This is a genomic window from Alcaligenes faecalis, assembly GCF_041521385.1.
Lineage (GTDB): Bacteria > Pseudomonadota > Gammaproteobacteria > Burkholderiales > Burkholderiaceae_B > Alcaligenes > Alcaligenes faecalis_E.
This window is the reverse complement of sequence record NZ_CP168006.1, coordinates 3,930,116-4,045,458: the sequence shown is the minus strand read 5'-3', so window position 1 is coordinate 4,045,458 and position 115,343 is coordinate 3,930,116. Positions and strand designations below refer to the sequence as shown.

The following is a 115,343-nucleotide window of genomic DNA, read 5'->3' as shown; positions in this document are numbered from 1 at the left end:
ACACCGACAAACCTGGCCAGTATTTCTTTGACGAGCATAGCGAGAAGATCCACGCGGCCATTGCGCGCCAACTGCCTGGCTACGAGATCAGCGTCCAGTCCATCACCCGTGATGAAAAGAAAATGATTGTGGCCAGCTACAGCGACCGCAATCCAGGCTCACGCTATCTTTACGATGTGGACAGCAACAGCCTGTACAAGCTGGCTGTCATCAACAGTGCCTTGCCAGAGAGTGATATGGCGGTCATGCAGCCCATTGAGTTTACGGCGCGTGACGGCATGAAGATCCACGGCTACTTGAGCTTGCCGTTGGGTGTGCCCAGCCGGAATCTGCCTGTGGTGATCAACCCGCACGGTGGCCCCTGGGCGCGCGACTATTGGGGCTTTAACCCCGAGGTACAGTTCCTGGCCAACCGTGGCTACGCCGTCTTGCAGATCAACTTCCGTAGTTCGACCGGTTATGGTCGTAAATTCTGGGAAGCGGGCTTCAAGCAATGGGGTCTGAGCATGCAGGACGACATTACTGATGGAGTTCAGTGGCTGATCGATCAAAAGATTGCCGACCCCAAGCGCATTGCCATTTACGGTGCCAGCTACGGGGGTTACGCGACCTTGGCCGGTATCGTCAAAACCCCGGACTTGTACGCGGCTGCGGTCGATTATGTGGGGGTGTCCAATTTGCTGACTTTCATGAACACGATTCCCCCGTACTGGAAACCCCTGCTGGTGAAAATGCATGCCATGGTGGGCGATCCGGAGAAGGACAAGGAGTTGCTGGAAGCCAACTCCCCCGTTTTGCATGCCGACAAGATTCGCACCCCGCTCTTTATTGCCCAGGGCGCACATGACCCACGGGTGAACAAGGCGGAAAGTGATCAGATGGTCGATGCCTTGAAGGCGCGTGGTGTGGATGTGGAGTACATGGTCAAGGATAACGAAGGCCACGGTTTCCACAACGACGAGAACAAGTTCGAGTTTTACGAGCGCATGGAACGCTTTCTGGCGCGACATTTGCAGCCTTGATGGTTTTGGAGTGGCGCGACAAGCTCGCGCCATTTTGTTTATCGCACTTTTGGAAAGAGAACGTATGAAACTGTATTACATGACTGGTGCTTGTCCGTTGGTGACCCGCATTGCATTGGAGTGGATAGGCAAGCCGTTTGAATCCCAGCGCGTCAGTCGCGACGAACTGCAACAAGAAGCATTCTTGAAACTGAACCCCAACGGCGCTGTGCCGGTTCTGGTGGACGGTGATCTGGTCCTGACCCAAAGCATTGCCATTCTGGAATACCTGAACGAGAAGAACCCGCAAGCCAATTTGATTGGCAGCACCATCGAACAACGCTTTGAAGCTCGCCGCTGGCTGGCCTTCCTGAACGCCGAAATCCACCGCAACGTGGGCGTGGTGTTCGGTGTGCATCGCTACGCGGATCAGGAAGCGACCCAGGCCGAAGTCAAGGGCAAGACCGCTGCCCTGCTGACCAAGCAACTGGGCGTGATCGACAAGCACCTGGAAGGCAAAGAAACCTTGTCGGGTTCCTTGTCTGTGGCCGATGCTTACCTGTACGTTGTGCTGCGCTGGGCCGGTCTGATGAAGCTGGACCTGTCGGGCATGAAGAACCTGAACGCTTTCTTTGCTCGTATGGAGCAGAACGAAGGTGTGAAGGCGGCCTTGCGTGGCGAAGGCTTGTTGAAGGAATAAGCTTGTGCGCAAAGCGACGAGTGAGTGATTTATCCTTCAGGTCACAGGGGACGAATCAAGCACTTATCTGGCGCACAACACAGCGTGATGCTTTGGGACAGGTCGATAGTGAGTAAAGACAGGTTGTTCAGTTTTTATCGGCAAAGACACGATGGGCCTACTCCCAGACTCCTTGGCTATTATGCAGCAAGCTGGCTTGCCGTAGCTGGCGTCCTGGCTTTGTTCGCCTTCATTAATTTTCATGTGTTAAGGCCCACGGATGTCAGCGGAACGCTGCTGGGAGGCATGTTCGGCACGCTATTTAATCTGAGCTACTGGTTTTTTGGTGCATTTGGGCTTGGTTCGCTGGCCCTGTTCCGACTTCCCGGCTGGCGTATTGCTTGGGTAGTCGCGGGGCTGCTGCAAGTGGGTATCAGCGTGTTATGGCGGATTCATTATTGGCAAGCGTTTGAGCGTGAGGATCAGGTGTTGTCGCCTGGGCTTGGCGAACTTTATGTATCCATGCTGGTAGGGGCAAGCCTCGCCGCGATCGGCATTGTTAACTATCGACAGCTCCGGTGTCACCCGATAGCATTCCACCCAAGCAAGGTTAACACTGTTGTTGCGTGGCTATTGGTCGTACTTTACGTAGTGCTGCCGCTGTATTTCAGTTTACGTACCCCTCTTCCTGACTGCGCCTTTGGCCCCGACGGGCAGCAGCTCACACTCTGCTTGGATAATGAGTAGCAGTGGGAGGTGTGGCCTAGCCTCTTTTGCCCTTGCTCCACTCCTTGTTAAAACGGATGCTTATTGAGACTGGGTAGAGGTGAAGAAAAAAACCAGGGATGGCGTATCGGCCAATCCCTGGTTTTTTTGGGTTTTCAACTTCTCCTTGGCTGCGAGTGCTTTACGCTCCCAAATACGCCTTCCGAATATCCGGATTGGCCAGCAGATTAGCGCCGGTATCCTGCATCACCACCTTCCCGGTTTCCAGTACATAGCCACGGTCTGCAACTTGCAGGGCCTTGTTGGCGTTCTGTTCCACCAGAAACACCGTTACGCCTTCATCACGAATGGTGCGAATGATGTCGAAAATCTGTGCGATGATCAGCGGGGCCAGGCCCAACGTTGGTTCGTCCAGCAGCAGCAAGGACGGTTTGCTCATCAGTGCGCGACCGATGGCCAGCATTTGCTGCTCACCACCTGACATGGTTCCTGCTCGCTGCGCAGCGCGTTCTTTCAGACGGGGGAACAGTTTATAAACGTGCTCTTCCCCTTCGTCGATCTCGCTGCGGCTCAGAAAGAAACCGCCCATCTTCAGGTTTTCCGATACGGTCAGGTCTGGAAAGACGCGACGGCCTTCGGGAGAGATGGCGATGCCTTTGCGCATGATGCGGTGCGTATCGGCTTGGGTAATGTCCTCGCCCATGAAACTGATGCTGCCCGAGCTGGCTCGGGGTGAGCCGCAGACGGTCATGAGCAAGGTGGTTTTGCCAGCGCCGTTCGCGCCAATCAGGGTGACGATCTCGCCCTGATTCACGTCCACGCTAACTTGATCCAGCGCCTGAATAGCGCCGTAATGGGTAGATACGGAGTCCAGCTTCAGCACTTATTCTTCCCCCAGATAGGCTTTGATGACGCGCGGATCATTGCGCACTTCTTCAGGCAGGCCGGTGGCAATGGGTTTGCCATACTCCATGACCAGGATCCGATCCGATACGCCCATAACCAGGCTCATATCGTGCTCGATCAGCAAGACGGCCACGCCGAACTCCCGGCGTAACTGGTCGATCAGGGCCTGCAGATCGCGTTTCTCTTGGGGGTTCAGGCCCGCAGCAGGCTCGTCCAGCATCAGCAAGCGGGGCTTGGTAATCATGCAACGTGCAATTTCCAGGCGGCGCTGGTGGCCATAGGCCAGGTTACCCGCTTCACGGTTGGCCAGATCGGTCAGGCCCATGAAATCCAGCCATGTTACCGCCCGTTCTTTGGCTTCTTTTTCAGCCTGCTTGTAGCGTGACAGGTTGAGCAGGCCAGATAGAAAACCGGCCTTGAGTTGACCGTGCTGGGCAACCAGCAGGTTTTCCAGTACGGTCAGTTTTTTGAACAGGCGCACGTTCTGAAAGGTACGCACCAAGCCTTTTTGTGCCACTTTGTGGCTGGACAAGCCGTGGATGGGTTGGCCTTCGAGGGCGACAGAGCCGGAGGTGGGTTTGTAAAAACCACCGACGCAGTTAAATACGGTGGTTTTACCGGCGCCATTGGGGCCAATGATGGCAAAGACTTCATCTTTTGCCACATCGAAGCTGACGGAATCCACCGCCAGCAAGCCACCAAAACGCATCGATAGGTTTGATACTTGCAGTAATGGGCTCATGAACGCAACTCCACATGAGGGCGTTGCACAGGCAACAAGCCCTGTGGACGCCAAACCATCATGGCAACCATGACCAAACCAAAAATCAACATCCGATACTCCGCGAACTCTCGGGCCAATTCTGGGACCACTGTCAGCACAATAGCAGCCAGAATGACGCCGATTTGTGAACCCATGCCACCCAGCACCACGATGGCCAGGATCAGGGCGGATTCAATAAAGGTGAAGGACTCTGGATTGACCAGCCCCTGACGGGCGGCAAAGAAAGCCCCGCCAAAACCGGCAAACATGGCACCCATGGTAAAGGCAGACAGTTTGATGGTGGTGGGGTTCAGGCCCAACGAACGGCAGGCAATCTCGTCCTCGCGCAGGGCTTCCCAGGCACGGCCAATAGGCATGCGCACCACACGGCTGGAGACTAACAAGGTAATCAGAGCCAGAGCCAAGGCCATCAAATACAGATACACCACCACATCCTGGTTGCTGAAGGTCCAGCCCATCAGATCGTGGAAGGTGGTCTGCCCTTCTGGCGCACGGCGTGCCATGGGGAAACCGAATACGGTCGGCTTGGGAATACCGGATATCCCGTCCGGACCGCCGGTCAGGTTATACATATTGATAAGCAAGAGGCGAATGATCTCACCAAAACCCAGGGTGACGATAGCCAGATAGTCGCCACGCAAGCGCAATACGGGGAAACCCAGCAGGAAGCCAAACAGGGCGGCCATGCCACCGGCTAGTGGCAAAGCTTCCCAGAAGCCCCAGCCTGCGTAGTGATAGAGCAAGGCGTAGGTATAGGCCCCCACGGCGTAAAAACCCACAAAACCCAAGTCCAGCAGGCCTGCAAAGCCAACCACAATGTTCAGCCCCAGGCCCAGCATGATGTAGATCAGCACCAGAGTGGCAATGTCCACTTGGGCTCGACCACCAAAAAAGGGCCAGACCACGGCACAAGCGATCACGATGTACAGCAGGATCTTCTTGTGCTGCATGCTCAGTTTAGGCAAGGTCCAACGGCTTTCACGTACTTTGGTGCGATTGACGTTAGGGCGGATCAACTGAACGACAAAGACCAGTGCCATGCCGATGAGGATGATATGCCAATCGCTTTCCAGATGGGTGTTCATCCCGGCACGTACAATTTGCAGACCAAAGACGGGAGCCACAATAATGCCTGCCAGGACAGCGGCGATAAATGCATTGCTAAAGCGGTTCATCATTAGACTTTCTCCACCTCAGGTTTACCCAGCAGGCCCGTTGGGCGGAACAGCAAGATAAAGACCAACAGTGAAAAGGCCACAATGTCCTTGTACTGCGACGAAATAAAGGCAGCCGCAAAGGTCTCTGCCAGACCCAGCAAGACACCACCCAGCATGGCGCCAGGAATACTGCCAATCCCGCCCAGCACAGCGGCTGTAAAGGCCTTGATGCCGGCAATAAAGCCGATAAAGGGGTTCAGTTTGCCAATGGCAGTGGCAATCAGCACACCACCCACGGCAGCCAGCATGGCGCCAATGATAAAGGTGAAGGAAATGATTTTATTGGTGTCGATTCCCAGCAGATTGGCCATTCGCAAATCTTGCGAACAAGCACGCGAGGCGCGACCCAGGCGCGAGTATTTGATGTAGAGGCTAAGCATGATCATCAGCACGACGGTCACGACAATAATCATGACGCGCGAGTAAGGCGCTGTCACTGTAAAGCCGTCTGAACCCAGACTGAACTGGAAGGAGCCTGTCAGCAAGGCAGGTACCGCCATATCGCGTGCGCCTTGGCCCAGGGCAACCCAGTTCTGCAAGAAAATGGACATACCAATGGCTGAGATCAGCGGAACCAGTCGAGGGCTGCCACGTAGTGGTGCATAGGCAACTTTTTCAATTGCGTAGCCGTAAACGGCGGTTACCAGCATGGCAACCAGCAACATGATAAGAATGATCAGCCAGATGGGCAGACCCGAGCCTACGCCAATCGCAGTCAGGGTAACCAGCCCGACATAAGCGCCGATCATGTAGATCTCGCCGTGGGCAAAGTTAATCATTCCGATAATGCCATAGACCATTGTGTAGCCGATGGCGATCAGTGCATAAATAGCGCCCAAGGATAATCCATTGAACAGCTGCTGCACGATCTGAGGGAGTAAATCAGACATGCTTGTTTTTTTCCGTTGAGTCCGTCGTTTTGTTTTGAGGCTTTGTGGGCATCCAAAAGCAATGCCCCCGTTCTTCGTAGAGAGCGGGGGCACAGTATCCAGTCTTATTTCTCAACCAGATCAAAGTTACCTTCTTTATCCCACTTGAAAACGGCAAATTCGAAATGCTTCAAATCACCCTTGGCGTCGTATTCTACCTTGCCAATGGCGGTATTGAACGCATTTGCGTGCATGTAGTCGGCTCCCTTGGCCGGATCCTCGCCTACGGCATTGATCGTATCCGCAATAATTTGCACGGCTGCGTAAGCTGGGAAGGTAAACGCCCCGTTAGGATTACGCTTGTATTTGCCGAAGTTTTCCATCACGTCTTTGTTGGCCGGCATCTTGGTGAAGTCAGTTGGCAAGGTGACCAGCAGGCCTTCCACGGCTGGGCCAGCAATAGCCACCAGATCGCGGTTGGCAACGCCTTCCGGACCCATGAAGGTGTTGGTCATGCCTTGCTCACGTGCCTGACGCAGCAACAGGCCCAGCTCGGCGTGGTAGCCGCCAAAATAAATCAGATCGGGGTTCACGCCCTTCAGTTTGGTGATCACAGCCGAGTAATCGCTGTCACCAACGTTAATGCCCTCGTACATCACAATATTCATGTTCTTTTTCTTGAGCGCATCACGCACCTGCGTGGCCACACCCGAGCCGTAAGTCTGCTTGTCGTGCAAGACGGCAATGCTCTTGGGCTTGAGGACATCAGCAATATAGTCGGCGGCAAAAGGGCCTTGCTGGTCGTCACGCCCAATGGTGCGGAAAAAGTAATGAGGCTTGATGGTGTCGGTAACCAAGGGCGAGGTGGCACCGGGAGTAATCGCGACAATGCCTTCTTGTTCGTAGATGTTGACGGCTGGCACCGTCGTACCCGAGCAAGCGTGAGCAACAGCGAATTTTGCACCAGAGTTGAGCACGCGGTTGGCCGCCGGCACGGCCTGTTTAGGTTCGCATGCGTCGTCAATCAGGATGGCTTCGAGCTGTTTGCCTTTGACACCCCCGGCGGCATTAATCGCGTCAATTGCGGTCAAGGCACCGGCCTGGATCTGGTCACCGTATTGGGTGGACGGGCCAGTCATGGGTTGAGGAATACCAATTTTGATGGTCTCTGCCGCGTAACTTGTACCCATGGCCATTACGGTAGCCAAAGCGGTCAGAGCGGGGGTGAAGCGTCGAGTAAAGGTCATGGCAACTGTCTCCCGAGGCCGGGGTCTACCGGCATTACTTTTTAGAAAGTGCTTGTTCTGGAGCTTGGATCCACATTGTTTTGCACCAGGGGAACCCATTTTGGGGGAGCTCCTTAAAACTTGTCACTTCGTATAAGCCCTAGCGCCCTATTCATTCATTTTTACATTAAGCAGACAGGGTTCGCGGTGCGTTCCAGAATTCTCCCGCCCACCTAAGCCTGTTATATGGAAAAAGAAAAGAGGAGAACCTTGCGGAACTCCTCTGCTCTTTTTTTTTGACTGCTAATTTATTGCGTTATATCAAGTTTTGACGATGCTATCGGGAGTCGTCCCGATATCAGGCAAACTCTTTGGCCAACTCTCCGGCCCGTACTTTGGCGGCATTGACAGCCTTCTGAACCAGTGGTGTAAAGCCCCCTTCATTCAAGACATTCAGGGCGGCTGCCGTCGTGCCTCCTTTGGAGGTCACACGTTCGCGCAAGACGGAGGGTTCTTCCGGCGACAAGGTGGCCAACTGGGTGGCTCCGTGCAAGGTGGCCAGGGACAGTTGACGGGCTTGTTCAGGGGACAAACCTTGTTCAATACCGGCTTTGATCAAGGCTTCGATGAACAAAAACACGTAAGCGGGACCGCTGCCCGATACCGCCGTGACGGCGTCAATGGCGGCATCGTTTTCAACCCAGACCACTTCCCCAACGGATTTCAACAATTGCTGCGCAATGGCTTTATCGCTTTCATCAACTTGTTCAAGGGCCATCAGGCCGGTAATGCCACAGCCAATAAAGGCTGGGGTATTGGGCATACAGCGGATCACGCGCTGATAGGGCTGGCCAGGTTCGCCCAGCCAGTCAGCCAAAGTCGTTGCCGGAATGCCTGCTGCCACGCTAATGACCAGTGTGTCTTCTTGCAGATAGGGTTTGCAGGCCAGCACGGTTTCTTTCATGACCTGAGGTTTGACGGCAAACACCCAGATACGTTGTTTGGACAAGGCCGGGCCAGGTTCATGGGTGGTCTGTACGCCTTGCTGAGCCCACGATTCCAGTGCTGGGGGGTAAATATCAATGGCCAGAACATCCGAGCCACCGCAGCGTTTCCCGATTAAGCCAGCCGCCAAGGCACTGGCCATATTGCCCGCGCCAATAAACGCCAGCTTAAAAGAGGTATCGTGTGGATTCATCATCGCTCCCATTAAAAATCTGTTCTCTGACGCGTTTTTTTAGCGTTCGAGGGTAATTAGTCATTGCTTATATAAGGCTCTCATGGCTACATTCACGAGAGCGTCATAAACAAGTAATAAGCTTGAGTTTTAAACCTGCTACACCTTAGCGGCACCTTTTATACAGGAGAAAGCCTGATGCGAACAAAACTATTTGCTCTGTCTCTAGCCGGTCTGATTGCTTCTATTGGCACTGCGCAAGCGGCCACAGACATTCAGTTCTGGCACTCAATGGAAGGAGCCTTGGGCGAACGGGTTAATGCATTAGTCAAAGACTTTAACGCATCTCAGTCGGACTACCAGGTTAAAGCTTCGTATAAGGGCAACTATGGCGAGTCCATGAACGCGGGTGTTGCCGCTTTTCGTGCCGGTAATGCCCCCGATATTTTGCAAGTGTTCGAGGTGGGTACTGCCACCATGATGGCCGCCAAGGGCGCCATTGAGCCCGTGCAGGAAATGTCGGAGAAAATGGGTAAGCCCATTAATCCAGCGGATTTTCTGGGTGCGGTTGCCGGTTACTACTCGTCTAATGAAGGCAAGTTGATTTCCATGCCCTTTAACAGCTCCACCCCGGTGCTGTACTACAACAAGGACGCCTTCAAGAAAGCTGGCCTGGATGCCGAGAAGCCCCCCAAGACCTGGCAGGAGCTGCACGAAGCCGCCAAGAAACTGCGTGAGTCTGGTCAAGAGTGTGGCTACACGTCCTCCTGGCCCTCCTGGATTCTGCTGGAGAACTTTGCCGCCTGGCACAACATTCCCTTTGCCAGCGAGAACAATGGTTTTGGCGGCCCCAGCGCCCGCCTGCAACTGGATAACCCGCTGTTCCTGAAACACATGACCTTCCTGGCGGATATGTCCAAGGACGGCTCCTTTTCCTACGGTGGTCGTGGCGATACGGCCAATGCCCTGTTTACCAGCGGCAAGTGTGGCATGTTTACCGGTTCTAGCGGTAACCGTGCCAACATCATCAAAACTGGCGAATTTGAGTTTGGCACCAGCAGCCTGCCCTACTACAGCGATGTTCAGGGCGCGCCCCAGAACTCCATCATTGGCGGCGCTTCCCTGTGGGTCTTTGCCAAGAAATCGGATGATGTCTATAAAGGCGTGACCGAGTTCTTCCACTTTATCTCCAGCCCTGAGCAAGCGGCCGCCTGGCACCAGGACACGGGCTATGTGCCGGTAACCAAAGCCGGCTTTGAAATGACCAAAGACTCCGATTTCTATGCCAAGAACGTGGGCGCTGATGTCGCAGTGAAGCAGCTCGATGCCAGCACCACCGAGAACTCGCGCGGTATCCGCCTGGGTTACTTGCCTCAGATTCGTGACATCGAAGATGGTGTAATGGAGCAGATTTTTGCGGGTAAGGTCACACCTGAAGAGGGTTTGAAAGCCATGCAAACCCGTGGCAATGAACTGCTGGAACGCTTTGAAAAGAGCGTGAAGTAAGCGCGGCCCGCCTACGCGGGTAGTTTACAATCGAGCGTATGAGCGCAACTGCTGATGACGTCCTGTCTTGGCTCCACGCCAGCCAACTGTCATCATGCAGCCTACACCGCTCATACGCTTTTCGTTTCACTGGAAGTCTGTCCACCCTGAGGGGGGCGCTCCCTTCCCATTGCGCGCAAACCTATGGAAAAACGTGTTGTCTTTCGTCATAAGACACTGCCCTATTTGTTGCTGGCCCCGCAGCTAGCCATTACTCTGATCTTCTTCTTCCTGCCAGCCGGTCAAGCGTTGTGGCAGGCTTTTCATTTGGAAGATCCCTTTGGCCTGTCGTCGCAGTTTGTTGGCCTGGACAACTTTACTGAGCTATTCAGTAGCGCGGAATATAGAGCCTCGTTCAAGACAACGGCCGTATTTTCATTGGCTGTGTCGGTACTGGGCTTGGTGGTGGCACTGGTCTTGGCCGTGATGGCGAACCGGGTCATACGGGGTGCGCTACTGTATCGCAGTTTGCTGATCTGGCCTTATGCCGTCGCAACCGCCGTGGCCGGGGTGCTGTGGCTATTCCTGTTTTCTCCATCGGTGGGGATTGTGGCCGTATTCCTGTTGGAGCATGGCATTCAGTGGAATCCGCGCTTAAATGGCAATGACGCCATGTTGCTGGTGGTGATCGCTTCGGTCTGGAAGCAGATCTCCTACAATTTCCTGTTTTTCCTGGCTGGCCTGCAAGCCATTCCGCGCTCCTTGATTGAAGCCGCGGCCATGGATGGGGCTGGCCCCATGCGCCGTTTCTGGGGCATTGTGTTTCCTTTGCTGGCCCCGACGACCTTCTTCCTGCTGGTCGTGAACATTATTTATGCCTTCTTTGACACCTTCGCCATTATTGACGTGGTCAGCCAGGGCGGGCCGGGCGAAGCCACCTCGATTCTGGTTTACCGTGTCTACAACACGGGTTTCCGTGGCCTGGATATTGGTTCTTCAGCCGCCCAGTCTGTGGTGCTGATGGCCGTGGTTGTGGCGCTGACGGTGATTCAGTTCCGCTATATTGATCGCAAAGTGACGTACAGCTGATGCGCAGCAAGGAACACAGTCATGGTTGAACGACGCCCTATTCTTGATTTTTTCACGCATCTGACCCTGATTCTGGGTGTGATCGTGATTGCCCTGCCCCTGTACATCACCTTTGTGGCCTCCACCCAGACCAGCGCAGAAGTGGCCCGCGCGCCCATGTCGCTGTGGCCGGGCTCGCACATGGTGGAAAACTACATCACCGCCTTGCAGGGTACGGCTACCAACTCTCCGCCGGTGGGACGCATGTTGCTGGTCAGCATGGTGATGGCGCTGGGCATTGCGGTTGGCAAGATCATTATTTCCATGCTCTCGGCCTTTGCCGTGGTGTATTTCCGCTTCCCTTTCCGCATGCTGTTCTTCTGGATGATTTTCATCACCCTGATGCTGCCGGTGGAAGTGCGCATCATGCCCACATACAAGGTCGTGGCGGACCTGCAGTTGCTTGACAGCTACGGGGGCCTGATCCTGCCCTTGATCGCCTCGGCAACCGCGACCTTCCTGTTTCGTCAGTTCTTTCTGACGGTGCCCGATGAATTGATCGAGGCTGCCCGTATTGATGGCGCTGGCCCGATGCGATTTTTTAAAGACGTTCTGCTGCCTTTGTCCAAGACCAGCATTGCCGCTCTGTTTGTGATTCAGTTTATCTACGGCTGGAACCAGTATTTGTGGCCGCTGATCATCACCACCAAGGAGGATATGTACCCGATCGTGGTCGGTATCCGGCGCATGATTTCCGGGGGTGACAGCGTGACCGAGTGGAACGTGGTGATGGCAACGGCCCTTTTGGCCATGATCCCGCCTGCCTTGGTGGTGATGCTGATGCAAAAGTGGTTCGTCAAAGGTCTCATCGACTCTGAAAAGTAATTCTCTACAGGCTTTATTGAATGGCTAGCTTACGATTTGAAGGCGTCAAGAAAACCTACCCGAACGGGACGGTCGTTATTCACGGCATTGATGTGGACGTGAAGGATGGCGAGTTCGTGGTGATTGTGGGCCCCTCTGGATGCGGTAAATCAACCTTGATGCGGATGGTAGCGGGTCTGGAATCGGTCACAGCGGGTCAGGTGCTGATTGACGGCAACGTGGTCAATGATCTGGAGCCGGCTGACCGTGACATCGCCATGGTGTTTCAGAACTACGCGCTCTACCCCCATATGTCGGTTTTCGACAATATGGCCTACGGCTTGAAGATTCGTAAGTTTTCCAAGGACGAAATCAAGCAAAGGGTCAATGCCGCTGCAGCGATTCTGGAGTTGGGGGCCTTGTTGGAACGCCGCCCTGGACAACTGTCGGGTGGTCAGCGTCAGCGCGTTGCCATGGGCCGTGCGATTGTGCGTGAACCCAAGGTATTTTTGTTTGATGAGCCCCTGTCCAATCTGGATGCCAAGCTGCGGGTACAGATGCGCCTGGAAATTCAGAAGCTGCATCGCCGTCTGAAAACCACCAGCCTGTATGTCACTCACGATCAGATCGAGGCCATGACCTTGGCCGAGCGCATGATTGTCATGAATCAGGGCATGCCTGAGCAAATCGGGACACCCGCCGAGGTATTCGAAAAGCCTGCTTCCGTCTTTGTGGCCACTTTCATTGGCTCACCGCCCATGAACTTGTTGCCAGTAGAGGTGGATGAGCAAGGTCGGATCATACAAGACAATGGCCAGCCTGTTCAGTTTGGGCCAGAGATGGTGCCTGCTGCCGTACGTGGTCGCAAGGTATTTTTGGGTATACGACCAGAACACATCCAGTTGCATGTGCCTGGTGTGACCACGCAAGTGGAAATGGTGGAAGTTTTGGGTTCTGAACAGTTGTTGCACTTGGGGTGTGGAGACTATCGCATTATTGTGCGCTGCCCGATTGAACAGACCCGCAAGTACCCGATTCAGATTGGCGAGGCCATTCAGATCGGCTATATGCCGCCCCACCCTCTTCATTGGTTTGACCGTGATACGGGTTTGCGTATCGAGGCCTGAACAAGCGCCAATGTCATACCCAATAAAAAAAACCGGCCCGAAGGCCGGTTTTTTAACGAGCAAGAATCAGAAATTACTTGCCGTAGACGGTCTTGGAACCGTCAGCGTGCCAGCTAAAGACGTCAAATTTGAAATCGTTCAGGTCGCCCTGCTCGTTCCAGCTGATTTGACCGATAGGCGTTTTCACGCTGTTGGCGTGCAGGTAGTCGGCAACCTTGATGGGATCATCAACACCAGCACCCTTGATGCCTTCGGCAATCGCGATGGTGGCAGCGTAAGCGGACAGTTGGAAGGCACCGCTAGGATCGCGCTTCTTGTCCTTGAAGGCTTGAACGATGGCCTGGTTGTCCGGATCTTGCGAGAAGTCCGCAGGCAAGGTCAGCAGCATGCCTTCAACGGCCTTGCCAGCAATTGCGTTAATGTCCGGATTACCCACGCCTTCTGGGCCCATGAAGTGGACTTTCACGCCTTGCTCAGCAGCTTGACGCAGCAACAGGCCCATTTCAGGGTGGTAGCCACCAAAGTAGACAAAGTCCACGCCAGTGGATTTCAGCTTGGTGATAACGGCGGAGTAATCGCTGTCACCTGCGTTAATACCTTCAAACAGGGCAACTTCAGTACCTGCCTTTTGCAGTTCGGAGCGAACCGAAGCGGCGATACCTTGGCCATAGGACTGTTTGTCATGCAGGACAGCCACTTTAGTAGGCTTGATCTGCTCCAGGATGAACTTGGCAGCGGCTGGACCTTGTTGGTCGTCGCGACCAATGGTGCGCAGGATCATTTCGTAGCCTTTGCCGTCGGTAACAGCAGGTGCTGTTGCCGATGGAGTCACCATCAACACGCCTTCGTTGTTGTAGATATCGGTGGCCGCGATGGTTGCGCCTGAACAAACGTGGCCCACAACATAGTGGATCTCGTCATTCACGATGCGGTTGGCTGCGACGGGACCTTGCTTGGGTTCGCAGGCATCGTCAACCGTGATCAGTTCGAGCTGTTTGCCCAAAACGCCACCTGCCGCGTTGATTTGTTCGATGGCCGTATCGACGCCTTGTTTGACCATATCGCCATATTGGGTGACCGAGCCTGTGAAAGGACCCGCCAGCGCAATACGGATGTTGTCAGCGTGAGCAGCACCGGACAAGAGCAGACCTGTTGCCAGGCTCATGGCCGCCGCAACAGGAGTGAAACGAATTTTCATAGAAAACACCTCCGTGAATATGCAGGAAAGCATACACCGATAACAGGGCTTTATGCCTGCCTTGGGGCTTAATTCAGGGTTTTCTATAAGAGGAACAAGAAGGGCCACCGTTTGGTGGCCCTTTTTTATCGCTATCTGAGGGCGATAAAGCCGGAATTACTGCAGCAAGCTACGCAGCATCCATGCATTTTTCTCGTGTACGTCCAGACGCTGGGTCAACAGGTCAGCCGTAGGCTGGTCGTCGGCCGAGTCAGCACGATCAAATGCGGCGCGAGCAGTGCGAGCCAAGGCCTCGTTACCTTTGACCAGCAGTTCGATCATCGTGGTGGCGTTTGGTACGGAGGTCGGTTGGGTGATGGAGGACAGCTTCTGGAATTCGGCGTAGGTACCTGGGGCGTAGTGACCCAGGGCGCGGATACGCTCGGCAATGTCATCCAGGGCTTGCCACAGTTCGGTGTACTGCGTCATGAACAGCTCATGCAATGTCTTGAACATGGGGCCGGTGACGTTCCAATGGAAGTTGTGCGTCATCAGGTACACAGTGTAGGAGTCAGCCAGTACCTTGGATAGCTCTTTGACAACTGCAGCGCGGTCTGCCGTCGAAATACCGATATCAATCTTCAGTGCGTTGCTGGTGGCACTGACAGGAGCAGCGGGTTTGGATGCGGCCGTCTTGCGGGCAGCGGCAGGCTTGGCAGCAGGTTTAGCAGCCGGTTTGGCGGGAGCTTTGGCTGCGGTGGCCGGTTTTTTGGTGACGGCCTTTTTAGCGGTCACCTTTTTGGCGGGAGCCTTGGCGGCTGCCGGTTTTGGTTCAGCCTTGACATTGGCTGCAACTGCGACCTTGGTATCAGTGTTCGGGGCCTCTTCGGCCTTGTTGACCTTGGTGGTTTTACTCACTGCTTTCACGGCTTTTGCCATAGTGGACTCCTGTTTAAACAGAGGACTAAATTAGTACTGAAGCAGAATAACACGCAGTAATGATGCGATTTACGCTAGTTCAGGATACGGGAAATTGCTGTTGTATTCGACTTTTAAGTAGTTGACCCCACCCAAGCCGCTTTCCATAATCCCACGGGTCAAGGCATCAATGGCCGAGGTGCGTGGAAAACTTTTGCGCCAGACCAAGGCAATACGACGATCTGGAATGGGTTTTTTGAAAGGAACATAAGCCAGCAGCTCGTTGGCCTGGCCGGGGGCACTTAAGGAGCTTGCGGGCAGGACGGTCAGACCGATGCCGGTGGCAACCATATGTCGGATGGTTTCTAACGAGGAGCCTTCAAAGGTGCGCTGTATGCCTTCACTGGATGCAGAAAACCGGGACAGTTCCGGACACACATCCAGCACCTGATCACGGAAACAATGGCCAGCACCGAGCAGCAGCATGGTTTGGTCTTTCAGTTGTTCAGGATCGATTTCCTTGCGCTTGGCCCAGGCGTGCTCATGGGGCATGGCCACCACGAACGGTTCATCGTACAGCTCGCGGATGACCAGGCCGGTTTCTGGCAAAGGCAGGGCCACAATGGCGCAATCAATCTCACCTTGACGCAGCAATTCCAGCAGGCGCACGGTAAAGTTCTCTTGCAATAAAAGTGGCATTTGTGGAGTCAGCTCGATCTGTTTGGGAACGAGCTTCGGTAGCAGGTACGGTGCTACCGTGTAAATAATGCCAACGCGCAAGGGACCCGCCAAAGGGTCATGACCCTGGCGGGCGATCTCGCGCAGGTTAGCCCCCTCTTCCAGCACTTTCTGGGCCTGGGTGACAATGCGCAGCCCAATGGGGGTAATAGCCACTTCGGGCCCGCCACGCTCGAAGATGACCACGCCTAACTCGTCTTCCAACTTCTTGATGGCGACCGACAGAGTCGGTTGGCTCACAAAGCAGGCTTCGGCAGCACGTCCAAAATGACGCTCGCGTGCTACGGCAACGATGTACTTCAGCTCGGTCAATGTCATGACAATTCCTTGTGCAAAACAGCATTAAGACCTTGGGTTAACTACGGAGTAATTCTTCCCGGCCCTTCATCCAGCGCAGTAAATGGTGGTGAGCGTGGTCTGGATAATCACGGCGAAAGGTGCTGGCCAATGTTTGGGCCTGCTCGATCAAATCCTCATCGGACTCCAGGCTGGCAAAGCGCAAGCCTGCCTGTCCGGATTGGCGCATGCCCATGAACTCGCCCGGACCTCGCTGTTCCAGGTCGCGGCGGGCAATTTCAAAGCCATCGGTGGTTTCGTACATGGCGCGCAAACGCAGGCGGGCAATAGCGGACAGTGGAGCTTGATACAGCAAGACACAGACAGACTGAATCTGCCCGCGCCCTACCCGGCCGCGCAACTGATGCAATTGGGCCAGACCAAAGCGTTCGGCATGTTCGATAATCATCAAGGAAGCGTTGGGCACGTCGACGCCCACTTCGATGACGGTTGTGGCGACCAATACGTCCAGATTGCCGTTGCGAAACGCATCCATGACTTCGGCTTTTTCCGTGGAGGTCAAACGGCCATGAATCAGACCTACTCGCAAGGGGGCCAAGGCCTTTTCCAGAGCCGCATGGGTGTCAACAGCAGTCTGCAATTGCAACGCTTCGCTCTCTTCGACCAAGGGGCAAACCCAATAGGCTTGTCTACCTTGGGCAACTTCGGCACGTACGCGCGCCATGATTTCATCACGACGATTATCGGCAGCCAGCTTCGTAATGATGGGGCTGCGGCCCGGTGGCAGTTCATCAATCGCCGACACATCCAGGTCTGCAAAAAAAGCCATGGCCAGGGTGCGCGGGATGGGCGTGGCACTCATGTTCAGTTGGTGTGGCAAGTAGGCCTGGCCTTTCTTGTCTTGCGCATCGCCTTTGCGGTTCAGTTCCAGACGCTGGCCAACACCAAAGCGGTGTTGTTCATCCAGAATCACCAGCCCCAACTGCTGGAACTGCACATTGTCCTGAATCAGGGCCTGGGTGCCGATGGCCAGTTTGGCTTGCCCGGAGCTAATGGCTTCATAAGCCAGACGTTTGGCTTTGACGCCCAAACTGCCGCTTAACCAGGCCAGCTCGACGCCTAAGGGCTCCAGCCAGGCGCGCATTTTCAGATAGTGCTGCTCGGCCAGAATTTCAGTGGGTGCCATCAGGGCCACTTGAAACCCACTAGCAATCGCTTGTACGGCAGCAATGGCCGACACAATGGTTTTGCCGCTGCCTACGTCACCCTGCAACAAGCGGTGCATCGGGTAAGCGCGTTTCATGTCCGCACTGATTTCCTTGACGCAGCGTTTTTGAGCCGTCGTTAGCTGGAAGGGCAAAGAGGCCAGCAAGGCTTTGGCCAGATCACTGTTACCTGCGCGCATAGGTTTGGCGCGTTGAGCCTGACGGGCAGCACGAGCTTGCGCCAAGGACAATTGCTGAGCCAGTAATTCATCAAACTTGATGCGGCTCCAGGCCGGATGGCCATGTTCGAACAAATCGTCGTAGCTGAGTTCTGGTGGCGGGTAATGTAAAAGCCGGATGGCCTCGTTAAAAGGCATCAGGCTGTATTCGCGGCGGACCTCTTCTGGCAGGGTATCGCGCAGGTCTGCGTGATTGAGCGCATCGGCAATGGCTTTGCGTAGCTGTACTTGGCTCAGGCCATCGGTAGTGGGGTAAACAGGGGTCAAAGCACGGGCCAGGGGCTGGCCGGCTTTGGTGACTTTGGGATGCACCATTTCCAGGCCATGGAAGCCCTGGCGCACTTCGCCGCGTACTCGCAGCGGCAAATTTCCTTGTAGCTGTTTGAGTTGACTGGGGTAAAAGTGCAGCCAGCGCAAAGCCAGCTCGCCACTGTCATCGGCTATACGTGCATGCAACTGCGCGCGGGGACGAGCCTGGACATCCGTGCTCAGGATGTGTCCTTCAATTTGCGCCACCTTGCCAGGGTAGAGATGGGCGATGGGCTCGACTTTGGTCTCGTCCTCGTAGCGCAAAGGAAGATGGACCACGAAGTCGGCAGGCTCTCGTAGTCCGAGCTTTTCAAACTTCTGATCCAGGCTGAGTGCTTTGCGTGGCGCAGCCCGTTTGGCCTGAGGCGCAGGCCGACCTGCGGTCATGGCAATACGTCTTTAGAAATTGAGGATGGCCTCGACCTCGAACTGAGCGCCTTTGGGCAAGCTGGCCACACCGATGGTGGAGCGTGCGGGGAAAGGCTGGGGAATCAGTTCGGCCATGATGGCATTGGCGCTGGCAAAACGGGACAGATCTGTCAAAAACAAGGTCAGTTTGACGATATCGCCAAGATTGGCGCCAGCTTCTTTGACCACAGCTTCCAGGTTGGCAAATGCCTGGCGTACCTGACCTTCAAAATTTTCAGATACCAGTTCGCCTGTGGCAGGCTCCAGACCGATTTGGCCAGACAGAAATACTGTCTTGCCGCCCGAAGCGATAATGGCCTGAGAGTATGGGCCTACAGCTGCCGGAGCGGCATCGGTGAAGACAACTTGCTTAGTCATAAGAAACCTCTGATGAGTGTTGTACTATCAGAGTTTAAGCGCCTATAGCTAAAATTAACAGATCTTGGCGTGATTATTTTTCCACGAAGGCGCGTTCAATCACGTAGTCACCGGGTTGACCCACACCGGGCGATACTTCAAAACCGCGTTTGTCGAGCATGGCGCTGATATCGGTCAGCATGGCGGGGCTACCGCACAGCATGGCGCGATCCTGAGCGGGGTCTAGCTGGGGAATACCCAGGTCTTCGCACAGCTTGCCGGTCTCGATCAAGTCGGTAATGCGGCCGGTATGACGGAATTCTTCACGGGTGACGGTGGGGTAATACAGCAGTTTTTCGCGTACCACTTCACCAAAGTATTCGTTCTGTGGCAATTCGTTCTGGATGAAATCGGAGTACGCCAGTTCACTGACGAAACGCACGCCGTGAACCAGGACAACTTTTTCAAAACGCTCGTAGGTGTCGGGGTCCTTGATGATGCTCATGAACGGGGCCAGACCGGTGCCGGTTCCAAACAGGAACAGATTGCGGCCCGCGCGCAAGTCGTCAATCACCAAGGTCCCAACGGGTTTGCGGCTGACCAGAATGGTGTCACCCTCTTTCAAGTGTTGCAGGCGCGAGGTTAAAGGACCGTCCTGCACCTTGATACTGAGAAACTCCAGGTTTTCTTCGTAGTTGGCGCTGGCGATACTGTAAGCACGCATCAGCGGCTTGCCATCAACTTCCAGACCGATCATTACAAAGTGCCCATTATGAAAACGAAGGGCGGCGTCGCGAGTGGTGGTAAAGGAGAACAGGGTGTCATTCCAGTGGTGGACGCTGAGCACGTGTTCGGTATTGAAAGCTGCCATGGTAGGTATCGTCTAAAGGGGCAATCGTGCCCGGATCAGTAAGCAAATATTCGTCCATTGTACCGAGTTCCCTCGGTAAATCCATGCTCATCCATTGATACGATTTGATCGCAATCAGGACTTACCATTAAGTTCCATGATCTGCTTTTCCCGGCTTGGGCGTGGATGACACGGCAATTTTCAGCCAGCGAATGGGCCTACATTTCAAATAGCTCTTGCCTAGTTTTTGCATACGTTTGATAATCATTCACATTTTCCGGCTTCGTATCGGTTTTTACGTTATTTCCGTCTGTTTTTGGAGTGTTGATCATGCGCTTTACTCTTCGTAGTCGTGCCCTGACCCAAGCCTTGCTTCTGTCCGTGATGGGCACTATGTCGATGGCGGCTTTTGCTTCCGGCGAAGTCAACCTCTACACCACACGCGAGCCTGGCTTGATCACCCCCTTGCTGGAAACCTTCAGCAAGGACACGGGTGTGAAGGTCAATACCGTGTTTGTGAAAGATGGTTTGATCGAGCGCGTGAAAACAGAGGGCGACAAGTCTCCTGCCGATATTTTGATGACTGTAGATATCGGTAATCTGCTGGATTTGGTGCAAGCCGGTATTACTCAACCTGTCGAGTCCGCCGCCTTGGAAAGTGCAATTCCAGCCAATCTGCGTGGCGCAGACAAGCAGTGGTATTCCCTGTCCCTGCGTGATCGTGTGGCGTATGTAGCCAAGGATGTGGATGTAAAAAGCATTCACTACGAAGATTTTGCCGATCCAAAATGGAAAGGCAAAGTCTGCATCCGCTCCGGCCAGCATCCCTACAATACGGCCTTGGTTGCTGCCATGATTGCCCATAACGGCGCGGAAGCGACCGAACAGTGGCTGCGTGGCGTGAAAGACAATCTGGGCCGCAAGGCAGCCGGCGGTGACCGCGATGTCGCCCGCGATATTTTGGGCGGTATTTGTGATGTTGGTATCGCGAATGCTTACTACGTGGGTCGCATGAAGAACGCCGAACCCGGCAGCGATGCTTACAAATGGGGTGAAGCCATCAATGTGGTGCGTCCTACTTTTGCCGACACCAAGGGCGGTGGCACACACGTGAATATCTCCGGTGCTGCTGTGGCCAAGCACTCCCCTAATAAAGATAACGCCGTCAAACTGCTGGAGTACCTGGTTTCTGAAAAAGCCCAAAGCTTGTACGCCAAGGCCAACTACGAATACCCCGTACGCGCCGGTGTTGAGCTGGATCCCGTTGTTGCCAGCTTCGGCCCCATGACGATTGATCCTTTGCCACTGACTGAAATCGCCAAACATCGCAAGCAAGCCAGCGAGTTGGTAGATAAAGTTGGCTTCGACAACTAAAATCGCCCTACTCTTTTTCTACGACCGCCAGCTTTGAGAAATCAGAGCGGCGGTCGTCGCGCATTCAAGCGCCTGTAATACCTAGCCTTTCATAATGCCCTTTTTTCGTTGTCTGCCCCCTTGGTCTTTGGCCGCTGCTGTGATTGCCCTGATCGTGGCTGCGCCTGTCATTACCTTGTTGACTCACGCCTTGGGCGGCTCGACCGAGCACTGGTCGCATCTGTTCCAGTTTGTTCTGCCCCACGCCATGAGCAATACCTTGCTGCTGCTCCTGGGGGTAGGCGTGGTCGTGAGCTGTCTGGGAGTTGGTTCAGCCTGGCTGATTACCGCCTACGAGTTTCCCGGACGACGAATCTTGCAATGGGCTTTGTTGTTGCCACTGGCTGTTCCAACTTATATCGTGGCCTTTGCCTATTTGGATTTGCTGCATCCGATTGGCCCGATTCAGTCTGCCATTCGCTATGTGTTGGGCTATAGCAGCCCACGCGAATTTCGTTTGCCGGATCTGCGTTCTTTGAGTGGCGCGATTTTCTTGTTGGGCTCGGTGCTCTACCCCTACGTCTATCTGAGCACGCGCGCCATGTTCGCCACGCAATCGGCCAGCCTGTTGGAGGCGGCCCGCATTATGGGGGAATCAGGTCGCAGTGTGTTTTTCCGTGTTGTCTTGCCCATGGCTCGCCCTGCCATTGCGGTCGGTGTCAGCCTGGCTTTGCTGGAAACCTTGAACGATATTGGTGCTTCCGAGTTTCTGGGCGTGCAGACCCTGACCGTGTCTATTTACACCACGTGGGTGACGCGCTCGGATTTAGCCGGTGCGGCGCAAATTGCCGTTTCCATGCTCTGTTTGGTGGCAGCGTTAATCAGCATTGAGCGTTATGGTCGTCGCCGCCAAGCCTATTCCAGTAATCAACGCTCTGAACCGATTCGGCCTACGCGGCTGAAAGGCTCAGCTGCCTGTATTGCCATTGCTTTGGGTGTGGCCCCTGTACTGGTCGGCTTTATCGCCCCATCCTTGTATTTGTTAAATGAGACGATCAAGCATGTAAGCTTGGCTGGTGGCGTGTCAGCCCAATTGCTGAGCAGCGCCTGGAACACCTTGTATATCGCTGCTCTGGCAACCCTGACGACCTTGATCTGTGGTCTGATCGTCGCCTGGGCAGCTCGTGCCGTACGTTCGGGGCGCAAGCCGCGTCTGCCCCGTTTTCTGGCCGGTATCAGCAGTCTTGGGTATGCCATTCCGGGGACGGTGCTGGCAATTGGGCTGTTGACGCCTTTAGTCATGTTCGACTCTTTCTACAATCACGTCATGTCCTGGTTTGGTGTTTCGGCAACGGGTTTGTTGCTGATGGGTTCCACGCTGGCCTTGGTCCTGGCCTACACCCTGCGTTTTCTGGCGATCTCGATTGGTGGTATTGAAGCGGGTCTGGCTCGTATCCCTGCTTCTTTGGAGCAAGCTTCCCGTTTATTGGGCGAAACCCCGGCTGGCACGCTCAAACGCGTACACCTGCCCTTGCTGCGGCCCGCCATGGGGGCTGCTGCCCTGCTTATTTTTGTGGATGCCATGAAAGAGCTGCCTGCGACCTTGTTGCTGCGCCCGATGAATTTCGAGACTTTGGCAACGTGGCTGTATGCGGAAGCGGCTCGTGGGACGTATGAGGAAGGCGCGGTTGCCGCCTTGGCCATTGTTGTGGCTGGTTTGATCCCCGTTATTTTATTGGCGCGTACTCAATTAATGGCCACTGGCCCCCGCACATCATGAATGATTTTCTGGATTTGCAGGCAGTTACCCTGTCCTATGAAACATCTGAAGGCTTTCGGCCAGTCGTTGATCAGCTCAGCCTGCATCTACCCCAAGGGGAGATTGGCTGTTTGCTAGGGGCATCGGGCTGTGGAAAAACGACGGTCTTGCGGGCGATTGCCGGTTTCGAGCCCTTGCGGGCCGGACATATCTTATTGAATGGCCGTGTCTTGTCGGCTGTGTCTCAGCAAGTACCGCCGGAAGATCGCCATGTGGGCATGATGTTCCAGGACTACGCCCTCTTTCCTCACCTGACAGTAGAGAAGAATGTGGCCTTCGGTTTGCGTAAATGGGATAAAGCCCAGCGTCAGGCCCGCGTTCTGGAAATGCTGGAGCTGGTGGATTTGGCCCGTTTGGCGCAACGCTATCCCCATGAATTATCGGGTGGCCAGCAGCAGCGCGTGGCTTTGGCTCGAGCCTTGGCTTCTAAACCTTCTCTGTTGTTGCTCGATGAGCCCTTTTCCAATCTGGATGTGGACACCCGCGAACGCCTTGCCTTCGAGGTACGCGACATTCTGAAAGGCGCAGGTATGACGGCGATTCTAGTCACGCATAATCAGGCTGAAGCGTTTGCGATTGCCGATCGTATTGGTGTGATGCAAGCTGGCAAGATTGTTCAATGGGACACTCCTTACCGCCTGCACCACCACCCCGTAAACGAGTTCGTGGCGGATTTTGTTCGCCGTGAAGCCATCATGGCGCAGCGGGCTCAGGCCTTCTTGCGTGGAGAACCTGCGGAGCTGTAGAACCATCTACACAGGCGCATTTCCGCTCGCGCTTGTCGATATCAATGCTTTTTGAATACAGAACAGGCACCGACCAGCCCACTCGCCCCGTTCCTAACCGTTGCGTTTGAGCAGTGCGCGTTCCGAAGGGGAACCCTGTTCTGTCGCCTTCCTACGGCAAAGTGCGGTGCGTTTGACGGCTGTACATCGCATGAAAACGGGCAAGGCAAGGGCGACCAGGGCAGTCAGTAGTAGCAAGATACGCAGTGACGGCCGCAGCGCAGGCGCTGGATTTACCGACCTCCAGTGTCAGCCGCCATGTCGCGCAACGGGAGCGGCAAATTGGGCAGCGTTTGCTAGAGCGCAGCTCCCGGCAATTACGCCTCACCAGCGTGGGCCAAGGCCTGTTTGATACGGTCCAGCCCTGGTGGGGAGCCTTAAAGCAGGCTGAGCAGGATTTGCTGGATCAGCGTACCCGTTTGTCGGGACGCTTGCGGATTTGCATTCCATCAGAGGTGGGGCCAGTTTTATTGGCGGGTGTTCTGGCGAATTTTGCGGCGCAACATCCGGATCTGGAGCAGCATTGTCAGACCAATCTGGAAGGCCCTGGTGTGCTGATGCAGGATTTTGATCTGGCTTTGTTGATGTGCCGGGGTGCTTTGCCGGATAGCAGTCTGGTCGTGCAGCAGCTCTGCTCTTTTGATTGCCAGGTTGTGGCCGCGCCTGCCTTGATCGAGCAGTACGGCATGCCTGGCAGTCTGGAAGAGTTGGAGTATTTGCCCTGCATTACGACCGATACGGCATTGGATGGTCTGGCCTGGCAGTTCGTTTTGCCCGATGGTCGCTTTCAAGTTCTGAATGTTCCCAGCCGTTTTCGTGTCAATAGTGGTTTGTTGGCTGGCGCTGCTGCCGTCAAAGGCTTGGGTTTTGCATTGTTGGCGCGTCAAGGATGCGAGACAGACATTGCCCAAGGGCGTTTGGTTCCCGTTCCCCTGCCCTTGCCTCCCGCCCCTTTACGGCTGGTGCTGGCCTATACGCATCGACGGCACTTGTCGAACTCGGCGCGTGCCTTGATCGAGTACTTGAAGGAGCAAGACGATATTTTCGCTTTGCCTGGATGAAGGACAAACTAGATTTGAAGCCAGATGCTTATGACTTGTCGCTTGTTGCCGGGTATCGAATGTCTTGAGACTTGTTCTTGCAAGTCAAACGTTGCTATCGCCATGCTATTTAATGGGCTTATCGAACAAGGACACTCGGTTTGAGCATATCAATATGAGGAATGCCGTCCTCTTCGTAAACCTTGCCCACAGGTTCAAACCCTAAAGAACCGTAGAACTTCTGCAAATGCGCCTGTGCGCCAATGCGTATGCCTGCGCCTGGATACAGGGCTTCTGTAAAGCGAATGGCCTCAGCCACCAGCGCATAGCCAATCTTCAGGCTGCGGAACCTGGCCAAGGTCAGGACACGGCCAATCGAGGGTTCGGCATATTTCAAACCGGGCGCGACGACGCGGGCATAGGCCGCCAACTCATTGTCGTTGAACACTGACAAATGCCAGGAATTCAGATCCAGGCCGTCCACGTCCTGGTAGGCGCACTGTTGCTCCACCACAAACACCGCTTCGCGAGCCTGGATGATTGCGTACATTTCCCGCGTGGACAGATCGTCCAGCCGTTTCCATTGAAAAACCAGGTCCATCTCTACTTCCATGACGATAGTGATTTATAGATTGTGTATGGTTGATTGTCTAAGTACGAGTTGCAAGTACAAGTTGGCAGCGTCCTTGCGGCGACAGAGGAATAACGAGGTATGGTAAGCCTATAAAAAGAGCGGCCCGAAAGCCGCTCCTTTTGTTCGTACTGGCCAAAGCCAGCGCCTTCCATCTTAAAGGCCGTAGTACAGGTCGAACTCAACCGGATGCGGCACCATGCGCAAACGAGTGATTTCGGCTTGTTTCAGCTCGATGTAGGCGTCCAGCATTTCATTGCTGAACACACCGCCACGAGTCAGGAATTCGCGATCTTTGTCCAGGGACTCGATCGCTTGTTCCAGTGACACACAAACGGTTGGGATTTTTGCATCCTCTTCGGGTGGCAGATCATACAAGTTCTTGTCGGCGGCATCACCGGGGTGAATCTTGTTTTGCACACCGTCCAGGCCGGCCATCATCAAGGCCGAGAAAGCCAGGTAAGGGTTGGCCATTGGATCGGGGAAGCGGGCCTCCACACGACGTGCCTTGGGGTTGCTGACGTAAGGAATGCGGATCGAGGCCGAACGGTTACGGGCGGAGTATGCCAGCTTGACCGGAGCTTCAAAGTGCGGAACCAGACGCTTGTAGGAGTTGGTTGAGGGGTTGGTGATGGCGTTCAGGGCACGGGCGTGCTTGATGATGCCGCCAATGTAGAACAAGGCGAACTCGGACAGACCGGCGTATTCGTTACCGGCAAACAAGTTCTGGCCGTCTTTCCAGATGGACTGGTGTACGTGCATGCCAGAGCCGTTGTCACCGACGACAGGCTTGGGCATGAAAGTGGCTGTTTTGCCATACACATGCGCCACGTTGTGGACGGTGTATTTCAGGATCTGGTTCCAGTCTGCACGTTCGACCAGGGTCGAGAAGCGAGTACCGATTTCCAACTGGCCGGGGGCTGCCACTTCGTGGTGATGGATTTCAACAGGAACGCCCTGTTGTTCCAGCAGCAAACACATTTCGGAGCGCAGGTCTGCAAACGAATCTGTGGGCGACACAGGAACGTAGCCGCCTTTGACGCCAGGACGGTGCCCCAGGTTGTTGCCATTGAGTTCCAGACCGCGCGACCAGGGGGCTTCTTCGGAACGAATCTTCACGAAGCTGCCTGACATGTCGTCGTTCCAGGTAATACCGTCGAACACGAAGAACTCTGGCTCGGGACCAAAGTACGCGGTATCGCCCAAACCACTGGAGCGCAGGTAGGCTTCAGCACGTTTGGCCAACGAACGTGGGTCGCGGTCGTAACCTTTCAAATCGGAAGGCTCGACCACATCGCAGGTCAGAATCAGGGTGGGCTCTTCACGGAACGGGTCCATACGGGCGGTTTTGGCGTCCGGGATGAGCAACATGTCCGAGGCTTCAATTCCTTTCCAGCCAGGCAAGGAAGAACCGTCAAAAGCGACACCCGACTCAAAGCGATCCTCGTCCACCGCGTGTGCGGGGGTGGTCAAGTGGTGCTCGCGGCCCAGGGTATCAGTAAAGCGGAAATCGACAAACGTGATTTCGCGTTCGGCAATGATCTTCAGAACATCTTCGGGGGAGGACATGATTACTCCAGCGTCAATGACGTTAACAAAAAGTGAGGAGGAGTGGCGCGGATCATTGTGTAACCCACTAAGGCAGGTCTTTAACACGCTTATCAAAATCGGGACTGAATTGATGCAAACAGACCGGCATCGATAAATTCGTTATGGCATAGGACTTACCAGAAATTAATTGTAGAGCAATTGTGCAGATGCACAATAAAAAATGTCTTAAATAAACAATTAAATGTCAGGAGCCTTCATCTGGCAGGAATGATTCCTGTAAATCATTTAAGAATCGCCAGCCTAAATCGGTGGTGTGAACACGAACCGGGTCGGCAGCCAGCAAACCTTTCTCGATATTGAGCTTGATGATGGGAAGGATCTGCGCAAGTGGTACGCCCGTGCGTTCCTGGAAGTACTGGGCAGGTACGCCCTCTTTCAGACGCAGCACATTCAGCATGAACTCAAAAGGCAGCTCTTTGGGCGTGACGCGGGCGTTGTGCGCATAGTGGCTGCCGTCGCGCTTGATGGCATTCTGCATCCATTGCGCCGGGCTGCGGGTGGTGGCGGTACGGATAATGCGGTCGTGAAAGGACAGTTTGCCGTGGGCGCCTGGGCCTATGCCGATATAGTCACCAAACTCCCAGTAATTCAGGTTATGGCGGCTATGGCCACCGCGCTTGCTGTAGGCCGAGATCTCGTACTGGTTCCAGCCACGGCTGGCAGTCAGTTCGATCAAGCGGTCCTGCATGGCGGCGCTATCGTCGTCATCGGGCAAGGCAGGCGGGTATTTCGCGAAGACGGTATTGGGTTCCAGCGTCAGATGGTAGAGCGACAAGTGCTCCGTCTCATACGACATGGCCTGCACAATGTCCTGCTCGGATTGCGCTGGGGTCTGCCCCGGCAAGGCGTACATGACGTCCAGGTTTACGCGGTCTACGGCTTTCATGGCGGCCTCAATGGCTTGCCGTGCTTGCTGGCTGTCGTGAATGCGGCCCAGCGCTTTCAGGGCCTCATCGTTAAAGCTCTGAATGCCCAAAGAGATCCGGTTTACGCCACTTTGCGCAAAATCCATGAAGCGCGAGGCTTCCGAGGCTCCAGGATTGGCTTCCAGCGTAATTTCTGCGTCGGGCAGCAAGTTCAGGTGGGAACGCAGCAAGGCCAGCATGCGGTCCAGCGTCTGTGCCGACAGCAGGCTGGGCGTGCCGCCACCGATAAATACGGAAATTACCTGTCTGCCCCAGACCAGCGGCAAGGTTTGTTCCAGATCGGCCTGCAAAGCGTCCAGATACTCGTTTTCGGGCAATTCAGCGGGTGCTTCGTGTGAGTTGAAGTCACAGTACGGGCATTTGCGTACGCACCAGGGCACGTGCACGTAGACGGACAAGGGCGGCAGGCTGGGCAGCAGCGTTGCCGGTCCGGAGCCAGGCCGAATGCGCACCTCGGGTGAGAAAGCAGTCATGGTTTTACTCGGCGGCCAGGCGGGTCAACAAGGCTTGCATGGCTTGTGCCCGGTGGCTGTATTGGTTCTTCACTTCCGGCGAGAGCTGCGCCGCGGTTTGCTTGAACTCGGGCAGATAAAAGTGGGGGTCGTAGCCAAAGCCGTGCTCGCCAGCGGGTTGATCCTGAATTTCCCCTTTCCAGACGCCTTCAATCACAATGGGCCGTGGATCCTGGGCATGGCGCACATACACCAGAACGGCCACATAACAGGCGCGGCGGTCGCTTTGTCCTTGCAGACGCTGGACCAGTAAGGCGTTATTGGCAGAGTCGGACTTTTCACCGCCCAGTTCGCGGGCGGCAAAGCGCGCGGAGTACACACCGGGGGCCTCGTCCAGGGCGCGCACACAGAGGCCGGAGTCATCGGCCAGGGCGGGCAAGCCGCTTAACTGGCTGGCATGACGGGCCTTGGCCAGCGCATTCTCGATAAAAGTGGCAAAGGGTTCCTCGGCCTCGGGGATGTTCAATTGGCCTTGGGGAACCATGCTGATACCGGCCTGGGCCAGGATGGCGGAAAATTCCTTGAGCTTGCCGGCATTGTTGGAGGCCAGGACAACACGCTTGGATTCAGTGTTCATAAGTCGCAGCAGGCGGCAAAGCGCCTTGTTCAGTAAAAAATGGCAAGGCGCCGTGCCAGGCAGTGTGTGCTGCAGGGGACGGCGTTCCAATAGCAGTGTGCCCCGTCGCCTGGCGGTGTCGCGCAGGAAGCAGGACAGACCCGTTTCATCGTGATCAGCCCTGCAAGGCCTGTTTCTGGGCTTGCATCAGCTCGGCAATGCCCTGCTCGGCCAGATCCAGCAAGCGGTTCAAGGTGGGGCGCGCAAAGGTCTGGCCTTCGGCGGTGCCCTGCACTTCCACCAGATTGCCGCTGCCTGTCATGACGATATTCATGTCCACGCCGCAAGCGGAGTCTTCCAGATAATCCAGATCCAGCACAGGGTTGGATTCAAACACACCGACCGAAACGGCCGCCAGTTGATCCAGAATGGGCGAGGCTTGCAGTTTGCCCTGCTCCTGCAGGCTGCGTACGGCCAGACTGGCGGCGACCCAGGCGCCGGTAATGCTGGCGCAGCGGGTGCCGCCGTCGGCTTGCAGAACGTCGCAGTCAATGTGAATGGTGCGCTCGCCCAGGGCTTTCAGATCGAAGACGGCGCGCAGGCTGCGGCCGATCAGACGCTGGATTTCCTGGGTGCGGCCATTTTGCTTGCCACGGGCCGCTTCACGGTCCGAGCGGGTGTGCGTGGAGCGAGGCAGCATGCCGTATTCCGCCGTTACCCAGCCCTGCTCCTTGCCTTTCAGAAAGGGAGGGACTTTATCGAGCACGCTGGCATTGCACAGAACATGGGTTTCCCCCAGACGGATCAGTACCGAGCCTTCGGCGTGACGGGTAAAACCCGTTACCAACTCGATAGGACGGCATTGTGCAGCAGATCGACCCGAAGGGCGTGCAATCGTAGCGTTTTCAGACAAGGCTAGGCTCCGGACAAAATTCAAAACGCTTATTGTACGCCTTGCGGCACGGGCCGTAGCGCCACACCCATGTCCATCCACTTGTCGGCCTGACAGGTAAAAAGCAAGATTTGATGGCGCTGGGCGGCATCGTGAATAATGCGCTTCATGGCCCCCAGGCGATCGTTGTCACTGTGGACCAGCACGTCATCCAGAATCAGCAAGGTAGGACGTCCAGCCTGTTGCAACAAATCCGCATAGGCCAGACGGGCAATCAGGCCAATTTGTTCGCGTGCGCCAAAGCTCAAACCATCAATATCGTCAGCCAGGCCTTGGCCGCTATCGCGTTGCAACCAGCGTGGAGCCAGATGGTCGTCAAGCTCCACCCGCGCTTTGCCCAGAAGCAGGCGCAGATAGTGATTGATGTGTTTTTGCAAAGGCTCGTGCAATTGCTGAGTCAAGGCATTGCGCTGCTCTCGCAGGACAGACAGCAACAGGCGCAGGGCGGCGACACGGCGCTCGTAAGTGGTGCAACGACGCTGGCAATCCTGCAAACGCAACGAGGTCTGGTCAATGTGTTCTTCCAGGCCTTGCGCACCGTGGGTTTCCAGCTTGGTTTGCACCAGTTGGGCGACCAGACGGGCCTCGTGATAGCTTTGCTCCTGCTGCTGGGCGCTGCGCTCCAGACGTTGCAGGTCCTGCTCCAGAACCGACACGGGCAAGGTGGCCAGCTCGGTTTCCAAAGCCCTTTGATCGGCCAGTTGCTGCTCGCGTTGCAGGCGCAGTTGTCCCCATTGCTGCTCGCGCTCCTGCTGCGCTTGCTGGCGTTGCGGATCAGCCCATTGCTGTTCCAAGCTATCGGCTTCAGCCTGAGCCTGCTCCAGACGGGCTTGAGTGCGGGCGACGGCTTCGCGGGCGTCGTGCCAGTCGCTTTCCAGCGCACGGTATTGCTGTTCGGCCATCGTCGCGTCTTGGGCGATACGGCCCAGCTCCGAGGCCGCGATGACCTGACCTTGTGGACGTTGCGGGGCTACGCGCTGTTGGCTTGCCTGAACCAGACCTTGCAAATGCGCTTTCCCCTGTGGGGCCAGTGCTTTCATGGAACTGCGCAACAGTCGGTCTTGCTGCTCTTGTTCCCGATAGTGTTCGCGGCGGCGCTCCAGTTCTTCCAGGCTTTTTCCACCCAGTTTGCCAAGCGCCTGTGCGTAATCCTGCTGGGTTTGTGCCAGTTGCTGTTGCACTTTGCCCAGATCGCGGCCACCGGGAATGATACGTAGCCGGCCCATTCCTGGCAGCTCAATCAGGGTGCTGACGCTAAGATGGGCGCGGTGCTGGCCTTGAATGGGCTCGGCATCCAACAACAGGCTAGCCCCATCTTGCAATTCGATTTGTAGTTCGGTGGAAATGGCCTCCAACTGGTGCTGCAAGCGTTGAATCAGTTGGTGCTGCTGGCGCAATTGATCCAGTGCCTCGTCGCTGATTTTTAACTTCACCAAGGCGGCACCGCATTGTGCCAACTGGGTTTCCAGCTTGCACAATTCTTCCAACTGTCCTTGCACCTGCTGCAATTGCTGCTGGACGCCTTCAAAACTGGCTTGATCCTGAAACCATTGTTGCCAGGTACGGGCGCGTTCCTGCTCCTGCCGGCTGGCATCTTTATAGCTACGGGCCTGCTCCAGGCGCTGGCTCAGGCTATTGAGTGTGCCCTGCTCTTGCGCCAGCTTGGCGCCTAAGGATTTCACTTGCTCGGCACGCAGGCTGCGTTGGCTGGCCCATTCCTGGTCGCGTTCCCCCGCTTGCTGATAGAGCTTTTCACGCTCTGCCAGCATGGTCAGTGCCTGTTGTACTTCCTTGGCACGTTCTTGCAATTGGCGGGCTTGCAGCAACTGAACCTGCACTTGTTTGGCTTGCTCGCGCAACTGTTCCCAAGGACGGTTAGCTTCGGCGTGGGCAATTTGCGTGCGAGCCTGCGCCAGGTCATCCACCCATTGCCGGTACTGCTGCAAGGCAGATTGCTGGCTCTGTAACTGCTCTTCCAGCTCCTTGGCTTCTTTCTGCGCTGCCAGCCAGACGCCGCGTGGCTGTCCGTGAGCCTGGGTCACATATTGATCCAACTGTTGCTGGGCCTGTTCGATCAGATAATCCCCGTCTGCGCTGGTCAGATCAGCAATTTCACTACCCAAAGCTTGTTGCAGGGTGCCGCTGGCATGTTCAACCGAGCTGCGCAAGTCCTGGCCCTGTCCTTGCTCTATCCATAACAGGCCCGGCACGCCCCAGTTACGGGCCTGACTGCTGCCTTTGGAGGCGTACTCAAAGCCCATTTGCTGGGCCAAGTATTGCTCTGCCTCGTCATTGTCCAGGTGTTGATTGCCTATATACAGATCACAGCGTTTGCGTTTCAAGAAACGCTTGTTCAGGCGCATATCCTGGCCATTCAGACTGAAATCCAGTTCGATTTCTGGTGCAGCCGAGGAATCGCCCCAAGGCAGGATTTTCGTCAGGCTGCCCGTGCCATAACGCTCGAAAAAAACCGTGCGCAAGGCTTCGGCCAAGGTACTTTTTCCAGCCTCATTCGGGGCACTGATGATGTTCAGGCCCGGCTCCAGCTTGTCCAGTGATACGGGCTGGCGAAAACGCTTGAATTGCTCTACACGTAGGGACTTAATGTGCATGACCATCTTCCTTGTCGCGTAGCAAACCGGCCAGAATCAGCAAGGCATCTTCAGCCGCCTGCTGTTGGCTACCGTGGCGCAGCTCTTGCAATTGTTGCAATGCGGCCTGCAGATAGCCATCGGCTTGCAAGGCATTAAGATCTTCCTCGGAAGGAGCAAGGCGCAAGGCATCGCGCTGACAATCCCAGGCGCGGCAACGGGCTTGGGCCTGCCCCAGAATGTGCTCCAGACGCTCAAAACCGCTCAGGCTCAGTTGGCCAGACAGTTCCAGCTCCACCACACTTTGATCGGCCAAGGCATTCAGTTCCCGCTCCAGTAGGTCCAGATCCGTGTCGTCATTCACATGGTGCTGGATGCTGCGCCAAGGGTGCTGTGCAGTTGGCAAGACTTGAACGACGGGCGTAGCGCCTGGCTCACTGATGTCGACCAGTAACGCCTGTCCAGAATCGTTATCCCGAAAGCGGTCTGGCTCAGGTGTTCCGCTGTAGTAACAGCGATCGTTGATTTTGACAGTGCCGTGCCAGTCGCCCAGCGCCAGATAGTCCAGACTGGCGCGTTGGACGCGGTTTTGATCAATCTGGTTATGGCTGTCCAGATGCTCCAGCACCCCGCTGATGCTGCCGTGTGCCAAGCCCAGGCGCCAGTAACCCGCCGGGCTTTCGGCCTGATCGAACCAGTCGCTCAAGTCTTGATACGTCTGGCGCTGTGTCAACGGTGCTGGCAATACAGCTACCTTCAGACTGTCCAGCAAAAATGGTTCTGGTTTGTCAAGAATATGCACATAGTCCGGGATGCAGTTCAAGCGGCGCGCACGTGTCCAGACGCTTTCGCTCAAGGCCGCGTCATGGTTGCCAGGCAGGAGCAGCCAGGGGCCGGTGAAACCGGCCATGGCATTGAAACTGCGGCGCAGATTGCGCTCGCTCAGGGTTTGCGAGTCAAAGACGTCGCCTGCTACAACAATCAGATCGGCGCGATGTTCTGTAGCCAGCGCGGCCAGCTTCTCGATAGCCTTGAAACGCGCCTCAGCCAGGGCGGCCGCGTCCTCCAGCTCGAAACGTGAGTACTGGCGACCTATCTGCCAATCGGCTGTATGCAGGATTCGTAGCATGACTGCCCTTAGTGATGATAAAAAATCGGCCCTTACAGGCCTTGAATGCCTAAAGTATAGAGCTTTGTCGCGGCAAGAGGAGCGGCCAAAGCCGCGACCTGAGAGTACAATTGGCGGCTTTATTCCATTCTTAAAGTGACCCACCCATGATCCGTAGCATGACCGCGTTTGGCAGCGCCAAGGCCGAGTCCGAAGCAGGCACTATCAATATCGAGATGCGCAGCGTCAACAACCGCTTTCTGGACCTGAATCTGCGTTTGCCCGAGGAACTGCGCTTTGCGGAGAATCTACTGCGCGAGCTGGCCGCCCAAGGTGTGCAACGCGGCAAGCTGGAATTGCGGGTCAATTTTGCTCGTAGCGGCACGGATCAGCAACGCAGCCTGGATATGGAAGCGGTCGAGCGCACGGCACAGATGCTGCAAGTGGCACGCGTGGCTATTCCGGACCTGCCTGCGCCCGAGCTGCATACCTTGTTGAGCAATCAAAGTGGCAATAACTCGGGCATGGACCCCGACGTCTGGCTACCCATGATCAGCCAGGCTTTTGAAGCAGCCTTGCAGGATTTTCAGGCGACCCGAGAGCGTGAAGGCCAGCGTCTGGCACAAGCCATGCTGGATATTCGCCAGGACATGAGCGCCATTGTGGACGAGGTTGAACAGCACCTACCCTCGATTCTGACAGAGCAAAAGAACAAGATTGCCACTCGCTTGCATGACGCCTTGTTGCAAGCCAGCCAGGACGGTTTTGCCCTGATTTCGGGCGAAGAACTGTCTGCCCGTGTCGCCCAGGAAGCGGCTGTTTTCTCCCTGCGTATTGATGTGGCCGAGGAAATCGCCCGCCTGCGTTCGCACTTGACCGAGCTGGAGCTGATTCTGAACGGCGATACCAGTGTGATCTCCAGCAAGAAAAGCACACGCCAAGGCAGCACCGGCAAGCGTTTGGACTTCTTGTTCCAGGAGATGAACCGTGAGGCCAATACCCTGGGCTCCAAGGCGGGCGGCATGGACATGACACGTGCTTCTATCGACCTGAAGCTATGTATTGAGCAACTGCGCGAACAGACGCAAAACATCGAGTAAACCAGCCGGTGCCTTATTTTCTGCCCACCAATCGTTTTTTCTGTAGGTGCTGTCTGCGTAAACTGTGTTAAACCTCAGTTTTTTTACATTATTTTCAAGAAAACCGTCTTGCTCAGGCCTGGCGGTTTTTTTGTGGGCTTTTTCTGATCATGTCCAAACTCTCTGTTGCTGTTTTTTTTGAAAGTGGTCTAGTAAATCCAGGAATAAATACAGACACTTTATAAGCTGCCTTAATATATAAAAATAAAATAGCGATTTTTAAAACAAAAAAATAAAACAAGAATAAGAAACTGTTTTTATAAATAATGAATCCGATATTAAAAGTTCAAAAACGAATTGTTGGTTTTAAATAAATTCATACTTAATTGTCTGTCTGCTAATTAGGTGGCTTGCCAGTTTTGTCCTGGGGTTTTCTCGACAAGGCTATGTAAAACGTCATCTTTTTGACAGTTGTGTTTCTGGTTTTAAAACGGCGTTTTTTCTGGGCCCGGTCTGGATGCCCCGCTCGGCTCCTCGTGTTTTTTTCTGCCTTTTTTCACCTCTGGCCTTCCCGTACAATAGCCAGCGTTGCGCTGCGCTTAGGCGGCTTATTAAAGGACAGGAAACACATGAATTTCATTTTTCGTGGAAATGAAATATTGGTCAGCAGCCAGGAAGGACAAGCCTTGATTCCCGCCAAACCCGCGCTGGATTTAGCTCCGGCGCAATGGCATGCTCTTTTTCCGGGCGAGGATTGTCAGGATTTTGCGTGCCACGTCGCAGCCCAAACCCCGGCTCCAGATGGTTTTACCTTTCGTCCCTTGCGCGGCGTGCTCTCGCAACTGGGCGATCAAGCCAGTTTGGTGAACCGGGCTTTTCAAGTTTCAGAATGGGCGCGTAGCCATCGCTACTGTGGTGTCTGCGCTTCGGCCATGGAGCGTGTGAAGCATGAGTTATGTTTTCGCTGCACTTCCTGTGGCTTCTCGGCGTATCCCCGAATCTCCCCAGCAATGATGGTATTGATCCGGGACAAGGACCGTATCTTGTTAGCCTGCCACTCCACCTATGCCACGGCGCGTTACACGGCTCTGGCCGGTTTTGTGGAGGCAGGTGAAAACCTGGAAGAAGCCATTCACCGCGAGGTCATGGAGGAAGTGGGGCTGCGCGTGAACAATATCCGGTATTTTGGCAGCCAGTCCTGGCCGTTCCCGCATTCTTTGATGGTGGCCTATACCGCCGAATACGCGGGTGGCGAGTTGTGCATTCAAGCTGATGAAATCAATGACGCGCGCTGGTTTGGCCCGAACGATACCCTGCCCGATCTTCCCCACACGGATTCCATCGCGGGTCGTTTGATTCGGGCCAATCTTCCGGGCCAGACCAAGAACTAGCGTTTGGTTCAGGTCGCCAGATGGGCGGCAACTGTACGCAGCATACGGCCCAGATCCTCGCGTTCATCAGGATTGAGTACGGACAGGGCATTATCAATCATTGCCTTGGCGGCGGGCCAGACTTGCGCATAGCGTTCGCGGCCTGTTTCGCTCAGGTAGACACGCATATAGCGACTGTCATTTTCGTCTGCACGACGCTGCACCAATTCACGCTCTTCCATCTGGTCAATCACCCGGCTCAAGACCGGCTGATGCACAACGATGGCCTTGGCAATTTCACCGATGCTGCGTCCATCTTCATCCCAAAGATATTGCAAGACCCGGAAATGCACATAAGTCATATTGTGCTCACGCAAGGTAGTCGATCTTAGCGTTTGGTCCAGCTTGTAGATAATGCTCGCCATCTGGAAGGCCAGATTGGTCTCGACACAACTGTCAGGAATGGAAACGGGAGTTTTGCTCATGATGCCTTGGGAGAGTCAGTCCTGCGCTTGCCGCCCCATGAAACCGGAGCGACAAGCGGACCGTCAGTATACTAGCAGAGCTTCGCTTGAACGGTTCCCGTAGGCATGTGACTGGCAGCCCGGAAAATCTGCGTGTAGCTCCAGGGATTGGCCATGGCAGAACGCACGACCTGCGTACGCACGGCATCAGGCAAGGCGCTGATCTCGCCATACAGACAGGACCACTTCTGGCAGTGCTCCACAATCTCGCGTTCATTGTTTTCCCAGGCTTCCAGAGCTTCGGGGATGTCACGCGCATCCTGTACCTTTTCCAGGAAGGTGGCCAGAGCCAGACCATTTTGCATGGCCATGCCCCCACCCTGCCCCAGGTTGGGCGGTTGCGCGTGGGCAGCATCACCCAGAATCGCCGTGCGTCCACTGGACCAGGTTTTGCAACGCGTCACACTGTAACGACCCCAACTGACCGGGCCATCTGCACGTTCAATCAGGTGTGCCCAATGCGGGAACAAGGCGGACCAGTATTCCTTGTCGATCCGGGTATTGCTGGCGCGCACATCGTCGTACGGGCACGTTAAGGCCAGATAGGTTTGGGTTTCGCTGACGGGCGTAATCAGCAAGCGATGCAGACCGTTCCAGTTCTCGATGTATTTTTGAGCATCTTGTTCATCGGTGTCGCTCGGCTTGCGCTCGATCATGGTGCGCAAGGCTCCTTCGCGGGTTTGCTCGTGCACCAGTTCCAGACCTAAAGACTGGCGGATGCGCGACCAGATACCATCAGCACCCACGACCAGATCAGCACGTAAACGCTCGCCCGAGGCCAGTTGAACTTCTCCGCGTGCGCTGGCGGCAATGACTTCTACATTCGTGCGAACTTTCACGCCTGCGCGCTTGCCCGCTTGCTCCAGCGACTTCAACAATTGCGAGCGCATCACGGTAATCAGACGACGATCAGGCGGCGTGGGGCCGCAATCGATGACTTCATTATTCAGATCGCGCTGCTCAAAGTGGCTACCGTAGAAAGCGCCTTCAATCGCTTGCTCGTAAGCCCCCAGGGCTTTCAGAACGCGCAGGCCGTTTTCCCAGATATAGATACCGGAGCCATTGGCGCGCAATTCAGACTGGCGCTCCAGCACGGTGACATCCCAGCCGCGTTGCGCCAAAGCGGCGGCGGTTGCCAAGCCACCCAGGCCACCGCCTGCGATCAAGGCACTTAGTTTTTTATCGGACATGCTGGTTTCCTTAAACTTGCGCCCACAAAGGCAAAGAGTGATTGCTATCCAGAACGCGGTCGCCAGCCAGAGTCACATACCACTCGCTGAGCAAACCGTCCGGGTCACGCAAGAAGAAAGCGCGCTTCCAGGGCAAGTTCACATCGTGTACGGGAGTGATGTTCCGGGCTTTCAGGCGCTCCAGTGTTTGCTCCAGATCCTGGACGCTGGCCAGCTCGAAACTGCCATGTGAAAAGGACGCTTCTGCATCACGCACCAGGATCAGGCTGTAATCATAATTGGCCAGACCGGCACGCAAGTAGATAACGTGTTCGTTTTCATAAACCACTTCCAGACCACCGACGTCGTTATAGAAGCGGCGCATGGCGTCCAGTTGGGCGGTACGCAATACGGCGTGGGTGACGCGGCGGGGTTGCACCGGGGCGTCGGCCACGGTTTCCAGAATCGGGGCGGAATCATAGCGGCCTTCGGTAAAGGGTTCCTGACCTTCAGGGTCCCAGCGGCTGGTCAGCAATTCCATGGGGCCACCCAGCACGCTGCGCCAGTCTTTAATGGTGTCGCAGTAGAACTCGTTGTAGTTGCCATCGGGGTCAAACATATAGACGCTATGGGCCACCTGGTGATCCACGGTCATGTCAATGTCGCGCCCCTGCTCTTTGGCGCGCTTCCAGCCTGCAACCAGTTCAGCCTCGTTTTCCAGCTCCCAGGCCAGGTGATTCAGGCCGGGTTTCAGGCCGATTGTTCCGGGCAGTTGCAGCAGACCATCGCGGCCATAGCGATTCACGCCTTTGGTCGTTTCCATCATGCCCAGGTCATGGGGCGTGTGGCCGGTGCCCAAAAAAGTGGCCACCAGATCAGGTTCGGTAAATTCCACTTTCAGACCGCAGACCTGGCTGTAAAAATCTTCACCGCGTTGCAGCTCATCAACCCACAGGTTGACGTGGCCCAGACGGCGGGGCTCAAAGCACGCGGTTTGGGTGGAGTGGGAAGTTGCTTGTGTCATAGTCTCTCCTCCTGGGTATGACGATTCATGGTCTGCAACACGGCCAGCGTCAATGCGCTGTCGCTTTGTTCCAGATCCATCAAGACGTTGAAATGATGTCGGTTTGGCACGGCCATGCTCTGTACCAGGCAACCCGCCAGCTCGCATTGCCGGGCGTAATGACGGCTTTGTTCTTGCATGACGGCCGGTTCCAGTGCGCCCCAGGCCACCAGCACGGGAACTCCCTGCGCGGGGGGATGCAAGGCCGGGCTGTAACGTTGGGCTTGTTCTTCGTCCAGTTGCAGCCAGTCATTCACGGCGGTCTGCAAGATGGGGTGCAAATCCATCACGCCGCTGAGAATGCTGGCGCTGTGGATCAGACGCTGTTCACGTTGGGCATCAGCCGCCAGCAACATGCCGCTTAAATGGCCCCCTGCCGAGCTGCCACTAATATGAATACGCTGCGGGTCGCCATTAAATTGCGCGACATGAGCGTGAACCCATTGCAAGGCGCGTTCGCATTGCGCCACGATCTGCGGCAAGCGGTAAGCCGGAGCCAGACCGTAGTCCAGGCAAATCACCGTGGCACCGGCGGCATGCAGGCTTTGCGCCATCATGGCCGAGTCGTCCTTGGACAACATGCGCCAGTAGCCTCCATGAATGAAGAGATAAACCGGGGCACCGGCCTGGTTGGCCGCATAGACATCCAGTTTTTCTGCCGGGTCATCGCCGTAAGCGTAGGTGCTGAAACAGGTGCCCAAGGCAGCGCGGGCCCGTTCGCTGGCCTGCTTGTAGGCGGCCATTTCAGCGTCAAAATCAGCCACCGAGGCCTGGAGCCGGTATTGCTCCAGGTCTGCCGGATCGAAAACAAGTTTGTTCATTTCTTTATTCCGCCTGTGCCGATGGCAAGCGGTTCAATAAGAGGAAACCGATGAAAACCAGCACTTCCACAGCCAGGAAGCTACCAAAGGCCCAGATGTAGGAACCAGTCAGGCTCAGCAGCAGGCCCAGCAAGGACGGTGCGACGAAGGTGGCGAACACGCCGCCCATCTCGGCATAGCCAGCGGCACAAGGGCCCAGGTTCACGCCATAGCGTTCACCCACGTAGCTGAAAATGGCGCCGCCATGAAACACCCCTACGCCGCAAAGAATGGCCACGATCAGCAAACCGCTGTAGGGCAATGCCTGCCAAGCAACCAGAACACAGGCGCTGGCCGCCAGAATGGTGAGCCACATGCCCACACGCATCACGCCAACACGGGTGAAGCGATCGCTAACGTATCCGCCCAGAATCAGGAAAAAGACTTGGGACAAGCCCATGATGGTGCCGAACAAGGGGGCCTGTTCGGGGGCCATTTTCTGCACATCAATCAAGGCAGGAATCAGCCAGGTAGCCGTTGCGGCAACCGAGAACAAGGCACCAAAAATGGCCAGAATACCCACCCAGATCCAGGGTCGTGCGGCAATGGAGCGCAACACACCGGCATCGGTCTTGATCTTGTCGTGAGGATCTTGATAAGGACCGGCGCGCACTACCAGTTGCGTGATCAAACAGGCGCTTAACGTCAGCCCGCCCAGAACCAGAAAGAAAGCGCGCCAGCCATGCGCCATGGCGTAAGGCAGACCCAGGGCAAAATCCAGGGTAATGGCCAACGAATAGGCGGCTAGAATAATGCCCAGCACCAGGCCCTGGCGACGTGGCGCAAACCACTGCATGACGATTTTCATGGACCCGACCCAGACGGCGGAATCAAAAAAGCCCACAACCAGACGCAGCAGAAAGAGCTGCGTGAAATCCTGCGCCTGAGTCTGCAACAGCATCAGCAAGCCGCTACCACCCAAGCCAATCAGGTACAGACGGGCCGAACTCATGGAGCGACCGCGTGGTGCCCAGAACAACATGCCCAGCGCAAACGAAACACCGAAAGCACCCTGCACCAAGCCGGCTTGCGCGGGGCTTAATGACAGGTCTGCCGACACAATTTTGATAACGGCGGCAAAGCCATAAAAGTCGGCCGCCAGGCACATTTCACCCATCACGGCCATCAACAGCATGAGCAAGGCCACTGTGCCGCGTGGCTTGGCCTTGTCGAGCGGACTGCCCATAACCCCCTGTTCCACCATGTCATCCTCTCCTTTTGGATAAATGTTCAAGCTGAGTGTTTGTCAGGCACACTCTTCAATTGCTTTAAACATGAAGGATTATGGTGATTTGGCTTAATCCATGTCAATACATATGTATTGGTATATACCCTATAGTGAGGTGCCTTACGAAGGGCCTGTCAGGGTTTTTCTCAGGTCTTTTTCAGGGGTAAAGCCAGGCAAACAGCGGCTAGAACAGCACAAATAAGGGTTACATCAGCCAGATCTCCCCACCAGGCTGACAAGGCCAAACCTAGACCCAGCAACAAGCTGTACATCAGGCCAAAGACCGCACCTGCCATACCCACTACCGAGCGATAGTGCTGCAAGGCACCGGATAAAAGGTTAGGAATGGCTACCGCGTAAGCGAGCGCAAGCAGCATGGCAGGCAGCAGAAAAATCAGGTGTTTTCCCGCCAACTCCAGGCCAATAGCCGCTACCATCAACAGCGCGATACCTCGCCAAATCAGCCTGTGGGACGACTGCCCCGCTGCCAGCCAGCGGCGGTTTAAAAACGCACCCATGAACGTGCCCGCAGCCAACAGGACACCAGCAATCATCATGGGTCGGTTGTCCGAGCCCAGGCCTTGCAGCAAGAAGGGAGCCCACTGATAAAACGCAAAAATCGTGGTGTTGAACAGCGCCACCAGCAAGGCTGATTGCCAGATCGCGGGATCTTTCAACAAGCGAATCAGAACCTGCCACAAGCTGCTGCGCTGACTTTGTGCGGGGCGGGTTTCAGGAAGCTGCAATAGGCTGATGCCCAGCAGAACCAAGGCCAGCACCAGCAAGCCGATGAAAACCGGCATCACTTCAGCACCCGAGGACAGGACCACACCCATGGCCAAACCCAGCAAAGGACTCAGCGCCAGCGCCGCTCCAATGGTGCCGAAAATCTTGGCCAGTTCTTCGGCTTGATAACGGTCCCGCAGCATGGTTTGCACGCCAATAGAGCCGACCGCCGCACCAAATGCGCTAATCATGCGGGCCAGCAAGAGCACCGTGAAGTTCGGGCTGAACAGGGCCAGCAGACAGCCCAGGCCATACACCATCAAACCCGCCAGAACAACCGGCCTGCGCCCTGCCCGATCGCACAGCCAACCCCAGAACAGTACACCGAGCGCAAAGGCAATAAAGTAGACGGACAAGGTTTGGCCCGCCTCACTGGCCGATACCGCGTAGCTCTGGGCAATAAGCGGTAAGGCGGGGCTATAGGCGGTCTCCACCACCTGCGGAAACATGATCAGGGCGATCATCAAGAGAAGAAAACGAGCCATGCCAATTCACACACCAATTTGAAAAAAAATCAGCGTAGCTCTGGTCAGTTTTTTCTATTACACGTATTCTGATTAAAAACCCATGAAATCGGACAACCATGCCTTGGTTAGAAGCCAGTGACCCCTTTCCCGACCTGACAGGCCGCCATGTGCTGGGTATTGCCGCCCGTTTGGCGCAACATGATTCCGGCCTGCACCAACATCCCTGGGGTCAGATCCTGTACACGCACAGCGGCTGCATTACTGTCACCCTGGATCAGCAATTGTGCTTGTTGCCGCCAGGGCGCTTGATCTGGATTCCCGCTCTGCTGCCGCATCAGGCGCAAATGAGCGAACAAGTAGATTACCGATCGGTGTATCTGGACCCGACCCACTACCCTGCTTTACCCCTGGAGGTCCAGTTGCTGGCAGCGAACGATTTGCTGACCGCCGCGCTGGACCGTATCGCTCAAGCGGATCTGGATGAAAACTGGGATCAGCCTCCGGGCTTGCATGTCATGCTGGTCTTGCTGGACGAGCTGCAACGCGCACCCGATCAAGCCCTGTTTCTGCCCTTGCCCCAAGATAGCCGCTTACGGCAAATCCCGCTGGATACGCTGCCCCCCGCCCTGAATGAATTGGCAAGTTATTTGGGAGCGAGCGAGAAAACAATCAGCCGATTATTCAAGCGGGATACCGGTCTGAATTACCAGCAGTGGCGACAGCAATGGCGTTTACTCAAGGCGATTGAGCAACTTTCTACCGGGGGCCAGGTTACCCGCCTGGCCGCGGATCTGGGCTTTGCCAGCGACAGCGCCTTTATTGCCTTTTTCAAGGAACAAACAGGCTTGACTCCCGGCCATTACAGCCGCCAAAAACGTTACTTCGATCAGGCAATAATGAACGGATGCACTAGGGAGTCATAGCTAGTATGCGCATCAATTTAATGAGTCCGTTCACTCTCTCTCGCAGTGCTATCATCAGTCGCTATTAAGACTAAAAAAGAGAGGAGACTATATGAAGTATTCATTGCGCCTGAGCTTGTTGGCAGCGACGTGTTTTATGGCAGGTACGGCGTTGGCGCAAGCCAGCAATCCCATGCTGGATACTGCGCTCAGTAAGGCCGATGCGTTGGAGCAGCAGATCATCGAATGGCGCCGCCATATTCACCAGAATCCTGAACTGTCTTATCAAGAGCACAACACAGCGGCCTATATCAAGGCCGCTCTGGAGACCATGCCCGGTTATCAGATTCAGACCGGCATTGCGCAAACTGGCGTCAAGGCCGTATTGAAAGGCGGAAAGCCGGGCCCGGTTGTGGCCCTGCGAGCCGATATGGATGCCCTGCCTGTACAGGAACGCAATGACCTGCCCTTCAAGTCCGTTGCCAAAGGTACCTGGCAAGGCAAGGAAGTGTCGGTATCGCACGCTTGCGGTCATGACACTCACGTGGCCATGTTGTTAGGCGCGGCCAAGGTATTTTCGGACATGCGCGATGAACTGCCCGGCACGATTGTGCTGCTGTTCCAGCCTGCGGAAGAACAAGGCCCTGGCAAACCTTTGAGCGGTGCCAACGCCATGATGGCTGAAGGCGTGCTGGACCAGCCTAAAGTGGATGTGGTGATGGGCCAGCACATTGGACCCTCCTACCCTGCTGGCAGTATCGGCTACCGCCAAGGCAGCCTGATGGCCAGTGGCGATGTGTTCTCCATCTCTTTGGCTGGTAAAGGCGGCCATGGCTCCTCGCCCTGGAATGCGGCCTCGCCCGTGGTTGCTGCGGCTGAAACCGTTGTGGCCTTGAACAACATCATTGCCCAGCGTACCAATCCCCAGGACGGCACCACAGTAGTGACGGTAGGCTCGTTGCAAAGCGGTAACCGCCCCAATGTATTGCCAGAAAGTGCTGACATCAGCGGCACCGTGCGCTCCTTGTCCAAGCAGAACCAGGCAACGGCACATGAGCTGATTCAGCGTTATGCGCAAAACATTGCTGCGAACCATGATTTGAAGGCCACTGTGCGTATCGACACGGGCTATGAAGTTCTGGTCAGCGATCCTAAAGCCACCCAAACCGTGATTCCAGCTTTGGATCTGGCTACTGACGGGATTGGTGCCAAGGAAGTAGCGCCTGGCATGGGCTCCGAGGACTTCGGTGCGTTTGGCAAGAACGTGCCCGTGGTTTTCTGGCGTCTGAACGCCTCGCCCTATTCCGACAAGATGGGGGCACCTAACCATTCGCCTGAATTCATGATTGATGAAAAGGCTTTGCGCATCGGCACTCGTGCTTTGGTGGCCAGCTCTTTGACTTATATGATCCAGAACAAAAAACCTTGATTTGTTGATTTCTTGAATTGGGAAAACCTGCATATTAGTCGCTCATTCTGACTGATTGGCTTTCATTTTTTTAAATGGCCGGTTCACTGTCTCAGTGACCGGCCTTTTCCATTAAAAGGGAGTAGACATGACAACGCATAATGGAGTGAATAAACTAAAGCAGGATTCCGGTGTGACCCGCCATAGCGGCACAGAATTGCTTAATCTGATCATGGCGTATTCCATCTCTACTGCGGTCCGGGCGGCCGCCGAACTGGAGCTGGCAGACCTGTTAAAAGATGGACCCAAAACCATAGCTGACTTGGCCCAGGCCAGTGGTACAGAGGCTTCCCATCTGCAGCGCATCTTGCGTGTCTTGTGCGCACATCGAGTCTTTAAAGAGCAACCGGCCAATACGTATCAGTTGGATGAACTGGGCTGGAACCTGTGCTCGGACTCTTCCAGTCGATTAAAAGAAGCTGCCTTGATGTTGACTGATCCGGCCTTTCTTCATTGCGCGGCGGACTTATCAAAAGCCGCTGCCGGAATTCCTATATTTAAAGAGAGATTCGGCCATGCTTTTTTCGAACATTGGGAAGATAAAGATATTCACGATATTTTTCACCAAGGCGTTTCTGGATTATCTCGTGCATCCAATGTTTTTTTAATTAATGAGATATCCATTCCTGGCAATGCCAGGGTTGTGGATGTCGGTGGTGGTATTGGCGGCTTGCTCTTATTGATTCTGCAAAAATTCCCGGATGCTTACGGAGTTCTGTTTGATCAAGCCCAGGTGCTGGCCAACTCGGTCTTGCCCAAGTTGAATCAGCCCGATCGCTGGGAACTGGTGGATGGCGACTTCTTCAAGGCTTGCCCAGCCGGTGATGTGTATCTTTTGCAGATGATCCTGCACGACTGGAGCGACGAGCAAGGCGTCACTATCCTGCGCAATTGCGCGCAGGCCATGTCGGAAAATGGCCGGATTCTGGTTCTGGAAAGCGTGATCGAACCTGATAACAAGCCCAATGGAGGCAAGTTGCTGGATCTGATTACCATGTGCGTGCTGGAAGACAGCCGGGAGCGCACCCTGGAAGAATTTGAAGCCATGTTTGATCGCGCCGGACTGCGCCTGTTACGACGTATTAATGCTGGAGGTTTGGCCTCTGTACTGGAAGTGGGACGTCAATAAAGCTGCAGCCCATGAAAAAACCCGCAGCATATGCTGCGGGTTTTTTTAGGCCATCTGTTTAGCGAATTTCCAGCTTCTTGGCCCTTGCCCCACTCTTTTTCTTGGGCAGAATCAGCTCCGGAACGCCGTTTTCATATTTGGCACCGGCCTGGGATTCGTCAATGTCCTGCGCCAGGCTGAAGCGACGGGTCTGTACCCCGTAATAGCGCTCGCTGCGCAAGACCGTATCACCGTCTTTCTCTTCCTGAGTACGACGGCTTTCTACGCGGATGGAAACAACGTTGCCCTCAACGCTGACCTGCACGTCTTCCTTGTTGACGCCTGGCACTTCTGCGCTGACATGATAGGCCTCTTCGCTCTCGCTGACATCCAGACGAATGCTGGGCGGTGTATTTCCGGCCAGAGAGCCAACAACGGGGACGCGTCGGAAGATGTCTTCCATGTCCCGCCACGTGTCCAGGCTCGCCAGATCGCCAAACGGATTAAAACGTGTCAAATTATTTGCCATGCTTGATCTCCATTTTTCCTTTGCTGAGCCCTGCTGCAATGGAAGGCGTGGGCTCGGTCGCCTACGTAAGAGGAGATGAGGTTAGTTCCTGATATTTCAAGTGTTTAGCAAAAAAACCGCCTTGCTCCCTAAAGAGACAAGGCGGCCAAAGGTACGATCCTTATGTTCTTCTAGCAGTGTTTCTACTTGTTCAGATACTGCTTAAACCCGATTTTGTGTGCAGCACAGGGGACGGTTCCGGTGCAGGGTGCTCATCAGCAATAATCGGGATCTCCTTACCGTCCTTGTCCATGATCTTGCCGTTTTCAACGTAGTCACCCTCGTTCAGGTTTGCCACGTCCGAGACCCGCAGATAGCGGCCCCCACCGGCAGCAAATACAGAAGGCTGATCGGGATTACCCAAGGTGAAGTGGTTGAACAACAGGTTCAACACAATCGCCACCAGGGCAGCCGAGCTGATACCCGAATGGAAAATCGTCGCAAACCAGATCGGAAAGTGCTCGTAGAACTTGGGAGCCACGATAGGAATCATGCCCGCACCAATCGACGTCGCCACGATGATCAAGTTCATATTGTTTTCATAGTTCACCTTGGCCAGCGTACGGATACCGCTGGCTGCGACGGTGCCAAACAGGACCATGCCAGCACCACCCAAGACGGCTGGCGGTACGGCGGCCACCAGGCGCCCCATGACGGGCAGCAAACCTAAGGCAATCAGAATCAGACCACCAAAGGCCACGACGTAGCGGCTTTTTACGCCGGTGACCGCCACTAGACCTACGTTCTGGGCAAAGGCACTTTGTGTGAACGAGCCAAACACAGGGGCAATCAAGCTGGAGAGCATATCGGCGCGCAGGCCATCGCCCAGACGACGAGCATCAACTTTGGTGTCGATAATGTCCCCCACGGCAAGAATGTCGGCCGAGGTTTCCACCAGCGTCACGATAATCACAATGAACATGGAGATAATCGCGGCAGCCTGGAAAGTGGGCATGCCAAAGTGGAACAGGCTGGGCAAGGCAAAGACCTCGCCTTCGCTGACGGCAGAGAAATCCGCATGGCCCATGGCTACCGCAATAACGGTGCCAATGATGATAGCCAGCAGGATAGACAAGCGCGAGATAGTGGCGCTGCCCAGCTTGCTGAGCAAGAGCACGATCAGCAAGGTCATGGCGGCCAAGGAAATATTGCCCACGCTGCCAAAGTCCGGGGCAGAAGGGTTGCCGCCCATCGCCCAGAATGCGGCCACCGGCATCAAGGTCAGACCAATGGTCGTAATCACGCAGCCTGTCACCAAGGGCGGGAAGAAACGAATCACCCGTGAAAAAACCGGCGTAATCAGCAGGCCGATTAGCGAAGCGACAATGACCGCGCCAAATACGGCTGGCAAACCGCCGCCCGTACCCAAAATGGCGATCATGGTGGCGACGCCAGAAAATGACACCCCTTGAACCAGCGGCAGACGGCAGCCAAAAAATGGCAAGCCCAATGTTTGCAGTAAGGTCGCCAGGCCGCCCATGAACAAGCAGGCGGTAATCAGCAAGCCGGTTTCATTGGCAGGCAGACCAGCAGCCTCGCCAATAATCAGGGGCACGGCAATAATGCCGCCGTACATGGTCAATACGTGTTGAAAGCCATAGGCCAGATTCGCGCCCAGGCCAAGATTCTCGTCTTCGGGGCGTTGCGCCGTTACTGCACCCGCTGCCCTTGTCGGTGTTGTCATTGTTTGTCTCCGAAAATAAATAGGCAGAGCTCTGCTGGCCCTGTCACTACTGAACTCAAGCTGTCGCGACGGTATCCAGTACCTTGTCGCGCAAACGACGCGCAGCGGCTTGATGGCGTTGCATCAGGTCTTGCACATCAATACCGACGACTTGCCCATCAATCACGCGCCATTGACCGGCGACCATTACGCGCTCGGCTCGGTCCGCGCCGCAAAGCAGCAAGGCGGCCAAGGGATTTTCTGCGCCGGAAAAGCGCAACTCATCCAGGGTGAACAAGGCCAGGTCGGCCTGCTGCCCGACGTTCAGGCCACCAATATCCTCGCGCCCCAAACAGCGGGCCGAGCCTTGAGTCGCCCAACGGATAACGGCTTGATGGGTGACCTGACCCGGCTCGTAGCGCAGGCGGCCCAGCAAGAGTGCCTGTCGCATCTCTTGAGCCAGATTGGAGTAGTCATTGGAGGCCGAGCCGTCCACGGCCAGACCGACGGGGGCACCGGCGGCTTCCAGCTCGATGGTGCGGCATAGGCCGCTGCCCAAGACCATATTGGACGAGGGGCAATGGGCAATGCCTGTGCCTGCGCGGCCCAGACGCTGGATTTCTTCGTCGTTGAAGTGAATGCCGTGTGCCAGCCAGGTGCGATTGCTTAACCAGCCCTGCTGATCCAGGTAGTCCAGTGGACGCATGCCAAAAAGGCGTTCGCAGTAGGCGGTTTCATCGTCGGTTTCAGCCAGGTGCGTGTGCAGGCGTACGTCTTCACGTTCGGCCAGCTTGGCACTTTCGCTCATCAGCTCGCGGCTGACGGAGAAAGGCGAACACGGAGCCAGGGCCAGCGTAATCATCGCCCCATCCTCGCGCTGGTGATAGTGGCGAATCAGACGCAGGCTGTCGTCCAGAATGGTTTGTTCATCCTGTACGACATTTTGCGGGGGCAAGCCACCCTGATCACGGCCTACGCTCATGGAACCACGCGTCAATGCGGCGCGTACGCCCAGGCGTTGAGCCGTTTCAGCCTGGCAATCAATGGCATGTTGCAAGGCGCCCGAAAACACATAGTGGTGATCGGCCACCGTCGTACAGCCCGATTGCAGCAGTTCCACCATGGCCAGTTCGCTGGCTACCTGCATTTGTTCGTCGTCCAGACCGGCCCACACGTCATACAGCGTGGTCAGCCAGGGAAACAAAGGTTTGTTCAGCGCCGGGGTATAGGCCCGTGTCAAGGTTTGGTAAAAGTGATGATGTGTATTCACCAAACCGGGCAGCAAAACGTGCCGGGAAGCATCCCAGCTTTGGTCGTAAGCCTGCTTGGGCTGCTGACCGGCGGCTACTTTTTCGATGATGCGACTGTCTCGCACCAGGACGCCACCGGCAGCTTGCGCATCTGAACAGGCCAGCGGATCGCGAATCCACAGGATCGGGGAACGGCTAGTCATGATTGAGTCTCCTGCGTTTTATTTGCTTTTTATTGTTGTCAGTTCGACTTGCCGACTTATATATCTACTGTGATAAGGGTTATGTGGAGCTGAACCATGACAGTGCTCATTTGCGCCGCAAACCGTGGGCCTGCTTATACCATCCCAAAACTCTTATGCTTTGTATATGGATAGCCATATAACAATGTCAGCCCTTGTTAAGGCATGCCACGACATAAAAAACTGACCCAACATCAGGATTTATCCTCTGGACAAAATCCTCATAGTGCTGTCCTTTAGTCGCTTAAGACCTAAACCATTGGTCTGCTTAAGATTTATTTATCGGCATAAAAAAGCATATAAAACAGCCGTTTCCACACATTTTGACCAGGTCTGTGCCGGCATGTTAATGGTGTCGCCAAGCGCATTTAAAAGCGCCGTTGTGCGGACCTCGTACACATTTTTCGGAGAACACATGCAGCATATAAAAATCAAACCCGGCGCACCCTTGGCCGAACAAGCTGAAATCGGGCACAACCGATGGCACCCCGATATTCCAGACCTGACCAGTGTCAAACCTGGTGAAGAAATGATTCTGGAATGTATGGACTTTCTGGACGCCCAGATCAAAAACACGGACAGCGCCAACGACGTACGCGACGTTGATCTGACCCGCGCTCACCCTCTGACCGGCCCTATCCATGTAGAGGGCGCTGAGCCTGGCGACATTCTGGTGGTGGACCTGCTGGATATTCGCGCCATTACCCCTGTCGGTTTCTCGGGCATTTTTGCCAAGGAAAATGGCGGCGGCTTTTTGGCCGAGCATTTCCCCGAAGCTGATAAGGCCATCTGGGACCTGCATGGTGTGTATGCCACCTCCCGTCATATTCCTGGTGTGCGCATTGCAGCCATGATGCACCCCGGTCTGATCGGCACCCTGCCCTCGCACGAACTGCTGCGCGAATGGAACCGACGTGAAGCCCTGCTGGTGCCCAAGGGCCATGCCAACCCGCCCGATGCCAAAACTGCCGTACTGCGTGGTGTGAAAGGCGCGGAATTTGACCGCATGGCGGCAGAAGCCGCGCGTACCGTGCCTCCGCGTGAGCATGGCGGCAACCTGGACATCAAGAACCTGACTATTGGCTCGCGGATTTACTTCCCCGTCTATGTAAAGGGGGCTGGCCTGTCCATGGGCGACTTGCACTTCTCTCAGGGCGATGGCGAAATCTCCTTCTGTGGCGCCATTGAAATGGACGGCGCGGCCCACCTAGGCTTTGATCTGATCAAAGGCGGCATGGCCCAATACAATCTGACTGCGCCCATTTACGTTCCTGGCCGTCATGATCCCAAGTACGATCAGTGGATGCACTTCACCGGCATCAGTGTGGAAGAAGGCGTCAACTACTACCTGGACTCCACGGTTGCGTATCGCCAGGCCTGTTTGGCAGCCATTGACTACATCAGCCGTACGACCGACTTGTCGCGCGCGCAGGCGTATATGCTGTTGACAGCGGCTCCGGTTGAGGGCCGTTACGGTGGCGTGGTGGACCTGCCCAACAGCTCCGCGTCTCTGGCATTGCCTACCGGTATTTTTGATACCGATATTCTGCCTAAAGGTGCCTTGAATGACGCGGCCCGTTTTGGCCGTCCAGGCACACGCTGTAACTTGACCTGATCGGTCTCTGGCCCTGGCTTCATGCCGAAGTCAGGGCTTGCTTTACTCGGATTTGCCATGCCTTTGTACGACTACCTTTGTAATCATTGCCTGCAACGCAGCAGCCATTTGCGCAGCATTGCCACCCGCAATGATCCCCAGACCTGCCCTGCTTGTGAAAAAGGCAGCCTCTTGCTGCAATTGAGCGCACCACGACGCTTGTTCAGCAAGGCAAGCCCCACACGTGGCCTGACGCCCCAGCAAGCCCTGGCAGGCAATAATGTGACCGGGCCCGGCACCCGTTCCAGCACCCGGAATTCCGTGATTCACACCTGTATGGGCCCTGGCTGCAGCGTTTGTGCCTAAATACAAGCTACTTCCTTGTTACGCAAGCTGTCAGCCTTGACAGGCCGCTGCTTTGACTGCGGCGGACCTGATCAAGCGTAAGTTTGTGCGGCCCGATGTGTTGGTTTTACGAGATTAACGACTTGTAACATGGCCTGCCCTGCTTATAATCGGGAATCAATCTCATTACCACTGGGTCTTCATTATGTCGGTGTCCTCGTCTTTCGCCGCTAAGCGTCACCTGCCTAGCGGCGTATCTTTTATGCCGTTAAGCAGTCTGGCTGTAGCTTTATTGTTGGCATTTCCTTATCAGACACAAGCGCAAGAGGTCGAGGAGCTGGACCGCATTGTGGTCAAGGCCGAGCAGGAACTCAAGCAAACCTTGGGTTCGTCCGTCATCACTGCTGAAGACATCCAGAAATCCCCTCCCGCCAACGATATTTCCGAAGTTCTGCGCACCATGCCAGGCGTGAACCTGACGGGTAACTCGGCCAGCGGCCAGCGCGGCAATAATCGCCAGATCGATATCCGTGGCATGGGCCCGGAAAACACCATGATCCTGATTGACGGCAAACCCGTCAGCTCCCGCTCTGCCGTGCGGTTTGGCTGGCGTGGCGAGCGCGATTCGCGTGGGGATACCAACTGGGTACCTGCCGAGCAGATCGAACGCGTGGAAGTGCTGCGCGGCCCGGCAGCGGCCCGTTACGGCAACGGGGCTGCGGGCGGTGTGGTCAACATCATCACCAAACCGACAACAGACACCTTCCAGGGCACTTACTCCCTGTACGGCAACCTGCCTGCGCATAGCGATGAAGGTGCCACGCGTCGCATGAACTTTGGCTTGAGCGGCCCGATCAGCGAATCCCTGTCCTTCCGTTTGTATGGAAACCTGAACAAGACAGATTCGGACGATCCGGAGATCAATAAAGGACATCAGACCGAGCGTGGAGGTGCCAACGCGAACAGTTTGCCGGCTGGCCGTGAGGGGGTGCGTAACAAGGACATCAATGGTTTGCTGTCCTGGCGTCCTGATAGCCGCCAAACGGTGGATCTGGAAGCTTCCTATAGCCGTCAAGGCAATATTTATACGGGCGATACCCAGAACACGAATACCAATGACGAGGTCAAACGTCAGTTGGGTGACGAGACTAACAAGATGTATCGCCAAAGCTATTCGCTGACACATCGTGGCGACTGGAATGACAAGACCAATTCCCTGGCCTACTTCCAGTACGAAAAAACGCGCAACTATCGTTTGCTGGAGGGCCTGGCTGGGGGTACGGAAGGTGCTTTTAATGATCCATCACGTGTCAAGGATGGAGGTTTCGGCAAAGCGGACCTGACCACCCTGACCGCCCACGCCGAAGCCAGCCATCAATTCAAGACCGGCAGCGTTGAGCAGTACGCCACGATCGGCATGGAATGGGTCGGTCAGGAATTGAATGACACGTCCTCGGACCTGGCCCAACGTAATCCGACCCGAATCCCTGGCGTCCCCAATAAATACAAACCCAAGTCGCGGGCGAATATTTATTCGGTTTTCGCTGAAAACAATATCTACGCTACCGACAAGACCACGGTGACTCCCGGTCTGCGCTTTGACTATCACGACAAGCATGGCAGCAACTGGAGTCCTTCGCTGAACCTGACTCATGCGGTGACGGACAACTGGTTGCTGAAAGCCGGTATTGCCCGTGCTTACAAGGCTCCCAACCTGTATCAAAGCAATGACGGCTACACTTTGTACAGTGCAGGCAATGGGTGTTGGGGTAATACAGGTGGTAACAATGAGCCAGGGTGTTTTCTCCAGGGTAATTCGAACCTGAAAGCAGAAACCAGCCTTAATAAGGAGCTTGGGGTTGAGTATGTCGGTGATGATGGTTTAGGAGCTAGCCTGACTTACTTCCACAATGATTACCGCAACAAAGTTGAAGCAGGCCGCTTTGCCCTGTCGAGCTTCCCGGCAATGAACAAAGATCAATTGATCCTGCAATGGGAAAATATCCCCAAGGCCGTCGTGTCCGGCCTGGAAGGTAACTTGACCCTGCCTCTGGCTGAAAACTGGCTGTGGTCAACCAACTTCACCTACATGATCGAGTCCAAGAACAAGACCACCGGCGAAGCCTTGTCCACTATTCCTAAATACACCATCAACACAACCTTGGATTGGGATGTGAACGCCGATTGGTCCTTGCGCGCCAAGGCCACCTTCTACGGCGAGCAAAAACCACCGAAATACGATTATTACGGTCAACCTTTGACGGGATCGGCAACCGACAAGGTCTCCCCTTACGCCTTGTTTGGTCTGAGCACGCAGTACAAGATCAACAAGCATTTCCGTATTAATGCAGGGGTTGATAACCTCTTTGACAAACGTCTGTTCCGCCGCGGTAATGCCATCGGTGTGAACCTGGGAACACCGAACTACATTTATGGTGCCGGGGCGCATACCTTTAACCAGCCGGGCCGTACGTTCTTCCTGGGATTAAGCGGAACGTTCTAAGCGTTTTTGTCTGTATCAAGATGCCTAGCGCCCCTCCTAAAAACGGAGGGGCGCTTTTTTGTACCTGGCAAGTACAGCCGCGCGTCAACATTTCAACCTTTAAATGTTCTGTTTGACCTTCATCAAGACTGGAGGCTTGGATTCTTCATATGCTTATAACTACAAATAATGTAAATGGGTTCAACCCAAGCATGTAAAGGAAAACACATGACTCCAAGCGCCGGGCCCAAAAAGGGCAAGCGACGTTTTCTTAAGGAATTGCTGGGCCTGAGTGCCGGGGCCACGATCATTCCTATTCAACCTGTTCAAGCAGCGATGAACAGCCAGCCTCCACGACGTAGCGGTGGGAAAGAGGGGGCTCGCTACGGCATGGTGGTTGACTTAAGAAAATGTATTGGTTGCCAGGCCTGTACGGTCAGTTGTTCTATCGAGAACGCACCACCGATTGGACAGTTCCGTACCACAGTTCTGCAGTACGAGGTGCTTGATGAACAGCAGCAGGCGGCCATGCTGAGCCTGCCTCGTCTCTGTAATCACTGCGACAACCCGCCCTGTGTGCCGGTCTGCCCTGTACAGGCGACGTTCCAGCGCGAAGATGGTGTGGTACTGGTCGACAACGAGCGCTGTGTTGGCTGTGCCTACTGTGTTCAAGCCTGTCCTTACGATGCTCGTTTCATTAACCATGAAACCCAGACTGCCGATAAATGCACCTTCTGTGAGCACCGCCTGGAAGTGGGTCTGCTGCCCGCCTGTGTGGAAAGTTGTGTCGGCGGCGCCCGTGTCATTGGCGATATGAACGATGAAACCAGCACGATTTCCCAACTGCTCAAAGAGCACAAAGAGGAAATCCGCGTCCTCAAACCTGGCATGAACACCAGCCCGCATGTGTTTTATATCGGCTTGCCAGATGAGTTCGTCGATGGTGTGGATGGTCAGGCCAGTGTGCGTTTGACCCATCAGTTCTAAGAGGCTGCTATGTCTATTATCGAAATTCTGACCCCTGCCTACGAGGTTGCCTGGTTACCTTGGGCGGTTCAATACTTTTTCCTGGTCGGTATGGCCGCCACCAGCACTGTGTGGGTATGGCGCTGCGCCTGGTCCAGTGACAGCGCCTTGCATCGTCTGGAACCTGCATTGATGATTGTGCTGCTGTGCAGCAGTATTGCCGCTCCTGTGTCCTTGCTGGCTGACTTGCACCAACCCGGTCGTTTCTGGCACTTCTACGCCCACTTCACTCCCTGGTCCTGGATGTCGCTGGGCGCTGTGTTGCTGCCCCTGTTCGTCGGTCTGTCCATGGCCAATGTGCTGGCCTGGTGGTTGAACAAGCGTACCCTGTGGCGCTGGTTGAGCCTGGCTTTGCTGGTATCGGCCTTGTCGATTCTGGTCTACAGCGGTTTTGAAGTGATGGTGCTGCGTTCGCGCCCATTGTGGAACACCGCCTTTCTGCCCATCAACTTCGCTTTGACGGCCGCTCTGGCCAGTCTGGGAGCCATCTTGCTGGTTGCTCGTCTCTTGCCTGGTGGCGTGGCCAATTTGCCGCTGGAATACGTACGGCGCTGGTCTTTGGGCGTGGTATTGACCTTGATCGTCGTGGCCCTGTTTTGGGTTGGTTCGGGCCTGCTGGGCTATAGCCACTCCTTCGGCGCAGCCTGGGAGCTATTCCAGAGTTACCCCGTATGGCGTTTGGGCTTTTTGGGGTCTTCTGCATTCGGCCTGCTGCTTCTGTATATGCTCAGCCGTCCAATCAGCACCTTGCAAGGCAATCTGTATAGCTTGATCTGTGCTGCGTTCATGCTTGGCTCTGCCTGGGTGTTTCGCTGGATTATTTTCATGGCAGTACAAGGTGTCCCTAAATACGGCGCTGGTCTGTACCTCTACACCATGCCTTTAGGCAGCGATGGCCTGCTGGGAATGCTGGGTGTGCTGGGCTTGTGTATTGCCTTACTCGCCGCCAGCACCACCCTGCTCTCTCTGTTCCCGGCCCGCCGTTCATCGTTGACGGCCTAGACCCACAGAATCACTAGCTTTCAGGTACTTATCGTCATGAGCAAGAAAAAAGAAACCCCTAACCTGTCGCGTCGGCAGGTATTGACCCGCGGCGGTGCTGCTGTGGGTGGTCTGGCGGCATTTGCGGCTGGTTATAGCGACACGGTGGTCAAGGCAGTGCAAGGTCTGGGCCAAGGTACAGCCGGAGTGCCAACTGCCCACGCGACCCGTGGCAACTCCTTGCAAGCCGAATTCCGTATTGACCCGATTACGGGTTTGCTGGATACGCAGCCCGGTCAGATTGTGAGCCCTTCCAGTTGCCTGGGCTGCTGGACGCAGTGCGGTGTACGTGTGCGTATTGATACAGAGAACAACAAGATTTTGCGTATCGCCGGTAATCCTTACCATCCTTTGGCAACCACGCAATCTGCGCCCATGGAGCAACCTGTACGTGAGGTTTACGCCATGCTGGGCGGTGAAAACGGCCTGGAAGGTCGTGCCAGCGCCTGTGCCCGTGGCGCTTCCATGCTGGAACAGCACAGCAGCCCTTACCGTGTTTTGTCGCCTTTGAAGCGTGTTGGCCCCCGTGGTTCGGGCCAATGGAAGCGCATCAGCTTTGAACAATTGATTGAAGAGGTCTGCGAAGGCGGCGATCTGTTCCAAGAAGGTCATGTCGACGGCTTGCGGGCCATTTGGGATCACGAAACCCTGATTGACCCACAGAATCCCGAGTTTGGCCCGTTGGCCAACCAGTTATTGTTCACCGATGCCGCGAACGAAGGCCGTACACCGCTAGTCAAACGCTTTGCCCAGCAAGCCTTTGGCACAGTCAACGTCAGTAACCACGGCTCTTATTGCGGGCAAAGCTTCCGTGTGGGAACGGGGGCTGCCATGAACGACATTAAAGGTTTGCCTCATGGCAAACCTGACTGGAAAAATGCCCGATTTGGCCTGTTTATTGGCGCTGCGCCGGCGCAATCCGGTAATCCCTTCCAGCGTCAAGGCCGTGAGTTGGCAGAAGCCCGTTCGCGTCCTGAAAACACCTTCAAGTACGTCGTTGTTTCTCCTATCTTGCCAACGTCGTCCAGCTTGGCCTCGGGCAGCGGCAACCGCTGGCAACCCGTGTTACCCGGTACCGACTTGTCCTTGGTCATGGGGATGTTGCGCTGGATTCTGGAGCAAGAGCGTTTTGATGCAGAACACTTGTCCCTACCCCACGCACCTGCCGAGCAGGACGAAAATACCGCTTCCTGGACTAACGCCAGCCATTTGTTGATTGCCGATCCCAAACATCCTGGCTTTGGACGTTATTTGCGTGGCACGGACCTGGGTTGGGAAGTTGCAGAAGGTGCCGAATCACCCTTTATTGTCCAGGACGAACAAGGCGAACTGCGCGCCCACACCGATCTGGACCGCGCCACGTTGTTTGTCGATCGTACCGTGGAGCTGGAAGGCCAAGAGTTACGGGTCTGTACCGCCTTGCACATGTTGCGCGAACGCAGTCAGGAAAAATCCATTGCCGAATACGCCAAAGGCTGTGGTATGGATGAAGAAGCCCTGATCGAGCTAGCCCGTGAATTCACCAGCTACGGCCGCCAAGCTGTAGCCGATGCGCACGGCGGCACCATGAACGGTTCTGGCTTCTACACGGCTTACGCCATTGCCATGTTGAATACCCTGGTGGGTAACCTGAACCTGAAAGGGGGGTTGGTGCTGGATGCCGGCCCATTTGGGCCTTTTGGACCCGGCCCACGCTACAACTTCGCGCAATTTCCTGGAAAAGTGACGGCCAAAGGCGTGTCCTTGTCGCGCCATCGCTTCGCTTACGAAAAATCCAGCGAATTCAAGCGCCGCCAAGCAAATGGCCAAGCCTTGTATCCCGCTCCGGCTCCTTGGTACCCCGCTGTGGGTGCCTTGAGCAGTGAAATGATCGCTTCAGGTCTGAATGGCTACCCCTATTCAGCCAAGGTCTGGATTAATCACATGAGTAATCCGGTCTACGCCATTGCAGGCTTTAAAAACGCCTTGCTGCACAAACTGAAAGACCCTGCTGCGCTGCCTTTATCCATTTCAATCAACCCGTTCATCAACGAAACCAACGCTTATGCGGACTATATCGTCCCCGATACAGTGACCTACGAAAGTTGGGGGGTGTCGGCACCTTGGGCGGATGTGATCGCCAAGTCTTCTACGCTACGCTGGCCTGTGGTGCAGCCGCGTGTGGATCGCACGGCTGATGATCAGCCCATCAACCTGGAAAGTTTCCTGTTTGCCGTTGCTTTGCGCCTGGAACTGCCAGGTTTTGGTAAAGGCGTGCTGAAAGACAAGGCCGGCAACCCCCATGACTTGCTGCGCGCCGAGGACTTCTATCTGCGCGGCATGGCGAATATCGCCTTTGGTGCGGGTCGCCCGGTTAGCGACGCATCCGACGACGATATGCGCATCACAGGGGTGGATCGTCTCTTTCCGGATCTGCAAGCGCGTTTGCATCCTGAAGAGCAGCGCAAAGTGGCAATGTTGTTGACACGCGGTGGCCGATTCGACCGAATCGAAAACGCCTGGAAAGGGAATCAGCTGAAAAATCGCTACAGCAATGCTTTGCAGATCTGGAATGAGGACTTGGCTAAGATGCGTCACACCATGACAGGCGAGCGTCTGAGTGGCTGCCCAACCTGGTACCCTACCCGTCTGGCCGACGGCAGCCCAATGCGCGAGCATTTCTCTGAACAGGAATGGCCCTTGCTGATGAGCTCCTACAAATCCAATTTGATGAGTTCCATGTCCATCGGCATGTCGCGTTTACGTCAAGTGCACCCGCATAACCCGATTTCCTTGAATCTGGATGATGCAAAGAATATGGGCATCCGTAACGGCGACCGTATTCGTGTCAGCACACCTGGCGGCGCGGTTGACGGTGTTGCTTTGGTGCGTGGCGGTATCATGCGCGGTGCCATCGCTATCGAGCACGGTTTTGGCCATACCGAATTGGGGGCCCGTTCGCACCAGATTGATGGGGAGGCCATGCCCCACCTGAACGATCTGGCTGCTGGCGTGAATTTGAACGAGTTGGGTTTTGCTGACCCAACCCGTGGCGATGGCCAGGACAACGTCTGGATTGACTGGGTTTCTGGCGCGGCCGTGCGCCAAGGCTTGCCAGCCAAGGTAGAGAAATTGTCTGCCTGAGTGAGCCCGTCCGCTTTCAATGGATAGTTGAAAGATAAAGAACGCCGATTGCCTCTTATGGAGCAATCGGCGTTCTTGTTTTGAAGGTGGATCGAGTTAAAGCAGCGTTAATGAGGGGAATGGCCCGGCTTTGTTTTTAACTGCCTGCGTTGATATGACACGGCTGCAAGCTTGTGCACCTGCCTGGCAAGCCTTTGTTCTTAATAGCTAAGGCCCTAACCCTTAATTCCCCCTCTCTTTGTTGAAGACTATTCTTTTCAAAGAAAAAAACTCCTTTCCGTTAATTGCATTTTATTTTCTTGCTACAGCTATGTGGTGCTTGGGCTCTTGCCTGTGCTCTGTCATTAAGGGAGGAAATGAAAGATAAAAGCCAGGTTTCCTTGCTTATCGGCTGGCTCAGCTTCGTGCAAACCTACTTCAAACGCCCCTAATCTACCAATACTGGAGAGCCTATCTTTAGGGCTTCAAAGACAACCGCCATTTCGCTAAACTATGCTTTGCCTTCGCGGATACTTGCCTCCAAGTCTCCCAGCTCTCCTCCCCCTACATCCCTACATCCCTACATCCCTACATCCCTACATCCCTACATCCCTACATCCCTACATCCCTACATCCCTACATCCGTCTTCATTTTCGGGGCTTGTGCACGCCTTCAGCTCCCTCTTTCTCCTTAAAAACTCTGAACTCTTATGAATCATTTCGTCCTTATTTCCGGCTGCTCCGGCGGAGGCAAATCCACCTTACTGTCAGAGCTGCAAAGTCGCGGCTATACGACTATTCAAGAGCCTGGGCGACGTATCGTCCAGGAGCAGTTAGCCATGAATGGCTCTGCCCTGCCGTGGGTAGATATGGAGGCCTTTTTACAGGAGGCGATCAGAACAGCCCAGGCGGACTATCTGGCAGCGCCTGAGGATGCTGGGTGGGTGTTTTTTGATCGCGGACTGCTTGATGCTGCAGCAACTTTAGAAGAAATAAGCGGCACGCCCTTGCTGGAGCGGTTTAAACAAGATTACCCATATCATCCACGGGTATTTTTAACACCGCCTTGGCCAGAGATTTATGAAGCAGATCCGGAGCGCCGCCACGACATGACAGCCGCTATCCAGGAGTATGAACGTCTGGAGCGCGTGTATCCCCTGCTGGGATATGAAGTGATCCTGCTGCCCAAGATCAGCGTGGAAGAACGGGCGGATTTTGTATTGAACCAGTTAGCCTGGGCTTAAGCTCGTTCACCTATCCAGGCCAAGTTAACGGCCAGTACAAGTCAATCGCCCTACAAGCAGGTAATTGCGCTCCGCGCGCATCAGCACAATAAAAAAAGAGCTGCCGGTTATCAGAACCAACAGCCCTTCTTCAGCACCCGGCAATCAAGACAAATCAGCTTTTAAAAGGGGGTAGTACTCGCGACAAGGTACCAGCCACGGTACGTTCAAGCACATCGACCAGAACAACCGTTTGCTGATCCACTTCGATATTGAGCCTGTCGCCCGCCTTGTAACGGGAGAAAGTTGTCTGACGCAGCGTTTCCGGGATCAGGTTGATCGTGACGACACCATCTTCCACGTCAGCCACGGTCAAGCTGCAGCCATTCACGCCCAGAAAACCGCGTGGGAACACGTATTTCGCCCAATCCTCTGGCACACGAAAACGCAGGCGGTTACCGGCCTCGGTAATGCTCAGTTCCAGCACTTCAGCCGTCGTCGCAATATGGCCAGCCATCACGTGGCCGCCAATCTCTTCGTTCAGCTTGGCCGATCGTTCGATATTGACCAGATCGCCCGTCTTGAGTGTGCCCAGATTTGTGCGCTCCAGTGTGACGGGAATCGCATCAAAAGTGACTTTGGGGCCGGAAATACTGGTCACGCTCAGGCATGTGCCTTCCACGCTGACACTGGCGCCCAGTTGCAGATCCACCAGCAATTCGTCGGTGAAGTCGATTTCAAACTCCGTGCGGCCCAGCTCGGCCTTGACCGCAGTAAGAGGACGAACCGCTTTAACAATTCCGGTATACATCAGCACACTCCTTCGCAACATTCATGCAAAAGACCAAGGGCTAATGCAGGGAAGATTTTCAGATTTTTCATTTGAACGCATCCTTGATTAAACAATGCGTCCTCCGGGCAGCAATAAAACACGCCGCTGCCTTGATCACAAGGCAGCGATGCTTCATCTTCTTTCATCCGGACTCTTACCGTCGGCCCAGGTTTCTCACCTGATCTGCTGACCTTTCCCTGGCGGAAATCGCTCGCGGGCTGGGGAATGGCTCCCTTACCGCCGGTGGGGAATTTCACCCCGCCCTGAAGACGTTTGCAGTGTAAGACCGGAGCCCAAGTCTAATCAAGCCAGACCAGGCCGGTCGCCACGCTTAAGCCTTGCGATGCACGCTCAAGCCGGCAAAGCTTTGCGCCACAGGCATCAACTCGATGTAGTTGACGTTCATATGGGCAGGCGCATTCATGATCCAGGCAATGGTGTTGGCGATATCCTCGGGCGTCAGCGCATCAACGTTCTGGTACAGCGCAGCGGCTTTGTCTTTATCACCCAGACGCACGGTAGAGAAGTCCGTGCCGGAACAGAGCCCTGGAGCCACAGTAGAGACTCGCACGGCCGTACCCGACAGGTCGGCACGCAGATTCAGGCCCAGATGATGCACAAACGCCTTGGTAGCGCCGTACACATTGCCACCCGCGTAAGCGTATTCGCCCGCGGTCGAGCCCAGATTGATGATGTGGCCCTTGTTCTGCTTGACCATACCTGGCAGCAAGGCGTGCGTAATGTGCAGCAACGCGCTGATATTGGTGGCCACCATGGTGTCCCACTGATCCATCCTGGCGTCTTGCGCCTTGTCCACGCCTAGCGCCAAACCGGCGTTATTGATCAGCACGTCGATTTGGGGGTAACGAGCTGTCAAATCGGTCAAAACCGCCTCGGCACGCGCGCGATCAGTCAAATCCACGCTGACCGGTACAAAACGCTCGCCCAGCTCGGCCGCCAGAGCATCCAGCTTGTCCTGACGACGCGCCAGACCCAGCACAGTATGTCCTTCAGATACCAATTTACGGGCAAGCGCAGCCCCAAACCCTGAGGAGGCCCCGGTGACAACGGCGGTTTTCATAGTGCGATCCCTATACAGCTCGCTGCTCGTTAAGCAGGCGACAATTAAAGCATTAAGGATAGCAAACTTCAGGAACTTCGTAGCCCCTTCCCCTTAGGGAAAAAGCGGACAAGTCCGTCCATGGAAATGTCCGCTATTTTCTGCTCCTGGCATCAAGCCGCGGGACGCTCCAGGCCCAGATGGCCACGCAAGGTGGCGTGCTCGTATTCCTGGCGGAACAGACCGCGTTTTTGCAGAACCGGAATCACCTGCTCAACAAAATCACGAATGCCATTGGGCAAGGAAGGTGGCATCAGATTAAAACCATCCGCGCCTTCATTGCGCCACCATTGCTCAATCTGATCAGCAATGGATTCCGGTGTACCGACCATGGTGCAATGACCACCACCGGCAGCGATCCGGCCCAGCAATTGGCGCACTGTCGGTTTTTCCATTTCCACAATGCGCAGCATGGTGGCATAGCGCCCTTTGGGGCCTTTGAAACTTTCCAATGGCGGCAATGGTGGCACGGGTGCATCCAGCTCCCAGTTCATGCAGTCCTGGCCGACAAACATGCCCAACTGACGCAAGGAAGTCTCGGCTGGCAAAAGCTCATCCAGCTCCTGCTGCTTGCGGCGTGCCTCTTCCATGGTGGAACCTACATAGGTCACCAAACCCGGCATCACGGGCACATCCACGCCTCGACCCGTTTCACGCACACGTCGTTTGATATCGCGGTAATAGGATTGAGCCGACGGCAAGTCATACGCCACGGCATAAATAGCCTCGGCCTTGCGTGCGGCCAAATCCCGGCCTTGTTCAGAGGCACCCGCCTGAAACAGCACAGGCTGGCCTTGCGGCGAGCGCGGCAAGGTCAAGGGGCCATCAACCAAAAAGTGATCACCCTTGTGCAGGATCTGGCGCACCTGATCCACTTTGGCGTAATCACCCTTTCGGTCCATGACCAAGGCGCTGTCACTCCAGGAGTCGAACAGTTTCAGGGCCGTATCCACAAATTCTTCAGCCCGCGCGTAGCGCCAGGCATGGTCGGGCATGGCTTCGTAACCGTGATTACGTGCCTCCGAATCGAACATGGACGTGACCACGTTCCAGCCCATCCGTCCTTTGGACACATGATCCAAAGAGCACAACATACGTGCCGCCACAAAAGGCGTATAGAAGGTGCTGGAAACAGTACTGATCAGGCCGATACGCTCGGTGGCTCGCGCCAGCGCGGCCATCATGGTCAAGGGTTCCAGAAACCAGCGCGGGCCATCGGACACGTTGTCGCTGGACTGACCATCCGCAAAGAAAATGGCGTCCAGCTTGCCACGCTCGGCGATCTGGGTCAGCTCTTCATAAAACCGGACATCACCTAAGCGTTCGACTTGCGAATCAGGATGACGCCAGGCTGCTTTGTGATGCCCGCAGCCCATAATGAACAAATTGAAATGCAGTTGCCTCATCCGTTTTTCACCAATCCACCGTCAACCACCAGATTCTGCCCTGTTACGGCACGCGCCCACGGACCGGCAAAGAACAAGGCCGCATCAGCAAACTCTTCGGGCGTGGTCACACGACGCAGCGGTGTGCTGGCCGCGATCAAATCAAACACCGCTTCAGGCGTGGCCGCAGACGCATCAGTGGTGCGCAGCAAGCCACCGGAAATCATGTTCACGGTAATCTGGTCCGGTCCCAGATCGTGTGACAGGGTGCGTGTCATGGACAACAAGGCAGCCTTGGCGGCGGTGTAGTCGTGGTAAGGCACCACGGGGTTCTGAAACAGGTTCGTACCAATATTGATGATGCGACCAAAGCCAGCTTGCTTCATACCGGGCAAGGCCGCTTGTGTGGTGTTCAAGGCACCGCCCACAATACCTTCCAACTGCTGGTTCAACTGTACCCACGTCAAGGTGTCTGCATGAGGGCGGGCATCGCCGTTGAAGGAAAACTCGGGTAAGGCATTATTGACGACCGTGGTGATGGGCTGACCAAAATGCGCCTGAGCCTTGGCAAACAGAGCTTGCACCGCCGCCGCATCCGTCACGTCCGCTTGCACAACCAGACATTGCTGCGGAAACTCGGCCGCCAGCGTCTGGGCGGCAGCTTCACTTTTTAGGTAATTGATGACAACCTTGGCGCCTTGACGTGCAAACGCACGAACTAGGCAAGCCCCCAGGCCGCGTGCGCCGCCAGTGACCAACACAAGTTGTTGGGAAAGTTCCGAGACGTGTTCCACAGACATGACATTCCTTGCAAAAATTTGGCGAGGATGTCGGCCTGGTTCGGACGCAGGGCTATGAATTCGGACATCCCTTCGCCAGTATGAGCTGGATCAGGTTCGACGGGTTTTATCTCAGCCCTTTACATAAAGGACACCCCGTTCCGCACGCCAGACCATAGCATAAATTGGTCGGCCGTATCATTGACATTTGAAAGAAGCTCTCCTACTCTTTGAGCCTGTTCCTGGGGGAGTCCTTAACGGGCTGAGATTCCGCATTCAAGCGGTAACCCTTAGAACCTGATCCGGATCATGCCGGCGAAGGGAAAGGAAACGCGGCCTGGCAGCCTGCCCGCTCTTGTCTGTGCGGCGCATTCACAAGCTCACACGCCCCATTTCAATCCCTCCATTTTTCTGCGCCCTGCCCTGGCACCCCGCCAGCCTGGCCGGTCTATGCCTGTTCAAACAGGTTTTTGGGGAGATCTCATGCTGGACCAAACCGCCACCCTTTTGTGGCTGATCGTTTTTTCTGCCGCTTTTGCACTGGCTGGGGTGCTCTACGCCCGCCACTATAAAAACTCGCTTGAGGACTTTGTGGTGGCTCGCAACAGTCAAAGTTCCGTCGCCACCATTCTGACTTTATTAGCCTCTTCGTTGGGCGCGTGGATTCTGTTCTCGCCCGCGCAGGCGGCCACCTGGGGGGGCTTGAGCGCCGTCATCGGCTATGCCCTTGGCTCCATGTCGCCCCGCCTGGCCATGATCCCACTGGGCAAACGCATGCGCGAACTGCTGCCACGCGGCCACAGCCTGAGCGAGTTTGTCATCGCCCGCTATGGTCGCCCTATGTATGCGCTGACCCTGCTCATCATGCTGTTTTACATGTTCATCTCCATGACGGCTGAAATCACCGCCATGTCCAAGATGATCACCTTGATTGCCCCTATCCCCCTGTGGGTCACCGCCGCTATTGTGCTGCTGGCCACACTGATCTACACGTCTTATGGCGGGCTGCGGGCATCCATCTTTACCGACAAGGTGCAGATGCTTGTGATCCTGCCCATGCTGTTCCTGATCATCATGTTTGGCTGGCAAGCCGTCGGAGGGCCGGTACAACTATTTGACAGCGTGAAGCTGGAGGCACCACGCCTGACCGAGCTTGGCGACCCCGTCGGCATCAAGGCCGGACTGACTTTCTTTGTGGCCATCTTGCTGACTGGCCTGTTTCACCAGGGCAACTGGCAGCGCATCTATGCTGCCAAAGACACGCAGTCCATGCGTCGTGGTTTTTTGCTCGGTGGCTTGTTTGTCGCCCCTTTCATCTTTTTGATGGGTTTGTTTGGTCTGGCCTTTGTGGGCCTGGGCTCCACCGGTGACAGCTCCGTGGCCTTGTTCAACGTTATTTTGCCGCACGTGCCGGTCTGGTTTCTGGTCCTGCTGATCCCTTTGGGCCTGTCCTTGGTCATGAGCAGTGCCGATACAGCCATCAGTGCTGTCTCCAGCCTGATTGCGGTGGACCTGGGCCGGATCATGCCCCATCGTAATACCGCTCAAATGATGCGTTTGGCACGATCCTTGATCTGGGTTTGCTCCATCCCGGTGCTGTACGCTTCCTCGCAAGGCTTCAGTGTGCTGTACCTGTTCCTGCTGGCAGACTTGCTATGTTCGGCAGCCGCTTTCCCTGTGTTCTTCGGTCTGTACAGCCGCCGCTATGATGGCTTTACCGCCACTATCAGCACGATCGGTGGCCTGGTTGCCGGTCTGGCCGTGTTCCCTCGTCCCAATGGCCCTATGGATTATTTGCTGGAATCCTTCTTGCTGGCCGCCATTGTGCCGGTGCTGATCAGCGCATTGATCATGCCCTTGCGTCGTCATCTGCCCAAGTTCGATTTGGGCACCCTGGCCTCCTCCACACGTGTTCTGGACTAAATCCGAACACACTGGACTCAAGCTCAAAACAAAAACCCCGGTTTGTCGGTTGCAAACCGGGGTTTTGTTGTAAAGGCTTATTGAACGGGGGTTTGCGCTTGTGCCTGAGGGGTCTGCACAATGATTTCAACCCGTCGATTCGTTGCACGCCCCTGCTGGGTTGCATTGTCCCCCAAAGGGCGGGTATCAGCATAACCGACTGCGCTCAGACGCTGACTGTCAATACCATTGGCTTCCATATACCGCACCACACTGCCCGCACGCGCACCGGACAGCTCCCAGTTGGACGGATAGCGGTAGCTGCGAATGGGCACCGAATCCGTATGGCCTTCAATCACAATCGGATGGGTGGATTTTTGCAATACAGCCGCTAATTGACGCAAGACCGTCAAGCCTTCCAGCCCTAGATCCGCACCGCCCGAGTTGAACAGAATCTCGCTATTGATGCGAAAGCTCACAGACTGATCGTTCATGACCACATCAATATTGTCGCCCAAACCATCCAGATCCAGACCATGATTGCCTTTGCCTTGCCTCTCCCCCAAGCCAGACTCTGGAAACAGGCCTGCACCTGCGGGCAGCACGCCAGCCCCGTCCTTGCCTGCTTGAGCGACAACCGTCGCCCCCCCTTGGCCTTGTCCCTGCGCCGCCGTTTGAACCCGCTTACCCGCAAAGGACAGCATCACAATCATCAAGACCAGCAACAAAGTCATCATGTCCAGATAAGTCGTCAGCCAGGCCTCCTCTTCCTCCGGTACCGCCAGCCCCGGATCATTCCAGGGGCGAGTGCGACGGCGACTACCCAGATTGCTGGCCAGTTGCTGTTCAATCTTGGCTCCGCGAGCGTGCTCCAGTTCTTTTTGCAAGGCTTTCTGGCGGTCAGCAAGCTCGCCCAAGGTCAGGTCCTGCTCCATGTTTCCCATGGGGTCAGCCTCGTTCCGGAGCCGGGTCTGCGTCATCGTCGCGGTCGCCCCGGTCATTGATCTCATCCTGATACTGAGCCATGAAGGAGTTCAGCGTCTCACGCATCAGGGCCGGGCCACGACGCTGGCTCATCATGGACACACCTTGCATGATCATGTTCATCAAAACCACGCGCTGTTCGGTACGACGCTCCAGCTTGACAGCCACGGGCTTGAAGACCAGATTGGACAGCAGCACGCCGTAGAACGTCGTCATCAAGGCCAAGGCCATTTGCTGACCGATCGAGGTAATGTCGCCATCGCCCAGCAAGAACATCAAATTAACCAGGCCAATCAGCGTCCCCACCATCCCGAAGGCGGGTGCAAAACTGGCCATCAAACGAAACAGTTGAGCCTCTGCATGCTCACGGGCGCGCAAACGGCTGATGCGCCATTGCAAAAGGTCTTCAATGTCTTCTTGGGGGGCCCGGTCAATGACCAGTTGAACACCGGTTTTCAAGAACGGGTTGGCTACTTTTTCCAGCGCCTCTTCAACGGCGCGAATATCCCCCATCATCCACAGGCGGGAAATATTGATCAGCTCATCCATATCCTGTTGGGTGTACAGACGCTCGTTACGCAGCACGGTTCCGATCAGTCCAAAGATACGGACCACTTCGCTTAAGGGATAGCTGATAAACGTCGCAGCCAAGGTACCCACCAGCACCACGGCCAAGCTGGGCAGGTCCACAAACAAGGCGGGGTTTTCTGCCGTAAAAAACAAGATCACGGCAAACAGCAGCACGCTGGCGACGATGCCGATCAAAGTAGAGGGGTTCATGCACAAGTCCTGGTTATGGCCCGATGGGCATCAGGACTACATATCGGCAGTACCGCTGGTTTCTTTAGACCTGCACTTTGAGGTAGATCAAATACAAACAGAATTAAATCGTTTATACGACAGCGGCCCCAGCATATCGGGCTAACGCTGGTAGTTCACCCGAATCGATGCTCGCACCCGAACTGCCTCGGTGCTCCCTGCCCAACTCCAGACCTCATGCTCCAGCACAAAGCCATGACGCGCATCCTGGCCGGCAAAAGCACGCGTACTTAATACCGAACCGTTCATATCCACACAGGTCCCGCCTTGCACACACAGGCGACTTTTCAGGATGGCCCGGCCGTTATGGTCGTAGCTGACCTCCACCTTGCCAAGCGCACGGGCCTGCGAGCGTATGGACTCTGGAGGCATAAAGCGTTGCTGAGTACGCGGGGAACTGGTTGTGATGGGATCGCTAAGTTGCTCCCCATCCCACGCTAACGATGCCCTGTGCCCCATTGCAGGCGTATTCCCCACGATTAAAAAAACAAGACAAAGTTTCAAAAAACTGTTTATAAAAACAGGATTTTGATTATTTTGGAATCTCAACAAAGGCATAGACTGTTTTTTTATACAGATAAAATAAGTTTCTTAATGATACGGCACAGACATCTTAAATTTTTTTTAACTTTGGGTCGTAAGATACTAATATAAAGAAGATTTTTTCTGGTAGCATAAGTGCATAAATTCTATTCGCCCTTCTGTTTCTCGCCTACCGGGAACTGAAAAATGCCTCAAGCCAGAACAAAAAAACTCATTCGACCTGCATTATGCGCTTTATTGTTAGCGCCTTTTTCGATGTCGTCTTTCGCGCAAACACTGGCGCTGACCGATTCATCCGCATTGAATGACGCCAGCACGGCCATCAGCTACAAGGTGCCGCATCTGGTTTTTGAAAAAAACCTGCAACCCATCAGCTACAGCGAAAACGATAGCCGCCGCGCACTCAATGCCCTCAAACACGACGCCCTGATCCAGCACGCCGCTCTGCGTTCGGAGATTGCCTTTGTACAAGATCTGGAGTCGTCCACCGTGCTGTATCAAAAAAACAGTGACGCTGTTCGGCCCATTGCCTCCATCACCAAGCTGATGACCGCCCTGGTCGTGGCGGAATCCGGTCTGCCCATGGATGAAATGCTGGAGATCATCGACGAAGATGTAGACCGCGTCAAACACTCCAGCTCACGTCTTCGCGTTGGCTCCAAACTGAACCGTGCCGACATGATGCACCTGGCCTTGATGTCCTCGGAAAATCGGGCTGCCCATGCCTTGGGTCGCAGTTACCCTGGCGGCCTGCCTGCGTTTGTGCGCGCCATGAATGACAAGGCACGTGCTTTGGGCATGCGCAACACCCGTTTTGTAGAGCCTACCGGCTTGTCCAGCGACAATGTGGCCAGCCCACGCGACCTGGTCAAACTGCTGACCGCCACCAGTCAACACGCCCGTATTCAGCAATACACCACGAATGACCAGTACTCAGTACAACCTGTGCGTGGTCGCCAACTGGTATTTAACAACACCAATCGTTTGGTGAAAAACGCCAACTGGGATATTCAGGTTTCCAAAACCGGCTTTATCAACGAAGCCGGGGAATGCCTGGTCATGCTGACCAAAATCGAAGATCGTGAAGTGGCTATTGTGCTGCTGAACTCCACGGGTCGTTATTCGCGTATTGGTGATGCGGTACGGATCCGCAATCTGGTTGAAAAGTCCAACGGACTGGCCATGCTTTAAGACCGCTCTCCGTGCCCCAGCTCAAACTGCTTGAAGATTTCGTCACCCTGGCTCGTGCGGGCAGTTTTGTTCGGGCCGCAGAACAGCGCCATGTCACGCATCCGGCATTTGGGCGCCGCATTCGAGCCTTGGAAGCCTGGGTAGGAACGCCTCTGGTGAAACGCAACAGCCTGCCCATCACGCTGACGCCGGAAGGACAGGTGTTCTACAACACGGCCAATCAAGTGCTGGAGCAGTTGAACCGCGTACGTCGGCAATTGCAGGCCTCGGACCAGACCGGACAAGGCAGCTTGCGCATTGCCACCGGCCGCAGTCTGGCGCGCACCTTGGTCACGGACTGGGTCAGCCGTCTGCAAAAAGGCAGCCACGCCCCTTTGTCGGCCCATGTCCCCATCGACATCAGCACCGGCATGATGGCCGATATGGCCAAGCTGCTGGCCCAAGGCAAAACCGACTTTCTGTGCTGTTATGAGCACCCCGCCTTGTCGATTGAACTGCTGGCCGAGCACGTCACCTACATGACGATTGCCACCGACAAGCTCGTGCCTACCTGTCAGCGCCGCAAGAATGGCATGCCTTTGTATGAACTCAATGCCGATAGTGGGCGCAGTATTCCTTTGATCTCCTATTCCGGCGGCTTGGCCATGGCCCGCATTCTGGGTGACAAGCTGCACCATTTCCCCTACCCCCTGGTCAGCACGGTGCGTTGCGACTCGCTCGATACCGCAATGGGTTCCGTATTGAAAGGCATGGGGGTCGCCTGGTTACCCCTGTCCATGATTGCCAATGAATGTCGTCGCGGCACCCTGGTGCAATTGGGCGGCAAAGGCGATGAAATTGCCTTTGAGGTGCGCCTGTACCGTTCCCGGGCTCCGCTCTCGGACCTGGCTGAATCTGTCTGGACGTTTACCCAGCAAGGTCGTTGATCATTCGGCCAACCGAAAAAGCACGAGCATGTGCCCTAATAGCACATCACACATAGCAACAACGAACACAATACCCATTCATAACTAAGGATATACAGGCCCGCAGCGCCGCCCTGGCTGCTGCTCGGAGACCTATCCATCGAACGGGGAGCACATCATGTCTTTTTCCTTTTCCAAGCGCAGTCTGGTTCTTGGCCTTCTGGGCGCCTGCAGCCTGCTGCAAGCCTCCATCAGCCATGCTGATACGTATCCTGCGCGCGCCCTGACGCTGGTCGTGGGTTACCCTGCCGGCGGCAGTGTGGACTTGACTGCGCGTCTGCTGGCCGAGGAACTCAGCAGCCGCCTGGGTCAAAGCGTCGTCGTGGAAAATGCAGGCGGTGCGGGTGGCACCATTGGCGCCCAACGCGTACAGCGTGCCGCCGCCGACGGCTATACCCTGCTGCTCGGCTCCACCAACGAAATGATCATTGCGGGCATGATCAACAAGGCCGTGCGTTACAACGGACAACAGGACTTCACGCCTATTGGCATGATTGCGTCCCAACCTTTGTTGCTGGCCGCTTCCCAAAAATCGGGTATTCGCTCTGCCGCAGACTATGCCCAAAAGCTGCGCGCTGCCGAACCGGAGGCCTTCAGTTTTGGCTCCTCGGGTGTCGGTACCACCTTGCACCTGGCTGGTGAAATGGTAAATGCCTCGACCGGCACCACCGCCATGCACGTGCCCTATCGCGGCGTCCCTCCACTGGTGTCGGATTTGATGAGCGGACAACTGGACACCGCGTACCTTGTGCTGTCCTCCGGTTTGCAACAGGCTCGCGCCGGCGCCATTGTGCCTTTGGGCATTACTGAAACCAAGGCCTCTGCTGCCGCCCCGGAAATTCCTCCTTTGTCCGACACCCCCGGCTTTGAAAAAGTCGATATCAACGTCTGGTTTGGTCTGTATGGTCCCAAGGATTTGCCCGAGTCCGTCACCCACACCTTGCGTCAAGCCTTGGACAGCAGCCTGCAATCCCCCACTTTGCAAGAGAAGATGCAATCAAATGGGGCTACGCTCTACGCCCCCGGCATGAACGCGGCCGAGTTTCAGGCCAAAGAGGTCAACAAATACGCCCGTCTGGTCGAGCTGGCCAAACTGCAGGCCGAGTAAAACACACGCGCCCTGGCTGACAACTGGGGCGCTGGAGTCTTCACCATGCAATTTTCTCTTTCTTTCCCTGACATCCACGAAGAACGGCGGGGTAATACCGACACTCCCGGCCTATGGTGTCTGGACTCTGGCAAGGCAGGCCGCACCGTGATGATCAGCGCCCTGATACACGGCAACGAACTGTGCGGCGCCTGGGCCTTGAAAACCATGTTGGCCAGCGGACTACAGCCTCGTCGCGGCAAACTGATTCTGGCCTTTTGCAATCTGGACGCCTTTGATCGCTTTGACCCTGCGCAGCACGACGCCAGCCGCTACGTGGATGAAGACATGAATCGCGTCTGGAGCGATCAGAAGCTGTCACAAACACAGACACAAGAGCAGCGCCGTGCACGGGCCATCTTGCCTTGGCTGGAGCAAGCTGACTGGTTGCTGGATCTGCACTCCATGCATGAACCCAGCGCCCCCTTGTTATTGACCGGCACCTTGGCGCGCAATATCGAGCTGGCGCAAACCCTGGGCGCCCCCGAGCATGTCATTGTGGATACAGGCCACAAGGACGGCGTACGCATGCGCGATTACGGCCGTTTCTCTGACCCCAATGCCGATGAGACCCGCTCCTTGCTATTGGAGTGTGGCTTTCATGGTGATCCGGATACGCCTGCCATCGCACTGGACCTGATTGCCCGCTTTCTGATCGCCTCCGACATTGTGGAAGAAGAGGATTTGCCTTCGGACTGGCGTCGAGCCTCACCCGATCGGCAGCGCATTTTGCAAGTTACCCATGCCATTGTCGCTCCTTCAATGCATGTCAGTTTTAGTGAGAACTGGCAAGGCCTGGAAACCTTGACCAAGGCAGGCACACCGATTGGGCAAGCCGATGGCCAGCCTTTGCTGACGCCCTACGACCACTGCACCTTGGTCATGCCCTCACTACGCCAACTTCGTCCCGGTGTTACTGTCGTGCGCCTGGCACAAGACTACGCATCCTCTTAACGGCCCTTTCAAATACCGAGAAAAAAAGCGGAACTTGGCGGTACTTCCGCTACCAAAGCCTGCATAGCCATCCTACAATCGGCACATGTGCATCGCTTATATCGCCGTCGGAGTTAATGCAGATTGGCCGCTGATTATTGCGACCAATCGCGACGAATATCATGCTCGTCCCAGCCAGCCGGCTCAGCCCTGGCAAAACGAGCCCCAGATTCTGGCGGGTCGGGACCTGCAAGCCGGAGGCACTTGGCTGGGCCTGACACAAAGCGGTGGACGGCTGGCCCTGCTAACCAATTACCGCGAAGCGCCGGGCAGCAACAACCGCAAGCGACGTTCGCGCGGCGAGCTGATCCCGCCGTTTCTGATGGGTGAGCGTCGCCCCGCCGAGTATCTGGAACAGTTGGCCCAGGAAGGGGCTGACTACGCAGGTTTCAACCTTTTTGTTCTGGAGTGGCCTGACACGCAACGGCCCTTACGTCTGGGGTATTACAGCAATCGCCACCCCAGCAGCAGCCCACATAGGCTGGAGCCGGGTGTACATGTTTTGAGCAATGCCTGGCTTAACACACCGTGGCCCAAAAGCCTGTTCCTGAAAGAAACCCTGCAGGCGCAGCATTTTGATGGCTCGCCGCAAGCGGTAGAAGGCTTGTTCCAGGGCTTACGTAATCAAGAAGTGGCAGCCGATGCCGACTTGCCCCAAACCGGCCTGAGCCTTGAGCACGAACGCTTGTTAAGCAGCCCATTTATTGTCAGCCCCGAGTACGGCACCCGCTGCACTACCGTGATTACACTCAATCAGCATGGGCACGGGATGCTGCGTGAACGCAGTTTCAATGCGCGCGCTGAACCCATCCGACAGCATGACTGGCCTTTTATATGGCCCAGCTTTCATCCTGACAGCCTGCCTGCCCCCTCACATAACAGCAACAGAGCCACTAATGGCCCGCTTCGCCTTTCCACTTCAAGCAAGGAAATCTCATGAATCCTCCTCTTTCTTTGATTGGCATTGCCATGTCGCTGGCCTTATTGAGCAGTCCCATCGTGCATTCCCAGGAACTGCCGCCCAGCCAATACTACGGATCAACCGAATACATTAGCGGCGGAATAGGCAGCGATGAGGCTCAATTGTTTCGCATGGTGCGCAACTCCTTCCCCTTGTCTGTCAACTTCTCAGCAAATCAAGGCGAGCGTGTCGGCTTTATTTCCGATGTGCAGCTCGTCATCCGTAACAGTGGCGACCAAACGGTGCTGAACAGCCTGATCGACGGCCCCTACTGTCTGATTCGTCTTGCCCCTGGCAATTACAAGGTGTTTGCCACTTATCAGGGTCAAACCCAGGAACGCCAGGCCAGTATTGTTGAAGGCCAGTCCCGCGAACTGAACTTCACCTGGAAGTAAGATAGTTACGCTGATACGTCTCCTGGCCCATGGCCTGGATCTGCTCTTCGATCAACTGCTCGAAAGGTCGTAGCAAAGGGCTGAAATCCCGCTTTGGCTCCAGCGTCTGCATCAGCCGGACAATCGCTTCCAAGGTGGACACGGCCTGAGGGTCGGGCGCTTTACGCAGCCTGTAGCGTGACACCTCCCCTTCAGGCAGCTTCCAATACGGCAGCGTTTGCAAGACCGGATTGCGGTGCAAAATCAGCCTTGCCTTGCGCCAGGTGCCATCCGGCACCACGATCAAATCCGGTTTTTCTTCTGCTCCTGTTACCCCCGCCACCTTGGCCTCTGGCCCCGGAAACAACAACACAGGGCGATGCGCCTGTGCCAGACGCGCCCCCAGCTCTTCAAACTGCTCCCCCACCCACAGCTCTGCCCCCCTCAAACCCAAATACGCCAGACGCGCCGTATTGAGTGCATGCCGCGCTTCGGAGTGATGCTGCAAAATCAGCACAGGGCACGCCGCTTCTATCGAAGGAATCAAGGCACACAAGCAACGAGCCAAAGGCCGCTGGCATTGAGCGCAACGGCCTGGACGGGAGGAAGCGGAAGAATTCATGCGAGAGCGCCAAACAAGAAGGCCACAGTATATAAAAGTTCTGCCGTGAAACAGACTCCTGGTTTGCTGGCAAACAAATTTACTGTATATTTATACAGCAATCAGGAGTATCTCTATGGCAAGCGCACTTCGTTCCCTTTTAGACCTTCATCCTTCCCTTTGGACGGGCAAGCATTATGCGCATGCCGCAGGCGCCTGCCTGTCCAGCGGCTTTGACTCCCTGGATGCCGAATTACCAGGAGGCGGCTGGCCGGTGGGCAGCCTGATCGAACTGCATGCCCCCCAGGACAGTGGTGCCTTGTCTTTGTTGTTACCGGCCTTGAGTACTCTGCCAGCAGAACGCTGGCGCGTTTTAGTGGCCCCGCCCTATCAACCCATGCAACAGCGATGGCGCGGTATCCCTACTACGACTCGGCAAGACCCTCCATCGGACAACGCCTTGCCCGCCCGAATGATCTGGATACGCAGCCAACACCTGAACGACACCTTGTGGGCCAGTGCCCAGGCCCTGCGCCACGGCCACTGCGCTGCCGTGTTGAGTTGGCTGCCTGCCCATGTGCCTTTAGCGGCCTTGCGTCAGTTGCAGCTATTAGCCAGCCAAAGCGACAGCCTGTTTTTTTGTTTGCGTCCGGCGCACAGCCAGGCCAATAGCCCGGCCCTGCTACGCCTGGAACTTCAGACTCGGCAAGACCAGCAAGGACAGCCTTGGCTGGATATCCATATCCGTAAACGACGGGGGCCGCCTTGCAAGAACAGCATTGCTTTGGCCCCCCACCACACCTTGATGCCGCCAGCGGCCATTCCGTCTCATGTACCTGTGCCTGCAACTGCCCCAGAGCCTGCTTACGCCTGAGGCCAGCCCCGAGCAGCAGGACGATATCCAAGCTATTTTGCTGCGCTACAGCCCCCAACTGGCACGGATTCAAACCAATTTATGGGTGCTGAATATCCGTGCCAGCATCCGGCTGTTTGGTGGCTTGCGCCGTCTGTATCAACAGGTTCGGACTGATTTGCACACGCTTATCCCCCAGCCCTGTCTGGCCCTGGCGCCGACTGCGCGCGCCGCCTGCTTGCTGGCTTTGTCTGAGCGCAAGCGGCGCCGGTGCGTGCGTCGTTTGTCAAGCTGCTTGGATCCGCTTCCCATCCACTTATTGGCTCCACCTGCCGACCAGTTGCAATGGCTGCATAGTCTGGGCTGCCATACCCTGGGCCAGTTACATCAACTCCCCCGTGATGGTCTGTCCCAGCGCGGATTGCGCGATCTTTTATTGCGATTGGACCAAGCCTACGGCACACAAAGCTGGACACTGGAATGGGTGCATGCCACCCCACAATTTACGCGACGGCTGGAAATGGACACCCCGTCCAATACCAAACCCACCGTCTTGCGGGCCTTGAACCGCCTGTTGATCCAGTTGGAGGTCTGGCTGAAGCAATATCAACTGGCTTGTGGACGCCTGGAACTGGTGCTTCACACGGAACGATACAAGGACTATCCCACCGCCACCCGCCTGGAGTTGCAGATGGCCCGGTCCTGCTGGCGCAGTCAGGACTTTCTGCCTGTATGGCAAGAACAGTTCCAGCAACTTCAATTGCAGGCCGCCGTGCAAAGCATGGTGCTGCACGCCCAACAGTTGCACCCGCGCCAAACCCATGCCAGCAGCCTGTTTCCCGATGCGCATCATTGGCAAGAGCAAGATCAACAACTTCTGGAACGTTTGCAGGCCAGACTAGGGGCTGAACAGATATTGACGCCTGCCGCGCAGGCCAGTTATTTACCGGAACAAGCGAATCAATGGCTGCCCTTGTCCAGCAGCCAGCCTAGCGATCCTAGCGATGCCAGCAGCCCGGCCTTGCAACGTCCCTGCTGGATGCTGGAACCGGCGCAGCCTTTACAACACGATCAGCAATCCCCGCTTCTGGATAATCAGCGTCTGCGCCTGGTTCAAGGCCCGGAGCGGATACAGACAGGCTGGTGGAGTCATGACGGGCATCAACAACGGGACTACTTTATTGCGCTATGTCCACAAGGACGCTTGTACTGGGTCTATAGAGACTTGAGCCAGGAACACACCTGGTATCTACACGGAGTCTTCGGATGAAACCCCACATAGACCTCCTGTACTCAGAGCTGGACTGCCTGTCCAATTACAGCTTCTTGAATGGGGCATCCCACCCCGAGGAGCTGATCACCCGCGCCGCCGAGCTGGGCTACAAGGCGCTGGCCTTATGTGATTACGCTTCCATGGCCGGTGTGGTACGCGCCTATGCGCAGGCCAAGCTGCATCCGGAGATCCGCCTGCTGGTCGGAAGCCGGTTCCGCTTTACGGGTGCGTGGGACAGTCCAAACCCACAAAGCACCAACCCCGAAGCCAGAGCCAGCAACGATGCCCAGGCCCATGAGCTGCTGATTTTGCCGCGCAACAAGGAGGGCTACGGTAATCTCTGCCAATTCATCTCACATCTACATCAATCGCTGGACTTGAAGCAGGAGGCCTCCATTGACTGGTCTTTTTTGCAGCAAGCCCGCCAAGGTGCCCAACAACAGGTTTTGCCGGACTGTCTGCTCATCTACAAGCCAGCGTATGGCCTGGATAGCGAACACATTCATCGTCAAACACAGCGTCTGTTGGAGCTGTTTGCTGGCCGCCTGTTTTTAGGGGTCAGTCTGCACAGGCGTGATCAGGATATGCAGCACTTACGTGCGGTCAGGCAGGCGGCGCAAACGTGTGGCGTGCACTGTGCCGCTTTGGGTGGGGTTCATATGCATGTGCGCTCTCGCCAGCCCTTGCACGATACGTTGGCCGCCATACGTCTGAAAACGCCCGTGCAAGAATGCGGTTGGTCCCTGGCCAGCAATGCCGAGCATCACTTGCGCACTCGCTTCCAACTGGCCAATCTCTACCCCGCCGAGCTGCGCGAAACCACCGAGCACATCCAGGCGCTGTGCCAGTTCTGTTTAAGCGAAATCAAGTATGAGTACCCGGTTGAGATTGTTCCACCCGGTCTCAGTGGCATTGAGTATCTGCGGCAGGAAACCGAGCGCGGCGCGCAGAGGCGCTACCCCAAAGGAATCAGCGACAGCTTGCGTACTCGTCTGGAAGAGGAACTGAGCCTGATTGCGGACCTGGGCTACGAGTCCTACTTCCTGACCTTGCATGACATCGTCGGCTACGCGCGCAGTCAAGGGATTTTGTGCCAGGGTCGGGGCTCTGCCGCCAATTCGGCGGTGTGTTATTGCCTGGGTATTACCGAAGTCGATCCTGCCAGCAGCCACACCTTGTTTGCACGCTTCATCAGCCGGGCACGAGCGGAACCACCCGATATTGATGTGGACTTCGAGCACCAGCGCCGCGAAGACGTCATTCAATACATTTACCGTAAATATGGCCGACAGCGGGCTGCCTTAACGGCGGTCATCACCACCTATAGACGCCGTAGTGCCTTGCGGGATACGGGCAAGGCACTGAGCATTCCTCCCCCCTTGATCGAGGCCTTGATTCAATGCGACCGTGCCTGGCTTAAAGACACCCGCATTCAGGATGAAGTTCTGGCGCGTTTTCCTGAATGCCCGCCCGGTCAGGCACATCAATGGCTGTCCTTGACCCGCCAGCTCATGGGTTTCCCTCGCCATCTGTCCCAGCATCCAGGCGGCTTTGTGATTTCGCAAACGCCTTTGCACAGGCTCGTGCCCATTCAGAACGCCGCCATGCCAGGACGCAGCGTTGTGCAATGGGACAAGGACGATCTGGATGTGCTGGGCCTGCTGAAAGTCGATATTCTGGCTTTAGGCATGTTAAGCGCCTTGCGTCGCTGTCTGGACAGTATCAGCCAGCAACAAGGCAAACCATTTCGCTTGCAGGACATTCCGTTGCACAGCGCCAAAACCTTTCGGATGATACAACGCGCTGACACCATCGGCGTATTCCAGATCGAATCCCGCGCCCAAATGAGCATGCTGCCGCGTCTGCGACCCACCTGCTTTTATGACTTGGTCGTGCAAATAGCCATTGTGCGTCCCGGCCCCATTCAAGGTGGCATGGTACATCCTTATCTGGAGCGTCGCCGCGACCACAACAAAGTCGACTACCCCGCCCCCGAAATCCGCCATGTGCTGGAACGTACCTTGGGCGTACCTATTTTTCAGGAACAGGCCATGGAGCTGGCCATGGAGGCGGCAGGTTTCTCGGCCGATAAGGCCGATGCCTTGCGACGAGCCATGGCGGCCTGGCGTCGTCGTGGCGGCCTGGGGCCTTTTGAACAGGAGTTGCTCGATGGCATGGCCGCCAAAGGCTATGATCCCGAATTTTCTCAGCGCCTGTTCGATCAGATCAGCGGTTTTGGGGAATACGGCTTTCCGGAAAGTCACTCGGCCAGCTTCGCCAAACTGGCCTGGTTCAGCGCCTATCTGAAAGCACGCTACCCAGATCACTTTCTGGCTGCCTTGCTGAACTCCCAACCCATGGGCTTTTACGGCCCCAGCCAGTTGGTCCAGGACGCGCGTCGTCACGGGGTGCGGGTCTTGCCCGTTGATGTGCAATACAGCCGGTATGACAGCCATGTGTGTTCCCAGCCGGGCAGCCCGCGTCAGGTACGTCTGGGCTTGCACATGGTCAAGGGTTTGAGCGAACAAGGAGCACAGGCCATCGTCAGTTACCGACACAACCACCCGGAACGTATGCTGAATCTGGCCTGTTTGCGCCAAGAACTGGCGCTATCAGCCCACGATCAACACGCGTTGGCACAGGCCCATGCCTTGCGCAGCGCCTATAGCCAACGTCGCCACAGCGTTTGGGATGCTCGACGTCCCAGCCAGGCAGGATTGCTTAGCCATGCTGAAACGCCGGATCACACTCCGGACCTACCGCATGCCAGTGCAGGACTGGAGGTATTAAGCGACTATCAAGCCGTGGGCTTGAGCCTCAATCACCACCCTGTGTCCTTGCTACGCACACAGTTGGCCCCCTTGCGATTCTCAACGGCAGAACAGCTTAATCAAACCTGCCCGGATCGGCGTCTGGCACGGGCTTGTGGGCTGGTTACCACTCGTCAGCGCCCTGGCACCGCGAAAGGCACCGTATTTGTGACGCTGGAAGATGAAACCGGCAGTGTGAATGTCATCGTGCGCGAAGCACTGGCCCAGGCGCAATCCCAAGCCTTGCTCCAATCTCGTCTGCTGGGAGTTTATGGTGTCTGGCAACGTGATGGCCGCGTTTGTCATTTGATTGCCCGCCGTTTGGTGTCCATGAATCATCTGATTGGTAGTCTGCTTGCACGCAGTCGAGATTTTCAATAATCAGATTTCCCCCAACCCGCGCTGCGTTAAACTATGGCTTTGCCCGTTCAACCAGGAACCACCATGAGTCAAACACTCAAAACCCGTTTAGCTGAAGATATCAAAACGGCGATGCGCGCTCGCGATAGCGGACGCCTGGAGACCTTGCGTTTTCTGCAAGCTGCGATCAAACAACGCGAAGTGGACGAACGTACCGAGCTGGGCGATACCGACGTAACCAGCATTATTGAAAAGCAAGTCAAGCAGCGCCGCGAGTCCATTCAGGCGTTCGAGTCGGCAGGCCGTACCGAAAGCGCCGAAAAAGAAAAATCCGAATTGCTGATTCTGCAGCAATACCTGCCTCAGCAAGCTGACAGCACTGAAATTGACGCTGCCATTAGCGACGCGATTACCCAGGCCCAGGCTGAAGGCGCTCAAGGCCCTGCCCTGATGGGCAAGGTCATGGGTCTGGTAAAAGCCAAGCTGGCCGGCCGTGCTGATATGTCCCAGGTTTCCGCTCAAGTGAAGCAAAAACTGAACCCATGAAGCATTGGCAGGCCGAACGGGCGCAGCCCAAACAGGATTTTTTCGGCACTCATATCCCCCTGATGCAGCACCTGGGCCTGCAAACGGTCAGCAGCACCGAGCAGGAAGTCATCACCTTCCTGCCCTGGCAAGCGTGTAATGCCAACTCCCGTGCCGATGTGCACGGGGGCACTTTGATGGCGATTCTGGACTTCACCCTTAGCGCCGCCGCACGGGCACAACGCCCTGGCTCGGGCATGGCCACCATAGACATGAACTCCCAGTTCCTGCTCCCGGCCCGTGGTGATGTTTGGTTCAAAGCCCAGTGCCTGTATCTGGAAGGCGATACAGCCTACTGCGAAGGTGGGGGGTACGACGAGAAGGAACGTTTGCTAGTAAAAGCGGCTGCCACTTTTCGGGTGGTAAGAGGTAGCTAAACGCGATGGTCCAATGTGTTTTGGCAAGAATGCCGCGTCAAGACAACTTCGACGCAAGCTGATCAGCCATCAGCAAACCAAGCTATCCCAGGAAAAGACGACACGCTGCTCCAAGCTGCTACCGGTCTAAAACAAAGCCCGCTTGATACGGGCTTTGTTATTTCCAGTGACGTCATCGCAGGCAGACTTAATGCGTCTGCAAATCCTCATCGACGGGCTGATCCCATTTAGGACTGGATTTCAAGAACGGATAATCCGTATAGCCTTTCGGTCCCTGGGTATAGAAAGAGCGTTGATCCCAAGCATTCAAAGGAGCACGCAACTGCAAACGCAAGGGCAAGTCCGGATTGGACAAAAAAGCTTTACCGAACGACACGGCATCTGCCATGCCTTTGGATAAAGTAGTCTGTGCCGTGGGCAAATCAAAATGTTCATTGGCGATAATCGCACCACCAAACTGACACTTGATCATGGGCAACAAACTGTCCGAGGCCGGGCTTTCACGCAGAAACAAGAAGGCAATATCACGTCGATCCAGTTCACAGGCCACATAAGAGAACAGACGGGCGGGATCGGAATCCTTCATGCCATGCAAGCCTCCCCGCGGAGACAAATGCACACCCACTCGACCCGCCCCCCAAATGGCCACACAGGCATCCACAATTTCCAACAGGAAACGCGCCCGGTTTTCAATCGAACCACCGTACGCGTCCGTGCGGGTGTTAGAGCCATCGTGCAGAAACTGATCGATCAGGTAGCCATTGGCGCCATGTATCTCCACCCCATCAAAACCGGCACTTAACGCGTTTTGAGCGGCAACGGAAAAATCATCCACAATGTCAGCAATTTCCTCGCTACGCAAAGCACGCGGCACGGCAAAAGGACGCTCGGGACTTAAATGGCTGACCATACCGTCGCAGGCGATCGCGCTGGGTGCAACCGGTATTTGACCATTCAGAAACTCCGGATCAGACACACGCCCCACATGCCATAATTGCAGAACAATACGACCACCCTTGGCATGTACGGCCTCGGTAATCGTGCGCCATGCATCGACCTGAGCACGACTCCAGATACCCGGCGTGTGAGCATAGCCCACACCCTGCGGCGATACCGAGGTTGCTTCGGCTACAATCAGCCCCGCACTGGCTCGCTGACAATAGTACATACGCATCAAATCATTGGGCATACGACCCTCCGAAGCGCGCGCGCGTGTCATGGGCGCCATGATGATGCGGTTCAGGAGTTCAATATCACCCAATTTTATTGGATCAAACAAACTAACCATTGTTTTACACTGTCCACTATTGATGTTTCCGCTGGGGCTTAAACGACACGCGCCCAAGGGAATACCCGATAAGGGTTTTTACCAGATATGTCTTTATACCATCAACGCTTAATTTGCCTTGAAATTGTTTCAAGCATCAAACGGATCAAATAAGCTATGGCACAGTTCGCCGTCATCGGATTAGGCCGCTTCGGTTCGGCCTGCGCCCTGGAGCTCATGAAAACGGGACACTCCGTACTGGGAGTGGACACAAACCCAAAATTGGTCAACAAATATGCAGACCAGTTAAGCCGTGCCGTCATTGCCGATGTCACTGACCGCCAGGCTCTGGAAGAGCTGGGGCTGGACAATTATGACGTAGTTCTGGTTGCAATTGGGGCCGATATTGAAGCCTGTCTGGTTTGTGTGGTTCACCTGAAAAGTTTTGGGGTGCCCACGATCTGGGCCAAGGCCACTTCTCACGCCCAGCACTTGATTCTGGCCAAAATCGGGGTCAACCGCATTATTCACCCCGAAGAAGAAATGGGCATACGGGTTGCCCAAATGCTCAGCTACCCGATGGTCAACGACTACATCACCCTGGGCAACGGCGATTACATTGTGGAAGTCACCGCCAGCGAGAATATGAATGGGCAGACCATCAAAGAAGTGCTGCGCGAGCAAATGGACGATGTACAGGTTTTGCTGGTCAAACGGCGTGGTCAAACCACGACTCAGCCCGATGCTGATTTTGCCCTGCATGCCAAAGACCTGCTGATCTTGCTTGGACAACTGCAAGCACTTCGCACTGCCGCCCCCAAACTGGTTTGATGTATGCGCAACTGGCTACCCAATAGTCTGACTCGCCGTCTCGAGATCAATCCTCAGACCCGCACTCTCAGCGCCAGCCCGCCGCTGGTCCTGGCCCTGGGCTTTATGGCCCTGATTATCCTGGGCGCTATTTTGCTTAGCCTGCCGCAAGCGGCCGAACACCGTCTGGGCGTTTTCCAGGCTTTGTTCATGGCGACCTCAGCCGTCACCGTCACGGGTTTGGCGGTTATTGACCCTGCCACAGACTTAACGCACTTTGGGCAGATTGTGCTGGCGCTGCTGGTGCAAGTTGGCGGCATGGGTTTTGTGACCTTTGCCGTCATTGCCGCCATCACCATGCACAAACGCATCAGTGTCAGCCAGCAGGCGCTGGCCTTGGAGGCCTTTAATCAAACCAGTGTGTCTCGTATTCGCAGTACGGCTTTGCAAGTATTCAAAATTGCCGTCTTGATCGAACTGGTCGCCGCTGCCATTTTGTTTCTGCGGTGGACCATTGATCTGCCTTGGACCACGGCTTTGTATCGCGCCCTGTTCCATGCCGTCACGGCCTTCAATAACGCCGGCTTTTCCTTGTTCCACAACTCCCTGATCCCTATTTCAGGAGATATTATTTCAGTCATGACCATGTCGGGTCTGATTATCCTGGGCGGGATTGGCTTTACCGTTCTGGCCGACGTCGGGCAAAAAAAACGCTGGCAAACCCTGCTGCCTTATACCAAACTGATCTTGCTCGGCACGCTGATTCTGAACCTGATCGGTTTTTTTAGCCTCTGGGCACTGGAATTCAATAACCCCAAGACCTTGGGCATGCTTGGGGTGGGCGACCAGGCGCTGGCCGCCTGGATGCAAAATGCCGCCACACGTACCGCCGGCTTTACCACCATGGATATTGCCAGCCTGCGCGACAGTACTCAACTGATGCTGATCGTGCTGATGCTTATTGGTGGAGGTTCACTGAGCACCGCCAGCGGTATCAAGATCGGAACGCTGATTGTCTTAATGGCTGCCGTGCGCTCGTATATCCGCCAACGTGAAGAAGTAGTCCTGATGGGCCGCAGCGTTGGGCCTGAAACCGTCCAGAAGGCGCTGGCCCTGTTTCTGATTACCGGCGCCCTGTACTTCATCAGTGTTTTGCTGCTGACCTTGTTTGAAGACATGCCGATTACCAGCCTTCTGTTTGAAGCCGCCTCGGCCTTAAGCACCACTGGCATGAGTCACGGCATCACACACAAGCTTTCCATGCCCAGCCAGATCCTGATCATGGTGCTGATGTTTGCAGGCCGACTCGGCCCCCTGACCCTGATTTACTCCTTGGCCACGCGCAAGCGCAGCCGTATTCGCTACCCGGAAGGCAACTTCCAGGTCGGCTAAGCCCTTCGCTAAACCACAGATATACAAGAAGTTTTAAGAAAAACGACTATTCTCATCGATTTTTGGTATGGTTAATGGATGTAAACATCAAGCAACTACTGATCAGGATGCAGGCTTATGGATCACAGGAAGATGGCTACCTTAACCAAGCGCGCTGGAACCGGTCTTAGCGCGCTTTGTCGAGAACTGACCAGCCGGGGTATCAGTTACCACCCCTTGGTCGAGATGTATCAGAGTCAAATGGCCGTCATTGGTTTGCTCAGTGACGAAGTTGTCGCCCTGCGCAAAGAGTTGGACGATCTGAAAAAAGTAGTGAAGAAAAACGGCTCATGAGCCGTTTATTTTTGCCTGCCACTATCGCATCCCCTCGCCCCCATCCACACTCATTGAAGCGGCACTGTTTAAGCCCATGACTCTCACCCTGCCCCGTTTTTGGCTATGTACCGCTTTAGCCTTGTGCTCTGCCACTGCCTACAGTCAAAACGATCGGGTTCTGTCTACTCAACAGCAAGCAGGATCCCCGCGCAGCATCCCCTCTATCCCTCCTGCCGCGCCCGTTCTGAACTACGGGACCGTCTTGTTCACGCCCGACTATCAGGGTGTCCGCCTGCACACCTACCTGGATCAATGGCACAGCCAGACTCAGTTGGACGCCGGGAATCTGGCCACGCCAGCGCGACAGGACAATCTGTTTATCGTCTTGCACTACCGCTATACCAACACGAGCCCACGTCCTCTGAACCCGCAAATTCACCGACCACGCCTGTTTCTGCTAGATCCTTCGGGACAAAAAATAGCCCCCAATCAACGAGCTACGCAGGACTATCGCTACGCTCACGATCTGGATACGGTTGGGTCAGACAAGATCAATCCATTGGTCAGCGCCTCGGATGTCGCGGTATTTGAAATCAGTCCAGCCTTGTTCGATTCAAGCCGCTGGGCCTTTGTGATCCAGGAAGGCCAGCCCATCCGCATTCCTTTGAGCGTTGTTCCTGAAAAATCGCCCCGATACGCTGATTAAGCCTCTCCATCCCCCCTCTATTCCAATAAATCATTACACTCTGCGCACAGACAACCCGTCTTATCAGCAGACATGGAATAATACGGGGCCGTATAAGCGACATTAATCAATAAAGCTTTCGCGTCGCGAGTCGTCGAGAGCAAGGAACCCAGATTGCGTCATACCCCCGTCCGGATCAGCGTCACTCTCATCATTGCCAGCATTTTGCTGTTACTGGTACTAAAGTCCTTGCCTACGCGCCCTGAACCCGGCCCTGAATTGATCCAGGTAGAAGGCGGCTCATTTATGGCCGGCAATTTCCAGGTGTCCATGCGTGCTCCCGACGGCGAGCAGTCCGTGCAATGGGTCGCACAAGCCGATCAGGGTGCTCTGGACCCGTACCCGGTAGAGGTCAGCGCGTTTTCCATCATGAAAACAGAAGCTACAAACACCTTATATGACCGCTTCCTGAAACAAACCCAGCGCCCTGCCCGTTGGCAAGCCGTAAAAGGCGATGGTGACCAGGCCGCCAATATGCCTTACGACGAAGCCGAGGCCTTTTGCACCTGGTTGGGAAAAAACAGTGGTCTGGACATGCGTTTACCCACCGAGGCCGAATGGGAATATGCGGCCCGCGGCCGCGGCCAGGCGATTCCTTGGGCTACCGACAACGGCCAATGGCAAGCGGGTCGGAATCTGCCTGAACCAGACAGTGGCGCGAACAAACACAAGACGGGCGCATTCCCACCCAACCCCTTAGGCATACAGGACATGGCCAACGGTTTGCACGAATGGGTTATCTCCGACCCCAATCGCGACCCGGTGCATGTGCGAATTTTCAAAGGCGGCAGCAATGAAGGAACCCACTCACGCAACACCATCCCCACACGTGGCATCGTCTTTCCCTTGTCCGAAACGGCTATCCAAGCCAAACCCGAACTGGCTCGTCTGAAAGGTCGCCCCGTAGGGACGGTGTATTTTCAAAATGCCACCGCACGTTGTGTGGCCCCTTTAAAGACCAACGGCACACCCCCCGTGTCGGCCAAGCCAGACAACGTTGCACCGTCTGTTTTTAACGACGTATCAGTCTCGCCCCCAGCCTAAACCAGGCCCGGGGGCAAATCGCTGGTACAGACGGCAACAACCTTGGCATCGTCCTCGCTGGTCGACACGTAAATATGTCCAATGCCGCTATCAAAATACGCCGACTCATGCGTGTCCAGAAACAAGGTTTCGCCAGTTTCAAATTGAATGGCAACAGCGCCAGACAGCACAATCACAAACTCTTGCCCAGCATGACGGATATAGTCGTCAAACTCACTGGCATCCCGTGAGTCAATGACGGCCAGAATGGGGGTCATGTGCTTGCCGCTCAGTTCGCCAAACAACAAGCCATATTCGTAATTACGGGTGGCATAGCCAGGGACGGCAGTGGACTTGTGGCTGGAAATGCCCACTTTCCTCGTGGGCAAGGACTGCGTAGTTTGCGCATCCGGTACGGCGAACAAGGAGCCCACCTCGATATTCAGGGCGCGGGCCAAGACAACGAATTTCTCATAGCTTAAGGTGACCTGCCCCAGTTCCGCTTTGGAAATGGTAGAAAGCGCCAAGCCGGTTTTTTCAGACACCTGCTTGAGTGTCTGTTTTTGATTATGTCGGGCTTGGCGCAGGCGAACTCCCACCTGTTCCTTGCTGAGCAATTCATTACGTCGCATTTTTGGATTGTAAGCGGCGCAAACGGAACCAGGCAATCAGAATCCAGGCCATCAAGACAAAGCCCAGGTAACCAAAAAACGGATACACCGTCCCCACCAAATTAATGAAGCCGATCTTGGCACCCACCAGTCCCAGCACCCCGGCAACCGCCGTACCGATATTGAATTTACGGGTATTGGGCGTGAAAATTCGGGCCGAGAAAGAGTAAAGAACCCCCACCGAGGTCGTCAGAATCATGGCGAAAACCACCACGGACATAACGGTACCCAGCAGCTTGGATTGTTCGGTCGCCAGCATCAGCATGGGCAAGGCCGCCGAGCCAATGGTATCAATACGGCCAAACACACCGGAACTGATCAGCACAATCAGAAAACCCAGCAGCAAACCACCGACCAACCCGCCCAACAGCGCATTGCGACGCGATGTGGCTTGCGCCCCGGCGATCATCAGGAATGGAGCCCCCACCACCATGTTGTAGGACACATACAGCAACGCACCGACCAGCCAATGCCCTGCCCCCTGGGGCTTGGTATGCGCGATGACATTCAGTTCCTCCAATGGTAAATCCCGGGTATTCCAGCTATAGACACACAGGAAAATCATCATCAGCACCAGGAAGGGGGTGACGCTGCCAATAAAGGCCATCACCCTGTCCACGCGCAAGAACACAATCAGCACCGTAATCAGCATGACAGCGATACTGCCGTATTGCGCCGGTACGCCCCACTGTTGCTCCATCAGCGAGCCGCCGCCAGCAAACATCACGACCGCGATGGCATACATGAAGAAGGTAATCATGATGTCGACCACCACACCCAGGCGTGGCCCACAAATCAGGTACAAACCTTCTTTAAATGAATGCGATACCGAAACCTGGCTAAGCTCCCCCACCGCCATACCCAGTATCGTGAAGCACAGACCACTGACCACCCCGCCGAGCAGTCCCCAATACCCGAAGCTGCTGAAAAACTGCAACACCTCCTGTCCTGATGCAAAGCCAGCCCCCACCACCACACCGACAAAGGCCATCGCAATACCCAGGATATTTCTTATATTCGACATGCTTTCTCCTCCGGGAGATCAAAGTGCTGCTGTTGTTATGTTCTAAAACGAGCCGGTGACACCACCGCCGGATTAATCCCCAAAGCCTTCAAGGGCTCGGGCAAGTCCTGCTGTTGCAACAAACTGGCCGCCAGCAAGGAAGCACCGGCCGCAGTTTGAATCCCATAACCGCCTTGACCAGCCAGCCAGAAAAAGCCGGGGCATTGTGCATCATGACCAATGACCAACTCCCCATCCGGGGCAAAGCTGCGCAACCCCGCCCACGTGTGGCTAGGGCGACGGATACGAAGCTGAGTGCGCTCTTCAATGCGGTAAATACCCGTTGCCACATCCAGCTCCTCGGCAACGACATCATGCGCATCCACATCGTCAGCATTGGCCGGTGAACCCAGCAACATGCCTGCATCGGGCTTGAAGTAAAACTCTTCGCCAATATCGATCACAGCCGGCCAATCACGGTGATCCACCCCTTCGGGTGGCGAGAACAGAAACGCTGAACGGCGCTTGGGTTGAATCCCCAACGCGTTAAGGCCACAACGCTTGGCCAAGGTATCGGCCCAGGCGCCAGCGGCATTGACCAGAACACGCGTGCGCACAGTACCGGGCTCAGAGCTGAGCTGAACGTCCCAGCACTCGCCATCCCATTGCGCCGACAGGACCTCTGTATCCAGACGCAGCTTCACGCCTTTTGCTTGCGCCCCTTTCAAGAACCCCTGATGCAAGGCATGGACATCCATGTCCTGCCCCTGGCCGTCATACAAGGCACCGGCCAGTTGTTCTGGCGCTAAGCTTGGCACCATTTCCAATGCCTGCTCTGCATTCAGACGGCTGACATCCAGACCCTGCTCGTGCCAATCCTGATACTGGCTGTCCAGCAAATCCCGTTGCTCGCCAGTGCCGATATACAGCACGCCGCGAGGCAGCAAAATGGGCTGATCGGTGAACCCTTCTGGCGGGTGGCTGAAAAACTCATTACTGGCTACGGTCAGCGCGCGAATCGTCGCCGTCCCATAGGTTTCCACAAACATGGCGGCCGAACGCCCCGTGGAGTGATAGGCAGCATGGGACTCTCTTTCCAGCACCAGCACATGGGCGCTTTCCGGTAAACGGTAGGCCAAGGACACGCCGGCCATCCCGGCACCCACAATGAGGTAGTCATACACCATAAAATTCTCATATCCGATAATTGAAGGCTAATAGTAGGCCTTTCCCGGAAAAACATCCAAGCGGGTTTTTACTAGGCGGACACGCTGGGCTGTCTCATTCACTCTGCTTGAGACTCTCTTGCGGATTATTTCGCTTTCAAAACAAACGATTGGCCACCTTGTTTATCACGGTAGCAGCACAATCGTTTTGGCAAAATCGTGACCCATCACGAATGACGGATTCTGGGCATCAGGTAAATCAAATCCAAATGAGAAGCAGTTGGAATACAATTTCGCCATGTCTATCCAACGGCACTGCTCTCTCGCAAAGAATGGCGTAGCCTGGCAATTTCTTTTTTGCCTGGCGATCCTGTCATTTCTGTGCCGTTCGCTGGTCCCGGCGGGATACATGCCGGATAGCTCGGGCGAGCAGGACGGCTTCTTTTCCGTCACGCTGTGTGCCCCCGGTGGAACGCCCAGCACGATCTGGATGAGCCTGACAGGACAGGCCGACCCGCCGCAATCCAATGAGCATGCGGATATACAGAAGTGCCCTTACGCACTGGTTCTGTCCCAGGTGGCCTTACCCAGCGCCGATATGGCAAGCCTGGATGCTCCGGCGGTTCACCAGCCTTTGCTCTTGGTACACCGTAATCAAAGCTTGCCGCCCCTGCCCGCCTTGGGGCCACCGCTAGGGTCACGCGCTCCCCCTGCCCACCTTGTTTGATCTCTCGTCGTCGACTGTCGTCTGTGCAGTCGCTTTTCAGCGAAGTCATTCAAGGTTTTTTTATGTCCATCTTTTCTGTTTCTGCACAGGCATGCGCCGTGCAGGCCGCCCCCTTTCTGTCCTCTGCCCCATTGGCCCAAGGATCATTACGTACACGACTTAGCGTCCTGACTCTGGCCTTGCTGTTCTCCAGCGCCTGGGCCAGCCTTGCTCATGCACAGACGCCAACGCTGGCCCCCGTCGTCATCACTCCAGAACGTGGCAAAAGTTTGACTGTCCCGAACCTGCAAACTGCTCAAAAAAATATTGAACACACCGCGGGCGGCGTCGCTCTGGTGCCCGAGAGCGCCTGGCGTGATACCAAAGCCGCCACCGTCAAAGACATGCTGGACTACACACCGGGGGTGTTTGCACAGCCAAAATGGGGGGATGATGCGCGCCTGTCCATCCGTGGTTCCGGCCTGTCACGTTATTACCATCTGCGCGGCATCAGCCTGTACCAGGATGGCATTCCACTGAACGACCCGGACGGCAGCAGCAATTTTCATCGTATCGACCCTACGGCCTACCGCTATACCGAGGTCTATAAAGGTGCCAATGCCTTGCAATACGGAGCCGCCACCTTGGGCGGAGCCATCAACTTCGTCACCCCTACCGGCCATGATGCCGACGCCTTTCAAGGACGTCTGGATGCCGGTAGTTTTGGCTGGCGACGCGTGCAACTGAGCAGCGGCTTTGCGGGCGAAAAACTAGATGGTGTAGTTTCCGGCTCCTGGCAAACTCAAGATGGTTATAGAGAACAAAGTGCGGGGCACTCCCTGCGTGCAAATGCAAACCTGGGCTGGCGTTTGTCAGACCGGGCAGAAACCCGTTTTTACCTGAGCGGCTATCAGATTCACCAGGATATTCCCGGCTCGGTCAGCCGCGATCAGGCTCTGAACAATCCACGGCAAGCCGCCAAGGAAAACAAGGAGCACGACTGGCAGCTCAACCTGGACGGCGGCCGCATTGCCAACCGCACAGTGCTGATCATGGGAGAGACGCAGTACGAGCTGGGTGGCTGGTTTGAACAAAGTTCGTTGCGACACCCTATTTATCAATTTGTTGATAGGGACACGAGCAGCTACGGCGCCTACGGCAGGTTGGTCAACACCAGCCCGCTTGTGGGTAGAGACAATCGCCTCACGCTGGGCCTGACCTGGTCGGCCGGCAAGATTGATGCCAAAAACTCGGTAAACGTGGGAGGTAACCGACTGGAAAAACTATCTGCCAGCAAAGACAGGTCCAACAACCTGAGCGCCTATGCCGAAAACGCCTGGAGTCTAGGCTCGGACTTGTCCCTGATCACCGGCCTGCAATACTTGCATGCTCAACGCAAACGCCAGGATCTGTACAACGGCGGCCTGCCCACCACCCGCTCCGGGGACAAGAGCTACCACTTCTTCAATCCCAAACTAGGGCTGTTGTGGGATGCGGGTTCGCAGTGGCAAATCTACGGCAATATTTCCCGCAGCGCCGAGCCGCCTACGTTTGACGACATGACGTTCTCGACCAGCAATGATCTGGATCGCCTGCAAGCTCAACGCGCCACCACCTTTGAAATTGGCACCCGAGGAGAAAGCGGAGACATGGCCTGGGATGTCTCGCTGTACCATGCGCGCGTCAAAAATGAGCTGCAATGCATCAGCGCGCCCTGGAACATCTGCGACAAGACCGTCAACGCAGATCGCACCACTCACCAGGGCATAGAGCTGGGTGTGCAATGGACCGCCGCACGTGGTTTGTTAGTGCAAGGTCTGCAAAGTGACAGCCTGGACATCAAAGGCGCCTACAGCTACAGCAACTTCAAGTTCGACAACGATCAGGACTGGCACAACAATCAAATGCCCGGAGTGCCCAAGCACTATCTGCGCGCAGAGATTATCTACAAACACCCTTCAGGCTTTCACATTGGCCCCAATCTGGAATGGGTGCCCCAAGCCTATTACGTAGACAACGCCAACACCACCAAAACCAGTTCCTATGCCCTGCTGGGCTTGCGAGCTGGCTGGGAGCGCGGCCCCTACTCCTTCTATATAGACGGCCGCAACCTGACGGATCGTCGATACATCGCCAGTGCCAGCATTACGGACTACGCCACCGCCTCCTCACCCTTGTTCGAGCCAGGTACAGGGCGATCGGTCTTTGCCGGTGTGCAGATCCAGTATTGATCCCGTTTTTGTTGCATCTTTTCAAGGGGTTTGCCATGCACGTCACATCACAGCTGTTGATCCTTGCATGTCGGATCACGGCCCCCAGGCTACCAAGCAGTCATATGAGCACTCTGCTCGGGGCGAAAGCCCCACCCTGTCCTTTATTAGCTTGAGAAACCAGGAGTTTTCATGAAAACAACTTCACAACATCACCAGACCTTCAAGGTGGCACGCCATGGTCTTTTCCTCGCTGTAGCTTTGCTCATCTTGCTCGCCATGATCACCGGCGTGGCTCGCGCGGCACCTTCAGAGGCTGATCGCATCTCTCACGCCATGAAGGCAATTTGGGACAGCCCCGAGGCGCCTCTCGTGGTGGAGCCTATCGTGATCGAAGGTGATTACGCCCTGGCCGGCTGGACACAACTGACGCGTGGTGGCCGTGCGCTCTTAAAGAGTCGTCATGGAGAATGGAATGTTCATATGTGCGGCGGCGATGGCTTGAACGACGTCGAGACCCTGACCATGGCCGGCATGAGCACTGAAGCGGCAGAACGCCTGGTCAAAAACACCAGCGAGGCTGAAGCCAAACTGCCTGCCGAGGTCACCGCCAAATTCTCCACCTTTGGAGACAATATGGTGGTGGATCACAACCATCACCCGGACTAATCCCGGAAGGAAAACCCGCTGCGCAATGACTGAGTCAACAAGCGATCACCGCGCCGGACCGCCGGATTGCAGCTTGCCCTACTCAGTCTGAGTGTGGTCATGCCCACACTGACCACACTTCTTGCGCGGAAACGGCGAATAGCTGGTGAACAGGCTCTGGCTACCCATGAACGGCGACAAGCCACAGGTCGGGCAAGTAAAAACCGTCATGGCTACCAGGCCCTGACCCAGAATGTAAAAGCCAAACACCCAAAACCCCAATGTCCCCAACACACGGTCGAACACCGGCAGCCCAACATACAAGGCGACCAGGAGCAAGATATTGAACAGGGTAAACAGCCAGGCTTTTTTGTAGAGCGACATTAATGACCTTTTAAAATCAGCTCCCACAGTCTGGAAGTGATTTATCAATTTAATTCAAGCGCGGACAGTTTACGGGATGCAGTCCGCCTGAGAGGGAACTAAGCGAACTGGTCACAATTTCGCCCCGGCCGTGACAAGCAGGCAGCTATCCGGCACAAGCGATGAATGTTTCTGAATGCAATGTTCCGGCAACACCCATCCCTCATGATCTAGGATCTTCCAACACAATCCCCAACGGACCATGAACCTCGCTTCTTTGCACTCTCTTGTCCCCGCACGACAACAGCTTTTGCATGTCTTGGGTATCACCCTGCTGCCCTTGGCCTTGGCAGCCTGCGACAGCGGCTCCAGCACAGGCGGCAAGCACTCGCCCGAAGCCCCCGTCGTGACGCCGCCCGTCACTGAAGAGCCGGAACCCCCTCGCAACACCGCCTATCTGGACAGCAAGGCAGGCGATGTCATCAAGGTCCGCATCGAAGAACTGCATCCCACCCAAGCGGCCATTGGCTACGATCAGGTTTATTACAAGCTGGGTCGCTGGCAAGGCGATCTGGATCGGCCTACCTGGGCTAAGGACCCCAAACAGCAACTGGACTACCTGAATCGCACCATCGGCAAGAAGTTTGACGACTACTGCGAGGATATGGGCGGTACCGAGCGTGCCCAGAAATTTCTGACCATCGCCGAAGCTCAAGCTGCCCGCCTGGACCAGCCCACCACGTATCTGTGCAAAGACCCGTTGGGCTCGCAAACAGAAAACCTGAAAACCGTGGTCGTAGGCTGGGACGGCAATCTCTATCTGACCGATGGCCACCACACCTTTTCCTCCCTGCGCGAGATCCCGGACGGCGGCCCCAAACTGCCCGTCTGGGTCAAAGTCAGCGCCAACTACAGCGATATCCGCGAGGCGTCTGCCTTCTGGGAGCGCATGAGCAAGGAAAAACTGGTCTGGCTGCGTGATGGTGACAACCAAGCTATTACTGTCGAACAACTGCCTACCCGTGTTGGTCTGGTCAGTGCAAAAGAAGCCGGTGGCATGCAGGAAGACCGCTATCGCTCCCTGGTGTACTTCACCCGCGACGTTGCCTATAACAACGGCAACCTGCCTGAATACGCGGAGTTTCTATGGGGCGACTGGCTGCGCCGCCAAGCTTCAGAGGGCCACTTGACCAAACTGGACGACTACCTGATGGCTCCACCCGCCACACCGGCCCAGATTCTGGCCGTCAGCACGTTGAACAAGGCCTTGAAGCCTGGTGGTTCGGATGACAGCTACGCCGCTGCCGTGCGCGATGCAGCCCTGAAAATGGCGGCTCTAAAAGACACGGATCTGGTCTTTGAAGACCGTGATGCGGCAGCCTTAGGCCGTATCGTCCTGGAAACTGACGCTGCCAGTGACTCCGACACTAAAACAGCACGCGACACTCTGGAAGAACTGCCACGCGATGACGTTAAATCCGATGGCAGTCCGCGTGGCGCAGGAAAACTGTGGTTTGCGGTGAACTACCGCAATTGCGGCAAGCCTGCGGCGGGAACTTGCTGGGGGTGGTAATCGAACCCTTGGAACTTGATAAAACAAAAAGCCCGTAATACGGGTTTTTTGTTTGCAACCAGCTTTTGTCATGAGTTCAAACACAGCGTACTCAACCGCTACAAATTCTATAAGTAACTACGCTAGTTGCGAGAACCAATAGCGTTGGTATATTTCGCCATACACAGCCAAACCCGTTTCCTAGCCCAAAGAAAATGTGGTGCGCTTGAATAGCAATATGCACAGTACACAAGACTTATGCAAACCAAGTTCAAGATCCGTCTGAACCCAGCTTGTTAACGCGCGCATGGTCACACAATAAAAACAAAGAACTTTAATTTCAATACAAAATTGCTTTGCATGGGAGAAAGCAAAATGAAGAAAACCGTATTGACCGTTTATCTTTTAACTGGCCTAACGGCGGCAAATGCACAGGGAATCGGACACGGCTTAGGAGCCCATTACAAATGCAGCAGCATGGTCGAGGCCTTGGACATGCGAGGGCACGATTCCATGTGGAAGGATCCCTCGGATGGAGAGGTTTTTGCCACAATGAGTCTGGCCTATATGTCCTGGGTCCAAGGTTTTATTTCTGCGACCAACCTTCATCGACCAGACAATGGCCAGATCCGCCTGACTCCTGCGCAAATTGCCGAGTGGATGCATAACTACTGTACCCGGAACCCGAACCAGGCCATTTACATGGGTGTGAAGGCCATCGTCGAAACACAACCTCCTGGATATAACTGATAGTGGGGATACCGGAACCCGCCGGTACAAAGCACGGCGGGAACAGATCAAGGTACGGCAGGCAGCTCACAGCAATGAAAAAAGGCCTACAGCAAAAATGCTGTAGGCCTTTTAAAATTTGGTCGGAACGGAAGGATTTGAACCTTCGACCCCTTGCACCCCATGCAAGTGCGCTACCAGGCTGCGCTACGCCCCGAAAGAATTAAACTATAACCCTGTTCTTCCTTTCTTGCAAGTGTTTTTTAGATTTTTTCTTTCGATTTGAGATTATTGATAGTTAGTCTCGGTGCCGATCGAAATCCACACTTGTCTGAACAGGCGGTCTGATTTTCAAAGCTCGTTTTACCGAGCTAATCTGCATCAAAACCGTGAAGGCAGGAGTATACCTACTTGGGTAAAAAATGCAAAGCTATTGTGAACAGGCCCGCCCTTCTGATTGCATGATTCGCCATTGGGACAGGCTGGGGCCACCGGGATACAGCAGGCGCTCTGCCGGTAAACGCTCCCACGGCAAGTCTGTTGTGCGCATGGAAACTCCTCCCGGTGCTGCTCCGACAATAATGCGGTCGCTGATACTGCCAAAGTCCGCTCTGAAGTGCACGGCGCTTTTCAGGACCAGTATCTTCATCTGTTCCGGCTCTATCCCGACAAAACGGAACATGCTTTGATCCGCCATCTGCGACTTGTAGGAGGCCAGAACGATACGCACGCCCTCTATGCGCAAACAGGCGCTGGGGCCCAGGTTCATGGCGCAGCCTGCGTAGTACGGGCCAGTGGCGCGGAACTGGCCATCAGATACGGACTCGATATAAAAGCGTGCCTGCAAGGGCATATCACCGGGAACACCGGACTTACCGCCTAAGGACAGCCCGATGGTTTTACCAGCCCCTGCCTGGTGCACCAGAGCGGCGCTTTCCGGGTCCACGATCAAGCCTAAAGCGGCATCCGATACCTTGGCTTTCAGCAAGGCGCGCAAGAGCCCACAGGTATCGGAGCTGGCCCCGCCACCGGGATTGTCATGAGCATCGGCAATGATCACCGGGCCTTTGCCGGGGTGACTCAGCGCCCATTGCACGGCTTCGTCCGGTTCGTAAAGCTTGCCTTGGAAGGCTTGGGCTTTATCAAGCACCTCGTCCAGAAAGTCTGCCAAACGGCTATCGGCTTCTTGCTGGGTCTGGGCGTAGGCCCACAAAACCGCTCCGCATTCCGGCACGTCCGCGGCAGGAAAGCCCATGGCGAACGACACGCTCCCCTCGCCTTCTCTTTCTTCCAGCGATGACAAGTGACGGTACAGGCTGGCCGCCGGTTCCATCTCGGTGCTTTGCCAGATCGCCGGGATCAGGAAAGGCAATCGATGCCAGGCCAATTCAGGGCGACGACCGCTTTGCAGACAGCGCATCAGCGCCTGAAAAGTACGCTCACCCGTTTGCCCCATATCCACATGCGGGTAGGTTTTGTAAGCCACCAGCATGTCGGCCTGCGCCAGCATGGTGTCGCTGACGTTGGCGTGCAAATCCAGACTGGCGACCACTGGCACATCCGGTCCCACCATCTCGCGCACCAGAACCAGCAAATGCCCTTCCCCATCATCGCGATGCTCGGCCACCATGGCGCCATGTAAATCCAGATACACCGCATCCACGGGCAGAACTTGCTCCAGGCGGTACAGAATCTCCGCCACGATCGCCTCATAAGTCATGGCTTCAACTGGAGCGGAAGGACTGGCGGCAGCCCACAGTAGCGGGACGCACTCGACCCCGGCTGGTGCAGCGGCAGCCATAAACCCGGCTGCCGGGATGTTGGCACCACGCAAGGCAGGTTCAATCGCCTCGGCCCGGCACATTCCCGGCCAGCCGCCCCCATGCTCAAAGTCCGCCATCGTTGCCATGGCCGGGCCAAAGGTATTGGTCTCGTGCTGAAAACCCGCTACTGCAATACGCATCACTTGTCTCCGTTTGCTCTTACGCTTGTCCCGCCAGTTGAAGGCAAAGCTGTTCGTAAATGTCCTTGGCCCCCAAAACATCGTCGATCGCTACCGACTCATCCGCCGTATGTGCCTGTGCTTCCTCGCCCGGTCCCAAGCCGATAGTGGGAATGCCACGTCGCCCGGCAGATTCGGACCCATTGGTGCAAAACCACCAGGTATCCATTTCCACCACACGCCCGGCTTGCTGAACCGCTTGCACCATGGCTTGGGCCAAGGGTGCGGACTCATCCAGCCGCCAGGCGGGCAAGTCCCGCTCCGGGCTGGCCTGCTGACCTGTATACGTTTGTACCTGACTGTCCACCAGCTCCAGCGAAAAGCCCTCCACGCCTGCGGCTTGCAAGCATTGCTCCATTTGTTTCAACACCGATTCGCTGCTTTCACCGACCAGCGTGCGTCGATCAAAACGGACGGTGACAGAAGAAGGAATCAAGGAAATGGACGGGTGCGGGTCAGAAATAATGTCGGTTGGCACCAGCAAGGCTTGGCCCACTTGGGCATCCTTGGGCAAATCCAGCGTCTGCAACGCAGAAATCGCCTTGGCTGCCGCCTGAATGGGATTCATCCCCAGATGCGGCAAGGCCGCATGGGCTGGACGGCCTTGCAGACGCAACAGAATCTCCTGCCGCCCTTTCTGCCCAACCATGATGCGCAAACGCGAGGGCTCACAAATCACCACGGCACCCGGCGTGCATTGTTCCAGAGCATGAGACAAGGCATAGCCTTCGATCACTTCCTCCATCACACTGGCAGACACGGCAATACGCTGTTTCAAGGCCCCGCTACGAGCCGCTGCCGCCGCGCCACACAGAGCAGCGGCCAAGCCTGCCTTCATATCACTGGTGCCGCGCCCATACATGCGGCCATCCTTGATCTGCGCCCCAAAAGGCTCAACCGTCCAGGTTCCGGCGATAGGCACCACATCCATATGGGCATCGAACAACAAGGCCAGCGGAGCCTGGGCCGGGCCTACAAAGCCCAGCACCGACCCCTTGCCGTCCACGCTGATCTGGTCAAAACCCAACTCCCGCATGACTTGCTGCACAAAGTCCGCCATGGCCTGCTCTTGCCCGGACAAGCTGGGAATGCGCACAAAGGCTTGCGTCAGACTGACCGCATCCCAGGCCAGGTCCATTTTTGTATGTTCGTTCACGCCCATGGCACCACCGCTCCACGTTGCGAGCTGATCAGGCCATACGCTTCTGGCCGACGATGACGCTCAAAGTTGAAGGTCGTACTCTTGTAGGAATGGCACAGATCCAGATCGCAACGGGCAATCGCCAGCTCGTCCCCCTTGGTCGAGCAAGCCGCAACAATCTCGCCAGACGGCGCAATGATGGCGCTGCCGCCAATCATCTCAATGCCCTCTTCGCTACCCGCCTTGGCCACACCCACCACCCAGGTGCCGTTCTGATAGGCCCCGGCCTGCATCACCAGATGGTTATGGAACATGGACAGATCGTCGTGCTCGGGTGCGGGCGGATTATGAACCGGCGTGTTGTAGCCCAGCATAACCATTTCCACGCCCTTCAAACCCATGACGCGATAGGTTTCCGACCAGCGGCGGTCGTTGCACAAGGCCATGCCCATCACGCCCCCGAAGGCCGACCACACACCGAACTCGTGTCCGGGCTCGAAATAGTACTTCTCCAGATGCTGGAAAGCACGCCAGGGCTCGTCCTGGCCATGACCGGGCAAATGCACCTTGCGGTACTTGCCCACAATCGTGCCGGTTTTATCGACCAGAATGGATACGTTGAAGCGACGCTTTACGCCGTTTTCAATGACCAGCTCGGCATAGCCCAGGTAGAAACCGATCTGCAATTTGGCAGCAGCATCAAACAGGGGCTGGGTGTCCGGCCCCGGCATCTGGGTTTCATAAAAACAATCAAAATCAGAAATATCCTCGCTGAACCAGCGCGGGAAAAACGTGGTCAGTGCCAGCTCGGGAAACACCACCACATCAACATCCATTTTTTTGGCCTGATGCAAATGGGCCAGCAAGCGGTCAACCACTTGTTTTTTAGTTTCGCTGCGCGCGATAGGGCCCAACTGAGCCGCTGCGACATTGACAAACCTGGACATGAGATTTGAACTCCATCAACCATTAAGATCCGCCCTGGGCGGGATTCGATACGCCCTGCCGCACTCCAGCAGCAGGATTTAGCTCTGCACAATCAACACAGCCCCAACAGCCGTGTTAATCAGGCATAAGCACAAAAATTCTGAAAATCCCAATGCACACCGGGTGCGGATTCCACCAGTTCACGGGTGTAAGCCTGGCTAGGCTGACTAATGACACGCCCTGGGTCCCCGGCCTCCACAATCCGGCCCTTTTGCATCACCACAATGCGGTCAGAAATCTGCGCGGCAACACGCAAGTCATGGGTAATGAACAGGATGGCAACGCCAGTTTTGCGCTTGATATCCACCAGCAACTTGAGCACCTGCTCTTGCACCAGCACATCCAGCGCCGACACGGATTCGTCCGCAATCAATACATCCGGCTCCATCACAATGGCGCGGGCCAGACAAAGTCGCTGCCGTTGGCCGCCCGAGAACTGATGCGGATAGCGTTCCAGCACATCCGCGTCCAGGCCCACAATGGACAAGACCTCGGTCACGCGTTCGATAGCGACTTTGGGATCAACGCCGATGTTGTGCATACCCTCTGTCAAAGACTGGCCAATCGTCACGCGAGGATTCAGCGAGCGATACGGGTCCTGAAACACAATCTGCACTTTGCGCCGCTGCGCCAGGCGGCGGTCCTTGCAGGCGGCGGGCAAGGTTTCACCGTTCAAGGTGATCTGCCCCGAGCTGGCTTCGACCAGACCAATAATGCAGCGCGCCAAAGTGGATTTGCCCGAGCCGGACTCCCCCACGACACCCAGCACTTCATCACGACGTATATCCAGATTGATGTCGCTGAGCGCGTGCATCTTGCGCCCCTTGGAGAACCAGCAGTCCGAGCCATAGACCTTGCCCAAACCACGGGCGCTCAGCACGACCTCGTTTTGCACTTCCTCTTTTGCAGGCGGATGCACATTGGGAACGGAAGCAATCAGGGAGCGGGTATAGGCTGCTTTGGGATTGGACAGAATCTGCTGACACGTGCCCATCTCCACACTATCGCCACGCTTCATCACCAGAATCCGGTCGGCAATATCCGCCACCACACCAAAGTCGTGCGTCACAAAAATGACCGAGGTGCCGCATTCGCTTTGCAGTTCCTTGATCAGACTCAGAATCTGCTTTTGCGTGGTCACATCCAGTGCCGTGGTGGGTTCATCCGCAATCAACAAACGTGGCTGCAGGATCAAGGCCATGGCAATCATGATGCGCTGGCGCTGACCGCCCGACAGCTCATGCGGATAGGCCATGAAAAGCTTTTCCGGCTCCGGCAAACGCACGCGCTCCAGCATATTGATCACACGTTGGCGACGCTCCAGCCGGGAGTTGTTCTTTTCGTGGATACGGATCACTTCGTCGATCTGTTCACCCACCCGCTGCACCGGATTCAGGGCGGTCATGGGCTCCTGAAACACCATGGACATGGCCGAAGCGCGCAAGGACAGCAAATGCTCCTTGTTCATGGTCAGCAGATTCTCGCCCATCAGCTCGATACTGCCCTGGCTGACACGCAAGGTATCGGGTGGCAGCAAGCCCATGATGGCAAAGGAACTCAAGGATTTGCCCGAGCCAGACTCGCCCACAATGCACAAGGTCTCGCCTGCATACACATCGAAGCAGAGCTTGTTCACCAACAGGCGGGGTTGAGCCGCTTTGGTTTCAATGCACAAGTCCTTCACCGACAAAACACAGTGGGGCTTGGTCGTAGAGGTATTCATTGTTATGTCTCCTGCCCTCGTCATTTACAGCCGTGTGACCAGCTTGGGATCCAGAGCATCGCGCAAAGCGTCGCCCAGGACGTTGATACTGAGAATGGTGATGGACAGCACAATGCCGGGGTACAGCACGATGCCGGGAATCAACTGAAAGTACAGGCGACCTTCGGCGATGATGTTGCCCCAGGAGGCCATCTCGGGAGGGATGCCCGCCCCCAGGAAACTCAAGATCGCTTCCAGCAGCACCGCCGAGGCAAACACATAAGTGCCCTGCACAATCAAGGGTGCGAAGGTGTTGGGGAACATATGGCGCGACAAGATCACGTAGGCCGAGGTCCCCACCGTCATGGCCGCTTCCACATACGGCTCGGAACGCACGCTAAGGATTACGCCCCGTACCAGCCGCGTCATGCGAGGAATCTCCGGGATGGCAATGGCGATCAGTACCGTGGTCAGGCTGGCACCGGACACCGACACCAGCGCAATGGCCAGCAAGATGCCAGGGATAGCCATCACCCCATCCATCACTCGCATGATGACCGCGTCCAGACGGCGGAAATAACCCGCCAGCGAACCCAGAATCACGCCAAAGAACACGCTGATGGCCAGGACACCGAACCCCACCATGAAGGACACTTGCGCCCCGTACACCACACGGGAATACAGGTCCCGGCCCAGTGCATCCGTCCCCAGCCAGAACTGCTCGGAAGGCGGTTGCAGACGCACGCTGGGGTCCAGCAGGGTGGGATCTTGCGTGCCCAGAAAGGGAGCAAAAATCGCCATGGCGGCCATCAGGATCAGGAACAGCAAGGCGGCACGGGCCGAATGGCTGGCGACCACTTTCTTCAATTTGTTGAGCTTTTGCATAGTGTTCTACCTGTAAAAAGCGAGGGCTCAATAATCGATACGGGGATCGACCAGCATGTAGGAGATATCAATCAGCAGATTCACCCCTACATACACCAGCGAAAACAGCACGATCAGGCTCTGAATCACCGTAAAGTCGCGGGACAGCACCGCATCCAGCACCAAACGTCCCAGCCCCGGAATGTTGAAGACCGATTCCGTTACCACCACTCCGCCGATCAGCATGGTGATGCTGATGCCGATAATCGTCAGGATGGGAACCGCCGCATTGCCCAGGGCGTGACGTGTCAGGACACGACGCTCATTCAGGCCCTTGGCACGGGCGGTGCGGATGTAATCCTCGTTCAAGGTGTCGATCACACTGGTGCGCACAATGCGGGTGATCAGGGCGATGTACACCGTGCCCAGGGACACCGCAGGCAGAATCAAATGCCGCAAGTGTTCCCACAGGCCTTCACTCAAGGGCTTGTAGCCCTGTACCGGCAACCAGCGCAGCTCCAGCGAGAACAGCAGGATCAACAAGTAAGCCACGATGAATACCGGCACGGAAAAGCCCGCCACCGACCCTGCCATCACCAAGCGATCCAGAGACTTGCCCCGATACCAGGCCGAGCACACCCCCAACGGAATGGAAATGGCCAGGGTGTAGGCCAGGGTCAGCAAGGTCAGCGAAACCGTAGGCCCCAGACGATCCAGCACCAGATCCTTGACCGGGCGGCTGGAGATCAGGGACGTGCCAAAGTCCCCTTGCACCATGCTGCCCAGCCATTGCACGAACTGCACCGGCACTGGCTGGTCCAGCCCCATCTGGTGACGGATTTCCGCGATCTGTGCATCTGTCGCGTTATCCCCCGCCACCAGCACCGCGGCATCGCCATGTGTCATGCGCAGGACCACAAAGATCACCAGCGCCACAATCAGCAATACCGGGATGGTGGCCAGTACGCGCTTGAAAATAAGCCCAATCATCGCTTCTCCACATTCCAGAAGACCGGAACCGGGGTTTGCAAAAAGCCATTCAGGTTCTTGCGCATGGCGCTGACCATCTTGAACTCGCCAAGGGGGACGATCACACCTTCATCCATGATGTGTTTTTGCAGGTCCGTAGCCAAACGACCCAGCTCGGACTCGCCACTGGCGCGGGCAAACTCCATGCGTGTCTTTTCAATGGCAGGAACATCCGGCCAGCCAAACCAGGCCTTGTCGCCGTTGGAGGCCACTGCCATGAAACTCAACGGATTGCTTACGTCCACCAGACCCGAATAGGTGGTGATGATGCTCCAGCCGCCCTCTTGCACAGGACGCTTGGACGTGCGGCGAGTCTGCACGGTTTGCCAGTCCATGGCTTCCACGTTGACGGTGAACCCGGCATTGCGCAGTTGCTGGGCAATCACCGGCACCACGGGCGAGGTCAGGAAGTCGGTGGGATGCAGCAAGACCACGGGCTCACCCTTGTAACCGGCCTGCTCCAGCAGTTTTTTCGCACCGGCGGCATCACCCTTGAAGTAGGCTTCAGAACCGGCTTGTGACGGGAATACGCTGCGGCAGCCAAACACCGCACCGCAGGTTTCAAAATAGTCCGGGTTGCCGACCTGCGCCTGCATCAAGGGCTTCTGGTTCAGCGCCATCATGGCGGCCTGCCGTACTTGCTTGTTATTGAATGGCGGCTGCAGGAAGTTAAAGCGCATCTCGGTCTGCGCGCCCCGCGCCGTGGAGGCATTCAGAACAATGTCCGACTCGTTTTGTAGCAAGGGCAAGAGGTCCAACTGAACCTGGTCGATCACATCAATCTCGCCACTGCGCAGCGCGTTCACCCCGGTCATGGCATCCGGCATGGCGACCCAACGCACACGGTCTACCTTGACCTGCTTGCCACCGGCCAAACCGCTGGCTGGCTCATTACGGGGTACGTAGTCCGGGTTTTTCTCGAACACAGCCTGCACACCTGGTCGATATTCCTTCTCCACAAAGCGGAATGGTCCCGAACCCACGGTAGAAGTAATTGCCTGGCTGACCGGCGTGCGTGCCACCTCCTTGGGCATGACGAACAAAGGCAAGGAGCTGGGCTTGCCCATGGCGCGCAAGGCAATATCGGTCGGGAAAGAGAACTGCATCACAAAGGAGCGATCATCCACGACCTCCATCTTGATCAGAAACTCCGTCATGATCTGTCCCATCTTGTCCAGCTGAATCCAGCGTTTGATGGACTCGACCGCATCTTCAGCCGTTACCGGCGAGCCATCATGCCAGCGCAGGTTTTCACGCAAGGTCATGGTGTAGGTCTGGCCGTCCTCAGACACTTTCCAGCCTTCCAGCATCTGGGGTTTGACCTGCCCCTGCGCATCTTCCGCCAACAAGGTGTCGTACACCATATAGCCGTAGTTACGCACAATGTAGGAGGTGGTAATGACTGGGTCCAGGGAACGCAAGGGCGCTTCCATTACGGCGGTCAGCGTGGTTTGAGCACTGACCGCCACGGGGGCAATAGCGGTAATGGCAAGGGTAGCCCAGACGGCGGCTAAGGCTTTGGCAGGACGCAAGCGGTCCTTAAGCAGGTTGCTCATGTTTTGTCTCTCCAGGTAGTTAAAAGCGGTCCGCCTTTGCTCTTGTGGCGGCGGTCCCGTCATCAGGGGTTTACTGCTTATTCACGGGCCAACTCCACCAAGGTCGATAGCAGAATCGAACATCCCGCTATCAGGTCTTTGTCGTGGGTAAACTCTGCCGGGTTGTGGCTCAGGCCACGCACACTCGGTACAAAAATCATGCCTGTGGGGCAGGAACGCGCCAGCATCTGCGCATCGTGTCCGGCACCGCTGGGCATGCGCTTGACCGAGCAGCCCAGATCCTTGGCGTGTTGCTCGACCTTGCTGATCAAGCGTTCATCAAACTGCACCGGATCAAAGCGGGCCAGATGGCGATGCTTGATCTGCACACCCTCACGCTCGGCCGCTTGTCGGGCGAAATCCAGCACTTCCTGCTCGGCCTGATCCAGGCTGACCTTGTCCACATTGCGCAAATCCACGGTAAACACGGCTTTGCTGGGGATCACATTGACCAGATTCGGAAACAGCTCGCAGCGCCCTACCGTGCCCAATTGCGGCGGGCCGTAGCGTTCAGTCAGTTGGCGCACAAAGCCGCCAATCTGCTGAGCCACCACACCGGCATCATGACGCAGGTGCATGGGGGTGGTGCCTGCGTGGTTGGATACGCCCTGCACCTCGAACTCCAACCAGCAAATCCCTTGCACGCCCGTCACGGCACCAATATCGATACTTTCATGCTCCAGAACCGGGCCCTGCTCAATATGCAGTTCCATATAGGCATGCACATCAGGTTGGCCGCAAGGCACGGAACCGGCGTAGCCAATACGCTCCAGGTTCTCGCGCACGGTGCTGCCATCAATGCCCACGGTGTCCAGCGCCTCTTGCAAGGACAAGCCACCTTGAAACACCAGACTGCCCATCATGTCCGGTGCAAAGCGCGCGCCCTCTTCATTGGTAAAGGCCACCACTTGCAAGGGACGATCCAACTGCACATCGGCATCATTCAAACTGGCCACCACTTCCAGTCCAGCCAGCACACCCAGATTGCCGTCGTAGCGTCCGCCGGTACGCACGGTATCAATATGCGAGCCCGTCATGACCGGCGCCACATCCAGGCGGCCAGCGCGTGTCCCGATAATGTTGCCGATCTGATCGATCTCCACACGCATGCCCAGATCACGCATCCAGCTGACCACCTGATCGCGGCCCGCCTTGTCCTCGTCCGTCAGAGCCAGACGGCAGACGCCGCCCCCGTCGATCGCACCAATCTGCGCCAACTGCGCAATACGCTGCAGCAGGCGTTCGCCATTAATGGCTAAACAAGTGCTGGCTGGGCTGTTCATACCGGCTCCTGAGCCAGCACTTCTTTGGCGCTCATCCCGACAATGCGCTGATACAGCTCTGCATCGGTATCGCCTTCGCTGGCAAAAAATAGAATTTGGCTGTTTTCATCAATGCCCAAAGCTTGACGCCAGTCCGCTTGCTCGCACGCAGCCATGCAAGCGGCCACACCGGCCACAGCAGACTCACCCGCCACAATCGGCGCATCACCTTTATCAGCACGGGCCAGACGGCGCATGGTTTGCAAGGCGGCATCGTCTTCCAGCGTCATATAGGCATAGGTACCGGGGTCCAGAATTTCCCAGGCCAGCAAGGAGATTTCGCCGCAAGCCAGACCGGCCATCACCGTATTCAAATCGCCGGTGACCGTAACGGGTTTACCTTGCACAGCACTTTGGAACAGGCAATCGGCCTTATTAGGCTCAACCACAATCAGACGAGGACGCTGGGCACCCAGACGCTCCCACATATGAGCGCACACCGCTGCCGCCAAACCACCCACACCACCTTGAATAAAGACGTGGCTGACAGGTTTGCCCGAACCGATCTGGTCCAGGGCTTCCTGCACCATGACGGTGTAGCCCTGCATCACATCCTTGGGCACATCCATATAGCCAGGGTAGGACGTATCGGACACCACAAAATAACCATGCTCTTTGGCATCTTCAGCGGCCTGGCGAACCGAGTCATCGTAATTGCCGGGCACGCGTACCACCTTGGCCCCGTAAGAGGCAATGGCCTGCTCACGACCGGTACTGACGTGTTCGTGGATATAGATCACACACTGGCAACCGGCATTCTTCGCCCCCCAGGCCACCGAACGGCCATGATTGCCATCGGTCGCGCAAGTCACAGTCAAGCCAGCAATAAAGTCCTTGTAGGCAGGGTTTTTCAGATCATCCAGCGTCAAGTTGGGATTGCCGGTATGGGCTTGCAGCTGGCGCAGTAGTAAACGGTTGACTGCATAAGCACCACCCAAAGCCTTGAAGCTGCCCAAACCAAAACGACCGGCCTCATCCTTGTAGTACACCCCGCCCACCTTCATCTGCGCGGCCAGACCGGGCAAATGACGCAAAGGGGTAGGCGCGTAACCGGGCCACTGCACAATGCTGGCCTGAGCCTGCTCGAAGGCGGCTACCGACAAAATCGATTGCAAGGAAGCGTCATATTCCTGGCTGTCCTGAACGCAACGAGGGTTCAGATACAGTTGCACCGCGCCTTGCTCCCGAACGGCATGTTTGTTCATGTCTGCTCCACTTTTATGGGTTTAATTATTGGACTTCAAGTCCTGAAAACTGCGATGGATGGATTCAATCTTCTGCAACTTGCGCGCCACCTGCGTCTCGGCCTGCAGGGCCACACGGCTGACCAGATAATTGATCAGGCTGAGCGTGCCGGTATGCGAGTCAAACAAGTACTCCCCGCGTGTCGCCACCGTGAACGCGATGTCTTGCGAACGCAGCAAGGAACTTTCCAGACCATCCGTCAAAAAAGCCATCTGTACCGACTCGCCCCGCAGATGCTCCACCAGGGAAGGCAAAAGCACCGAGCGGCGACGAAAATCCATCACCAATGCCAGATCCCCTGCTTCCACATCAGCCAGTTGTTCGGTCAGATGGGCCACCGTGCCCACCGCCAGATGCACATCCGGGCGCAGCTGCTGCAGTAAAGAGTGGGCGTAGCACGCCAGGATCTGGCCATTGCGGAAACCAAACACCCAGATGCGCCGTGCTTTCAGAGCGGCTTGGGTGAACTTATCCAGATGCTGTTCAGTGATGTTCTGGAAGGTGGTGGAAATGTTCTGTACGTCTGCATTGATAAACGGCGTCATATCGGCCTGAATACCGCTGCTGGACATGGAGTGCAGACGCTTGAAGGGAGCGCCGTCACCCATTTGCTCACGGGCCGTGACCCGGAATTCGTTAAAACCGTTAAAACCCAAACGCCGGAAAAAGCGCACCGCGGTAGCCGCCGATACACCTGCTTTCTCGGCCAACTCCTGGGCAGAGTAAGTCGCCAGCTGCCCCATATGAGACAGGACCACATCGGCCAAGCGCCGCTCCGCACTGGGCAGGACATCGAGAATATCCAGGATCGAATCTTTGATGACCATGACACAACCTAAAATTGAAATTTGTTTTTCACATAATACTTAATAAAATTTTAATTTCAATTATGGATGCGATGATTTGGCTCCGTATTTACCCTTGGGGATAGGAAAAAAGGAAGACCCGGGCGGGCTAGCCTTGGCAAATAATGGCTTTAAATAAGGTCTTCACAGAGAAACAAGGGATAAACCCTTGCTTGAATACATTTCTACATCCTGACGATGAAAGCACAAAGCCCATGATGAAATTTAAATTTCATCATGGGCTTTGGTAAGAGAAATTTCAGTAAAGAGCCGCCTGCAGAAGCCACAAAACACTTATTCAGTGGGCCTATTCTGCGGGCAGCAAAGACAAACAGCGCGTGCACCCCAATTCCAGCCACTCATCGGCCTGTGCATCAACACAATCAGCAGCAACTGGCAGTGAGGCAATGCTTGGCCACAAAAGGCTAACGCTTAAGAGAGGCGGTAATCCCCCCCATTTTTAACGATCGTTAAAAATGAGGGGGATTACCCGACGACAAGTACTGAGACAGCTCACGCCACTCCTTGGCAAAGTAATAGCGCAGGAAACGCTGTTGGGCATGCCAGCGCACCCGTCTGAACAGACCGGCACCGGCACGAGCCTGGCGATGCGCCACAATATCGCGCCAGAGTTGGTCGGGTTCAAACCCGGTCCAGATCGAAGGGATGGGGGCAAGCGCATTGGAATAGCAAACCGGCGCCACCCACTCGAACAAAGCCCTTTCTACATGGTGTACCGAAAAGTACTTGGCCACGTTCGCAATAGCCTGGTAATTAACCGGCCTGTCTACAAACAATTCCGACAAGGCTTCACACAACGCCTTATCGCTTGGCTGATCACTCAAGATGTAACCCCTTCTCTCCAGCCATTTCAATTTGAATTAAACCAGTCTATTTCTTGAATTGGTCTCTACAAAACACTATGGTAATGCGCGTTAACAAACTGACTGTGCAAGGGAATTGTTTTGCGTTTTGCCATTACTGCGACGTTAACCGTCTTGATGTTTGCCGGATGCTCTCCTGACGGGCCTGGTTCCAAGCTTACTTTTCACCCCGTTGACGGTGACGAACGGCGTTATCAGGTATATACCGACATGACGGTGAATGTTCAGCGTGGTACACGCGATCTTTCCGAGAGCATGTCCATCAAAATGCTCATGCATTACGGTGTAGAGGACAAGTCCTCCACCTACAAGCTGAATATTAGCCCCGAATACATGCGCCTTAACTTCAAACATGGCGGCATGAGCAGTTTTGAACAAAGCGGCTATGGCGAAGACGAGCTGCGTACTGCCCTGAAAGACGGCTACACCTTAACCGTTGACAAAGAAAGCAATCAACTGGTCGATGTCACGCTCAATACCGCCAGCCAGAAACTGAAAGCCGAGCTCAAAACCACGCTGGATCACTTGCTGAATGATCAGTTATCTCGCCCAGGCCTCATGCATCAATTAGCGGTGAAAAAGGGATCCTCGCAAATCATTAAAGGCCAAAACGGTCTTCCTGACATACGCATGACCGTCAAGGATTTTGACTCAGATGTCGTGACGCTCGCCATTACCGATACGGGGCAAGACGAACGTGCCAATCCGCAAACCCGTATTTTTGGCTATGCCGTGATAGAGCGTCAGACAGGTTGGCTGGTACGTCAGGCAGTCATCATGCATGTCCCCTTACCCCCCGAACTGCGCGACAAGGGAACGTTTAGGATTGTGTCCGCGATTTACCCCGAAAGCTGGCGCTTTAATCATGATCTGCAGTTTCTAGAAAACGCAGAGGGGTACGAGTTGCTCACGCAGGACGAAACAGACCCGCCCGTCCCCGCCCTGTCGTCCTCCGCGCAAGCCATGCTCAATACGCAAGGTGTGCTGGACACGTACGACCAGCGTTTCCTGCTGCACTATGCCCATCCCGGACTGGCCCCCTACATGGTCGGTGAAATAAGGGCCAGCCACATTGCTGCTTACGATGAAAACAATCAGGCCTTGGCTATCCCTTTCAAGGCTGCCGGCGCCTTCCAACACCCTGGCCTGGACCATGATGATGCCGAAACCAGTCTTGAGATCTTACCTCTAGGTTGGGATCAGACTGCCCAGGCTCTGGAAAAACTGCAATACATCGAAGCGACGCTCAACTACCACAACACGGAGCATATTCAGGTCGATGTGCCGATCAAGCCCAAAGGCTCACACGTCGAGCTTGAAGGGGCCAAGGCCATCTTGCAACCCACCGATAATCCTTATGAGTTTCTGATCCAACTAATACCAGGTGAGACCGGCTATTTTTTCCCTGATGTGACCAAGGTCGATGAAGGGGAGTTACGCTACCCACATGACCAGACTGCAGCGGACTGGCTAAGCCTAGGCGAAAAACGCTTACTGGCCATTGTGTTGCAAGGACACCTGCCCCAAGAGCTCAACGTCAAATTTCTCGATACCTTGCCTGCCTCCGTTGGGTTGACCTACCGAAACTACGCGCCCGAGCCTATTGAAAGCAAGACAGTACGTTTTTATGATTTGAATCAGGCGCGTCCCGAAAACGTATCTGCTCCCATCACCACACGGCAGTTGTTCGACCCTTATCAACAAAACGATGAGTTCAAAACTGCCACACTCGAGAACTTGGCCCCCTTTAGCACCGATGCCCCAGACCTCTACGTCACACTGAGCCCCGAGCAAGCGGAACTTTGCACACTGAAAGAAACCAGTGGGCTGACGGAACACGGCACGCCCTTACATTTTGCGCCCCCTCCCACCGCTGACAATACAAGCTATGGCACAACGCAGCGAATGCCGCAGCAGTATATCTATCAACTGCAAACCACCGATCAGGCGCGCCTCTACTTTTACGGCCTTAAGGCACACATCGAGCTCACGTGCCAGGGGACGCCCGCTTGGCAACCACTACCACTCGATTTGCCTGAACTCAGTGTGCAAGTGTCCGCAGCAGCACTGTTGGGTGAGAGTTGGGAGGAGCAGGCTCGCGTACTCCCTGTGGAACGTTTTTTACGCCAGTACCGCTTCCTCGATCAACAGGACAGGGTGTTGGCCATCACCCTCCCCCGGTCCACGCCTGCGACCGACAGTTCTCTGGACGGCAAACTGTTGGATTACGTGGATGAGTCCGCTCATATCCAGATTATGGGTATCGTCAACCGTGTCGAAAAACTAGAGGCAACGGGTACCCCCATTACAAAGACCTGGCAACATCAATTCAAACCACTTCCCGATTTCAAGGCACTTGAAGGGGCCATCCAATGAGTTTCAACACGAGACTGGCCCCCACTCTGGGCTCCATCACACTGACTGCACTTATGCTTGTCGCCTTGCCCGGCCACGCCGCCACAAGCGAAAGCAAACACATCAAGACCGACTACGGTTTGGCAGAACAGGAAAAGTGGTTCCACGAAACCGGTGAGCTGCATATTGTTCAGCTCACCTCCGTGGATAAGCGTTGGCAACTGCACGAAGCCTACAACCCCCAAGGAACCTTGATCGAACGCTCTGAGCGCCTGGATAATCAGCGGCACGGCCTATTTGTGCGACAAGCGTATGACTCCCTTGAGCACACATCCTATCGGCATGGCAAACGCCATGGCCCCTACCACAGCTACGATCAGGCTGGCGAGCCCCTGTCTAGCGGTCACTACACCAACGACCTGCGGACAGGAAAATGGGTCAGCAACAATTCATGGGGTCGAATCATAAGCCACTACAACCAGCAAGGTATGCTGCACGGCCAGCAAACGGAGTTCGACGCCAATGGACAGTTGTTGAAGCAGTCAAACTATAAAAATGGGATGCTCCATGGCGAATTCATCCGTTATGAGAACGGTCAACTTGCAGAAAAGGGACACTACCAAAACGACCAACGAGAAGGCGAATGGATAGAAACCTACCCCTTGTCCACCCGCTATCAAGGCCAGTACTGCAACGGCTATCAGGTCGGGGTATGGCACGGTTACTCGCAGCAGGGCTATTTGGTGGCCATTTCCCCTTTTGACAATGAAGGGAACTACCATGGCGTCCAGGTCGTTTTCCACGATAGCGGCGCCTTATCGGAAATCAGCCAATATCGCCATGGCAAGCGTCATGGCACACAATGGAAGTACCTGTTCGGCGCCCCCTATCGCCTGGAGAAATATCAGGACGGAAAACGCCTGGAGGCCCGCGACCAAGGCGAGTTTGAGTACACCGAATTTCCCTAGGCGCCTACCTTCACATCCAGCAACGCACCGTCCCGTGGTCCAGACGGTACTGGGCAGCTAAGGACCGCTCCCCTATCTGCGTTGATCAATACGTCTGTGCAATTTCTAGCTTGAATACTTCTGTGTACTTCGCCATGTAAAACACCCCAAAGCTTGGATGGGTATCCAACTTTTGGGGTGCAGTTCAATTTTTCAACAGGCGGACATTTTTGTGTGTGGAAATGCTTAACTCTTCCAGCATCCGCCGTTGAAGCCTTGCCAGGTACCAAGCTGTCGCCAGAAATTAACCCGAATGTGCACGCTTGCCGGGATTTTTCTTGCTGCGGGTATGCGCACCGCGCTCCTGGCTAACACGTTGCCCCCGGAATTTCGTGCTAAGGTTCACGCCCTTGGGGGTGGCAGGAGGGGGAGTACGCTTACGATCGGCTTCAGTAACAATTTTGGTGCCCATGGAAATCTCTCCGGTTTGGTTAAATTTACTCTTGTTTCACATTCGCTCGGTTCATCTTGGCAACAGGAACTAGGCAGGCGGATGCCCGACAATCCCTGAATGTACATAGGCACGCCTGAAAGATCGAATCACCACGGATAACCTGTCAGCCACGCTAGCATAGCAGGCATTGGCCCAAGCGGCTCCATAACCATGAACGCTATCGCAAAGCACGAGGTAGGGTTGCAGCAGTAGGCCCTACCCTTTCAAAGCACAAGCCGTATGTGCTTTTCCATACAAGGGGAACCAATCGCGAAATAAATGCCTCTGGTGGGCTACTAGGTGACGAGCGGCCCAACCGTGAGGGGATTTGTATCAATGTCCAGCCAATGCCGGTTTCAGCCCAGTGCGAGTACATGACTTAACGCACACATTTGGGCGACGGCTGCGTGCTGCGGGAACGCATTTGGCAAACAGGCAAGTTCTGCTGGATCACACGAATGGGGCAATCACAACCGACTATGCAGCCGCTGATTTGTCCAGACTGCTGAATAAAGCCCCAACCCTGTTTGTTCTGTTGTGCAAGCTTTTTCTTAAGAAGCATTTAGCTTAGGCCGAGTGGCTTACTACAAAAAACCAAGTGGTTTACATCAAAAGGCCAATTACTGCCAGACGCCCAGACTCCTAGGATACCCCTTATACCCCTTCTGACCGCGCAGTAACGAACAGTGGGCAGAAGTATGTACAAATAACAAGGGGGAAGAAACGTGTCCAGGCGATCGATAAAAAGACGTGCTCTGCAAAACGTCGGCCTCTTTCCAGCCAGAACCTCGGTTCTGCGCCGGTTCTGGCTGGATTCCTTTACCCTGCTGGTGCTGTCCGCGTGTAGCACTAGTCTGCATGCTGCCTCCTACGAGGATTGGATCAAACAGGCACGCCAAGGCCAATACCAGTCCGCCATCATCGGCTTGCAGCAGTACCGGCAACAGCATCCGCAAGAGGCACGTGTCCAGCTTGATCTGATGCGCATTCATGCCTGGGCAAGCCAGCCGCACGAGGTCATCCGTCTGTACGAAAGCTGGCCGACCAAGCAGCCTTTGCCGGCCGATGTCTTGCTGCTGACAGCACGCGCCTATAAAGATGCGCGCCAATGGACACCGGCCCAAAATCTGTATCGGGAAGGAATGCGGCGCTTTCCGCGGCAAGCCGCCTTCACCATGGGCCTGTGCATGAGCCTGGCCGATGCCGGACTGACCGCCCAGGCCTTGAGCTGCGCCCAGCAACTGCAGCCGGCCACACGCCAAAACACCACCTACCTGCTGACGCGCAGCTACATTTACCGTGCTGCCGGCCAGAACTACGAAGCCCTGCGCGTCAGCCAGGATGCTTTGGCCGCCCAGCCCAACAAAACCGATGTCATCCGGGATTATGACCAATCTCTGCATGCCGCCGGCCTACACCGCCAGGCAATGGAATGGCAAACACAACATCCCGGCATCTTCTCGAACGCAGACCAGGCTGACCGTCAAGCCGACTATGCCGCTGAATTGACCCGGCTGTCGCCCCAGCCCACACGCACATTGCCCGAACGCTTTTTGATCGCCAACCGAGCCATCATGCTGCAAGACAAGCTGGCTGACAGCGCCAGCTTTCTGGGCAATCCCGCATTCGCCCGTCGCATCCGTGGTGATCGCCTGATTGCCGTGGACGCACGCGAAGACGCCCCCGCTACCGTGGACATCGACCCAGCTCGGCAGGCCCAGTACCCCGACTATGCCTACGCCTCGCTGGCCTCGATGCAACTGCGCGCCCGTCACCCCGAACAAGCCGTATCCAGCTACGAGCGGGCGCTGGCCGAACCCTCGCTGGACGAAAAAACACGCACGCGCTATCAAACCGGATTGGCCTTTTCCTTGCTGGAGTCTGGCCACGAGGATCAGGCACTGGCGCTGGCTGAGCGCATGGAACAAGACACACCCGCCACCCGTCGGCTGCGCGGCAATCCGATACCGCAGCCCAATCCAGGGTATACCGACGCCCTGATCTTGAAAAATTCGCTCTACACCTATACGGGCCTGCTCAAGGACGCGCGCGAAAATCTGGCCAAGGCCAGCGCACAGGCACCGAGTAACGTCAACCTACGCGTGCCGTTGGCCGATGCCCAGCGCATATCGGGCATGCCACGGGCGGCGGAACGCAATCTGAAGATTGCCGAAACCTACGCACCGCGCCAAGAAGACGTCATCATCAGCCAGGCTCAGACCGCCCTGGACCTGCACGAATACCGCCAGGCCGAAGAGCTCTTGGCGTATGCCAAAAAGCACTACCCCACCAATATACGGGTCGCGGAACTGGAAAAAGACTGGCAGTCCTACCGCAAGAACGAACTGATCCTGCGCAGCGGCTTTGAAACCAGCAACGGCGGTGATGTCTCGGGCAATGACGGTAT

Annotated in this window: 102 protein-coding genes, 1 tRNA gene and 3 riboswitches (2 of these 106 running past the window's edge); of the genes, 48 read left to right on the top strand and 55 right to left on the bottom strand. The window is 55.7% G+C overall.

Annotated features, from left to right (window positions below; translation table 11 throughout):
- The 3 genes from ACDI13_RS17685 to ACDI13_RS17675 form a co-directional block, all read left to right on the top strand.
- Positions 1-1,022 carry the 3' portion of a S9 family peptidase gene (locus ACDI13_RS17685; protein WP_316990433.1) on the top strand. 886 nt of this gene lie to the left of the window's left edge, so 1,022 of the gene's 1,908 nt are visible here — the last part of the coding sequence; its start codon lies off the left edge, out of view; it ends in the stop codon at positions 1,020-1,022.
- Positions 1,023-1,086: 64 nt separating this feature from the next.
- Positions 1,087-1,701 carry a glutathione S-transferase N-terminal domain-containing protein gene (locus tag ACDI13_RS17680; RefSeq protein ID WP_316990434.1) on the top strand — a complete coding sequence of 205 codons (615 nt, stop codon included), beginning with the start codon at positions 1,087-1,089 and terminating at the stop codon, positions 1,699-1,701.
- Positions 1,702-1,920: 219 nt separating this feature from the next.
- Positions 1,921-2,427, top strand: coding sequence for a hypothetical protein (locus ACDI13_RS17675; RefSeq protein WP_316990435.1), 507 nt, complete (start codon positions 1,921-1,923; stop codon positions 2,425-2,427).
- A 160-nt stretch (positions 2,428-2,587) separates the two neighbouring features.
- Here the strand turns inward: ACDI13_RS17675 and ACDI13_RS17670 are convergent, their stop codons facing one another.
- The 6 genes from ACDI13_RS17670 to proC form a co-directional block, all read right to left on the bottom strand.
- Positions 2,588-3,289 carry an ABC transporter ATP-binding protein gene (locus ACDI13_RS17670; RefSeq protein WP_316990436.1) on the bottom strand — a complete coding sequence of 234 codons (702 nt, stop codon included), beginning with the start codon at positions 3,287-3,289 and terminating at the stop codon, positions 2,588-2,590.
- The gene (gene livG / locus ACDI13_RS17665; RefSeq protein ID WP_316988635.1) at positions 3,290-4,054 is read right to left on the bottom strand and encodes a high-affinity branched-chain amino acid ABC transporter ATP-binding protein LivG; all 765 of its coding nucleotides are present in this window, start codon (positions 4,052-4,054) and stop codon (positions 3,290-3,292) included.
- Positions 4,051-5,274: a high-affinity branched-chain amino acid ABC transporter permease LivM gene (gene livM / locus ACDI13_RS17660; RefSeq protein WP_316988634.1), complete on the bottom strand. Its 1,224-nt coding sequence runs from the start codon at positions 5,272-5,274 to the stop codon at positions 4,051-4,053. Before livM ends, livG begins: the two co-directional genes overlap by 4 nt.
- Positions 5,274-6,203, bottom strand: coding sequence for a high-affinity branched-chain amino acid ABC transporter permease LivH (gene livH / locus ACDI13_RS17655; RefSeq protein WP_316988633.1), 930 nt, complete (start codon positions 6,201-6,203; stop codon positions 5,274-5,276). The genes livM and livH overlap by 1 nt, the downstream gene beginning before the upstream one ends.
- A gap of 104 nt (positions 6,204-6,307) precedes the next feature.
- A complete protein-coding gene (locus tag ACDI13_RS17650; protein ID WP_316988632.1) occupies positions 6,308-7,429 on the bottom strand; it encodes a high-affinity branched-chain amino acid ABC transporter substrate-binding protein in 1,122 nt (373 codons plus the stop codon).
- Positions 7,430-7,766: 337 nt separating this feature from the next.
- Positions 7,767-8,618 carry a pyrroline-5-carboxylate reductase gene (gene proC / locus ACDI13_RS17645; RefSeq protein ID WP_372372538.1) on the bottom strand — a complete coding sequence of 284 codons (852 nt, stop codon included), beginning with the start codon at positions 8,616-8,618 and terminating at the stop codon, positions 7,767-7,769.
- 165 nt (positions 8,619-8,783) lie between these two features.
- On the opposite strand from proC, the gene ugpB reads away from it, so the two are divergent.
- The 4 genes from ugpB to ACDI13_RS17625 all read left to right on the top strand — a co-directional run bounded on the left by ugpB (position 8,784) and on the right by ACDI13_RS17625 (position 13,129).
- Positions 8,784-10,091 carry a sn-glycerol-3-phosphate ABC transporter substrate-binding protein UgpB gene (gene ugpB / locus ACDI13_RS17640; RefSeq protein WP_316988630.1) on the top strand — a complete coding sequence of 436 codons (1,308 nt, stop codon included), beginning with the start codon at positions 8,784-8,786 and terminating at the stop codon, positions 10,089-10,091.
- Positions 10,092-10,274: 183 nt separating this feature from the next.
- Entirely contained in the window at positions 10,275-11,159 is an 885-nt protein-coding gene (gene ugpA, locus ACDI13_RS17635; protein ID WP_316988629.1) for a sn-glycerol-3-phosphate ABC transporter permease UgpA, read from the top strand.
- Positions 11,160-11,180: 21 nt separating this feature from the next.
- Positions 11,181-12,023, top strand: a complete 843-nt coding sequence (gene ugpE, locus ACDI13_RS17630; RefSeq protein WP_042480607.1) for a sn-glycerol-3-phosphate ABC transporter permease UgpE — start codon at positions 11,181-11,183, stop codon at positions 12,021-12,023.
- A gap of 20 nt (positions 12,024-12,043) precedes the next feature.
- Positions 12,044-13,129, top strand: coding sequence for a sn-glycerol-3-phosphate import ATP-binding protein UgpC (locus ACDI13_RS17625; RefSeq protein WP_316988628.1), 1,086 nt, complete (start codon positions 12,044-12,046; stop codon positions 13,127-13,129).
- Positions 13,130-13,202: 73 nt separating this feature from the next.
- Here the strand turns inward: ACDI13_RS17625 and ACDI13_RS17620 are convergent, their stop codons facing one another.
- The 6 genes from ACDI13_RS17620 to ACDI13_RS17595 form a co-directional block, all read right to left on the bottom strand.
- The gene (locus ACDI13_RS17620) at positions 13,203-14,327 is read right to left on the bottom strand and encodes a branched-chain amino acid ABC transporter substrate-binding protein (protein WP_316988627.1); all 1,125 of its coding nucleotides are present in this window, start codon (positions 14,325-14,327) and stop codon (positions 13,203-13,205) included.
- A 156-nt stretch (positions 14,328-14,483) separates the two neighbouring features.
- On the bottom strand, positions 14,484-14,951 hold the full coding sequence (locus tag ACDI13_RS17615; protein ID WP_316988636.1) for a Dps family protein: 468 nt from the start codon (positions 14,949-14,951) through the stop codon (positions 14,484-14,486).
- 363 nt (positions 14,952-15,314) lie between these two features.
- Positions 15,315-16,280 carry a LysR substrate-binding domain-containing protein gene (locus tag ACDI13_RS17610; RefSeq protein ID WP_316988626.1) on the bottom strand — a complete coding sequence of 322 codons (966 nt, stop codon included), beginning with the start codon at positions 16,278-16,280 and terminating at the stop codon, positions 15,315-15,317.
- 37 nt (positions 16,281-16,317) lie between these two features.
- The gene (gene recG, locus ACDI13_RS17605) at positions 16,318-18,399 is read right to left on the bottom strand and encodes an ATP-dependent DNA helicase RecG (RefSeq protein WP_316988625.1); all 2,082 of its coding nucleotides are present in this window, start codon (positions 18,397-18,399) and stop codon (positions 16,318-16,320) included.
- 12 nt (positions 18,400-18,411) lie between these two features.
- Positions 18,412-18,798, bottom strand: coding sequence for a Rid family detoxifying hydrolase (locus ACDI13_RS17600; protein WP_042480596.1), 387 nt, complete (start codon positions 18,796-18,798; stop codon positions 18,412-18,414).
- Between the two features lie 73 nt (positions 18,799-18,871).
- On the bottom strand, positions 18,872-19,648 hold the full coding sequence (locus ACDI13_RS17595) for a ferredoxin--NADP reductase (protein ID WP_316988204.1): 777 nt from the start codon (positions 19,646-19,648) through the stop codon (positions 18,872-18,874).
- Positions 19,649-19,957: 309 nt separating this feature from the next.
- Between ACDI13_RS17595 and ACDI13_RS17590 the strand changes: the two genes are divergently transcribed.
- The 4 genes from ACDI13_RS17590 (at position 19,958) to ACDI13_RS17575 (ending at position 24,645) form a co-directional block, all read left to right on the top strand.
- The gene (locus ACDI13_RS17590; protein WP_316988203.1) at positions 19,958-21,001 is read left to right on the top strand and encodes a Fe(3+) ABC transporter substrate-binding protein; all 1,044 of its coding nucleotides are present in this window, start codon (positions 19,958-19,960) and stop codon (positions 20,999-21,001) included.
- Positions 21,002-21,095: 94 nt separating this feature from the next.
- A complete protein-coding gene (locus ACDI13_RS17585; protein WP_316988202.1) occupies positions 21,096-22,760 on the top strand; it encodes an iron ABC transporter permease in 1,665 nt (554 codons plus the stop codon).
- Positions 22,757-23,545 (top strand): ABC transporter ATP-binding protein, encoded by a 789-nt coding sequence (locus tag ACDI13_RS17580; RefSeq protein WP_316988201.1) that lies wholly within the window; start codon positions 22,757-22,759, stop codon positions 23,543-23,545. Before ACDI13_RS17585 ends, ACDI13_RS17580 begins: the two co-directional genes overlap by 4 nt.
- A 245-nt stretch (positions 23,546-23,790) precedes the next feature.
- Positions 23,791-24,645, top strand: a complete 855-nt coding sequence (locus ACDI13_RS17575; RefSeq protein ID WP_316988200.1) for a LysR family transcriptional regulator — start codon at positions 23,791-23,793, stop codon at positions 24,643-24,645.
- A gap of 118 nt (positions 24,646-24,763) precedes the next feature.
- On the opposite strand, the gene ACDI13_RS17570 is transcribed toward ACDI13_RS17575, so the two are convergent.
- From ACDI13_RS17570 to ACDI13_RS17540, 7 genes are all read right to left on the bottom strand, one after another.
- Entirely contained in the window at positions 24,764-25,225 is a 462-nt protein-coding gene (locus ACDI13_RS17570) for a GNAT family N-acetyltransferase (RefSeq protein ID WP_316988199.1), read from the bottom strand.
- 186 nt (positions 25,226-25,411) lie between these two features.
- Positions 25,412-26,824, bottom strand: a complete 1,413-nt coding sequence (gene glnA, locus ACDI13_RS17565) for a type I glutamate--ammonia ligase (RefSeq protein WP_316988198.1) — start codon at positions 26,822-26,824, stop codon at positions 25,412-25,414.
- Between the two features lie 226 nt (positions 26,825-27,050).
- Positions 27,051-28,265: a radical SAM family heme chaperone HemW gene (hemW, locus tag ACDI13_RS17560; protein ID WP_316988197.1), complete on the bottom strand. Its 1,215-nt coding sequence runs from the start codon at positions 28,263-28,265 to the stop codon at positions 27,051-27,053.
- A gap of 4 nt (positions 28,266-28,269) precedes the next feature.
- Complete coding sequence (gene rdgB / locus ACDI13_RS17555; RefSeq protein ID WP_316988196.1) at positions 28,270-28,881, bottom strand: RdgB/HAM1 family non-canonical purine NTP pyrophosphatase; 612 nt, start codon at positions 28,879-28,881, stop codon at positions 28,270-28,272.
- Positions 28,882-29,035: 154 nt separating this feature from the next.
- Positions 29,036-29,773 carry a ribonuclease PH gene (rph, locus tag ACDI13_RS17550; protein ID WP_026482596.1) on the bottom strand — a complete coding sequence of 246 codons (738 nt, stop codon included), beginning with the start codon at positions 29,771-29,773 and terminating at the stop codon, positions 29,036-29,038.
- 29 nt (positions 29,774-29,802) lie between these two features.
- On the bottom strand, positions 29,803-32,424 hold the full coding sequence (locus ACDI13_RS17545) for an AAA family ATPase (RefSeq protein ID WP_316989709.1): 2,622 nt from the start codon (positions 32,422-32,424) through the stop codon (positions 29,803-29,805).
- The gene (locus ACDI13_RS17540) at positions 32,414-33,532 is read right to left on the bottom strand and encodes a metallophosphoesterase (RefSeq protein WP_316989710.1); all 1,119 of its coding nucleotides are present in this window, start codon (positions 33,530-33,532) and stop codon (positions 32,414-32,416) included. The genes ACDI13_RS17545 and ACDI13_RS17540 overlap by 11 nt, the downstream gene beginning before the upstream one ends.
- Before the next feature lie 146 nt (positions 33,533-33,678).
- On the opposite strand from ACDI13_RS17540, the gene ACDI13_RS17535 reads away from it, so the two are divergent.
- Positions 33,679-34,611, top strand: a complete 933-nt coding sequence (locus tag ACDI13_RS17535; protein ID WP_316989711.1) for a YicC/YloC family endoribonuclease — start codon at positions 33,679-33,681, stop codon at positions 34,609-34,611.
- 608 nt (positions 34,612-35,219) lie between these two features.
- A complete protein-coding gene (nudC, locus tag ACDI13_RS17530) occupies positions 35,220-35,981 on the top strand; it encodes an NAD(+) diphosphatase (RefSeq protein WP_316989712.1) in 762 nt (253 codons plus the stop codon).
- A gap of 8 nt (positions 35,982-35,989) precedes the next feature.
- Here nudC and ACDI13_RS17525 read toward each other — a convergent pair whose 3' ends face one another.
- The 6 genes from ACDI13_RS17525 to ACDI13_RS17500 form a co-directional block, all read right to left on the bottom strand.
- Positions 35,990-36,445, bottom strand: a complete 456-nt coding sequence (locus ACDI13_RS17525) for a MarR family winged helix-turn-helix transcriptional regulator (RefSeq protein WP_316989713.1) — start codon at positions 36,443-36,445, stop codon at positions 35,990-35,992.
- A 71-nt stretch (positions 36,446-36,516) separates the two neighbouring features.
- Positions 36,517-37,674, bottom strand: coding sequence for an NAD(P)/FAD-dependent oxidoreductase (locus tag ACDI13_RS17520; RefSeq protein WP_316989714.1), 1,158 nt, complete (start codon positions 37,672-37,674; stop codon positions 36,517-36,519).
- A 10-nt stretch (positions 37,675-37,684) separates the two neighbouring features.
- Entirely contained in the window at positions 37,685-38,677 is a 993-nt protein-coding gene (locus tag ACDI13_RS17515; protein WP_316989715.1) for a VOC family protein, read from the bottom strand.
- Complete coding sequence (locus ACDI13_RS17510) at positions 38,674-39,537, bottom strand: alpha/beta hydrolase (protein ID WP_316989716.1); 864 nt, start codon at positions 39,535-39,537, stop codon at positions 38,674-38,676. The genes ACDI13_RS17515 and ACDI13_RS17510 overlap by 4 nt, the downstream gene beginning before the upstream one ends.
- Before the next feature lie 4 nt (positions 39,538-39,541).
- Entirely contained in the window at positions 39,542-40,780 is a 1,239-nt protein-coding gene (locus tag ACDI13_RS17505) for a nitrate/nitrite transporter (RefSeq protein ID WP_086060492.1), read from the bottom strand.
- A gap of 170 nt (positions 40,781-40,950) precedes the next feature.
- A complete protein-coding gene (locus ACDI13_RS17500) occupies positions 40,951-42,075 on the bottom strand; it encodes an MFS transporter (protein ID WP_316989717.1) in 1,125 nt (374 codons plus the stop codon).
- A 98-nt stretch (positions 42,076-42,173) separates the two neighbouring features.
- Here ACDI13_RS17500 and ACDI13_RS17495 point away from each other — a divergent pair, with 98 nt between their 5' ends.
- The 3 genes from ACDI13_RS17495 (at position 42,174) to ACDI13_RS17485 (ending at position 45,556) form a co-directional block, all read left to right on the top strand.
- On the top strand, positions 42,174-42,980 hold the full coding sequence (locus tag ACDI13_RS17495) for a helix-turn-helix domain-containing protein (RefSeq protein WP_372372536.1): 807 nt from the start codon (positions 42,174-42,176) through the stop codon (positions 42,978-42,980).
- Between the two features lie 91 nt (positions 42,981-43,071).
- Positions 43,072-44,388, top strand: coding sequence for a M20 family metallopeptidase (locus ACDI13_RS17490; protein ID WP_372372535.1), 1,317 nt, complete (start codon positions 43,072-43,074; stop codon positions 44,386-44,388).
- A 127-nt stretch (positions 44,389-44,515) separates the two neighbouring features.
- Positions 44,516-45,556: a methyltransferase gene (locus ACDI13_RS17485; protein WP_316990108.1), complete on the top strand. Its 1,041-nt coding sequence runs from the start codon at positions 44,516-44,518 to the stop codon at positions 45,554-45,556.
- Positions 45,557-45,614: 58 nt separating this feature from the next.
- Here ACDI13_RS17485 and ACDI13_RS17480 read toward each other — a convergent pair whose 3' ends face one another.
- The 3 genes from ACDI13_RS17480 to ACDI13_RS17470 all read right to left on the bottom strand — a co-directional run bounded on the left by ACDI13_RS17480 (position 45,615) and on the right by ACDI13_RS17470 (position 49,219).
- Positions 45,615-46,064 carry an Hsp20/alpha crystallin family protein gene (locus tag ACDI13_RS17480; protein WP_316990107.1) on the bottom strand — a complete coding sequence of 150 codons (450 nt, stop codon included), beginning with the start codon at positions 46,062-46,064 and terminating at the stop codon, positions 45,615-45,617.
- Between the two features lie 190 nt (positions 46,065-46,254).
- Positions 46,255-47,787: a nucleobase:cation symporter-2 family protein gene (locus ACDI13_RS17475; protein ID WP_316990106.1), complete on the bottom strand. Its 1,533-nt coding sequence runs from the start codon at positions 47,785-47,787 to the stop codon at positions 46,255-46,257.
- Between the two features lie 55 nt (positions 47,788-47,842).
- Positions 47,843-49,219 carry an 8-oxoguanine deaminase gene (locus tag ACDI13_RS17470; RefSeq protein ID WP_316990105.1) on the bottom strand — a complete coding sequence of 459 codons (1,377 nt, stop codon included), beginning with the start codon at positions 49,217-49,219 and terminating at the stop codon, positions 47,843-47,845.
- 454 nt (positions 49,220-49,673) lie between these two features.
- Between ACDI13_RS17470 and fmdA the strand changes: the two genes are divergently transcribed.
- From fmdA to ACDI13_RS17435, 7 genes are all read left to right on the top strand, one after another.
- Positions 49,674-50,873 carry a formamidase gene (fmdA, locus tag ACDI13_RS17465; protein ID WP_316990104.1) on the top strand — a complete coding sequence of 400 codons (1,200 nt, stop codon included), beginning with the start codon at positions 49,674-49,676 and terminating at the stop codon, positions 50,871-50,873.
- Positions 50,874-50,930: 57 nt separating this feature from the next.
- The gene (locus ACDI13_RS17460) at positions 50,931-51,218 is read left to right on the top strand and encodes an FmdB family zinc ribbon protein (protein ID WP_009453884.1); all 288 of its coding nucleotides are present in this window, start codon (positions 50,931-50,933) and stop codon (positions 51,216-51,218) included.
- 241 nt (positions 51,219-51,459) lie between these two features.
- Positions 51,460-53,700, top strand: coding sequence for a TonB-dependent siderophore receptor (locus ACDI13_RS17455; protein WP_316990103.1), 2,241 nt, complete (start codon positions 51,460-51,462; stop codon positions 53,698-53,700).
- A 207-nt stretch (positions 53,701-53,907) separates the two neighbouring features.
- On the top strand, positions 53,908-54,666 hold the full coding sequence (gene dsrO / locus ACDI13_RS17450) for a sulfate reduction electron transfer complex DsrMKJOP subunit DsrO (protein ID WP_316990102.1): 759 nt from the start codon (positions 53,908-53,910) through the stop codon (positions 54,664-54,666).
- A 9-nt stretch (positions 54,667-54,675) separates the two neighbouring features.
- Complete coding sequence (nrfD, locus tag ACDI13_RS17445) at positions 54,676-55,707, top strand: NrfD/PsrC family molybdoenzyme membrane anchor subunit (RefSeq protein ID WP_316990101.1); 1,032 nt, start codon at positions 54,676-54,678, stop codon at positions 55,705-55,707.
- A 36-nt stretch (positions 55,708-55,743) separates the two neighbouring features.
- Positions 55,744-58,869 carry a tetrathionate reductase subunit A gene (locus ACDI13_RS17440; protein WP_316990100.1) on the top strand — a complete coding sequence of 1,042 codons (3,126 nt, stop codon included), beginning with the start codon at positions 55,744-55,746 and terminating at the stop codon, positions 58,867-58,869.
- Between the two features lie 689 nt (positions 58,870-59,558).
- Positions 59,559-60,092, top strand: a complete 534-nt coding sequence (locus tag ACDI13_RS17435; RefSeq protein ID WP_316990099.1) for an AAA family ATPase — start codon at positions 59,559-59,561, stop codon at positions 60,090-60,092.
- Positions 60,093-60,246: 154 nt separating this feature from the next.
- Here the strand turns inward: ACDI13_RS17435 and ACDI13_RS17430 are convergent, their stop codons facing one another.
- The 5 genes from ACDI13_RS17430 to ACDI13_RS17410 form a co-directional block, all read right to left on the bottom strand.
- On the bottom strand, positions 60,247-60,882 hold the full coding sequence (locus tag ACDI13_RS17430; protein WP_316990098.1) for a riboflavin synthase subunit alpha: 636 nt from the start codon (positions 60,880-60,882) through the stop codon (positions 60,247-60,249).
- Positions 60,882-61,049 (bottom strand): hypothetical protein, encoded by a 168-nt coding sequence (locus ACDI13_RS17425; protein WP_316990097.1) that lies wholly within the window; start codon positions 61,047-61,049, stop codon positions 60,882-60,884. The genes ACDI13_RS17430 and ACDI13_RS17425 overlap by 1 nt, the downstream gene beginning before the upstream one ends.
- A riboswitch (FMN riboswitch) is annotated at positions 61,034-61,178 on the bottom strand. (Overlaps the previous gene by 16 nt.)
- 56 nt (positions 61,179-61,234) lie before the next feature.
- On the bottom strand, positions 61,235-61,984 hold the full coding sequence (locus ACDI13_RS17420) for an SDR family NAD(P)-dependent oxidoreductase (RefSeq protein ID WP_045931376.1): 750 nt from the start codon (positions 61,982-61,984) through the stop codon (positions 61,235-61,237).
- Positions 61,985-62,136: 152 nt separating this feature from the next.
- Positions 62,137-63,429 carry an LLM class flavin-dependent oxidoreductase gene (locus tag ACDI13_RS17415; protein ID WP_109088588.1) on the bottom strand — a complete coding sequence of 431 codons (1,293 nt, stop codon included), beginning with the start codon at positions 63,427-63,429 and terminating at the stop codon, positions 62,137-62,139.
- A complete protein-coding gene (locus ACDI13_RS17410) occupies positions 63,426-64,208 on the bottom strand; it encodes a 3-oxoacyl-ACP reductase (protein WP_316990096.1) in 783 nt (260 codons plus the stop codon). Before ACDI13_RS17410 ends, ACDI13_RS17415 begins: the two co-directional genes overlap by 4 nt.
- Positions 64,209-64,257: 49 nt before the next feature.
- A riboswitch (TPP riboswitch) is annotated at positions 64,258-64,356 on the bottom strand.
- A gap of 65 nt (positions 64,357-64,421) precedes the next feature.
- Positions 64,422-64,529: riboswitch (TPP riboswitch) on the top strand.
- Positions 64,530-64,670: 141 nt separating this feature from the next.
- Between ACDI13_RS17410 and ACDI13_RS17405 the strand changes: the two genes are divergently transcribed.
- Positions 64,671-66,110 (top strand): sodium:solute symporter family protein, encoded by a 1,440-nt coding sequence (locus ACDI13_RS17405; RefSeq protein ID WP_316990095.1) that lies wholly within the window; start codon positions 64,671-64,673, stop codon positions 66,108-66,110.
- Positions 66,111-66,187: 77 nt separating this feature from the next.
- Here ACDI13_RS17405 and ACDI13_RS17400 read toward each other — a convergent pair whose 3' ends face one another.
- From ACDI13_RS17400 to ACDI13_RS17390, 3 genes are all read right to left on the bottom strand, one after another.
- Positions 66,188-67,033 (bottom strand): OmpA family protein, encoded by an 846-nt coding sequence (locus ACDI13_RS17400; RefSeq protein WP_316990094.1) that lies wholly within the window; start codon positions 67,031-67,033, stop codon positions 66,188-66,190.
- Positions 67,034-67,037: 4 nt separating this feature from the next.
- The gene (locus ACDI13_RS17395) at positions 67,038-67,853 is read right to left on the bottom strand and encodes a MotA/TolQ/ExbB proton channel family protein (RefSeq protein WP_316990093.1); all 816 of its coding nucleotides are present in this window, start codon (positions 67,851-67,853) and stop codon (positions 67,038-67,040) included.
- Positions 67,854-67,994: 141 nt separating this feature from the next.
- Positions 67,995-68,264, bottom strand: a complete 270-nt coding sequence (locus ACDI13_RS17390; protein WP_316990092.1) for a flagellar protein FlhE — start codon at positions 68,262-68,264, stop codon at positions 67,995-67,997.
- A 357-nt stretch (positions 68,265-68,621) separates the two neighbouring features.
- Here ACDI13_RS17390 and pbpG point away from each other — a divergent pair, with 357 nt between their 5' ends.
- The 6 genes from pbpG to ACDI13_RS17360 all read left to right on the top strand — a co-directional run bounded on the left by pbpG (position 68,622) and on the right by ACDI13_RS17360 (position 74,087).
- The gene (gene pbpG, locus ACDI13_RS17385) at positions 68,622-69,626 is read left to right on the top strand and encodes a D-alanyl-D-alanine endopeptidase (RefSeq protein WP_316990091.1); all 1,005 of its coding nucleotides are present in this window, start codon (positions 68,622-68,624) and stop codon (positions 69,624-69,626) included.
- Between the two features lie 11 nt (positions 69,627-69,637).
- Positions 69,638-70,552: a LysR family transcriptional regulator gene (locus ACDI13_RS17380; protein WP_316990090.1), complete on the top strand. Its 915-nt coding sequence runs from the start codon at positions 69,638-69,640 to the stop codon at positions 70,550-70,552.
- Positions 70,553-70,709: 157 nt separating this feature from the next.
- On the top strand, positions 70,710-71,699 hold the full coding sequence (locus tag ACDI13_RS17375) for a tripartite tricarboxylate transporter substrate binding protein (protein ID WP_316990089.1): 990 nt from the start codon (positions 70,710-70,712) through the stop codon (positions 71,697-71,699).
- Between the two features lie 45 nt (positions 71,700-71,744).
- Entirely contained in the window at positions 71,745-72,692 is a 948-nt protein-coding gene (locus ACDI13_RS17370) for a succinylglutamate desuccinylase/aspartoacylase family protein (protein ID WP_316990088.1), read from the top strand.
- Positions 72,693-72,777: 85 nt separating this feature from the next.
- The gene (locus ACDI13_RS17365; protein WP_316990087.1) at positions 72,778-73,671 is read left to right on the top strand and encodes an NRDE family protein; all 894 of its coding nucleotides are present in this window, start codon (positions 72,778-72,780) and stop codon (positions 73,669-73,671) included.
- Complete coding sequence (locus tag ACDI13_RS17360) at positions 73,668-74,087, top strand: carboxypeptidase-like regulatory domain-containing protein (RefSeq protein ID WP_316990086.1); 420 nt, start codon at positions 73,668-73,670, stop codon at positions 74,085-74,087. The genes ACDI13_RS17365 and ACDI13_RS17360 overlap by 4 nt, the downstream gene beginning before the upstream one ends.
- On the opposite strand, the gene ACDI13_RS17355 is transcribed toward ACDI13_RS17360, so the two are convergent.
- Positions 74,074-74,688, bottom strand: coding sequence for a DTW domain-containing protein (locus tag ACDI13_RS17355; protein ID WP_316990085.1), 615 nt, complete (start codon positions 74,686-74,688; stop codon positions 74,074-74,076). The genes ACDI13_RS17360 and ACDI13_RS17355 overlap by 14 nt on opposite strands.
- 115 nt (positions 74,689-74,803) lie before the next feature.
- Between ACDI13_RS17355 and imuA the strand changes: the two genes are divergently transcribed.
- The 5 genes from imuA (at position 74,804) to ACDI13_RS17330 (ending at position 80,925) form a co-directional block, all read left to right on the top strand.
- Positions 74,804-75,541: a translesion DNA synthesis-associated protein ImuA gene (gene imuA / locus ACDI13_RS17350; RefSeq protein ID WP_316990084.1), complete on the top strand. Its 738-nt coding sequence runs from the start codon at positions 74,804-74,806 to the stop codon at positions 75,539-75,541.
- Positions 75,498-76,790, top strand: a complete 1,293-nt coding sequence (locus tag ACDI13_RS17345; RefSeq protein WP_316990083.1) for a DNA polymerase Y family protein — start codon at positions 75,498-75,500, stop codon at positions 76,788-76,790. The genes imuA and ACDI13_RS17345 overlap by 44 nt, the downstream gene beginning before the upstream one ends.
- A complete protein-coding gene (locus ACDI13_RS17340) occupies positions 76,787-79,984 on the top strand; it encodes an error-prone DNA polymerase (protein WP_316990082.1) in 3,198 nt (1,065 codons plus the stop codon). The genes ACDI13_RS17345 and ACDI13_RS17340 overlap by 4 nt, the downstream gene beginning before the upstream one ends.
- A gap of 63 nt (positions 79,985-80,047) precedes the next feature.
- Positions 80,048-80,509: a GatB/YqeY domain-containing protein gene (locus ACDI13_RS17335; RefSeq protein ID WP_316990081.1), complete on the top strand. Its 462-nt coding sequence runs from the start codon at positions 80,048-80,050 to the stop codon at positions 80,507-80,509.
- Positions 80,506-80,925: a PaaI family thioesterase gene (locus ACDI13_RS17330; RefSeq protein ID WP_094196633.1), complete on the top strand. Its 420-nt coding sequence runs from the start codon at positions 80,506-80,508 to the stop codon at positions 80,923-80,925. Before ACDI13_RS17335 ends, ACDI13_RS17330 begins: the two co-directional genes overlap by 4 nt.
- Positions 80,926-81,112: 187 nt before the next feature.
- On the opposite strand, the gene ACDI13_RS17325 is transcribed toward ACDI13_RS17330, so the two are convergent.
- Complete coding sequence (locus ACDI13_RS17325; RefSeq protein WP_316990080.1) at positions 81,113-82,213, bottom strand: alkene reductase; 1,101 nt, start codon at positions 82,211-82,213, stop codon at positions 81,113-81,115.
- A 156-nt stretch (positions 82,214-82,369) separates the two neighbouring features.
- Between ACDI13_RS17325 and ACDI13_RS17320 the strand changes: the two genes are divergently transcribed.
- The 5 genes from ACDI13_RS17320 to ACDI13_RS17300 all read left to right on the top strand — a co-directional run bounded on the left by ACDI13_RS17320 (position 82,370) and on the right by ACDI13_RS17300 (position 86,498).
- The gene (locus ACDI13_RS17320; RefSeq protein ID WP_316990079.1) at positions 82,370-83,023 is read left to right on the top strand and encodes a TrkA family potassium uptake protein; all 654 of its coding nucleotides are present in this window, start codon (positions 82,370-82,372) and stop codon (positions 83,021-83,023) included.
- 3 nt (positions 83,024-83,026) lie between these two features.
- Positions 83,027-84,394 (top strand): potassium transporter TrkG, encoded by a 1,368-nt coding sequence (locus tag ACDI13_RS17315; RefSeq protein ID WP_316990078.1) that lies wholly within the window; start codon positions 83,027-83,029, stop codon positions 84,392-84,394.
- A gap of 132 nt (positions 84,395-84,526) precedes the next feature.
- Positions 84,527-84,727 (top strand): hypothetical protein, encoded by a 201-nt coding sequence (locus ACDI13_RS17310; RefSeq protein ID WP_223254031.1) that lies wholly within the window; start codon positions 84,527-84,529, stop codon positions 84,725-84,727.
- 76 nt (positions 84,728-84,803) lie between these two features.
- Positions 84,804-85,415, top strand: coding sequence for a hypothetical protein (locus ACDI13_RS17305; protein ID WP_316990077.1), 612 nt, complete (start codon positions 84,804-84,806; stop codon positions 85,413-85,415).
- 153 nt (positions 85,416-85,568) lie between these two features.
- Positions 85,569-86,498: an SUMF1/EgtB/PvdO family nonheme iron enzyme gene (locus ACDI13_RS17300; protein WP_316990076.1), complete on the top strand. Its 930-nt coding sequence runs from the start codon at positions 85,569-85,571 to the stop codon at positions 86,496-86,498.
- On the opposite strand, the gene ACDI13_RS17295 is transcribed toward ACDI13_RS17300, so the two are convergent.
- From ACDI13_RS17295 to ACDI13_RS17285, 3 genes are read right to left on the bottom strand one after another with little or no spacing between them, the layout of a single operon-like run.
- Entirely contained in the window at positions 86,495-87,109 is a 615-nt protein-coding gene (locus ACDI13_RS17295) for an XRE family transcriptional regulator (protein ID WP_316990075.1), read from the bottom strand. The genes ACDI13_RS17300 and ACDI13_RS17295 overlap by 4 nt on opposite strands.
- Positions 87,099-88,172, bottom strand: coding sequence for a hypothetical protein (locus tag ACDI13_RS17290; protein WP_316990074.1), 1,074 nt, complete (start codon positions 88,170-88,172; stop codon positions 87,099-87,101). Before ACDI13_RS17290 ends, ACDI13_RS17295 begins: the two co-directional genes overlap by 11 nt.
- Before the next feature lie 35 nt (positions 88,173-88,207).
- Positions 88,208-89,338 carry an FAD-dependent oxidoreductase gene (locus ACDI13_RS17285; RefSeq protein ID WP_316990073.1) on the bottom strand — a complete coding sequence of 377 codons (1,131 nt, stop codon included), beginning with the start codon at positions 89,336-89,338 and terminating at the stop codon, positions 88,208-88,210.
- A 388-nt stretch (positions 89,339-89,726) separates the two neighbouring features.
- Here ACDI13_RS17285 and ACDI13_RS17280 point away from each other — a divergent pair, with 388 nt between their 5' ends.
- The 3 genes from ACDI13_RS17280 (at position 89,727) to ACDI13_RS17270 (ending at position 92,902) form a co-directional block, all read left to right on the top strand.
- On the top strand, positions 89,727-90,044 hold the full coding sequence (locus tag ACDI13_RS17280) for a DUF2946 family protein (RefSeq protein ID WP_316990072.1): 318 nt from the start codon (positions 89,727-89,729) through the stop codon (positions 90,042-90,044).
- Positions 90,045-90,106: 62 nt separating this feature from the next.
- Positions 90,107-92,254 (top strand): TonB-dependent receptor, encoded by a 2,148-nt coding sequence (locus ACDI13_RS17275; protein ID WP_316990071.1) that lies wholly within the window; start codon positions 90,107-90,109, stop codon positions 92,252-92,254.
- A 171-nt stretch (positions 92,255-92,425) separates the two neighbouring features.
- Positions 92,426-92,902 (top strand): copper uptake system-associated protein, encoded by a 477-nt coding sequence (locus ACDI13_RS17270; RefSeq protein ID WP_316990070.1) that lies wholly within the window; start codon positions 92,426-92,428, stop codon positions 92,900-92,902.
- 78 nt (positions 92,903-92,980) lie between these two features.
- Here ACDI13_RS17270 and ACDI13_RS17265 read toward each other — a convergent pair whose 3' ends face one another.
- Positions 92,981-93,265: a hypothetical protein gene (locus tag ACDI13_RS17265; RefSeq protein WP_316990069.1), complete on the bottom strand. Its 285-nt coding sequence runs from the start codon at positions 93,263-93,265 to the stop codon at positions 92,981-92,983.
- Positions 93,266-93,506: 241 nt separating this feature from the next.
- Here ACDI13_RS17265 and ACDI13_RS17260 point away from each other — a divergent pair, with 241 nt between their 5' ends.
- Positions 93,507-94,817, top strand: a complete 1,311-nt coding sequence (locus tag ACDI13_RS17260; protein ID WP_316990068.1) for a ParB/Srx family N-terminal domain-containing protein — start codon at positions 93,507-93,509, stop codon at positions 94,815-94,817.
- Between the two features lie 354 nt (positions 94,818-95,171).
- On the top strand, positions 95,172-95,546 hold the full coding sequence (locus tag ACDI13_RS17255) for a hypothetical protein (protein WP_316990067.1): 375 nt from the start codon (positions 95,172-95,174) through the stop codon (positions 95,544-95,546).
- Between the two features lie 119 nt (positions 95,547-95,665).
- Here ACDI13_RS17255 and ACDI13_RS17250 read toward each other — a convergent pair.
- From ACDI13_RS17250 to ACDI13_RS17195, 12 genes are all read right to left on the bottom strand, one after another.
- Positions 95,666-95,742, bottom strand: a tRNA-Pro gene (locus ACDI13_RS17250).
- Between the two features lie 213 nt (positions 95,743-95,955).
- Positions 95,956-97,488 carry a M81 family metallopeptidase gene (locus ACDI13_RS17245; RefSeq protein ID WP_316990066.1) on the bottom strand — a complete coding sequence of 511 codons (1,533 nt, stop codon included), beginning with the start codon at positions 97,486-97,488 and terminating at the stop codon, positions 95,956-95,958.
- Positions 97,489-97,507: 19 nt separating this feature from the next.
- On the bottom strand, positions 97,508-98,689 hold the full coding sequence (locus ACDI13_RS17240; RefSeq protein ID WP_316990065.1) for a YgeY family selenium metabolism-linked hydrolase: 1,182 nt from the start codon (positions 98,687-98,689) through the stop codon (positions 97,508-97,510).
- Positions 98,680-99,615 (bottom strand): N-carbamoyl-D-amino-acid hydrolase, encoded by a 936-nt coding sequence (locus ACDI13_RS17235; protein ID WP_094196614.1) that lies wholly within the window; start codon positions 99,613-99,615, stop codon positions 98,680-98,682. Before ACDI13_RS17235 ends, ACDI13_RS17240 begins: the two co-directional genes overlap by 10 nt.
- 119 nt (positions 99,616-99,734) lie before the next feature.
- On the bottom strand, positions 99,735-101,378 hold the full coding sequence (locus tag ACDI13_RS17230; RefSeq protein ID WP_316990064.1) for an ABC transporter ATP-binding protein: 1,644 nt from the start codon (positions 101,376-101,378) through the stop codon (positions 99,735-99,737).
- A 24-nt stretch (positions 101,379-101,402) separates the two neighbouring features.
- Entirely contained in the window at positions 101,403-102,242 is an 840-nt protein-coding gene (locus tag ACDI13_RS17225) for an ABC transporter permease (protein WP_316990063.1), read from the bottom strand.
- 27 nt (positions 102,243-102,269) lie between these two features.
- Complete coding sequence (locus ACDI13_RS17220) at positions 102,270-103,211, bottom strand: ABC transporter permease (RefSeq protein ID WP_316990062.1); 942 nt, start codon at positions 103,209-103,211, stop codon at positions 102,270-102,272.
- Positions 103,208-104,806 (bottom strand): ABC transporter substrate-binding protein, encoded by a 1,599-nt coding sequence (locus ACDI13_RS17215; protein WP_316990061.1) that lies wholly within the window; start codon positions 104,804-104,806, stop codon positions 103,208-103,210. The genes ACDI13_RS17220 and ACDI13_RS17215 overlap by 4 nt, the downstream gene beginning before the upstream one ends.
- A gap of 77 nt (positions 104,807-104,883) precedes the next feature.
- Entirely contained in the window at positions 104,884-106,128 is a 1,245-nt protein-coding gene (locus tag ACDI13_RS17210; RefSeq protein ID WP_316990060.1) for a Zn-dependent hydrolase, read from the bottom strand.
- Positions 106,125-107,372: a diaminopropionate ammonia-lyase gene (locus ACDI13_RS17205; protein ID WP_210939751.1), complete on the bottom strand. Its 1,248-nt coding sequence runs from the start codon at positions 107,370-107,372 to the stop codon at positions 106,125-106,127. Before ACDI13_RS17205 ends, ACDI13_RS17210 begins: the two co-directional genes overlap by 4 nt.
- Positions 107,373-107,393: 21 nt before the next feature.
- On the bottom strand, positions 107,394-108,239 hold the full coding sequence (locus ACDI13_RS17200; RefSeq protein ID WP_051316192.1) for a MurR/RpiR family transcriptional regulator: 846 nt from the start codon (positions 108,237-108,239) through the stop codon (positions 107,394-107,396).
- A 488-nt stretch (positions 108,240-108,727) separates the two neighbouring features.
- Positions 108,728-109,102, bottom strand: a complete 375-nt coding sequence (locus ACDI13_RS17195) for a hypothetical protein (RefSeq protein WP_254499298.1) — start codon at positions 109,100-109,102, stop codon at positions 108,728-108,730.
- 249 nt (positions 109,103-109,351) lie between these two features.
- Here ACDI13_RS17195 and ACDI13_RS17190 point away from each other — a divergent pair, with 249 nt between their 5' ends.
- Positions 109,352-111,517, top strand: a complete 2,166-nt coding sequence (locus ACDI13_RS17190; protein ID WP_316990059.1) for a hypothetical protein — start codon at positions 109,352-109,354, stop codon at positions 111,515-111,517.
- On the top strand, positions 111,514-112,464 hold the full coding sequence (locus tag ACDI13_RS17185; protein ID WP_316990058.1) for a hypothetical protein: 951 nt from the start codon (positions 111,514-111,516) through the stop codon (positions 112,462-112,464). The genes ACDI13_RS17190 and ACDI13_RS17185 overlap by 4 nt, the downstream gene beginning before the upstream one ends.
- A gap of 283 nt (positions 112,465-112,747) precedes the next feature.
- On the opposite strand, the gene ACDI13_RS17180 is transcribed toward ACDI13_RS17185, so the two are convergent.
- A complete protein-coding gene (locus ACDI13_RS17180; protein WP_316990057.1) occupies positions 112,748-112,915 on the bottom strand; it encodes a hypothetical protein in 168 nt (55 codons plus the stop codon).
- A gap of 851 nt (positions 112,916-113,766) precedes the next feature.
- Between ACDI13_RS17180 and pgaA the strand changes: the two genes are divergently transcribed.
- Positions 113,767-115,343, top strand: the 5' portion of a protein-coding gene (gene pgaA, locus ACDI13_RS17175) for a poly-beta-1,6 N-acetyl-D-glucosamine export porin PgaA (protein WP_372372531.1). The gene runs 802 nt beyond the window's last position; the window shows 1,577 of its 2,379 coding nt (coding positions 1-1,577); it begins with the start codon at positions 113,767-113,769; the stop codon falls past the right edge of the window.

Coding starts and splice junctions, on each gene's coding strand:
- ACDI13_RS17680 (WP_316990434.1), top strand. CDS start 1,087: ATGAAACTGTATTACATGACTGGTGCTTGTCCGTTGGTGACCCGCATT.
- livG (WP_316988635.1), bottom strand. CDS start 4,054: ATGAGCCCATTACTGCAAGTATCAAACCTATCGATGCGTTTTGGTGGC.
- livM (WP_316988634.1), bottom strand. CDS start 5,274: ATGATGAACCGCTTTAGCAATGCATTTATCGCCGCTGTCCTGGCAGGC.
- livH (WP_316988633.1), bottom strand. CDS start 6,203: ATGTCTGATTTACTCCCTCAGATCGTGCAGCAGCTGTTCAATGGATTA.
- ACDI13_RS17650 (WP_316988632.1), bottom strand. CDS start 7,429: ATGACCTTTACTCGACGCTTCACCCCCGCTCTGACCGCTTTGGCTACC.
- proC (WP_372372538.1), bottom strand. CDS start 8,618: ATGGGAGCGATGATGAATCCACACGATACCTCTTTTAAGCTGGCGTTT.
- ugpB (WP_316988630.1), top strand. CDS start 8,784: ATGCGAACAAAACTATTTGCTCTGTCTCTAGCCGGTCTGATTGCTTCT.
- ugpA (WP_316988629.1), top strand. CDS start 10,275: ATGGAAAAACGTGTTGTCTTTCGTCATAAGACACTGCCCTATTTGTTG.
- ugpE (WP_042480607.1), top strand. CDS start 11,181: ATGGTTGAACGACGCCCTATTCTTGATTTTTTCACGCATCTGACCCTG.
- ACDI13_RS17625 (WP_316988628.1), top strand. CDS start 12,044: ATGGCTAGCTTACGATTTGAAGGCGTCAAGAAAACCTACCCGAACGGG.
- ACDI13_RS17620 (WP_316988627.1), bottom strand. CDS start 14,327: ATGAAAATTCGTTTCACTCCTGTTGCGGCGGCCATGAGCCTGGCAACA.
- ACDI13_RS17610 (WP_316988626.1), bottom strand. CDS start 16,280: ATGACATTGACCGAGCTGAAGTACATCGTTGCCGTAGCACGCGAGCGT.
- recG (WP_316988625.1), bottom strand. CDS start 18,399: ATGACCGCAGGTCGGCCTGCGCCTCAGGCCAAACGGGCTGCGCCACGC.
- ACDI13_RS17600 (WP_042480596.1), bottom strand. CDS start 18,798: ATGACTAAGCAAGTTGTCTTCACCGATGCCGCTCCGGCAGCTGTAGGC.
- ACDI13_RS17595 (WP_316988204.1), bottom strand. CDS start 19,648: ATGGCAGCTTTCAATACCGAACACGTGCTCAGCGTCCACCACTGGAAT.
- ACDI13_RS17590 (WP_316988203.1), top strand. CDS start 19,958: ATGCGCTTTACTCTTCGTAGTCGTGCCCTGACCCAAGCCTTGCTTCTG.
- ACDI13_RS17585 (WP_316988202.1), top strand. CDS start 21,096: ATGCCCTTTTTTCGTTGTCTGCCCCCTTGGTCTTTGGCCGCTGCTGTG.
- ACDI13_RS17580 (WP_316988201.1), top strand. CDS start 22,757: ATGAATGATTTTCTGGATTTGCAGGCAGTTACCCTGTCCTATGAAACA.
- ACDI13_RS17570 (WP_316988199.1), bottom strand. CDS start 25,225: ATGGACCTGGTTTTTCAATGGAAACGGCTGGACGATCTGTCCACGCGG.
- glnA (WP_316988198.1), bottom strand. CDS start 26,824: ATGTCCTCCCCCGAAGATGTTCTGAAGATCATTGCCGAACGCGAAATC.
- hemW (WP_316988197.1), bottom strand. CDS start 28,265: ATGACTGCTTTCTCACCCGAGGTGCGCATTCGGCCTGGCTCCGGACCG.
- rdgB (WP_316988196.1), bottom strand. CDS start 28,881: ATGAACACTGAATCCAAGCGTGTTGTCCTGGCCTCCAACAATGCCGGC.
- ACDI13_RS17545 (WP_316989709.1), bottom strand. CDS start 32,424: ATGCACATTAAGTCCCTACGTGTAGAGCAATTCAAGCGTTTTCGCCAG.
- ACDI13_RS17540 (WP_316989710.1), bottom strand. CDS start 33,532: ATGCTACGAATCCTGCATACAGCCGATTGGCAGATAGGTCGCCAGTAC.
- ACDI13_RS17535 (WP_316989711.1), top strand. CDS start 33,679: ATGATCCGTAGCATGACCGCGTTTGGCAGCGCCAAGGCCGAGTCCGAA.
- nudC (WP_316989712.1), top strand. CDS start 35,220: ATGAATTTCATTTTTCGTGGAAATGAAATATTGGTCAGCAGCCAGGAA.
- ACDI13_RS17525 (WP_316989713.1), bottom strand. CDS start 36,445: ATGAGCAAAACTCCCGTTTCCATTCCTGACAGTTGTGTCGAGACCAAT.
- ACDI13_RS17520 (WP_316989714.1), bottom strand. CDS start 37,674: ATGTCCGATAAAAAACTAAGTGCCTTGATCGCAGGCGGTGGCCTGGGT.
- ACDI13_RS17515 (WP_316989715.1), bottom strand. CDS start 38,677: ATGACACAAGCAACTTCCCACTCCACCCAAACCGCGTGCTTTGAGCCC.
- ACDI13_RS17510 (WP_316989716.1), bottom strand. CDS start 39,537: ATGAACAAACTTGTTTTCGATCCGGCAGACCTGGAGCAATACCGGCTC.
- ACDI13_RS17505 (WP_086060492.1), bottom strand. CDS start 40,780: ATGGTGGAACAGGGGGTTATGGGCAGTCCGCTCGACAAGGCCAAGCCA.
- ACDI13_RS17500 (WP_316989717.1), bottom strand. CDS start 42,075: ATGGCTCGTTTTCTTCTCTTGATGATCGCCCTGATCATGTTTCCGCAG.
- ACDI13_RS17495 (WP_372372536.1), top strand. CDS start 42,174: ATGCCTTGGTTAGAAGCCAGTGACCCCTTTCCCGACCTGACAGGCCGC.
- ACDI13_RS17490 (WP_372372535.1), top strand. CDS start 43,072: ATGAAGTATTCATTGCGCCTGAGCTTGTTGGCAGCGACGTGTTTTATG.
- ACDI13_RS17485 (WP_316990108.1), top strand. CDS start 44,516: ATGACAACGCATAATGGAGTGAATAAACTAAAGCAGGATTCCGGTGTG.
- ACDI13_RS17480 (WP_316990107.1), bottom strand. CDS start 46,064: ATGGCAAATAATTTGACACGTTTTAATCCGTTTGGCGATCTGGCGAGC.
- ACDI13_RS17475 (WP_316990106.1), bottom strand. CDS start 47,787: ATGACAACACCGACAAGGGCAGCGGGTGCAGTAACGGCGCAACGCCCC.
- ACDI13_RS17470 (WP_316990105.1), bottom strand. CDS start 49,219: ATGACTAGCCGTTCCCCGATCCTGTGGATTCGCGATCCGCTGGCCTGT.
- fmdA (WP_316990104.1), top strand. CDS start 49,674: ATGCAGCATATAAAAATCAAACCCGGCGCACCCTTGGCCGAACAAGCT.
- ACDI13_RS17460 (WP_009453884.1), top strand. CDS start 50,931: ATGCCTTTGTACGACTACCTTTGTAATCATTGCCTGCAACGCAGCAGC.
- ACDI13_RS17455 (WP_316990103.1), top strand. CDS start 51,460: ATGCCGTTAAGCAGTCTGGCTGTAGCTTTATTGTTGGCATTTCCTTAT.
- dsrO (WP_316990102.1), top strand. CDS start 53,908: ATGACTCCAAGCGCCGGGCCCAAAAAGGGCAAGCGACGTTTTCTTAAG.
- nrfD (WP_316990101.1), top strand. CDS start 54,676: ATGTCTATTATCGAAATTCTGACCCCTGCCTACGAGGTTGCCTGGTTA.
- ACDI13_RS17440 (WP_316990100.1), top strand. CDS start 55,744: ATGAGCAAGAAAAAAGAAACCCCTAACCTGTCGCGTCGGCAGGTATTG.
- ACDI13_RS17435 (WP_316990099.1), top strand. CDS start 59,559: ATGAATCATTTCGTCCTTATTTCCGGCTGCTCCGGCGGAGGCAAATCC.
- ACDI13_RS17430 (WP_316990098.1), bottom strand. CDS start 60,882: ATGTATACCGGAATTGTTAAAGCGGTTCGTCCTCTTACTGCGGTCAAG.
- ACDI13_RS17425 (WP_316990097.1), bottom strand. CDS start 61,049: ATGAAAGAAGATGAAGCATCGCTGCCTTGTGATCAAGGCAGCGGCGTG.
- ACDI13_RS17420 (WP_045931376.1), bottom strand. CDS start 61,984: ATGAAAACCGCCGTTGTCACCGGGGCCTCCTCAGGGTTTGGGGCTGCG.
- ACDI13_RS17415 (WP_109088588.1), bottom strand. CDS start 63,429: ATGAGGCAACTGCATTTCAATTTGTTCATTATGGGCTGCGGGCATCAC.
- ACDI13_RS17410 (WP_316990096.1), bottom strand. CDS start 64,208: ATGTCTGTGGAACACGTCTCGGAACTTTCCCAACAACTTGTGTTGGTC.
- ACDI13_RS17405 (WP_316990095.1), top strand. CDS start 64,671: ATGCTGGACCAAACCGCCACCCTTTTGTGGCTGATCGTTTTTTCTGCC.
- ACDI13_RS17400 (WP_316990094.1), bottom strand. CDS start 67,033: ATGGGAAACATGGAGCAGGACCTGACCTTGGGCGAGCTTGCTGACCGC.
- ACDI13_RS17395 (WP_316990093.1), bottom strand. CDS start 67,853: ATGAACCCCTCTACTTTGATCGGCATCGTCGCCAGCGTGCTGCTGTTT.
- ACDI13_RS17390 (WP_316990092.1), bottom strand. CDS start 68,264: ATGCCTCCAGAGTCCATACGCTCGCAGGCCCGTGCGCTTGGCAAGGTG.
- pbpG (WP_316990091.1), top strand. CDS start 68,622: ATGCCTCAAGCCAGAACAAAAAAACTCATTCGACCTGCATTATGCGCT.
- ACDI13_RS17375 (WP_316990089.1), top strand. CDS start 70,710: ATGTCTTTTTCCTTTTCCAAGCGCAGTCTGGTTCTTGGCCTTCTGGGC.
- ACDI13_RS17370 (WP_316990088.1), top strand. CDS start 71,745: ATGCAATTTTCTCTTTCTTTCCCTGACATCCACGAAGAACGGCGGGGT.
- ACDI13_RS17365 (WP_316990087.1), top strand. CDS start 72,778: ATGTGCATCGCTTATATCGCCGTCGGAGTTAATGCAGATTGGCCGCTG.
- ACDI13_RS17360 (WP_316990086.1), top strand. CDS start 73,668: ATGAATCCTCCTCTTTCTTTGATTGGCATTGCCATGTCGCTGGCCTTA.
- ACDI13_RS17355 (WP_316990085.1), bottom strand. CDS start 74,688: ATGAATTCTTCCGCTTCCTCCCGTCCAGGCCGTTGCGCTCAATGCCAG.
- imuA (WP_316990084.1), top strand. CDS start 74,804: ATGGCAAGCGCACTTCGTTCCCTTTTAGACCTTCATCCTTCCCTTTGG.
- ACDI13_RS17345 (WP_316990083.1), top strand. CDS start 75,498: ATGTACCTGTGCCTGCAACTGCCCCAGAGCCTGCTTACGCCTGAGGCC.
- ACDI13_RS17340 (WP_316990082.1), top strand. CDS start 76,787: ATGAAACCCCACATAGACCTCCTGTACTCAGAGCTGGACTGCCTGTCC.
- ACDI13_RS17335 (WP_316990081.1), top strand. CDS start 80,048: ATGAGTCAAACACTCAAAACCCGTTTAGCTGAAGATATCAAAACGGCG.
- ACDI13_RS17330 (WP_094196633.1), top strand. CDS start 80,506: ATGAAGCATTGGCAGGCCGAACGGGCGCAGCCCAAACAGGATTTTTTC.
- ACDI13_RS17325 (WP_316990080.1), bottom strand. CDS start 82,213: ATGGTTAGTTTGTTTGATCCAATAAAATTGGGTGATATTGAACTCCTG.
- ACDI13_RS17320 (WP_316990079.1), top strand. CDS start 82,370: ATGGCACAGTTCGCCGTCATCGGATTAGGCCGCTTCGGTTCGGCCTGC.
- ACDI13_RS17315 (WP_316990078.1), top strand. CDS start 83,027: ATGCGCAACTGGCTACCCAATAGTCTGACTCGCCGTCTCGAGATCAAT.
- ACDI13_RS17310 (WP_223254031.1), top strand. CDS start 84,527: ATGGCTACCTTAACCAAGCGCGCTGGAACCGGTCTTAGCGCGCTTTGT.
- ACDI13_RS17305 (WP_316990077.1), top strand. CDS start 84,804: ATGACTCTCACCCTGCCCCGTTTTTGGCTATGTACCGCTTTAGCCTTG.
- ACDI13_RS17295 (WP_316990075.1), bottom strand. CDS start 87,109: ATGCGACGTAATGAATTGCTCAGCAAGGAACAGGTGGGAGTTCGCCTG.
- ACDI13_RS17290 (WP_316990074.1), bottom strand. CDS start 88,172: ATGTCGAATATAAGAAATATCCTGGGTATTGCGATGGCCTTTGTCGGT.
- ACDI13_RS17285 (WP_316990073.1), bottom strand. CDS start 89,338: ATGGTGTATGACTACCTCATTGTGGGTGCCGGGATGGCCGGCGTGTCC.
- ACDI13_RS17280 (WP_316990072.1), top strand. CDS start 89,727: ATGCCGGATAGCTCGGGCGAGCAGGACGGCTTCTTTTCCGTCACGCTG.
- ACDI13_RS17275 (WP_316990071.1), top strand. CDS start 90,107: ATGTCCATCTTTTCTGTTTCTGCACAGGCATGCGCCGTGCAGGCCGCC.
- ACDI13_RS17270 (WP_316990070.1), top strand. CDS start 92,426: ATGAAAACAACTTCACAACATCACCAGACCTTCAAGGTGGCACGCCAT.
- ACDI13_RS17265 (WP_316990069.1), bottom strand. CDS start 93,265: ATGTCGCTCTACAAAAAAGCCTGGCTGTTTACCCTGTTCAATATCTTG.
- ACDI13_RS17260 (WP_316990068.1), top strand. CDS start 93,507: ATGAACCTCGCTTCTTTGCACTCTCTTGTCCCCGCACGACAACAGCTT.
- ACDI13_RS17255 (WP_316990067.1), top strand. CDS start 95,172: ATGAAGAAAACCGTATTGACCGTTTATCTTTTAACTGGCCTAACGGCG.
- ACDI13_RS17245 (WP_316990066.1), bottom strand. CDS start 97,488: ATGCGTATTGCAGTAGCGGGTTTTCAGCACGAGACCAATACCTTTGGC.
- ACDI13_RS17240 (WP_316990065.1), bottom strand. CDS start 98,689: ATGGGCGTGAACGAACATACAAAAATGGACCTGGCCTGGGATGCGGTC.
- ACDI13_RS17235 (WP_094196614.1), bottom strand. CDS start 99,615: ATGTCCAGGTTTGTCAATGTCGCAGCGGCTCAGTTGGGCCCTATCGCG.
- ACDI13_RS17230 (WP_316990064.1), bottom strand. CDS start 101,378: ATGAATACCTCTACGACCAAGCCCCACTGTGTTTTGTCGGTGAAGGAC.
- ACDI13_RS17225 (WP_316990063.1), bottom strand. CDS start 102,242: ATGCAAAAGCTCAACAAATTGAAGAAAGTGGTCGCCAGCCATTCGGCC.
- ACDI13_RS17220 (WP_316990062.1), bottom strand. CDS start 103,211: ATGATTGGGCTTATTTTCAAGCGCGTACTGGCCACCATCCCGGTATTG.
- ACDI13_RS17215 (WP_316990061.1), bottom strand. CDS start 104,806: ATGAGCAACCTGCTTAAGGACCGCTTGCGTCCTGCCAAAGCCTTAGCC.
- ACDI13_RS17210 (WP_316990060.1), bottom strand. CDS start 106,128: ATGAACAGCCCAGCCAGCACTTGTTTAGCCATTAATGGCGAACGCCTG.
- ACDI13_RS17205 (WP_210939751.1), bottom strand. CDS start 107,372: ATGAACAAACATGCCGTTCGGGAGCAAGGCGCGGTGCAACTGTATCTG.
- ACDI13_RS17200 (WP_051316192.1), bottom strand. CDS start 108,239: ATGGTCATCAAAGATTCGATCCTGGATATTCTCGATGTCCTGCCCAGT.
- ACDI13_RS17190 (WP_316990059.1), top strand. CDS start 109,352: ATGACGGTGAATGTTCAGCGTGGTACACGCGATCTTTCCGAGAGCATG.
- ACDI13_RS17185 (WP_316990058.1), top strand. CDS start 111,514: ATGAGTTTCAACACGAGACTGGCCCCCACTCTGGGCTCCATCACACTG.
- ACDI13_RS17180 (WP_316990057.1), bottom strand. CDS start 112,915: ATGGGCACCAAAATTGTTACTGAAGCCGATCGTAAGCGTACTCCCCCT.